The sequence below is a fragment of the Curtobacterium sp. MCPF17_002 genome, from assembly GCF_003234115.2.
Classification (GTDB): domain Bacteria; phylum Actinomycetota; class Actinomycetes; order Actinomycetales; family Microbacteriaceae; genus Curtobacterium.
Genome location: NZ_CP126251.1, coordinates 392658 through 504985, shown reverse-complemented (window position 1 = coordinate 504985; position 112328 = coordinate 392658). Strand labels below are relative to the sequence as shown.

Annotated in this window: 113 protein-coding genes (2 of these 113 cut by a window edge); 51 read left to right on the top strand and 62 right to left on the bottom strand. The window is 69.7% G+C overall.

The window, feature by feature from the left end; genetic code table 11:
- Positions 1–35: the 3' portion of an ASCH domain-containing protein gene (locus tag DEJ28_RS02480; protein WP_111116533.1), read on the top strand. Its footprint begins 418 nt before the window's first position; only the last 35 of its 453 coding nucleotides appear in the window; its start codon lies beyond the left edge, outside the window; the stop codon is at positions 33–35.
- A gap of 529 nt (positions 36–564) precedes the next feature.
- Here the strand turns inward: DEJ28_RS02480 and DEJ28_RS02475 are convergent.
- Positions 565–1149: a MarR family winged helix-turn-helix transcriptional regulator gene (locus tag DEJ28_RS02475; RefSeq protein WP_146248884.1), complete on the bottom strand. Its 585-nt coding sequence runs from the start codon at positions 1147–1149 to the stop codon at positions 565–567.
- A 408-nt stretch (positions 1150–1557) separates the two neighbouring features.
- Positions 1558–2082, bottom strand: coding sequence for a MarR family winged helix-turn-helix transcriptional regulator (locus tag DEJ28_RS02470; RefSeq protein ID WP_111116530.1), 525 nt, complete (start codon positions 2080–2082; stop codon positions 1558–1560).
- Between the two features lie 149 nt (positions 2083–2231).
- On the opposite strand from DEJ28_RS02470, the gene DEJ28_RS02465 reads away from it, so the two are divergent.
- Both DEJ28_RS02465 and DEJ28_RS02460 read left to right on the top strand, forming a co-directional pair.
- Entirely contained in the window at positions 2232–2543 is a 312-nt protein-coding gene (locus tag DEJ28_RS02465) for a hypothetical protein (RefSeq protein ID WP_111116529.1), read from the top strand.
- Between the two features lie 262 nt (positions 2544–2805).
- A complete protein-coding gene (locus DEJ28_RS02460; protein ID WP_258368157.1) occupies positions 2806–3195 on the top strand; it encodes a helix-turn-helix domain-containing protein in 390 nt (129 codons plus the stop codon).
- A gap of 15 nt (positions 3196–3210) precedes the next feature.
- Here DEJ28_RS02460 and DEJ28_RS02455 read toward each other — a convergent pair whose 3' ends face one another.
- The 4 genes from DEJ28_RS02455 to DEJ28_RS02440 all read right to left on the bottom strand — a co-directional run bounded on the left by DEJ28_RS02455 (position 3211) and on the right by DEJ28_RS02440 (position 6927).
- Complete coding sequence (locus tag DEJ28_RS02455) at positions 3211–3912, bottom strand: GAF and ANTAR domain-containing protein (protein WP_111116527.1); 702 nt, start codon at positions 3910–3912, stop codon at positions 3211–3213.
- A gap of 438 nt (positions 3913–4350) precedes the next feature.
- Positions 4351–4677, bottom strand: coding sequence for a hypothetical protein (locus tag DEJ28_RS02450; protein ID WP_111116525.1), 327 nt, complete (start codon positions 4675–4677; stop codon positions 4351–4353).
- A 236-nt stretch (positions 4678–4913) separates the two neighbouring features.
- Positions 4914–5936, bottom strand: coding sequence for an AraC family transcriptional regulator (locus DEJ28_RS02445; RefSeq protein ID WP_146248883.1), 1023 nt, complete (start codon positions 5934–5936; stop codon positions 4914–4916).
- 82 nt (positions 5937–6018) lie between these two features.
- Complete coding sequence (locus DEJ28_RS02440) at positions 6019–6927, bottom strand: NAD(P)-dependent oxidoreductase (protein WP_146248882.1); 909 nt, start codon at positions 6925–6927, stop codon at positions 6019–6021.
- 913 nt (positions 6928–7840) lie between these two features.
- On the opposite strand from DEJ28_RS02440, the gene DEJ28_RS02435 reads away from it, so the two are divergent.
- Positions 7841–8575 (top strand): GAF and ANTAR domain-containing protein, encoded by a 735-nt coding sequence (locus DEJ28_RS02435; protein WP_111116522.1) that lies wholly within the window; start codon positions 7841–7843, stop codon positions 8573–8575.
- A gap of 865 nt (positions 8576–9440) precedes the next feature.
- Positions 9441–10415 carry a helix-turn-helix transcriptional regulator gene (locus tag DEJ28_RS02430; protein ID WP_220034645.1) on the top strand — a complete coding sequence of 325 codons (975 nt, stop codon included), beginning with the start codon at positions 9441–9443 and terminating at the stop codon, positions 10413–10415.
- Positions 10416–10527: 112 nt separating this feature from the next.
- On the opposite strand, the gene DEJ28_RS02425 is transcribed toward DEJ28_RS02430, so the two are convergent.
- Positions 10528–10875 (bottom strand): hypothetical protein, encoded by a 348-nt coding sequence (locus tag DEJ28_RS02425; RefSeq protein ID WP_111116521.1) that lies wholly within the window; start codon positions 10873–10875, stop codon positions 10528–10530.
- Positions 10876–11070: 195 nt separating this feature from the next.
- Between DEJ28_RS02425 and DEJ28_RS02420 the strand changes: the two genes are divergently transcribed.
- Positions 11071–11226, top strand: coding sequence for a hypothetical protein (locus tag DEJ28_RS02420; RefSeq protein WP_181433780.1), 156 nt, complete (start codon positions 11071–11073; stop codon positions 11224–11226).
- 129 nt (positions 11227–11355) lie between these two features.
- Here DEJ28_RS02420 and DEJ28_RS02415 read toward each other — a convergent pair whose 3' ends face one another.
- The 3 genes from DEJ28_RS02415 to DEJ28_RS02405 form a co-directional block, all read right to left on the bottom strand.
- A complete protein-coding gene (locus DEJ28_RS02415; protein WP_111116520.1) occupies positions 11356–12126 on the bottom strand; it encodes a GAF and ANTAR domain-containing protein in 771 nt (256 codons plus the stop codon).
- A gap of 2 nt (positions 12127–12128) precedes the next feature.
- Complete coding sequence (locus DEJ28_RS02410) at positions 12129–12860, bottom strand: GAF and ANTAR domain-containing protein (protein ID WP_258368156.1); 732 nt, start codon at positions 12858–12860, stop codon at positions 12129–12131.
- 406 nt (positions 12861–13266) lie between these two features.
- Entirely contained in the window at positions 13267–14121 is an 855-nt protein-coding gene (locus DEJ28_RS02405; RefSeq protein WP_111116519.1) for an SDR family NAD(P)-dependent oxidoreductase, read from the bottom strand.
- Positions 14122–14259: 138 nt separating this feature from the next.
- On the opposite strand from DEJ28_RS02405, the gene DEJ28_RS02400 reads away from it, so the two are divergent.
- On the top strand, positions 14260–15228 hold the full coding sequence (locus DEJ28_RS02400) for a helix-turn-helix transcriptional regulator (RefSeq protein ID WP_284180766.1): 969 nt from the start codon (positions 14260–14262) through the stop codon (positions 15226–15228).
- 190 nt (positions 15229–15418) lie between these two features.
- On the opposite strand, the gene DEJ28_RS02395 is transcribed toward DEJ28_RS02400, so the two are convergent.
- Both DEJ28_RS02395 and DEJ28_RS02390 read right to left on the bottom strand, forming a co-directional pair.
- Positions 15419–15646 (bottom strand): CDGSH iron-sulfur domain-containing protein, encoded by a 228-nt coding sequence (locus tag DEJ28_RS02395; RefSeq protein WP_258367886.1) that lies wholly within the window; start codon positions 15644–15646, stop codon positions 15419–15421.
- Positions 15647–15793: 147 nt separating this feature from the next.
- Complete coding sequence (locus DEJ28_RS02390) at positions 15794–16486, bottom strand: GAF and ANTAR domain-containing protein (RefSeq protein WP_111114370.1); 693 nt, start codon at positions 16484–16486, stop codon at positions 15794–15796.
- 211 nt (positions 16487–16697) lie between these two features.
- Between DEJ28_RS02390 and DEJ28_RS02385 the strand changes: the two genes are divergently transcribed.
- On the top strand, positions 16698–17027 hold the full coding sequence (locus DEJ28_RS02385; protein WP_111114369.1) for a hypothetical protein: 330 nt from the start codon (positions 16698–16700) through the stop codon (positions 17025–17027).
- Positions 17028–17078: 51 nt separating this feature from the next.
- Positions 17079–17396 carry a DUF7882 family protein gene (locus DEJ28_RS02380; RefSeq protein ID WP_111114368.1) on the top strand — a complete coding sequence of 106 codons (318 nt, stop codon included), beginning with the start codon at positions 17079–17081 and terminating at the stop codon, positions 17394–17396.
- A 546-nt stretch (positions 17397–17942) separates the two neighbouring features.
- On the opposite strand, the gene DEJ28_RS02375 is transcribed toward DEJ28_RS02380, so the two are convergent.
- The 10 genes from DEJ28_RS02375 to DEJ28_RS02330 form a co-directional block, all read right to left on the bottom strand.
- Complete coding sequence (locus DEJ28_RS02375; protein ID WP_111114367.1) at positions 17943–21275, bottom strand: DUF11 domain-containing protein; 3333 nt, start codon at positions 21273–21275, stop codon at positions 17943–17945.
- Between the two features lie 694 nt (positions 21276–21969).
- Positions 21970–23001 (bottom strand): hypothetical protein, encoded by a 1032-nt coding sequence (locus DEJ28_RS02370; RefSeq protein WP_111114366.1) that lies wholly within the window; start codon positions 22999–23001, stop codon positions 21970–21972.
- Positions 23001–23252, bottom strand: a complete 252-nt coding sequence (locus DEJ28_RS02365; RefSeq protein ID WP_146248793.1) for a hypothetical protein — start codon at positions 23250–23252, stop codon at positions 23001–23003. The genes DEJ28_RS02370 and DEJ28_RS02365 overlap by 1 nt, the downstream gene beginning before the upstream one ends.
- A complete protein-coding gene (locus DEJ28_RS02360; RefSeq protein ID WP_111114364.1) occupies positions 23249–24112 on the bottom strand; it encodes an antitoxin VbhA family protein in 864 nt (287 codons plus the stop codon). Before DEJ28_RS02360 ends, DEJ28_RS02365 begins: the two co-directional genes overlap by 4 nt.
- Before the next feature lie 47 nt (positions 24113–24159).
- Positions 24160–24468: a hypothetical protein gene (locus DEJ28_RS02355; protein ID WP_111114363.1), complete on the bottom strand. Its 309-nt coding sequence runs from the start codon at positions 24466–24468 to the stop codon at positions 24160–24162.
- Complete coding sequence (locus tag DEJ28_RS02350) at positions 24465–24794, bottom strand: hypothetical protein (protein WP_146248792.1); 330 nt, start codon at positions 24792–24794, stop codon at positions 24465–24467. The genes DEJ28_RS02355 and DEJ28_RS02350 overlap by 4 nt, the downstream gene beginning before the upstream one ends.
- Positions 24794–25456 carry a hypothetical protein gene (locus tag DEJ28_RS02345; protein ID WP_146248791.1) on the bottom strand — a complete coding sequence of 221 codons (663 nt, stop codon included), beginning with the start codon at positions 25454–25456 and terminating at the stop codon, positions 24794–24796. Before DEJ28_RS02345 ends, DEJ28_RS02350 begins: the two co-directional genes overlap by 1 nt.
- A gap of 10 nt (positions 25457–25466) precedes the next feature.
- Positions 25467–25787, bottom strand: coding sequence for a hypothetical protein (locus tag DEJ28_RS02340; RefSeq protein ID WP_146248790.1), 321 nt, complete (start codon positions 25785–25787; stop codon positions 25467–25469).
- The gene (locus DEJ28_RS02335) at positions 25780–26364 is read right to left on the bottom strand and encodes a hypothetical protein (RefSeq protein ID WP_146248789.1); all 585 of its coding nucleotides are present in this window, start codon (positions 26362–26364) and stop codon (positions 25780–25782) included. The genes DEJ28_RS02340 and DEJ28_RS02335 overlap by 8 nt, the downstream gene beginning before the upstream one ends.
- Positions 26365–26567: 203 nt before the next feature.
- Positions 26568–27146 carry a helicase associated domain-containing protein gene (locus DEJ28_RS02330; protein WP_146248788.1) on the bottom strand — a complete coding sequence of 193 codons (579 nt, stop codon included), beginning with the start codon at positions 27144–27146 and terminating at the stop codon, positions 26568–26570.
- Positions 27147–28020: 874 nt separating this feature from the next.
- Between DEJ28_RS02330 and DEJ28_RS02325 the strand changes: the two genes are divergently transcribed.
- The 8 genes from DEJ28_RS02325 to DEJ28_RS02290 all read left to right on the top strand — a co-directional run bounded on the left by DEJ28_RS02325 (position 28021) and on the right by DEJ28_RS02290 (position 38332).
- Complete coding sequence (locus DEJ28_RS02325; RefSeq protein ID WP_111114357.1) at positions 28021–28863, top strand: TnsA-like heteromeric transposase endonuclease subunit; 843 nt, start codon at positions 28021–28023, stop codon at positions 28861–28863.
- Positions 28860–30773 carry a TnsB C-terminal domain-containing protein gene (locus tag DEJ28_RS02320; RefSeq protein WP_111114356.1) on the top strand — a complete coding sequence of 638 codons (1914 nt, stop codon included), beginning with the start codon at positions 28860–28862 and terminating at the stop codon, positions 30771–30773. Before DEJ28_RS02325 ends, DEJ28_RS02320 begins: the two co-directional genes overlap by 4 nt.
- A gap of 12 nt (positions 30774–30785) precedes the next feature.
- On the top strand, positions 30786–31859 hold the full coding sequence (locus DEJ28_RS02315; protein ID WP_111114355.1) for a TniB family NTP-binding protein: 1074 nt from the start codon (positions 30786–30788) through the stop codon (positions 31857–31859).
- Positions 31856–33685, top strand: coding sequence for a zinc-ribbon domain-containing protein (locus tag DEJ28_RS02310; RefSeq protein ID WP_111114354.1), 1830 nt, complete (start codon positions 31856–31858; stop codon positions 33683–33685). The genes DEJ28_RS02315 and DEJ28_RS02310 overlap by 4 nt, the downstream gene beginning before the upstream one ends.
- 399 nt (positions 33686–34084) lie before the next feature.
- On the top strand, positions 34085–35497 hold the full coding sequence (locus tag DEJ28_RS02305; RefSeq protein WP_111114353.1) for a sugar porter family MFS transporter: 1413 nt from the start codon (positions 34085–34087) through the stop codon (positions 35495–35497).
- Positions 35494–36312, top strand: a complete 819-nt coding sequence (locus DEJ28_RS02300; protein ID WP_284180765.1) for a DeoR/GlpR family DNA-binding transcription regulator — start codon at positions 35494–35496, stop codon at positions 36310–36312. Before DEJ28_RS02305 ends, DEJ28_RS02300 begins: the two co-directional genes overlap by 4 nt.
- Before the next feature lie 53 nt (positions 36313–36365).
- Complete coding sequence (locus tag DEJ28_RS02295) at positions 36366–37415, top strand: SIS domain-containing protein (RefSeq protein ID WP_111114351.1); 1050 nt, start codon at positions 36366–36368, stop codon at positions 37413–37415.
- Positions 37412–38332, top strand: a complete 921-nt coding sequence (locus tag DEJ28_RS02290) for an ROK family protein (RefSeq protein WP_111114350.1) — start codon at positions 37412–37414, stop codon at positions 38330–38332. Before DEJ28_RS02295 ends, DEJ28_RS02290 begins: the two co-directional genes overlap by 4 nt.
- A 56-nt stretch (positions 38333–38388) precedes the next feature.
- Here the strand turns inward: DEJ28_RS02290 and DEJ28_RS02285 are convergent, their stop codons facing one another.
- From DEJ28_RS02285 to DEJ28_RS02250, 8 genes are all read right to left on the bottom strand, one after another.
- Complete coding sequence (locus DEJ28_RS02285) at positions 38389–39552, bottom strand: MFS transporter (protein WP_111114349.1); 1164 nt, start codon at positions 39550–39552, stop codon at positions 38389–38391.
- Positions 39553–39571: 19 nt separating this feature from the next.
- Entirely contained in the window at positions 39572–40408 is an 837-nt protein-coding gene (locus DEJ28_RS02280) for a carbohydrate ABC transporter permease (RefSeq protein ID WP_258367878.1), read from the bottom strand.
- 38 nt (positions 40409–40446) lie between these two features.
- On the bottom strand, positions 40447–41403 hold the full coding sequence (locus tag DEJ28_RS02275; RefSeq protein WP_111114348.1) for a carbohydrate ABC transporter permease: 957 nt from the start codon (positions 41401–41403) through the stop codon (positions 40447–40449).
- The gene (locus DEJ28_RS02270; protein WP_111114347.1) at positions 41400–42725 is read right to left on the bottom strand and encodes an ABC transporter substrate-binding protein; all 1326 of its coding nucleotides are present in this window, start codon (positions 42723–42725) and stop codon (positions 41400–41402) included. Before DEJ28_RS02270 ends, DEJ28_RS02275 begins: the two co-directional genes overlap by 4 nt.
- A 204-nt stretch (positions 42726–42929) precedes the next feature.
- Positions 42930–44012, bottom strand: a complete 1083-nt coding sequence (locus DEJ28_RS02265; RefSeq protein WP_111114346.1) for a LacI family DNA-binding transcriptional regulator — start codon at positions 44010–44012, stop codon at positions 42930–42932.
- A 22-nt stretch (positions 44013–44034) separates the two neighbouring features.
- Positions 44035–44940: a PfkB family carbohydrate kinase gene (locus tag DEJ28_RS02260; RefSeq protein WP_111114345.1), complete on the bottom strand. Its 906-nt coding sequence runs from the start codon at positions 44938–44940 to the stop codon at positions 44035–44037.
- Positions 44941–45014: 74 nt separating this feature from the next.
- Positions 45015–46016 carry an SIS domain-containing protein gene (locus tag DEJ28_RS02255; protein WP_111114393.1) on the bottom strand — a complete coding sequence of 334 codons (1002 nt, stop codon included), beginning with the start codon at positions 46014–46016 and terminating at the stop codon, positions 45015–45017.
- A gap of 86 nt (positions 46017–46102) precedes the next feature.
- A complete protein-coding gene (locus DEJ28_RS02250; RefSeq protein WP_111114344.1) occupies positions 46103–46504 on the bottom strand; it encodes a cupin domain-containing protein in 402 nt (133 codons plus the stop codon).
- A gap of 131 nt (positions 46505–46635) precedes the next feature.
- Between DEJ28_RS02250 and bla the strand changes: the two genes are divergently transcribed.
- Both bla and DEJ28_RS02240 read left to right on the top strand, forming a co-directional pair.
- Positions 46636–47577 (top strand): class A beta-lactamase, encoded by a 942-nt coding sequence (gene bla, locus DEJ28_RS02245; RefSeq protein ID WP_111114392.1) that lies wholly within the window; start codon positions 46636–46638, stop codon positions 47575–47577.
- A 14-nt stretch (positions 47578–47591) separates the two neighbouring features.
- The gene (locus tag DEJ28_RS02240; protein WP_111114343.1) at positions 47592–48731 is read left to right on the top strand and encodes an FAD-dependent oxidoreductase; all 1140 of its coding nucleotides are present in this window, start codon (positions 47592–47594) and stop codon (positions 48729–48731) included.
- Here the strand turns inward: DEJ28_RS02240 and DEJ28_RS02235 are convergent.
- Genes DEJ28_RS02235 through DEJ28_RS02220 form a run of 4 tightly spaced genes read right to left on the bottom strand, consistent with a single transcriptional unit; the run spans position 48718 to position 53910 of the window.
- Positions 48718–50670 (bottom strand): glycogen debranching N-terminal domain-containing protein, encoded by a 1953-nt coding sequence (locus tag DEJ28_RS02235; protein WP_111114342.1) that lies wholly within the window; start codon positions 50668–50670, stop codon positions 48718–48720. The genes DEJ28_RS02240 and DEJ28_RS02235 overlap by 14 nt on opposite strands.
- Entirely contained in the window at positions 50667–52061 is a 1395-nt protein-coding gene (locus DEJ28_RS02230; protein WP_181433597.1) for an MGH1-like glycoside hydrolase domain-containing protein, read from the bottom strand. Before DEJ28_RS02230 ends, DEJ28_RS02235 begins: the two co-directional genes overlap by 4 nt.
- Complete coding sequence (locus DEJ28_RS02225; RefSeq protein ID WP_111114341.1) at positions 52058–52855, bottom strand: sugar phosphate isomerase/epimerase family protein; 798 nt, start codon at positions 52853–52855, stop codon at positions 52058–52060. Before DEJ28_RS02225 ends, DEJ28_RS02230 begins: the two co-directional genes overlap by 4 nt.
- Positions 52852–53910: a zinc-dependent alcohol dehydrogenase gene (locus tag DEJ28_RS02220; RefSeq protein WP_111114340.1), complete on the bottom strand. Its 1059-nt coding sequence runs from the start codon at positions 53908–53910 to the stop codon at positions 52852–52854. The genes DEJ28_RS02225 and DEJ28_RS02220 overlap by 4 nt, the downstream gene beginning before the upstream one ends.
- 122 nt (positions 53911–54032) lie before the next feature.
- Here DEJ28_RS02220 and DEJ28_RS02215 point away from each other — a divergent pair, with 122 nt between their 5' ends.
- The 11 genes from DEJ28_RS02215 to DEJ28_RS02165 all read left to right on the top strand — a co-directional run bounded on the left by DEJ28_RS02215 (position 54033) and on the right by DEJ28_RS02165 (position 64391).
- Positions 54033–55439, top strand: a complete 1407-nt coding sequence (locus tag DEJ28_RS02215) for an ABC transporter substrate-binding protein (RefSeq protein ID WP_111114339.1) — start codon at positions 54033–54035, stop codon at positions 55437–55439.
- Positions 55436–56422 (top strand): carbohydrate ABC transporter permease, encoded by a 987-nt coding sequence (locus DEJ28_RS02210; protein ID WP_111114338.1) that lies wholly within the window; start codon positions 55436–55438, stop codon positions 56420–56422. Before DEJ28_RS02215 ends, DEJ28_RS02210 begins: the two co-directional genes overlap by 4 nt.
- Positions 56422–57288 carry a carbohydrate ABC transporter permease gene (locus tag DEJ28_RS02205; protein ID WP_111114337.1) on the top strand — a complete coding sequence of 289 codons (867 nt, stop codon included), beginning with the start codon at positions 56422–56424 and terminating at the stop codon, positions 57286–57288. Before DEJ28_RS02210 ends, DEJ28_RS02205 begins: the two co-directional genes overlap by 1 nt.
- Positions 57285–58427, top strand: coding sequence for an ROK family transcriptional regulator (locus DEJ28_RS02200; RefSeq protein ID WP_111114336.1), 1143 nt, complete (start codon positions 57285–57287; stop codon positions 58425–58427). Before DEJ28_RS02205 ends, DEJ28_RS02200 begins: the two co-directional genes overlap by 4 nt.
- Positions 58424–59383, top strand: a complete 960-nt coding sequence (locus tag DEJ28_RS02195; protein ID WP_146248787.1) for a Gfo/Idh/MocA family protein — start codon at positions 58424–58426, stop codon at positions 59381–59383. Before DEJ28_RS02200 ends, DEJ28_RS02195 begins: the two co-directional genes overlap by 4 nt.
- A complete protein-coding gene (locus tag DEJ28_RS02190; protein ID WP_111114334.1) occupies positions 59371–60405 on the top strand; it encodes a glycerate kinase in 1035 nt (344 codons plus the stop codon). Before DEJ28_RS02195 ends, DEJ28_RS02190 begins: the two co-directional genes overlap by 13 nt.
- Positions 60406–60510: 105 nt before the next feature.
- Positions 60511–60921, top strand: coding sequence for a hypothetical protein (locus tag DEJ28_RS02185; RefSeq protein WP_111114333.1), 411 nt, complete (start codon positions 60511–60513; stop codon positions 60919–60921).
- Between the two features lie 93 nt (positions 60922–61014).
- Positions 61015–61689, top strand: coding sequence for a DUF6766 family protein (locus DEJ28_RS02180; protein ID WP_181433602.1), 675 nt, complete (start codon positions 61015–61017; stop codon positions 61687–61689).
- A 62-nt stretch (positions 61690–61751) separates the two neighbouring features.
- The gene (locus DEJ28_RS02175) at positions 61752–62066 is read left to right on the top strand and encodes a hypothetical protein (protein ID WP_111114331.1); all 315 of its coding nucleotides are present in this window, start codon (positions 61752–61754) and stop codon (positions 62064–62066) included.
- Between the two features lie 140 nt (positions 62067–62206).
- Entirely contained in the window at positions 62207–63253 is a 1047-nt protein-coding gene (locus DEJ28_RS02170) for an NAD(P)-dependent alcohol dehydrogenase (RefSeq protein WP_111114330.1), read from the top strand.
- A 178-nt stretch (positions 63254–63431) separates the two neighbouring features.
- Positions 63432–64391: a helix-turn-helix transcriptional regulator gene (locus tag DEJ28_RS02165; protein ID WP_111114329.1), complete on the top strand. Its 960-nt coding sequence runs from the start codon at positions 63432–63434 to the stop codon at positions 64389–64391.
- Here the strand turns inward: DEJ28_RS02165 and DEJ28_RS02160 are convergent.
- The 4 genes from DEJ28_RS02160 to DEJ28_RS02145 form a co-directional block, all read right to left on the bottom strand.
- Positions 64388–65806 carry a hypothetical protein gene (locus DEJ28_RS02160; RefSeq protein ID WP_146248786.1) on the bottom strand — a complete coding sequence of 473 codons (1419 nt, stop codon included), beginning with the start codon at positions 65804–65806 and terminating at the stop codon, positions 64388–64390. The genes DEJ28_RS02165 and DEJ28_RS02160 overlap by 4 nt on opposite strands.
- The gene (locus DEJ28_RS02155) at positions 65796–66593 is read right to left on the bottom strand and encodes a TIGR03943 family putative permease subunit (RefSeq protein WP_111114327.1); all 798 of its coding nucleotides are present in this window, start codon (positions 66591–66593) and stop codon (positions 65796–65798) included. The genes DEJ28_RS02160 and DEJ28_RS02155 overlap by 11 nt, the downstream gene beginning before the upstream one ends.
- Positions 66580–67599, bottom strand: coding sequence for a permease (locus DEJ28_RS02150; protein WP_111114326.1), 1020 nt, complete (start codon positions 67597–67599; stop codon positions 66580–66582). The genes DEJ28_RS02155 and DEJ28_RS02150 overlap by 14 nt, the downstream gene beginning before the upstream one ends.
- Before the next feature lie 196 nt (positions 67600–67795).
- On the bottom strand, positions 67796–68371 hold the full coding sequence (locus DEJ28_RS02145) for a TetR/AcrR family transcriptional regulator (protein ID WP_258367874.1): 576 nt from the start codon (positions 68369–68371) through the stop codon (positions 67796–67798).
- Positions 68372–68464: 93 nt separating this feature from the next.
- Here DEJ28_RS02145 and DEJ28_RS02140 point away from each other — a divergent pair, with 93 nt between their 5' ends.
- Together DEJ28_RS02140 and DEJ28_RS02135 are read left to right on the top strand one after the other, a co-directional pair.
- Positions 68465–68779: a DMT family transporter gene (locus DEJ28_RS02140; RefSeq protein WP_111114390.1), complete on the top strand. Its 315-nt coding sequence runs from the start codon at positions 68465–68467 to the stop codon at positions 68777–68779.
- Between the two features lies 1 nt (position 68780).
- Positions 68781–69140 (top strand): DMT family transporter, encoded by a 360-nt coding sequence (locus DEJ28_RS02135; RefSeq protein ID WP_111114325.1) that lies wholly within the window; start codon positions 68781–68783, stop codon positions 69138–69140.
- Between the two features lie 159 nt (positions 69141–69299).
- Here the strand turns inward: DEJ28_RS02135 and DEJ28_RS02130 are convergent, their stop codons facing one another.
- The 4 genes from DEJ28_RS02130 to DEJ28_RS02115 form a co-directional block, all read right to left on the bottom strand.
- A complete protein-coding gene (locus tag DEJ28_RS02130) occupies positions 69300–70439 on the bottom strand; it encodes a CE1758 family FMN-dependent luciferase-like monooxygenase (protein ID WP_111114324.1) in 1140 nt (379 codons plus the stop codon).
- 128 nt (positions 70440–70567) lie between these two features.
- Positions 70568–71494, bottom strand: a complete 927-nt coding sequence (locus DEJ28_RS02125; RefSeq protein WP_111114323.1) for a DUF4436 family protein — start codon at positions 71492–71494, stop codon at positions 70568–70570.
- Positions 71491–74277, bottom strand: coding sequence for a hypothetical protein (locus DEJ28_RS02120; protein ID WP_111114322.1), 2787 nt, complete (start codon positions 74275–74277; stop codon positions 71491–71493). Before DEJ28_RS02120 ends, DEJ28_RS02125 begins: the two co-directional genes overlap by 4 nt.
- Before the next feature lie 155 nt (positions 74278–74432).
- Positions 74433–75230 carry a phosphatase PAP2 family protein gene (locus DEJ28_RS02115; protein ID WP_181433596.1) on the bottom strand — a complete coding sequence of 266 codons (798 nt, stop codon included), beginning with the start codon at positions 75228–75230 and terminating at the stop codon, positions 74433–74435.
- A 340-nt stretch (positions 75231–75570) separates the two neighbouring features.
- Here DEJ28_RS02115 and DEJ28_RS02110 point away from each other — a divergent pair, with 340 nt between their 5' ends.
- Positions 75571–76023 carry a DUF4383 domain-containing protein gene (locus DEJ28_RS02110; protein ID WP_181433595.1) on the top strand — a complete coding sequence of 151 codons (453 nt, stop codon included), beginning with the start codon at positions 75571–75573 and terminating at the stop codon, positions 76021–76023.
- Positions 76024–76281: 258 nt separating this feature from the next.
- On the opposite strand, the gene DEJ28_RS02105 is transcribed toward DEJ28_RS02110, so the two are convergent.
- From DEJ28_RS02105 to DEJ28_RS02050, 12 genes are all read right to left on the bottom strand, one after another.
- Positions 76282–77601, bottom strand: coding sequence for an ATP-dependent DNA helicase (locus DEJ28_RS02105; protein WP_111114320.1), 1320 nt, complete (start codon positions 77599–77601; stop codon positions 76282–76284).
- A complete protein-coding gene (locus DEJ28_RS02100; protein ID WP_111114319.1) occupies positions 77598–79682 on the bottom strand; it encodes a bifunctional copper resistance protein CopD/cytochrome c oxidase assembly protein in 2085 nt (694 codons plus the stop codon). Before DEJ28_RS02100 ends, DEJ28_RS02105 begins: the two co-directional genes overlap by 4 nt.
- Positions 79683–79929: 247 nt before the next feature.
- A complete protein-coding gene (locus tag DEJ28_RS02095) occupies positions 79930–80217 on the bottom strand; it encodes an HU family DNA-binding protein (protein WP_111114318.1) in 288 nt (95 codons plus the stop codon).
- 277 nt (positions 80218–80494) lie between these two features.
- Positions 80495–80800 carry a 30S ribosomal protein S14 gene (rpsN, locus tag DEJ28_RS02090; protein ID WP_111114317.1) on the bottom strand — a complete coding sequence of 102 codons (306 nt, stop codon included), beginning with the start codon at positions 80798–80800 and terminating at the stop codon, positions 80495–80497.
- A 2-nt stretch (positions 80801–80802) separates the two neighbouring features.
- Positions 80803–80973 carry a 50S ribosomal protein L33 gene (gene rpmG / locus DEJ28_RS02085; protein ID WP_022908193.1) on the bottom strand — a complete coding sequence of 57 codons (171 nt, stop codon included), beginning with the start codon at positions 80971–80973 and terminating at the stop codon, positions 80803–80805.
- Complete coding sequence (gene rpmB / locus DEJ28_RS02080; protein ID WP_071299871.1) at positions 80973–81209, bottom strand: 50S ribosomal protein L28; 237 nt, start codon at positions 81207–81209, stop codon at positions 80973–80975. The genes rpmG and rpmB overlap by 1 nt, the downstream gene beginning before the upstream one ends.
- 371 nt (positions 81210–81580) lie before the next feature.
- Entirely contained in the window at positions 81581–83056 is a 1476-nt protein-coding gene (locus DEJ28_RS02075; RefSeq protein WP_111114316.1) for a lipase maturation factor family protein, read from the bottom strand.
- A 96-nt stretch (positions 83057–83152) separates the two neighbouring features.
- A complete protein-coding gene (locus DEJ28_RS02070) occupies positions 83153–83848 on the bottom strand; it encodes an alpha/beta fold hydrolase (RefSeq protein ID WP_111114315.1) in 696 nt (231 codons plus the stop codon).
- Between the two features lie 10 nt (positions 83849–83858).
- Entirely contained in the window at positions 83859–84284 is a 426-nt protein-coding gene (locus DEJ28_RS02065) for a Fur family transcriptional regulator (protein WP_111114314.1), read from the bottom strand.
- Complete coding sequence (locus DEJ28_RS02060) at positions 84281–85228, bottom strand: metal ABC transporter permease (RefSeq protein ID WP_111114313.1); 948 nt, start codon at positions 85226–85228, stop codon at positions 84281–84283. Before DEJ28_RS02060 ends, DEJ28_RS02065 begins: the two co-directional genes overlap by 4 nt.
- Positions 85228–86106: a metal ABC transporter ATP-binding protein gene (locus DEJ28_RS02055; RefSeq protein ID WP_111114389.1), complete on the bottom strand. Its 879-nt coding sequence runs from the start codon at positions 86104–86106 to the stop codon at positions 85228–85230. Before DEJ28_RS02055 ends, DEJ28_RS02060 begins: the two co-directional genes overlap by 1 nt.
- 17 nt (positions 86107–86123) lie before the next feature.
- The gene (locus tag DEJ28_RS02050; protein ID WP_111114312.1) at positions 86124–87035 is read right to left on the bottom strand and encodes a metal ABC transporter solute-binding protein, Zn/Mn family; all 912 of its coding nucleotides are present in this window, start codon (positions 87033–87035) and stop codon (positions 86124–86126) included.
- 117 nt (positions 87036–87152) lie between these two features.
- Here DEJ28_RS02050 and DEJ28_RS02045 point away from each other — a divergent pair, with 117 nt between their 5' ends.
- Positions 87153–87698: an RNA polymerase sigma factor gene (locus tag DEJ28_RS02045; RefSeq protein ID WP_181433594.1), complete on the top strand. Its 546-nt coding sequence runs from the start codon at positions 87153–87155 to the stop codon at positions 87696–87698.
- Positions 87691–88767 carry a CU044_5270 family protein gene (locus DEJ28_RS02040; protein ID WP_111114310.1) on the top strand — a complete coding sequence of 359 codons (1077 nt, stop codon included), beginning with the start codon at positions 87691–87693 and terminating at the stop codon, positions 88765–88767. The genes DEJ28_RS02045 and DEJ28_RS02040 overlap by 8 nt, the downstream gene beginning before the upstream one ends.
- 209 nt (positions 88768–88976) lie before the next feature.
- Here the strand turns inward: DEJ28_RS02040 and DEJ28_RS02035 are convergent, their stop codons facing one another.
- Positions 88977–90245, bottom strand: coding sequence for a PTS transporter subunit EIIC (locus DEJ28_RS02035; protein WP_111114309.1), 1269 nt, complete (start codon positions 90243–90245; stop codon positions 88977–88979).
- A 180-nt stretch (positions 90246–90425) separates the two neighbouring features.
- Between DEJ28_RS02035 and DEJ28_RS02030 the strand changes: the two genes are divergently transcribed.
- Both DEJ28_RS02030 and DEJ28_RS02025 read left to right on the top strand, forming a co-directional pair.
- Positions 90426–90662, top strand: coding sequence for a PTS sugar transporter subunit IIB (locus tag DEJ28_RS02030; RefSeq protein WP_071253138.1), 237 nt, complete (start codon positions 90426–90428; stop codon positions 90660–90662).
- Positions 90659–91111: a PTS sugar transporter subunit IIA gene (locus DEJ28_RS02025; RefSeq protein ID WP_111114308.1), complete on the top strand. Its 453-nt coding sequence runs from the start codon at positions 90659–90661 to the stop codon at positions 91109–91111. The genes DEJ28_RS02030 and DEJ28_RS02025 overlap by 4 nt, the downstream gene beginning before the upstream one ends.
- A 66-nt stretch (positions 91112–91177) precedes the next feature.
- Here the strand turns inward: DEJ28_RS02025 and DEJ28_RS02020 are convergent, their stop codons facing one another.
- Positions 91178–91912 (bottom strand): GntR family transcriptional regulator, encoded by a 735-nt coding sequence (locus DEJ28_RS02020; protein ID WP_111114307.1) that lies wholly within the window; start codon positions 91910–91912, stop codon positions 91178–91180.
- Positions 91913–92018: 106 nt separating this feature from the next.
- Here DEJ28_RS02020 and DEJ28_RS02015 point away from each other — a divergent pair, with 106 nt between their 5' ends.
- From DEJ28_RS02015 to DEJ28_RS01980, 8 genes are all read left to right on the top strand, one after another.
- Positions 92019–92657 carry a response regulator transcription factor gene (locus tag DEJ28_RS02015; protein ID WP_111114306.1) on the top strand — a complete coding sequence of 213 codons (639 nt, stop codon included), beginning with the start codon at positions 92019–92021 and terminating at the stop codon, positions 92655–92657.
- Complete coding sequence (locus tag DEJ28_RS02010; protein ID WP_111114305.1) at positions 92650–93852, top strand: sensor histidine kinase; 1203 nt, start codon at positions 92650–92652, stop codon at positions 93850–93852. Before DEJ28_RS02015 ends, DEJ28_RS02010 begins: the two co-directional genes overlap by 8 nt.
- Positions 93853–93995: 143 nt before the next feature.
- Positions 93996–96005: a bifunctional lysylphosphatidylglycerol flippase/synthetase MprF gene (locus tag DEJ28_RS02005; protein WP_146248785.1), complete on the top strand. Its 2010-nt coding sequence runs from the start codon at positions 93996–93998 to the stop codon at positions 96003–96005.
- Positions 96002–97291, top strand: coding sequence for an alpha/beta hydrolase (locus DEJ28_RS02000; RefSeq protein ID WP_111114302.1), 1290 nt, complete (start codon positions 96002–96004; stop codon positions 97289–97291). Before DEJ28_RS02005 ends, DEJ28_RS02000 begins: the two co-directional genes overlap by 4 nt.
- The gene (locus DEJ28_RS01995; protein ID WP_181433593.1) at positions 97288–97458 is read left to right on the top strand and encodes a hypothetical protein; all 171 of its coding nucleotides are present in this window, start codon (positions 97288–97290) and stop codon (positions 97456–97458) included. The genes DEJ28_RS02000 and DEJ28_RS01995 overlap by 4 nt, the downstream gene beginning before the upstream one ends.
- Positions 97459–97542: 84 nt before the next feature.
- Positions 97543–97938: a lactococcin 972 family bacteriocin gene (locus DEJ28_RS01990; protein ID WP_181433592.1), complete on the top strand. Its 396-nt coding sequence runs from the start codon at positions 97543–97545 to the stop codon at positions 97936–97938.
- Positions 97939–98011: 73 nt separating this feature from the next.
- Entirely contained in the window at positions 98012–100024 is a 2013-nt protein-coding gene (locus DEJ28_RS01985; protein ID WP_111114300.1) for a bacteriocin-associated integral membrane family protein, read from the top strand.
- Positions 100024–100662: an ABC transporter ATP-binding protein gene (locus tag DEJ28_RS01980; protein ID WP_111114299.1), complete on the top strand. Its 639-nt coding sequence runs from the start codon at positions 100024–100026 to the stop codon at positions 100660–100662. Before DEJ28_RS01985 ends, DEJ28_RS01980 begins: the two co-directional genes overlap by 1 nt.
- Before the next feature lie 12 nt (positions 100663–100674).
- Here DEJ28_RS01980 and DEJ28_RS01975 read toward each other — a convergent pair whose 3' ends face one another.
- Complete coding sequence (locus tag DEJ28_RS01975; protein ID WP_111114298.1) at positions 100675–101247, bottom strand: GNAT family N-acetyltransferase; 573 nt, start codon at positions 101245–101247, stop codon at positions 100675–100677.
- Between the two features lie 125 nt (positions 101248–101372).
- Here DEJ28_RS01975 and DEJ28_RS01970 point away from each other — a divergent pair, with 125 nt between their 5' ends.
- A complete protein-coding gene (locus DEJ28_RS01970) occupies positions 101373–102437 on the top strand; it encodes a type IV toxin-antitoxin system AbiEi family antitoxin (RefSeq protein ID WP_181433591.1) in 1065 nt (354 codons plus the stop codon).
- Positions 102434–103264 (top strand): hypothetical protein, encoded by an 831-nt coding sequence (locus DEJ28_RS01965; RefSeq protein ID WP_111114297.1) that lies wholly within the window; start codon positions 102434–102436, stop codon positions 103262–103264. The genes DEJ28_RS01970 and DEJ28_RS01965 overlap by 4 nt, the downstream gene beginning before the upstream one ends.
- Here DEJ28_RS01965 and DEJ28_RS01960 read toward each other — a convergent pair.
- From DEJ28_RS01960 to DEJ28_RS01945, 4 genes are all read right to left on the bottom strand, one after another.
- Positions 103261–104871: a dihydrolipoamide acetyltransferase family protein gene (locus DEJ28_RS01960; RefSeq protein ID WP_111114296.1), complete on the bottom strand. Its 1611-nt coding sequence runs from the start codon at positions 104869–104871 to the stop codon at positions 103261–103263. The two genes, DEJ28_RS01965 and DEJ28_RS01960, sit on opposite strands and share 4 nt — an antisense overlap.
- A gap of 35 nt (positions 104872–104906) precedes the next feature.
- Positions 104907–105866 (bottom strand): alpha-ketoacid dehydrogenase subunit beta, encoded by a 960-nt coding sequence (locus DEJ28_RS01955; RefSeq protein WP_111114387.1) that lies wholly within the window; start codon positions 105864–105866, stop codon positions 104907–104909.
- 86 nt (positions 105867–105952) lie between these two features.
- Positions 105953–107089 carry a thiamine pyrophosphate-dependent enzyme gene (locus tag DEJ28_RS01950; RefSeq protein WP_111114295.1) on the bottom strand — a complete coding sequence of 379 codons (1137 nt, stop codon included), beginning with the start codon at positions 107087–107089 and terminating at the stop codon, positions 105953–105955.
- A 23-nt stretch (positions 107090–107112) separates the two neighbouring features.
- A complete protein-coding gene (locus DEJ28_RS01945; RefSeq protein WP_111114294.1) occupies positions 107113–108192 on the bottom strand; it encodes a histidinol-phosphate transaminase in 1080 nt (359 codons plus the stop codon).
- A 71-nt stretch (positions 108193–108263) separates the two neighbouring features.
- Between DEJ28_RS01945 and DEJ28_RS01940 the strand changes: the two genes are divergently transcribed.
- The 3 genes from DEJ28_RS01940 (at position 108264) to purB (ending at position 110709) form a co-directional block, all read left to right on the top strand.
- Positions 108264–108662 (top strand): phage holin family protein, encoded by a 399-nt coding sequence (locus DEJ28_RS01940; RefSeq protein ID WP_111114293.1) that lies wholly within the window; start codon positions 108264–108266, stop codon positions 108660–108662.
- 152 nt (positions 108663–108814) lie between these two features.
- Positions 108815–109327, top strand: coding sequence for a low molecular weight protein-tyrosine-phosphatase (locus DEJ28_RS01935; RefSeq protein WP_111114386.1), 513 nt, complete (start codon positions 108815–108817; stop codon positions 109325–109327).
- Positions 109324–110709 (top strand): adenylosuccinate lyase, encoded by a 1386-nt coding sequence (gene purB / locus DEJ28_RS01930; RefSeq protein ID WP_111114292.1) that lies wholly within the window; start codon positions 109324–109326, stop codon positions 110707–110709. Before DEJ28_RS01935 ends, purB begins: the two co-directional genes overlap by 4 nt.
- Before the next feature lie 165 nt (positions 110710–110874).
- Here purB and DEJ28_RS01925 read toward each other — a convergent pair whose 3' ends face one another.
- Entirely contained in the window at positions 110875–111789 is a 915-nt protein-coding gene (locus DEJ28_RS01925) for a LysR family transcriptional regulator (protein ID WP_111114291.1), read from the bottom strand.
- Between the two features lie 72 nt (positions 111790–111861).
- On the opposite strand from DEJ28_RS01925, the gene DEJ28_RS01920 reads away from it, so the two are divergent.
- Positions 111862–112328, top strand: partial view of an EamA family transporter gene (locus tag DEJ28_RS01920; RefSeq protein ID WP_111114290.1) — the 5' end (the start) only. 490 nt of this gene lie beyond the right edge of the window; the window shows 467 of its 957 coding nt (coding positions 1–467); it begins with the start codon at positions 111862–111864; its stop codon lies beyond the right edge, outside the window.

Below are 112328 nucleotides of genomic sequence, written 5' to 3'. Positions count from 1 at the left end.
TTCGCGCAAGCACCGTTGCCCTTGTGTCTGCTTGATTGTGCCCGGTGCCGTGGATCGAGACCACGGCACCGACGCGCTCACGGCAGCGTGGTGTGGACGGTCAGTGCGTCCAAGATCAAGTGCTCGTAGACCTCGCCACCCCTCGCGGACCCCGACATTGACCTGAAGTCCCGGCAGTGTTCAACCGCCTGCCTGTAGCCGCAATGATGCGCTGGGGCCCGTTACCAGCGACGTACCGATCAGGGAGCGTCGGCTGTGTGTGGGTGTCGCCGCCGTGACCCGAACCGGCAGCGGCACCCACACTTGGCAACCAACCACTGCCCCCTGCCATATGTGCTGACATTGAGTTACGGTGAGCGTGCTTCACCAGCTCAGGGGGTGGGGTGCTTAGGCGGGCGGTTCGCATCCGGGTTGTGTTCTGCCCGCCTGAGCGTTTCCCCGCCCGAGGTCGAGCAGCTCGACGGCCATCCGCCGTGCAGTTTCAGCAACGCGACGAGCGAAGGCGTGTTCGTTGCGTCGCGGACTCGCCGTCTCATTGACGGTCAACCGTGATGGGCGGCCTGTTTAGGCGAGGATGCGCAGGTTCGGGGGTTGCTCGTCGTCGGTGGCGTCCTCGTCTTCGACGACGTATTCGTCCTCAAACGCCCCTGCCGGGTCCGTTGCGGTCAGGGCGTTGGTGACTTGTTCCAGGGTCCGGGTGAGGACGTCGTTGTCTTCTTTGGGAAGGTGGTCGATGACTTCGACCACGGCCCGGTGGTAGCGGGCGTAGGCGTCGTCGATCTTCCGCGCCGCCTGCACCGTCGGTTCGAGCACTTGTGCGCGTCGATCGGTGGGGTGCGGTGCGCGGACGAAGTCACCCTTCTTGACGAGTCCGTCGACGATCTTCGTCACGGACGCGTTGGAGACGTTGAGCATCACTGCGAGGTCCTTCGGGCCCATGAGGCGGCCGTCGCGGTGGGCTTGGAGCATGTACCGGACCGCGTGGAACTCGTTCTTCGTGAGCCCTGACTCCTTCCGGGCCTGCTCGAGTTGCTGCTCTTCCGCGTGCTGCAGCCGCAGGAGCGCCTCGACCGCGTTCTTCGCCGCCCTCGAGCGGGGTTCCCGCGCGTAGAGGTGCATGTGTTCACGGCGGACAACAGTCAACGGCACGGCAAGTCCCTCATCAGATCCAGAGTTAGTGGCTTGATCCTAGAGCGCAGGCCCCACGAAGAAGTCAGCGTAGGAGGGACCGGTGCCCTCACTGAGGAGCGTCGGGTCCTCCGCTCGACGTGCAGCGTAGGTTTCGATGATCGTGGGATCGGTCAGACCAAACCGGCGGTGCATCCCCCCGACGCGCATCGTCTGCGGCATCCCCTGATACGTGCTGTGCATCTTCCTCGCCACCCTCTGCTTGCTCGGTTCCCGGTCATCTGCGCCCGGACAGCAACATCCTTCACACTCTGAACAGTTTCCGCAACTGAAGGTCTACGAGTATGTACTTTTCGCGCAACGAAAGATGCTGGCGCATGGACACCCCGAACCGCGGGCCCGACGAGATTGCGCCGGTCGGCCATGCAGTCAGCTGTCGGGGGTGGGGGCCGCGGAGTCGAGTTCGGTGCGGAGTGCTTGGCTGAGGCGGTTGGCGAACCGGTCGATGGTGGCGGCTTCTTCGTCGGTGAGCTCGTCGATGACGGCGATGAGGGGGGCGTGGATGTGCCCGTAGGCACGCGCGAGGTCTCGTTCGGCGGTGGGGGCGGGGATGATGATGATGCCGCGGCGGTCTTTCGGGTTCGGGCGGCGTTCCACGCGGCCGGCTCGGGCGAGCCGGTCGATGAGCTTGGTGATTCCTGCGGTCGAGAGGCGGAGGGCTCGGGCGAGCTGTGTGGCGTTCAGCATCCGGCCGTCTCGGTCGGCTTGCACGAGGTGCTGCAGCGCGAGCGCGTCGATGGGCAGCATCCGCAATGCGCGTAGCGCCTGCTCGTCGGCGTCGTGCACGGTGTCGCTGAGGGCTTGCAGGCTGGCGATCGCGGCAGCCCCAGCGGCGCTGCCCGGCCGCCCGGCGTACAGGTGCGAAGGTGTGCCGGGTCCGTGTTCGTTGTCCACTGCGCCACCACCTTTTGTCCTTGTTGCGTGTATGCATCGTCCACCCTGGTCCCTGGGAATCGAAACTGAGCGAGTAATCAGCGGAGCGAGACAACCGTGGTGGTCATGACGCCACCGGGATGCGGTGGCAGAGAGCAGAAGGAGTGACTATGTCGAACACGGCAGGAAATCCCGCACGGCACGACTCGGTCGTCCGCGCTACCTGGAACGAGACCAAGTCCGCGCTGAAGACCACCGAGTTCTACGCCTGGCTGGTCGTCTCGATCGCGATCCTCATCGCGTCCGCGGTCGTCGACAACGCGGACGAGGGCCACACCGGCTTCGGCGCGGACCAGGCCTGGCTGTACGTCGCAATCGTGACGGCGGCCTACATCGTCAGCCGCGGCATCGCCAAGTCCGGTGTCCGCAAGCCCGACTGGAACGACGATGACCGTCGCGACGTCAACGGCCGCTCGAACTAACCCTCAAGCGCTGACACCTCCGCCCACCCCTGAACGGGCGGATCACCGACGAGCTGTTGCTCGTGATCTCCTGGAGTGGTGACGGGAAACCGGTGGGCCGTTCCGATTTCATCCGGAACGGCCCACACCCATGCCCGCCCGTTCCCGTTCGGACAGCGGTACTGATGTTGGCTTTGGTTCGTAGCCGCCACCCCGCTCACTGTCCAACCCTCGTGTAAGGGGTTCCAGGAGGTTCAGTGCGGAGAGGGTACATCGCGTTATCGTGAGGGCGGCAGGCCAGCTCTGCGGTAAGAAGCCAAAGCGCTCCATTCCGCTGGAGAATGACCTGGTTGCGCTGCATCGTGCCGGCATGCACGCGACGAGCGAGATTGCCGAGGTCCTTGGTGTCGCCCGCTCGACGGTCTACCGAGCGATCCAGGGTGGCAGATCAAACTACCTCCTGATGACGCGGAGCGAAGCGAGAACACCGACACCGAGCGCCGCTGCTTACACGGGTGTGAGCAGACCGGGCGGTGGCGCCGGCGTCTCCCAAGACGTCGGCACCACCACCGCGGCCTTACCGCGAGCGGACGGCGAGCCGGAGACCCAGGAGCAAGCTCTAACCGAATCTCGGGGTGATGGTAGCCCGGCGCCTCCGCGTTGGGGAAGGTAAGGACGAGGGTGGTACTTAGAGCGTGTGGCCTTCGGTGATGACCTGGTGCGCCGTCCGGGCGAGGGAGAGCCCCGCACGTTGTGCTCCCGCGTGCCGGATGCGGAACGCGTGGTCGATGGGCACGCTTCGACGGTAGGAGAGCGCCCCCTTTGCTTGTTCGATCCGGTCACGCTGCTCGAGGGCGAGCTCGATGAGCTCATCGAGTGTCCGGCCCTGGAGGACGATTCGCTGCGCGACGGCAGCCACCGCGGTGTCCGCGATGACGTGCAGCAAGCTGGCATCCGTGTCGGTGAAGGCCGCGCCTTGGGGAGAGAAAGCGCAGATCGTTCCGATGGTGCGGCCCCGGAGGTTGAGAGGGACGGCGTACACGCCCCCGAAGCCGCGCTCCTGCGCGATCCGGAACACGTCCGGCCAGTCATCCGCTCGCGATGCGAAGTCGGGGACGTCGACGAGACCGCCGGAACGGTACGCCTCAAGGCACGGCCCCTGCACGATGCCCAGCTCAGCTTCCTCGACGTCACTGGTGCGCTCGCTCGATGACGCGATGACGTGCAGCACCTCGCCCGTGTCTGCGAGAACCGCCCCTGCGCCGGCTGCTGAAGCGAGGTCGGTGGCGGCGGTCACCGCGCGGAACAGCGCACCGCAGACATCCGCTGCGGGGTCTCCCAATACGACCAGCCGTTCAAGCAGGGCACGAAGCGCGCCACCGGTATGCATGCGCAGGACGCTACACGCGCACCGATGCGCCCTTGCGCACTACGACAGCAGAAGGCCTCTCCTATGCCGTCGGTGACCGTGGGAATTGGCTCTGCCAGCGTGCCCACCCGCCGAGTTGCGCCTGCGCGCTCTCGAGACTTGTGTGGCTGCCGGTCAGGACGCCGTCAGCGAGCCGGACGGCGTATTCCGGGGAGTACCGAGACGTGCGTTCGACGCTGCCGACGAGCAGGATCCCGTCGTGCGCTTCCCAGCTGTCGGTTCCAAGGACGCTCCACAGCAAGTTCACGCCGCTCGTCGACGAAAGGCGCTGCGCGGGCGGTGGAGTGTTACTCGGTTGCATGACGGATTCCAATCGGCATCGGACGATGAAATCGTTCCGGCGGCCAGGGGCTCGGTCACCTGTCGCAGACGATAGCCCCTCGTGTTGTGTTCGCGGATCTACCGCTTGGGATCGCTGGCGCTGACGTTTCGGTCCTCGTGGACGGGGCGTGCCGGTCCTGCAGCGGCAGCGAGTTCCCGAAGATGTTGCACGAAGCCCTCGTGGTCGTCTTCGAGCTCATCCTCCGGAGCCGGACTGATCGTGATCTGGCTTGCCGGTCCAACCAGCAGCGTCTCGACGGCGGGTTGACCGGTCTCATCGAAGGTGGGGACGTCGATGGTGTCGGTCCTGTTGTTCGAACCAAGGACAGCGGCGTACTCGATCACCGCATCCGCAACGTCGTCTGCGACCATTGTCGGCTGCCCGTTGTAGTGGATGTACTTCATGGGTACTAATCAACGACTGAGCCGGTGAGACTCCGTCCAGTTGCGCGCCCGAGCTCTTCCGTGGCGTGAGCTGTACTGGCCACTCCGGCAGCAAGTTGGTGGCACTGGCCCTGCAGATGCTGCGGCGAATCGACTGCCCGCGGCCTTTGCACGGGTGCTCCCCACGCTTGCACGGACGAGGCTCACGGAACGGCGTCAGGGATACCAACCGGTGCAAGCAGCCGCTGCCCTGCCGGTCAGTTCCGCAGGGTGGTGTGTGGGTATTCGCCGAAAGCGGTTTTGTACGCGGCGGAGAACCGGCCGACGTGCGCGAATCCCCACCGTCGGGCGACCGATCCCACAGCGTCTGCCGTGGGGTTCAGCTGTTGCAGTTCTCGTCGGACCCGGTCGAGGCGCACCGTCTGCAGGTATCGCATCGGCGTTTGACCGAGGTTCCTCTGGAACGTTTCCTGGACCCCTCGAACGCTCAGCCCGGCAGCTCGAGCGATCACGGAGACGCCCATTGGCTCGGCCGCGTGCTCGTGGATGTACTCGACCGCTGCACGAAGCCGGTCCCGGCCGGGCAGGAGCACCGCGGGAGGCAGCGTGCTCACCGTCGGCGGGTACATCCTCAGGAACGCCGCCGCGGAGGCTCGGGTGAGGTTGTGCCAGAGCAGCGTGTCAACGCCGCCAGCTTGCAGCTCGTGCGAGAGCAGTGCCAAGCCGTTCCGCCAACGCGTCACAGCGCCTGCGTCCAGCGTCCGGAGGTGATCAAGGCCGAGGTCCGGGACGTCGCCGGTGTGGAACAGCTCGTCCGCTACCTCGTGCACGAGCCGCCTTGACATGTGCACGATGCGTTGGTCGTAGTCCTCGTACTCGAACACGAACTCCCGCGCCGTTGGGAACAGCATCGGCACATCCCCGGCCATCGGTACACGGTCTTGGGCAACGTCCGGGATGCCGCGGCCGGCGGTGAGCCACTGCACGATGTACTCGTCGGAGGGTGGGATGGACCCGCGAATGAACCCGTCGATCCGGGACCGGCGGAGCGTTAGATCGCCATCGCCGAGAGCAGTGTGCCGGTAGGAGAAACGGCGTTCGGTGGTCCGAGCAGCCCAGTGGCGGCCTGCGTACAGGCCAGCGAGATTGACCACAGCGGCTTCCGGGCTGCTTCCGGCGGCTTCAATACGAACCCCGGGGGCGTGGTCCTCGACCCCCTGCAGGTTGGTCGTCCGGGCCGTGTCGATCGTCATCCCGCCTCCGCACTCGCTCGAGTCCACCAGCGTGAGCGTAGGCCGAGAACGCCATCTTCACTAGACAATCTAGCGATGTGAGCCGGATCCTGCCGTGCTCATGATGGCCTCAGTTGCGAAGCTGTCGTCCGGCTTGTTCTTCGAGGAGCTTCACGGCGAGGAGTTCGCCGAGCTCAGGGCCATACCGTTCAAGCGCTGCTCGGTGGAGACGCGCTGACGCGTCGAGCATCGGGGTCGCAACGTTTGCTGTCCGGCTCATGCTGTGGATGGTGCCGAGTTCCTCCACGATTCGGTCGATGCCGAAGGTGGTGAGGTAGTCGCCGTCGAGGAGTCGACCGAGGTGGTCGTCCAGGAATCGGCTGCCGCCGGCGCTGTCCCGCAGCAGTTTGTGCAGGCCAGCGGCACCCAGACCGAGGGCTTGTCCGATGAGCATCGCCTCGGAGGCGGCGAGGGCGTTGGCGAACCAGAGCCCGTTGGCGAGGAGCTTGACAATCTGGCCGTCCTCAGCTCTCGTGCCCGCCCGGTGAACACCGTCCGGACCGGAAAGTGTTTCGAGGATCGGAGCCGCGCGCTCGACAGCGTCGTCGTGCCCGCTGACGTAGAAGACCAGGTTCCCGGCCGCAGCCTCGGCGACGGAGCCGCCCATGGGGGCTGATACCACGGCGACGTTGCGCCGCTCCGCCTCGTCCGCGAGCTGGGCGGTAAGGTTCGGGTCGCCGGAGGTGAGATCGAGCCACAGCGATCCGGGGCGAAGCGCTGGAAGGGTTTCGAGCATGCAAGTGCGGACTTCGCCCGGCCCGGGCAGGACTGTCACGAGGACATCCGAAGCATCGGCCAGGGCGGTCAATGAGGGGTGCCACTGACTGCCGGTAACAGCGTCGCGTCGGGCGGGAATGACGTCGAAGGCGCCGAGGCGAAAGTGGCGGCTGAGCAACCCAGCGATAGGGGTCCCCATCCGGCCGATTCCTGCCACCCCGAGAACGGGAGGGCCGTCATCGCCAGTGCCTGTTTTCACCATTTCGGCACTCTCGCACACCGGCCGTCGAGTTCCCCGGCGCAGCAGCGCGGTACGACCGGTCCCTCGGCACCTAATCCGAGTCGGGATCTCACGCTCGACACTCGGATAGAGCGGACTGCATCGTATCCGGATGGTCAAGCGCGGGCACACGCATCCTCACGAGTGACGCCGCGGCCGGAGATGCCCTCTCGTACTGTGCTGCACTCGCGACCAGTCGACTTGCCGACGTCATCACAGTTCCGACGTTCGACCGGTTCGGCTGCTCCGACGTCATCTCGATCCTGCTCGGCCCGGCAGTGCCACTACTGGCAGCCTCCGCTTCGGAAGACCAGCTCGAACCCGACGACGACGAGTTCGTCCGCGAAATCACGATGGGCACCGACGCCGTCCTCAGCGGTGCCTTCACCTAGCCGCCATCGGCGTCGTGCTGTTGGCGGGACACCCGCCTGTCGATCCATCCCGGTAGCCAATCATCTACTGGACCACCCGGGCTCGTCCGGCGCCCGGCGGTGAGCAGCACTACTACGTGCCGTCGCGTCTTCCGTAACCAAGTTGGCGCGGGAACGAGCCGGAAGAGGGGTGTGCTCAACTCCGGCCCGCCGGAATCGCAGCGGTTATCTGCGTCCCTGCTCGCATCGCCGCTTCCACCCGAGGGAACCAGCAGCGCGCGCTCCGTGTGACGCTCCGCCCTCATAGATGCGCGCCAGCACAGCATCGCGCTCCTCGACCATCCGAGCACCGACGTGACCAAGCCTTGGGTTGTAGGACACAGTCCGGCAGGCAGGCCACCGAGGGGACGTGGCGCGTCGAGAAGGTGGCTTGCCTCACCAGGCGGTTCGGTCGGTACAGCGCTCCCGGCGCGATCCGGTCACAGCTGAGGAACGCAGCATCCACTCGTCCGTAAGGTCACATCATGACGAGGGCATCGGAGCATGACGGACAGGACCGATTTGAGCACCTCACCGGAGCGCTTCGCAGTGTCCTGTCCCCGGATCTGGAGGTCCTCGACGCGATGGACCGCCTCATCGCCGCGTGCGTCGAACTCACCTCAGCAACGGAAGCGGGGGTCGTTCTCGCCGACCAGACCGGGACGCTGCATGTGATCGCGTCCACCAGTGAACGCAGCAGTGATGCTGAAGAGGCGCAGCTCGGCACGAACGAGGGGTCCTGCCTGGACTGCTACCGGACGGGCAAGACCATCGACGTCCCCGACGTTTCGACACACGAGACGGCGTGGCCGACATTTGTGGACACGATGCGCGAGCGCGGCCTGCGGGGCACGTTCGCGGAACCGATTCGTTTGCGGGAGGCGACCATCGGCTCGCTCTGCATCTTCGCCGACCACACGAATGGACACGACGATCGCGACGTGGTCCTCATCCAACTGCTCGCCGACGCCGCGTCGGCCGCGTTGGTTCGACAGCGTGAGCGTGGACGGCTTCACAGTCTCGACGAGCAGATCGCGGATGCGCTCGAGGCGCGAGTACTCGTCGAGCAGGCGAAAGGCGCGCTCGCGTACCGGCGTGGTGTCCGTATCGACGAAGCATTCCAGCTCCTCCGCCGCGGTGCCGGCGGGGCCGGCCGTGGGATGCGTGAACTGGCCGATGACGTTATCCACCGCGGCGCCGACCTCAGCGGCGTCGCCTGAGGAGCTCGGACGCAGGGTGGCGCTTCGGGCTGCGACACGTCCTGTTGCCGGGCCCGTTGTTTGACCGGCCAGCCGGCACCACCGGTGATGAATGCGCTAGCCAAACACCTAACAGGGCGTGGTACGGGACCGGAGAGGAGCCAGCGATGGACTCTCGGCGCTGGGCAATCGCGTTCCGGCCCGAGCGTAGGGGATCCGACCTCAGCGACCTCGCCTGAAACGACCTACCGCCGGTTCGCTGTCTCCCCCGCATGCGGAGGAACACTCGAGCTCAGCGGCTCGGCAGGATCGTCAAGGAACTCGACAACCCACTCATATTCATCAGGCGCGATCCGGTTGTTCGGACCGCCCGGTACGGCAGCGATCATGGCCAGCAAGATACGACGCCAGAACCGGACCGCTCAACCGCCGCGCGCCCACAGGACAAGCATGAAGCAGTCGCATAAATACATGCCCAAGCAGTCTCCGGGACTGCTCCGCATGAAGAGGGGACAGGCGGACATCCTCACCGTGCAGGTACGGGCGTCAAGACTGCCGTGCTGACGTGGATCTTCGCCAACGTCGACGCCCGTAGCGGATCGTTTACCGGTACATCCCGGTGGTTGCATCCTGATCGTTTCGATCGGCGGTCGTCCAGGTTAGTACGTCGTCGAGGATCACAACACTGATACCGAGGACGAGGACGAGGGCGAGGAGACTCCGCACCTCCGCGTCCTTCGCTGACGCTCGCCTCACCGAACGACACGGTCAAGACCAGCCCTTCACGTTGGATGCCGGCAAGCTGATCTGGGCCGATCCGCGCGCCGAAGGTAGTGGGGGATAGAGAGCTTGGTGCTGGTCAAATCGTGTTGGGCATGCTGGTGGCATGCAGGACCCTGAGGATCAGCAGAACGCGGGAGCGCTGTTTTCTGCGTTCGGTCACGACACCGGTGACGCGGTCCGGACGCTCGGGCCGCTGTATGCGGGATCGGATTGGTACTGCCGTCCGCTCGACGACCGATTCACGTATAAGTACGTCGCGGTAGGCGATGAGCAGCTCAGCGTGCGCCGCTTCCAAATGCACGGGTACCTCAGCGGCACCGCCGCGACTGGATCCGACATCGTCGTGCAGTGGCTGCAACGAGGCACGGGCCGTATCGGCGACGGTCGGGACGAGGTCCCGTTGCAGCCCGGCGCCGCACCGACACTGTGCCCGGTCGGCCGTCGCTTCCGCATCGAGTACGAAGACCCAGACCAGCGCCTCGTGCACATACACGAGGACCTTCTCCTCGACGTCGCGGCGGAGCAGTCCGGTTCGGAACCGTCGCTGACATTCGACGTTCAGGCCCCGCCGGAGCTTTCCGCGATCGGGCGGTGGCATAGCTCCCTCAGTCGGGCGCTCGAAGCGTTCCGCATCGGCGGATCCAGTTCACAGAGCTGGCACGATGCGCAGCGAGACGCTGCCCGGGCCTTCCTGGGCATGTATCCGTTGCGTGGGGGCACGCTGAATGGCGAGACCGACCTGGCGCGCAACAGCCGCGTCAGGCTAGCAACTGCCTTTCTCCACGACCACGCTCACGAGCCCCTTTCGGTCGGGGATATCGCGGACGCGGCGGGTCTCAGTGTGCGTGGTCTTCAGGAAACGTTCCAGCGGGAGCTCGGCGAGTCACCGATGACGTACCTGCGTGACACGCGCCTTGACCGTGTGCACCATGAACTGCAGGCAGCCGAACCGGGAACGGTTTCCGTTGCGGACGTGGCCCGGCGGTGGGGCTTCGGGCACGTAGGCCGATTCTCCGGCGCCTACACCGAGCGGTTCGGCGAATACCCGCGCCACACCCTTCGCACCCCGCCAACGTGACGGCCGGGTCTAGCAGCGGTACTCGTCACCGTACCCGGGCTCGATAGCAGGCTGAGGTCAGCACCCGCAGTCGCCCCCGGAAAAGGGGAGCAGGAGCGGACCGAGAGGACTGTTAGCGCTCGGTGGTCGCCGGGGCTTCGGAGTCAGCTCCGAGGACGTCGTCACCCTCCGCGTGCACGGGCTGTGCTGAGCCGGCCGATCGGGCGCCTCGCCGCAGCTGCTCAACAAACTCTGGCGATTCCGGCTCGAGCTCATCCTCCGGTGCGGGTTCCAGCACGATCTGGCTGGCGGGCCCGATCAGGAGCGTTGCGCGAATGAGCTGCCCGTGCGCGTCGGCTGTTGGCACATGCACCGTATCGGTGCGGCCGTTCGCGCCCAGAACAGCCGCGTACTCCGCCACGGCGTCGGCGATCTCGTCGCCGGTCAGGATCGTGGTCCCGTTGTAGTGGATGTACTTCATGCACCCACCAAACCCCACCCATCAGACGCTGGTACAGACGCTCCGATTCGTACGAACCAGCCGCATCGGCCTCACAGCCACCGCCGCCGCAGGGCGCTGCCACCGTTTCTCCGCTGGACGCAGTCTTCGGACAACCCTCCCGGCCGTCGTTACCGTCGAACGCGGGGCGAGGAAGACCGGGAGACAGGAGAGCTGATGAGCACCTACGAACGCGACGAGAGCGTCGCACCAGCACGCATCCCCACCATCGCACGCGCTCGGAAGCAGTGGCGCCGCAGCGGCGTCGCCGGCTTCACTCGCACCGAGCTCGATTTCTTTCGCGACGAAACACCAGAGGCCGTGCAACGCTAAACGACCGCGCCGATATGAGGGGTATGGGCGCAGTACGTCTTCTGCGACAGACTCCCGAACGCCGAGACCCTGTCAAGGGGTTCGCCCGAAAGTAGTGCCAAGGGATCGCCTCTCGAGATCGAACGTGCGTCACCGTTTGAAGTTGCCGCCGTCCGCCGCAGTCCGCGCTGACACTGAGGTGTCAGCTGCGGGGATGGTGATCATGCGGTCGACGACCGCGCGCGCTGTGTCCGCGAGACGAGACTGATGCGATCGTGCGTGGGAACGCAGCAGTGTGAACGCGGTGTCCAGGTTCACTTGGTGTGTGTGGGAGAGGAAGCCTTTGGCCTGCTCGATCACGACGCGGCTCTCCAGTGCCTGCTGCAGTTGGCTCCGTACCAGGTCAGCATGTTCGGTAGTGCGCTGCTGCAGGATGCTGATCGTCGCAACGTCGGTCAGGGCGCGCGCAGCGATCGCGTCCTCGGCGTTGAGTGCACCGGTGCTCTCGCGGAACAGGTTCATCGACCCGAGAATGGTTTCCCGCAGGCGGAGTGGAACCGAGTGCACCGCCGCGTAGCCGAGCTCCGCGGAGGCCGCCGCGAACCGCGGCCACCGGCGACGCATTTCGGCAGGGGTTTCCACTGAGACAGCCCTCGCGGTGGTGAACGCTTCGATACAGGGTCCTTCGCCGGCTTCGAGCTGCATAAGTCCGATGAAGTTGCTGCGCTCGTTCGTCGACGCAATGACTTCGAGCTCCTGCTGCTGGTTTGCGAGCATGATGCCAGCCGCGGATGCGTCGAAGAGGTCGGCTGCGTTGTCGACCAGGGACTGCAGCAGGTCGACGACGTCGTAGTCGGTGACAAGGGTGTCGGTGAGAGTGACGAACGTTTCAACGAGCTGCTGTTCTCGGGATCGTGCCATGGCTACTTCGTCTCCTCATACCCGCCGGGGTCGTTGTCGTCGGTGAAATCGACTCTCCGGGCGATCACGTCGGCGGAGAGATCCCGGACCGTCCGGCCGGCGGCGTAAGCGTACGCACGGAGAAGGAGGAGAGCATCACTAACTGTGGCTCCAGTTTGCGCCGCCAGCATGCCCGAGGCCTGATGCACCTCACGGCGGGAGTAGAGCCCTCCGCCTCGTTCGTACTCGGGACTGCCGACCTCGGCACGCAGTAGCGCACGGTGCAGCACTAACCGGGCTGCAACGTGCACCATCGCGGCGGCACCCCGGACCGCGGCGGCGGGCAGCGGACCAGCACGCTGGTCGTACAGGTCCACCACGCCAACCGCCAGCAGTCCGACACGCATCGGGAACGCGAACACCGCACCCAGCTGCGCCTCCTGCATCCCCATCAGCGCCACCGGCCAACGATCCGACGTCGCCGCCTGCACATCCGGTTCAAAGACCGGCACACCGGTGCGCAATGCTTCCCAACACGGCCCCTCACCAAGGTCCAGCTGAATCTCATCGAGCCGCGCAGCAACGGGATCGCTCGCACACACGGTTTCCGATCCCCACGCCTCTCCGAGCGTGGAGATCGCGGCTCCCGTCACCGTGAGCGCGGCCAGGAACGGAGCGCACAGGCTCCCGTGAGCACCAGCGTCCCGGAGCGCGGCGACTCCAGCACTGAACCCGGCCCCGCTCAAGGAGTCCACCCACGGCGCCCCGAAACGCGCCAGGACCTTCGACTGCGCGTGCGCATGGCGGACCTCCCTCTCGGAGCGCAGTGCGAAGGTCCGGGCAAGCCACTCGCCACGCACGCTACACGCCCGAAGGGACTCGGCCCAAGCGGCGCACCACTGAGCCTCCACAAGCAGACCCCGGCGCCGTGGGGCAGATTCTAATGAGCGATCGTGGCCGTATTCGCGTCCGGAAGGGATCCTCAAGCGAGACTGACGTCCGCTCGAGGCAGCCCGGAGTTCCGTTCTTGCCCGCGTCTCGCTGAGTGGAGTGCAGGCCTCTGGTGGCTGGCCCTCTGATGCCTCAGCCGCTCGCGAAGAGCGAGCGCGACAAGGGGACCGGGGTGACCACGCTCGGTCCCCTTGTCGCGAACTGCGCGATCTATCGGACGTAGTCGGTCGAGAAGGCGAGCTCTCGACCAGCGTCGATGTCCGCCGTGAGCGCGGCCACCTTCGAGGATGCGAACCCGGACGAGTCGGAGCCGAGCTGCTGACGTAGCGGCCCGTTGCCTCGCTGGGCGATGGTCACAAGGGCGGCTGCCGCCTTCGCGGGATCGCCGAGCTGCGTGCCGGGCATCGCTTGATGGGCCTGGACCATCTCCCTGATGGCGGGATACGCGTCGCTCGTGTTTCCCGGCAGAGCGAGTGAGTTGCTGGTGAGGAAGTCGGTGTTGAAGTATCCGGGTTCGACGATGGTGACCTGGATCCCGTGCTCGGTGATTTCCGCCGCGAGCGACTCGGTGAGCCCCTCGACCGCGTACTTCGCGGCACAGTACAGACCCCATCCGGGGAACAACACCAGACCGAGGATGGAGGAGATGTTGATGATGTGTCCGGATCGAGCTGCTCGCATCCCCGGCAGGACCGCGCGGATGACATTCCAGGTGCCGCGGACCTGCACGTCGAACATCTGTCGCACGTCCTCGTCAGTGGTTTCTTCGATCGCGCCGAGGTAGCCGTAGCCGGCGTTGTTGACGACGACGTCGATCTGCCCGAACCTCGTGATGGCCGTCTCGACGGCGCGGGTGACGTCGTCCTGGTCCGTGAGCTGTACCTCCAGCGGGAGCAGACCCGTGGTGTCGACTCCCTCCAGCGCAGCGAGTAGCCGCTCCGTCGAACGGGTTGTTGCCGCAACCTGATTGCCGCCGGCAAGGAGTTCCTTGACAAGGTCGAGGCCAAGACCGCGAGACGTGCCGGTGACGAACCAGGTGGCGGATCGGTTGGTGGGGTAGGTCATGATCGGATCCCTTCCAATTGAGGTGGTATTCCCACCCTCGGTCGGCAGCTGCTGCCGCGGGGACGCATCTCTGGCCCCCTGTTACCTAGGACGCGAAGACCCATGCGGTCGAGGCCGTCCCTGAGCGAAACTGAGGCGATGAGCGAACGGAACCAGGAGCTTGCGGACTTCCTCCGCCGCGCACGCAGCCAGGTCGATCACACTCGTACCGGGCTCCCTGTCGATGAACGGGTCCGCCGGGTCCCGGGCCTCCGCCGCGAGGAAGTCGCGCAGCTCGCACGAGTGTCGTCGGACTACTACACCCGTCTGGAACAGGGGCGCCCGATCACACCGTCGGCCGGGATCATCGACGCCATCGCTCGAGCACTCGACCTCGACGATGCCGGCCTCACCCACCTCCGACACTTGATCGGCGGCACCGACACCATCGCGCAGCAACGCCGCACTCCTAGGGTGCAACGACCCCGCCATGGGCTCTTGCAACTCATGGAAGCCCTCGACTCGGTTCCCGCGATGCTCCTCGGACGCCGGACCGACGTGCTCGCCACGAACCAGCTCGCCCGGGCGCTCCTCACCGACTTCGACGCGATGCCGGCGAAGGGTCGCAACTACGCCCGCTGGATGTCCCTCGCACCCGAGGCCCGGGACCTCTTCACGGACTGGGAGATGCAGGCACGCGTCGTCGTAGAGAACCTGCGACTTGAGGCCGGCCGGAACTCGCACGACCCTGCAACGCAAGCCCTCGTCGGCGAGCTGACGATCGCGAGCAGTGAGTTCGCCGCCTGGTGGCAGGAACACCGAGTGTTCCAACGCACCCACGGCGATAAGCGATTCCACCACCCGATCGTCGGAGACCTCACCCTCCAGTACGAAACCGTCACCCTGCCCGGCGACCCCGACCAAACACTCTTCCTCTACACAGCCGAGGCCGGCACCAAGCACCGCGACGCCCTCAACCTCCTCAACAGCTGGGCGGCAATCGTGCACGTTCACGATTCACCGGGCCCGAGCGCGAAACCCAGCGGCAGGATTGACGACGTCACGAATGAAACGGGACGAGAGACGAGACCTGCTGCCGGCCCTATCGCGAACGACAAATACAGTTAAGCGAGAGTAACCGCAGAGGGCATTGCCGAGGTCGTCGCTTCGAGTTGTCCCTCCCCCGACACCTCGCGCTGAACGACGTTTTGCTTCGCTTATCGGAACCGTGGAGCGATTGCGATCCCTTCCGACGATTTGTCCGCCGTTCTGGTCGGTCGAGATGATCGCGAATACGCGGATGGAGGTCGTGCGGGTGTTAGTCGATGTTTGATCGGGGTTCCGGTTCGGTGACGAAGTCGATCATTTTGTGTGTGCCGTCGCAGAATGGTTTGCGCATGGACTTGCCGCATCGGCAGAGCGCGATGGTTCGACGGCCGGGCGGAAGCGGATCCCCGTCCGGGTGGTCAGCTCGACCGGGCCGCGCACCAGGAACGGACCGTTCGGATACGCGACGATGCGGCAGCGCGTTGGCCGCAGCGGACACTGCTACATGTCCTGTTTCGGCCACAACAAGCCATCGTCCGAGTTGACGGCAGCTTGTGCCTCGTTGGCGCAGTCCGCGGCGCTCATCCGCTCACGGCCAGCAGCGTGCGCTTCTGCCTTGATGACGTGGACGGCAGTGGACGCTTCGCTATCGGGTTTCGGTGAGTTCGCCCCGGCTGTTCAGCTGGGCGTGTCCGGCGAGCAGGTGTTCGGCGAGTTCTACAACGGGCTGGCGGCGGACGAACGCGTGCCCCTGAAGCAGGAGGAACGCGTCGCTGGGTGCGACGCTCACCTGCGCCAGGATGATCCCGGCCGCTTGGTGCAGCGTCCGCCGCAAGCGCGGCAGCTCGCCCTGTTCGTTGTGTTCCAACGTGCGTTGCAGCAGCCGGCGTCCAACAGCTTGCGCGAGGGATGCAATGTCGGCTCGCTGGTCCTCATTAACGGCCATCCGACCGGCCGCGTACACGTCGACGACACCGAGTGCGAACGGGCCGAACGTGGCCGGGGCGGCGAAGAGTGCTCCGACTCCGCGCTCTCGCATTGCGTCCTCGAAGACAGGCCACCGGTGTGAAGGACGGTCGTGGAAGTCCCCTTCGAGAATGGTGTCGCGGTGGGTGAGTGCGTCCCAGCAGGGGCCTTCGCTCAGATCGAACTGCACCATGTCAATCTCGGCCGCCACCTGGTCGGTGAGCGATACGGACTCGTTTCCGGTGAAGCTACCGAGCGTTGCAACCGAGGCTCCATCCCCGGGGACGAGGGTGAGAAACGGGGCGCTGAGTTCGGTGTAGGGGGTAGCGGTGCTGGCGACGTGTGCCAGGGCGCTTCCGAGTGCGTGGGACATGCGCTTCCTTTCGGCTCAACTGCTCCCGCTTGAAGTACTGGAAGCCTCGGTCTCCGAACCCGGACTCATCGTCTGCTGACGGTACGGCCGGCTCGCTATTTGGACAAGGGGGTATCGGAAGTCCGCCGAGTATGCATCCCGTTCTCGTCACCCGCCGGGTCCGTTTGTTCCTGTACCGTCGTGCTCCTGCAGGGTCCCTGGGAGGGCACGTATGAAGCGCATCATCTACGCAGGTGGGATCCTCGTCACGGGTACTTCTCTCGCTGACGCTGTCCTCCGATACGCAGAGGTCCTCGCACCGCATTCCCTCGCAGACACGGTGGAGATATCCGTCATCGGTGACGCTGGGGCAGTCGAAACCGTGAGCCTCGTTGTCGGACCCGCCAGCCAGTTGGTCGCGCAGGAACACGTCTGGGAGGGAGCAGAACTCGAGGACGCTCAGGCGCTGGCAGTGCTGCAGGACAGGATTCTCGCGCTGTCGAACCCACATCCGGAGCCCATTGCAGCCCAGGACGTACCCCAGGTGCCCGACGATCTCTGATCCCGAGATCCCTGATCAATACGGCGACCGACATTGAAGGAGCAGCCACCCGTGGGACGCATCATCTACGACAGCCAAACCCTGCAGATGGACATCGACGATCGAACGTTGCTGCACCTGCAGTTGGCGATCGTCGCCAAGCTCCGTCGCGGTGAATCGTTCACCTTTACGTGGAAAAACTCCCAAGCGCAGGGCGATGGCCGGGTGAGCCTCTGGCTCGATCGGAGCATCCCTTTGCAGTTCGTCTATGACGGCGGTCACGCCGCTGAAGTGAACAAGGCCTGGTTGAAGGCACTTAGCGACACGTCAAACAGCGGGATGGGGCTGTACCTCATCCCCGAAGGGGACGTACCGAACCCGCAGCCCTGAGCCAGGCAGCGCCCGGTCAATGCGGTTACGCCGGATGGGTCCTGACCGAGGACCGCGAGCAAGACCGCCACGGGGAACGTCAGGACGTTGTGAATCCGACTGGCGTGCGACGTATGCAACATCGGATGGCGCGTTTTGGAGGGTCGGCGGGCTCACGCCGATCTACGCTCGCCTGCCGCGACGCCGGCGCGGAGGGTGTGCTTGGGGGTATTCGCCGTACCGGTTCCAGTACGTGTTCGAGAACCTTCCCATGTGGCGGAATCCCCATCGGGCGGCGATCGCGGCGACGGTGGTCTTGACCTGGTGCGGGCCTGGCGGTGGTAAGCGGAGTTCAAGCGCTGGGAGTCGTAGATCAGCTGCCTCATGAGGGGACCCCTCCGAGCAGCTACTCTCGGACCCGAAACAACCACCCGTTGCAACGACCCCTTGAAACCGCCGATCCTCGACCGGACGCATCTCCGTAGCCCGCGATCCCGGGAGCATGAGCGAGGGCCGGTCCCGATGTTCTGGGGCCGGCCCTCGCCGTGTCAGTTACTGCTCACCAGGTCAGGCATTGTCGTCCTGGCTGTGGAGCTGCTTCCGGCGACGGAGCACCAGGACAGTCCCACCGAGCGCCATCAGGAGCAGCGCGAGCGCTGCGCCGGGGGCGACGAGGTCCGTACCGGTGAAGGCGAGCTCTCCGCCGTTGCCGCCCGATGTGTTCCCGCCAGCGACGGGCACCGGAGTGTCAGTCGGAGTCGGAACGGGGGTTGGGGTGGCGGTCGGGTCGCCCGGCGTGACCGGGGTGACCTCCTCGACAGTGACGGTCGACGGCGTCGAGGTCAGCGGACCGCCGCCGGGCGTCGTGCCGGTCACAGTCGCGGTGTTCGACAGGTTCCCACCGTCAGCGAGGTCTGCTGCGACGACAGTGTAGGTCGCGGTGCAAGTGACCGTGTCGCCGGGGGCGAGGCTGACCGCGTCCGACGGGCAGGTGATCGCTGACAGGTCGCCGTGGCCGGAGAAGTTGCTGTCGGTGATCACCGGGTCGGTGACGGACACGTTGCCGGCGTTCGCCACGAGGAACGAGTACGTGACGACCTGGCCTGCCTGGGTGACCTGCTCGACGTCGGCGGTCTTGGTGACCGTCAGTGCCGGCACCGGGTCCGTCACGATGGTGACCTCGTTGGAGGGCACCGGGTCGATCGGGTCCCCGCCCGGCGTCGTACCGGTCGCGGACGCGGTGTTCGTCAGCTCGCCGGCGTCGACGTCTGCCTGCGTCACCGTGTACGTGGCGGTGCACGTCACGTCATCGCCCGGTGCCACAGCACCAGTCGGGCAGGTGACGGCGGAGAGTTCACCGGAGCCGGAGAAGTCCGTGTCGGTGACCGTCGGGTCGGTGATGGACACGTTGCCGGTGTTGGTCACCAGGAACGAGTACGTCACCGTCTGACCGACCTCGATGCCGTCGGCGTCGGAGCTCTTCACCACGGTCAGTGCCGGCGACTGGGTGATGTCCACGGTCGAGGTCGACGGGGTCGAGTCCACAGGGTCACCACCGGGCGTGGTACCGGTCGCGGTCGCCGTGTTCGCCAGGTCGTCGCCGGCATCGATGTCAGCCTGCGTCACCGTGTAGGTGGCGGTGCAGGTGATGATCTGTCCGGGGACGAGGGTCGTGGTCGGGCAGTCTACGGCGGAGATGTCACCGGAGCCGTTGAACGCGCCCTCGACGGGTGCGACATCGGTCAGGGTGACGTTGCCGGTGTTGGTCACCCGGAACGAGTAGGTCACCTCCTGACCGGCGGACACGACCACCGCGGTGCTGGCTGTCTTGAGGATGGAGATCCCGGGTGCGGCCGGGGTCGGGACGGTCACCGTCGACGGGGTCGAGGTGATCGGGGTGCCACCGGTCGGGGTGCCGCCAGCGGTCGCGGAGTTGGTCACCGACCCCGCGTCGACGTCGCCCTGGGTGAGCGTGTACGTCGCCTCGCAGACTTCCTGCGCGCCGACGGCGAGCGTCGTGGCCGGGCAAGCAACGTCGGAGAGCTCGCCGGTGCCGGAGAAGTCGCCCTCGTTCACCGTCACACCGGTCATCGGCACGTTGCCGGTGTTGGTAACCGTGAAGCTGTAGGTGACTTCCTGGCCGGCGGTGAAGGTGCCCGTCCCGGACGGGGTGGCGGACTTCACGATCGAGATGCCCGGTGCGGGCGTCGTGGTCGGCGTCGTCGTGGTCGACGGCGTCGACGTGATCGGGTTGCCGTCCGGAGTGGTGCCGGTCACGGTCGCGGTGTTGTCGACCGAACCGTTCGCGACGTCCGCAGCGGTGATCGTGTAGACCGCGGCGGCTGCGCAGGTCTCCGTCGCCCCAGCAGCGAGGGTGGTCTGCGGGCAGACCACATCGCCGACCTTGGCGTCGTTCACCGTCACGCCTGCGAGGGGAACAGTGCCGGTGTTGGTGACGTCGAACGTGTACTGGATGGTGTCGCCGGTGTCGACGAGACCGTTGCCGTTCACGTCGACCGGCTCGCCGGCGTTCTTCACCAACGCGACGCCCGGGATACCCGCGGTCGTGGTGGAGGTGTTGTTGCCGGGAACCGGGTCCTGCTCGTTCGAGGTGACCGTCGCCGTGTTCTCCACGTCAGCGGCGACGTCGCCCGGGACGGACGCGGTCACCGTGTAGGTCGCCGTGGCGCCGTTGGCGAGAGCGCCACCGACACAGCTGATGTCGTTGCCCGTCACGGTGCACGCAGCATCCGGCGATGCGACGTTGGTCAGCGGGACGGGAACGGTGTCGTTGACGACGTAGCCGCTGGAGTCACCGGGCCCATTGTTCGTCACGGTCAGGGTGTAGGTCGCGGTCCCGCCAGCGGTCAACGCGGCGGGGCCGGTCTTCACGATCGCCAGGTCCGTCGGAAGGCCGGTGGATGCGGCGCCGTCGTTGGCGCTGCTCGCCGGACCGTCGCTCGTCGCGATCAGCGTGAAGGTCGGCGCTGCCGCGCCGGGGTTCGCGATGGCGATCTGGTACACGGTGCCGCTGTCGTTGGCGGAGAACCCGAGGTTGCCGTTACCGAACGTCCACGCCGCACCGAACGCGGACTCGGCCGTGATCCCAGCCGGAGCCGGGAACTTCACGATCGTGCCCGTTGCCGGGTCGGTGCGAACGATGAGCGGCCCACTGGTCGCACCGTCGCTGATGCCCCACAGATACCCGTCCGCGCTGGTCCAGTCCGACACCCTGGGTGCCTGGTTCAGCGTGATCGTGCGCACATTGTCGCCGGTGGTCACGTCCGTCACGTTCGCCACGAGCGATCCGGAGCTCGTGGTGTAGAGGTACCCATCGTCGCCGAACGCGCCGACGTTCTGGGCGCCGGTGGAGACGAGACCGGTGCCAATGCGGGTCAACACGCCATCCTGGCCGACTCGGATGAGCGAACCGAGGGGGAACTCCGCCGTACCCGGGCCCGCACCGACGCCATAGAGGTAGTCGTCCGCCTGGTTGTACGAGATCCCGTTGTACGTGGTGGGAGCGGGAGCACCCTCGGCGGCGAACTGCACGACGCCGGAAGCGTTCGTCGTCGCCTGGTACAGCTGTGTCGGCTGCTGCTGCGCAACGAACACGAGCGGGCTACTCGCCGGGAACGGATCCCCGGCGGCGGCCTGCGCTGCGGGTGTGATCAACAGCGTCGCCGCGGCCAACGTGGACGCGGTGAGCGCGAGCGCACCGACTGAAGCGGCAACGCGGAGGCGCCGCGATCGCAGCGCCGGCAGCACGCCAACCCCGCTCTCTTGCTCGGAACGCTTCCGCGTTCCAGGCCAACGGAAAGTCATCTGATCCCCTAGCTCTTCATTGGGCACAACAAACCCTGTGTCGCAGGACGACACATGATGGTTAGTGGTCATCATGGCCGACTACTCAGGTTCCGTCCAGCCTTTGCCCCCAACAGGGGGGCAAACGCCATTCACCCGTGACTGCCCTGTGCCCGGTGGCGCATCCGGGCAGAGAAATAGCCGTGGAACCTCGAGCTAGGGGGCGAGAGGTACCACGGCTTGAGCCGAGTATGGCGGAGCGTCATCAACTCGCGCCACCCGACACACAGCACCGTGATTTCCACGACACCGGGCGATGCTGCTCACACCCAAGCGGCTCGCGTCCCGTAAGCCGGTCGGCGGCCGGGCGCTCGGACGTTTCCCCGTGCCAGCCCTCACCGACCTGCCCGCCGTGAGCAGCTCGGTCGCACATAGGTGGTCCGGAACGAATCTCAGTGCGGGTGCGCCATACGGCCGCCCGCCACCGTCAGTGCCACTTCGTACGATCCGTTTCGTGGGTCGTCGTCGTTCGGATCGTTGGGTGCCGCCGCAGCCGTTCTCGCTTGAGGAAGCGGCACGAGGCGAGGACGTGCGAGAACTCGATCAGCCGCTACCCGTGTACGCCTGGTTCCAGCTGCCGGACCGGCTCATCCGCCGCGACGACGCGGTCGCGAGAAGCATGACTCGTGACGCGGTCTGGGTGGAAGCGGGCCGTGGCGAGACGAAGCTGACGGCGTGGGTGTGGAGGAGTTCGGTGAGGCATAGAGCTCCGGAATAAGCGCGAGTGTCGTCAGCTCGGCAGGTTCCACCGGAGGTCGTACCCGGTGTCGGCGAGGAACCAGAGCCGGCTACGGACTTCGTTCAGCGCTTTGTTGTCGTTGTCGGTGCGGGTGTCGGCGCGGAGGAGTGTGTTGGCGGTGATGATGTCGTCGGTCCGGTCCACGTATCCGGCGGCGGTCGCGGTGGCGAAGATGGTTGGGTCGGCCGGGAGGATGAGTTCCGTTCCGGCAAGGTCCGCGTCTTCGGGCTCGAATCCGAGGCTTGCCATGTCGATTTCGTTCGCTGCGAAGGCGACGAGACGGTAGGGCGTGGTCTTGCCGACCGTGATTGCCGGGTAACCGGGGCGACTTGAGATCCCTCGCCCGGAGATCAAACAGCCGGCGCCGATGAGCCGCTCCGCCTGCTCCGGAAGCGGTAAGTCCGACCGCCACCGTGTCCGGATGCCGCCCGGGCCCGGGTAGCAGGCGATGCTCCAGTCGACGAGCCCGCCGATTTCACGGGATTCCCATCCGATGCTGGTTCGGTGTACGCGTTTCCCGAGCCGTGCGAGGGCGTCGTCCACCTGCCTAGGTGTGAATCCGGCGCTGACGAGGCCCTCGAAGGTGCTGCCGTAGACGGCGAGCATCCGTGCGACGGCGAACGTGACGTAGATCGGCGCGGCGTCCTTCCACCGGTCGTGGACGCCAAGGACCTGTTTCCCGTTGACCCAGACGCGTCGGCGGTCGACGTCGACGAGCAGTACCGTCTCGGTCTGTTCCGCGAGTGCGATCTGCATCTGCATCACCGTGCGAGGGGCGAGCAGGAGCAGCTCTGCCGGTGTGTCTGGTTCGCGGCGCGGGTTCCGGGTTGATGTTGGGAGGCGGGCTCGGCGTCCGTCGGCGAGGCGGATCGTGTCGTGGGACTCAACGACTGCGCGGAGGCCGGCGAGTTTGAGGACGGCGAGGGCGTCGGTGAGGTCCGCGGTCTCGCCGAGCCCGTACGGGAGGGTGATTTGCGGGCGTCCGGCGTATGCGTCGGCGACCCATTGCAGTGCGGGCCCCATCAGCGGCGCTCGTCGGGGGTGTCGGGTCGGATGAGGGCGATGATCCAACCTGCTTCGGTGAGAAAAGGCTCCCACCCGTCGCGGGTGTCGCCGTGTGCTGGTTCGCAGCGGTAGCCGCCGTCGCTGTCGGTGCTAGTGACGAGGACCTGCCGGAGCTCGGATTCTGGTGGGTCCCGGAAGTACATGTGCCCGTGGGTGCCGGCCATGTCGAACGCGACGGTGAGCAAGAACAGCTCCGGTCGGGTGCTCACCACCGCCACCGCCGTCCCCGGAACAAGGCGATGACGGTGGCGAGGGGCCGCCCTTGCTGCAACCAGGCCAGCGGTGTCAGCGGCACATCGTCGACGCTCAGGAACTGCCGGGCGGTGGTCATGAACTCGGTCATCGCTGCCGCGTCGAGGAGTGGCTGCGGGGCTGCCGCGAGGAGGACGTCCAGGCCGGGCAGAAGACTGGATGCGTCGCCGAACTCGGGCAGGGCGGGCCGGACGAATTGCCAGTTGGGGATGCGTTCTTCGCCGTCGAGGTCGAAGCTGGTCAGCCGGTTCGACTCGAACAGCTCACCGACCTCGTCGATGCTGATCTGCAGCGCTGCCGCGGCTTCCGCCTCGGTGAGGGTTGTGTCAAGCAGGTGCCGGCGGATACGTGCCCGCGTGGCCTGCCACCATTCCTCGGGCACGTCTGCAGCGTCAGCGGGAGCGGCGCCGGGCGTGCCGGCGATTTGTCGGCCTTTGTCGGTGTAGGCCTGGAGTTGGTCGAGGCTGATCTCACCGCGCGCGTACATCCATAGTTGGCCTTGCCAGGGCATGTCGTCCGGGAAACCTTCCAAGTAGCCGGAGTGGATGACTTCCCGGACCGCTTTCTCCCGCTTCGCGACCACGGACGCTGGGATGAGCAGGGTCTGGACGATGCGGTTCGCCTCCCTGGTTGCGGGGACGGTCAGGTCGGTGAGGCGCCGCCGGTTCCGGTCAACGAGTTCGTAACCAGGTTCCTTCTCGCTGTGTTCGATCATGATCCGCGCCATCGACGCTTCCGGGTTCTCGGTGTCCTCGAGGAGGACATGCCCCCAGAGGATCCGGTCGTTTGAGAGGTGCAGGGAAACCAGACGCATCATGAGCAGTACCTCCAGAGGGCCGTGTGCGGGTGGGACCGGGGTGCGGGTCAGCGCGCCGGTGGGGTGGGACGGGTTCGGCCGATGCGTTCCGGCTGATGGGTGAGAACGAACCGCATCAGGCGGTCCGTTTCCGCCATCGCTACCTCCGACACGTCGCTCCCGGACGGGTCGGTGGTGGTGAGGCGGAACCAGGGCGCCTCGCCTGCGTGGTCGATCAGGACCGTCGCCCACGGCCCGTCGGGATCGTTCGCGTCGGTGAAGATCGCGGCGCCGAAGAACCGGACGTCGTCGAACGCCAACGTCAGAGACACCAGCTGCAGCCTCAGGTGTCGCTTCGCGGTCGCCCCGTCGGTCATCGGACGTGCATCCAGCGGAGGTCGTGGGCGGTGTCCGCTTGGAAGTGCAGCAGCGACCGCATCGCGTTGACCGCATCGGTGTGGGCGTTCGTGTAGCTGTCGTCGTAGATCACGGCGGCGGTGATGAACTCGTCCGTGCAGCAGTCCTGCTCGGCCGCGGACAAGATGGTGGTGTCTTGGGGGACGATGATCTTCACCGTGGTCTCGTCGACGGCGGCGGGCTCGTACCCGAGCGCTGTCATGTCAGGGTGCTCGGCGAAGAACGCGGTCAGCCTATGAGGACGAACCTGCGACGAGAACTGGTGCGCCGCCCACGAGTCGGACATCACCCCACCGAGGGCGATGAGTTGATCAGCTTGTTCATCGATGCTGGCTGCACGTTTCCACCGCGTGCGACGCCGCCGGGTCCGGGGTACGCGGCGATGGCCCAGTTGATGAGCGCACTCCGGTCCAGCGCTTCCCAGCCGAGGGGCGTGTGCACTACGTGCTCCCCGAGTGCCGGCATGGCGGCGCGGATCTCCTCGACGGGGATGCCGGTGCGTTTCGCGATCGCGGTGCTGCTGCCGCCGTGGATGGTGACGGTGCGGGCGATCGCGAAGACGGTTCGCCACCCTGGCGTCGCATCCCGCTGCATGGATGAGCCGTGGATCTGTCGGCCGTCGGCCCAGACGCGTTGCCGTTTCCCGTTCACCACCACCAGGTCCGGGTACCGCCGCACCAACGACAGAACCCCTCCCTCGGATCCGCCTGGCAGAAGGACCACGTCCGCGCTCCGGTCGTCGGGTGCATCGTCGTCGATGTTGCTCGTGGGGTTCGGGGTTGCCAGGAACGCGGTCCGACCGTCCTCGAACCGAAGCCGGTCAAACGCCTCCACCCGAGCAGGCATCCCCGCTGCGGCCAATGCAGTGAGGGTGTCGGTGATGTCGATGGTCCACCCCAACCCGAACGGCAACGAGAGGATCGTCTGCTGATGGCGGATGTCCTGCACCCACTGCCGGTCAGACATCGGCTCGCCCTGATTCATTGTCGGTGCGGCCGACTGCTCGAAGCTCGGTCAGGACGCGCATCACTTCGGACGCTGCCCGCGCCAACGGGTCCTCGACGTCGCAAAGCACTGTGCCCCTGAGGGAGGAGACCACCCACACGTCGGAGTCGCCCTCGACGCGAACTTCGACGTGGCGCTGCAGGACAGCCTGCCCGATCGAGTTCGTGAAGCTCATCCCCACCAAGGTCGGCGACACGAACGCGTCGAACTGCGCCGACAACGACAGCAGCCGCAAAGGCACCGGCTCCAGCCGTGGCGCTGGACGGTCAGGCATCGCAAGTCAGCCGCGGGTCGTCGTCCGCCAGCCGTTCCAGGCCGAGCCCGGACGCATCGAGGATCGCGTCCTCGGATTCTTCGGTGGCGACGAAGGAGCCGATCTGCGCATTGGCGGCGACAAGAACCCCGATGCGGCTCCGTGCATCTAGCACCACCGTGGCAACTTCTTCGTCGCTGCAGTCCGAGGTCAGTTCCGGCCTCGAGGGGTGCAGGGCGGGGAACTCGAGCTGCTGTGCCGGCGGGTGCCACTTCACGCCGACGCGCAGCACGCGGCCGTCGGTGTCGTTGCGGTAGAACATGGACCCGAACGGGTGGCCCATGTCGAGGGTGAGGTCCGCTCCGTAGAGCGTCCAGCCCGTCGCGGCGTATGAGGGATCCCAGCGCTGCACGGTGAGGGCACCGATGCCCATCTGAAGGCCCGGGATGAGGGCTTGACCTTCCTGGACAGCGGCGTAGAGCGCTTCGAGGTTTGGTGGACACTCGTTGCGCAGGTCTGCCAGGGGAATCCTCGTCATGCCCTCGATAGCGGCACGCTGTCGGGCTTGACGCTCGCCCTCTGCTTTGCCTGTGTTCATCGCACCTCCGCGTTTGGTCTTTCTCTGAGCACGTCCAGATCGGTCGAGTCCGACTCATCGTTCGTTCGAAGACGGTCGCTGAACGCTACGAACTGCTCGGCTCCGGCGGAACCCGTCGGGCAAACCTCGGTCCAAGAGCAGGAAACTTCCTTCTCTGCCGCTGGCTCAAACGCGAGGTCCGCGGCCCATGGCCCGTGGCCGGGTCAGAGGATGCGGTACTTCGCCTCACGAAGTCGACGCGCTCGCGGCGGGGTGAGTGAGCCGTTGCGGTGAGCGACGCGCTGCTGCGTTGCCCATCGGGCCAGCGCTCGTTCCGCCGGGTCGGGGGCGTTACGGCGAGGTGCGCGTCCCGTCTGGCCCCAAAACGACTGGTGCAGCATCAGTTGCTCTGCCCATCGTTCTTCTTGCGGCTCCCATCGGAAGCCAGGAAGCGATTCCAGACGGTGCGCCTGGTAGCGGCAGTGGGCGGCGCGGACTTCCGGTCGGCGCTGGTAGGTGAGCCGATCGACCAGTGCTTGCTCCTGCGTCGTCGTGCGAGGTCGGCCGGAGTCTGCTCGGGGTAGCCGGCCGACGTCGCTGATGAAGTCGTCCAAGTCGTGGACGAAGTTGACCCAGTTCGCGGTTGCGATGGACGGGCGTTCGGGCTGGCCGATGTCTGCGAGGTAGAACTCGACGCCTCGGCGTTCGTCGACGGTTAGGAGCTTGCTCGGCTGATTGGTGATGTCTGCGTACTGCGCGTGCAGTTCGGCGACATAGTCCGGCGTCCGGTTCGGCGCGTCCATTGGTCCCTTTCCGGGACCGGCGGTCGGTCCCGGAAGGGCTATGCGCGGACGGGCGCAGGATCGCGTCGACGCGATTCGTCGGTGCTGCTGACTTCAGTCCAGAAACAGGAACCAGAACGCATCGTCGACGCTTACGTTCGCTGCATGGCCGAGGTCCGGACGCGCTTCCTGTTCGAGGACAGGAGACGTTCCCTCGCCCGGACACGGGGCGCGAGAACGGCACATGGACGTACGGAAGGGAGGAACCGTCCTCGCTGTCGAACTGCGGCTACGTCAGCGAGGGCGCGTCATCGGACGAGTGCCGCCAGCGTCTCGCGCAGGCGACTGCCTCGTGGTCCTCACCCGGTCGATCACCGCCTGCGCCGTGCGCTCAGGAAGTGCCTCCAGCAGCGCGTAGATGTCCGCATCGGCTAGCGCACTCGATGCTGGTGCAGCTGGGTTCTCGATGACGTCGCCGAGGACCAAGTCCGCCAGGGCGATGTCCTCCAATCGGAGGATCGCCTCCCCCCGGAGGACCCGGAGGAGCCGTGGGTAATTCGTCCCTGCTTGGGCTGCGTACTGCTTCGGGCTGAGCCCGCGGGCTTTCATCCGTTTGCGGATTCGCAGCGCCTGCTGGTGCTGCAGCTGCGCTGCACGGAGGAAAACCTCTTCCCGCCGGTCAGCGGCTGACCTCCAACGCACCGCGGGCACGCGCCCGAAGCCCGCGGCGTCCTCCGCGAAGTCCCGGGGACTGAAGCGCGGCCCGGCCATCTGCACCCTTTCCCATCGCTCGATCCTGCTGAAAAAGCATCAAAAGGAGACTATTCATGCCAGAAGCAGTACTCAAGTCCTCGTTTCGCACAGCTCGGATCGGCCCCGGCGCACAGAGGCAGACATGACGATCACAGCCCCGCCAAACCCAGCCCTGGCCGCCGGCACGCGCTCACTACGGCGACCGCGAGTCCGCAGACCGCGGAACATCGCTCCCCAGCGCACGCTGACCACGGCGGAAGCCGCCGCGCTCGCGCTCCCGGCAGCAGTCACCTGGATGCCGAACGTGGAGGGCGCTCACCCGGCGACCGCGGCCGCTTCCGCGAAGTTGCTCGACCGGGAACTCTATGACGTGGCTCTCTTCCGACAGCCCCACCGTTATCCGCGGCAGAAGAACATCCAGGGCCTCTACTTCTTCACCGGCACCAGGACGCACATCTGGCACGAGTCGCAGCTCGAAGCGCAGGTGCTGCGGTGGCTGGACATGCGCGAGGACATCGTCGCGCTGAGCACACAACCCATGCGCATCGACTTCGCCGACGGCACCTCCCACACGCCCGACATCCTCACGCTGCACAGCGACCACCGCCAAGTACTTCGTGACGTGAAGCCGAAGAAGTACATCCCGAAGTTCCAGGAGCAGTTCGCGAAGACCCGTGCGTTCTGCGAGCACGTCGGCTTCAAGTACGAGGTGCACCACGAACTACCCCGACAAGTGGAAATCAACCTCTCCTGGATAGCCGGCTTCAAACACCACGGGTACCGCCCCCAACCAGACGACATCACCCGGATGCTGACCGCCCTCGACAACCCGATTCCGCTTCGCGCCGCAGCCCGCCTGCTCGCACCCACCGACCTGCCTCAGGGCCGGGCTGGCCTGTTCCACCTCATCTGGAGCGGACTGCTCAGCCTCGACCTCACCGCCCCCATCTCCGACCGCACCCGCATTGAACGGCTCCTCCCATGACCAACATCAACACCGACGACCCCATCAAGTTCCACGACGGCAGCAACCACCAGTTCATCACCAGCTCCGGCAGCGTCATCCGCCTCCGCAACACCGCCACGGGCCAGGTCCAAGACATGCATATCGCAGAGCTCAGCCAGCAGGCAGCTGGCCTGCCACGTACATTCACCGAGCACATTCGCCGCTTCGAGACGCTGCCGCAGAAGCACAAGACGGCTGCGATGACGATGGCTGACCACCTCGAGGAAATCGAGACCGGCGTGAACCCCGCTCGAGCCGGCCGTCGCGAGGAGTACGACGTCGACAGGACAACACAGAACGAGCGCGTCGCGGCCAAGGTGCAAGAGCTGCAGAAGAACGGGCAGAAGGCCTCCCGCGCCACCCTGATGCGCAAGCTCGCCGCGTACCGGGAGCACGGGACTTCCGCGCTCGCCGACGGTCGAGCACACCGTTCGGACCCTCCGATGAAGAACATTCATCCAGACGTCTTCGAGGCGCTGTGCACCGTCATCGCGGACCAGAGGAATCGCTCGACCGGCACCAAGAGCCGCATCATCGACGAAACCGCTAAGCACTTGGTGAAGTGGCGTGGAGCAGACGCGCCATCCATGCCGTCGAACGCGACGATGTACCGCTACATCGACCGGCTGACCATCGGGAAGCACACGACCGGGTCCGCCTCGACGCGCCGGTCGCTGGCGAACCGGCCGGAGCGGGTGTTCAACACTCGTACGGAGTTGTTGCCTGGCAACGAAGTTCAGGTCGACTCCACCACGCTCGACATCCTCGTGAAGTCCCCCGGGGGCGCCCCCGTCCGGCCTATCCTCACGGTGCTGTTTGACCGTGCCACCAGGCTGGTCCTCGCCTTCACGCTCCGGCTCACTGCGGCCAAGGCCGTTGACCACGTTGCGCTTCTCGCACAGGCGCTGACACCGCCGCAAAACCGCCCGGACAACAGCGAATTCCGCTCGATGGTGCAGCGGATGAACGCGGACGTGCCTCTGCTGACAGCGGATGAGCGGCGCGACTGGGAACGGTCGAGGCCGTTCGTGCACCCCCGCTGCATCGTGATGGATAACGGCAAGGACTTCATCTCGGAAGCCTTCCGCGCCGCCGCCGAGATGCACAGCATCGATATCCGCTACAGCGCTCCGCACACCCCGACGAGCAAGCCCCTCGTGGAGCGCAACTTCGGCAGCATCGACAGCCTGCTCATCCAGTACCTCAACGGCTACGTCGGACGGTCCCCGGAGTTTCGCGGGTACCAGGTCGAAAAGGAAGAGCTGATGGACATTTACGCCCTCCACGAGCTGCTTGACGACTGGTTCCTGAAGTTCTGGAACCACCGCCCCCACGCTGGCCTTCGCGACCTGCTCGACCCGAGCATCGTGCTCACACCGTTCCAGATGTTCACCGCCGCATCGAGGGTGACCAGCAACCTCGAGACGACCCTCACTCGCGACGACTACATCGCGATGCTGCCGACCAAGCACCGCCGGGTCACCGACACCGGCGTCGTTGTCAACCACCGCCAGTTCGACTCAGACGAGCTCGGCACGCTGCGCAACACCCTGTCGGACAACAGCCGCCGAAAGGGGAAGTACGAGGTGAAGCTCGACCCGTACAACCCGTTCAAGGCCTGGCTCCCGAAGCCAGGCGGCGGCTGGATTGAGTGCGCACTCCGCAACGGCGCCGCGAACCTTTACCCCCACCTCGAAGACCGCGACTTCGACCTAAACGACACCGATGAAGACGCAGACGAGGACCGTCGGAACGTCGCTGCGGTGACCGCAGCGCTCAGCGGAGCACCCCTGCACACCGCCATCGACACGGCCCCCGACGACTCCTCCCCCCGCAACTCCCTCGACGATGGCGACGACGATGACGTCGCCGTGTACGCCCTCGACTGAAACGAAAATCCGATGATTCACTTCCACGGCGACGACCGCCCAGCAGCCCTCCACCGCCTCGAAAGCCTCGACAGCTTCCTCGCAGCCACCACCACTCCGCCACCTGCCCTCGACGACCGTTCCTACGCAGCCCTCACCGAGCAGGAACGTGCCGCACACGACCGGGCACGCATCATGCACCTTTCCGGGGGCATCGTTCTCGCCACACCGCACTACACCAAGGCGCGGACCCAGCTCGAGAAGGCGTTCGCAGCGAACGCGGGACGGAACTCCGGCCACGCCGGACTCGTCATCTCCGGCGACTCCACCCTCGGCAAGACCACGCTGTGCAAGAGCCTCATGCGGCACATCTACCGCTCCTACGGAACCCAGTTCCCCGACTTCCGCGCACACAACCGCATCCCGGTCGTCTACGTCGAGGTCCCCGCTGGCTCCACCGGCAAGTCCCTCATGCGCGCCTTCGCCGACTTCTTCGGCCTCACCGTCAGCAGCGGCGAAACGATGCTGAGCATCCGTAACCGTGTCGTCGACCTCCTCAACACTGCCGGCACACAGCTCGTCGTCATCGACGAACTCCACAACCTCTCCCGCCACACCCAGGGCAACGGGGAATCCCACGACCTGCTGAAGAACCTCCACAACGACCTCGCCGCGACGTTCCTCTACGCCGGCATCAACGTGAAGAAGATGCTCGCCACCGAACGTGGAGCACAAATCGGCGGACGGTTCTCACTGCTGGAGCTGCACCCCTACAACCTCAGCAACCAAAAGGACGCCAAGACCTGGAAGGCGCTCATCAACACCTTCGAGAAGCAGCTCCCCCTCCGCCACCACGAGCATGGCTCCCTCGCCGAACTCTCCGAGTACCTCCACGACCGCACCAACGGCTCCATCGGCAGCCTCGGGCGCCTCCTCACCGGTGCCGCCACCGACGCCATCACCGACTCGAGCATCCCCCTCGAGCGCATTAACCGAGCCCTGCTCGACGCGCAGCAACTCGACGCCGCGGCCGAGACCGCCTACGCCAAGCGCACGGCCCGCAACGCCCGCAGCAAGAAGACCCTCCTGGCAGGCATCGCAGCATGAATGACCTCCTCACCCGCCGCTACCCGATGACGGTGAAGCCCCTTCACCGGGAGACCGAGTCCAGCTACACGAGGCGGCTGCTCGCCGCCAACTCGGAGCTCGAGACCCACCAGAAGCAGTTGCTGCGCGCCGCGCAAGCCGACCCGATGAACATGGGCTGGCGGGACGTGCTCGAGCTGAAGACCGGACGTCGCTTCCACTTCGGCGAGCCGTTCTTCGCGGCCCGAATCAGTGCCGAGGAGCACCGCTGCGAGCTGTGCGCGGACAGCGGCGCCGTACGGCTCATGTGCACCCTGTGCGCGAAGGGCGAAACCGTCCTGCAAGCCGGGGGCTTCAGCAATCCCGTCTGCATCCGCCACCGTCGCTGGGTCGGGTTCGACCTCTCCACCCGTCAGAGCACCGTCGACACCACCACGATTCGCGCCGCGCTGCGGTTCGACAAGCTCCACAAGCAGTGCCGACTGACCCCGCACCTCTACAAAGTCCTCCAGGGCGCAACCGCTCGAGTCGGCAACGGGCCTACCGCGGACCTCAGCGCCATCGTCACTATCGCCGCCGCGGTGACCACAGTCCGATTCCTCGAGCAGCTCCTTCGTCCTGGCTCGGACTACGCCACCGCCTACGACGTCCTCACCAACGCTGTGTCCGTCCCCGCCGGTCCTAACGCCACCACGGTCATCGCCGCGCTCTGGGGCTACTTCCGACCCACCTTCTGGGCACTCCGTCACGCGGTCATCACCAAAACTGCCTACGAGCCCGCCTGGGTCCACGACCACGCCATCCCGCAGCACATCGCCGGCGCATACGTCGCCGAACACCACGTCGTTTCCTTCACCTCGTTCAACGCCGAAGACAAGCGCACCGCCATCCTTCGAATCGACCGCGAGGGCCTCGTCATCTGCGACAACGGGCACCAGCACGCCCGCAAGGGGCGATGCCCCGTCTGCACCAACAGCGTCGTCGCCGCCGGCTACAACGACCTCGCCACCACCCATCCTCACATCGCTAGGGAACTCGACCCCGTCCTCAACGGCACCACCACGGCCCAGAACATCCAAGCCGCAGCCCGGAGCAGCCTCGCCTGGCGCTGCCCCCGCAACCGCCACGTCTACTGGGCCACAGCATCGAACCGAACCCAGGGCGGAACCAACTGCGGCATCTGCAGCAACCGCACCATCGTCCCCGGCATCAACGACCTCACCACCACCCACCCCCGACTCGCTGCCGAACTCGACCCCGTCTACGAAGCAGGTCACCCCGCGACCAAGATGTGCGCCGGCAGCGGCGATAGACCGGACTGGCTCTGCCCCGACTGCGGACACCGCTACAAGATGTCCCTCTACAACCGCAGCCAGGGTGCCGGCTGCGAGCCCTGCCGACGCGCCCGCCTCCGACGTACCCGAACGAGCCTCGCCGACACGCATCCCGACATCGCCGCCCAGTGGCACCCCACCCGGAACAACGGCAAGCAGCCCGAGGACTACTCACAGGGTTCAAACGACGAGGTCTACTGGCTGTGCCCCACCAGCGCGGCCCACTGGTACCCGCAACGCATCGACCGGAAGGTCCAGGGTTACGGATGCTCACTCTGCTCGAGCCGACGACTCGTCCTCCGCGTCAACGACCTCGCGACCACCGACCCGCTCCTCGTCACCGAGTGGCACGACTACCTCAACGGCTCCACGCGACCCGAGCTCATGTTCGCCGGAACCGACCGGTACTGGTGGAAGTGCTCGTACGGACACGTCAAGCAACAGAGCGTCCCCAACCGGCGAAAGTCACGCGGCTGCACGGACTGCGAACCCGAGGACAGGATTCTGAACTAGAACTAGAACTAGAACTGAACAACACGAACACGACGGCGAAGCCCACCAGCTTCGCCGTCGTTTTCGTCTTGGAGGCGTTCAGCTCAGAAGGTCTCACGTGCAGTGAGAAGAATCCGCGACGCTTCAAACTGGCGTTCGCAATCGCCGCATGGTCTCATCGCTGCGAAGGAGTCTCACCTAACTTGAGAAGCGACAGCCCGGTCGGGCGGCCCTTCGTCGTTCGCGGTGGTGGATCCTAGGCCGTCGTCCGTTTCGATCGTGTGTCGAGAGCGTGCACGAATACGCGCACGCTCACCCCCTTGTTTGCACGTTTCCGCGCAACAACACTGGTGGAGCACCGCCGCTCCTCCGGGAGCGTCCATCTCTCCCACGCACGTGAACGGGCAAGGACGACCTCACATGACATCGACGACTCGAGTGCCTCCCACTCGCGACCGCATGACGGGATACGTGTACATCGCGATCGCCGTGAGCACCCTCGGCGGACTCCTCTTCGGGTACGACATCGGCGTCTCCGGCGGTGCCGGTGGCTTCGTCGCCGGCGACTTCCACCTCGGCAGCTTCCTCGAGGGAGCGGTCGTCAGCGGCTCCACCCTCGGCGGTGCGATCGGGGCGCTCGCCGGCGGACCGCTCGCCGACCGCTACGGACGCCGTTGGACGCTCCTGATCTCCGGCGTCCTGTTCAGCCTGGGCGCACTGGTCTCCGCCGTCGCTCCCGACCTGGCACTGCTCATGGTCGGGCGCGTGGTCGTCGGCCTGGGTGTCGGTGCGGCGTCGGTCCTGGTGCCCGTGTACATCGCAGAGCTCGCCCCGTCGCGGGTCCGCGGTGCCCTCGTGGCGGGGTTCCAGCTCCTGACCACCCTCGGGATCCTGGCCGGCTACGGCATCAACGCCGCACTCGCGTCCACCGAGGCATGGCGCTGGTCGCTCGGCCTCGCGGCGGTGCCCGGGCTCCTGCTCGCGTTCGGCGTCCTGCTCATCCCCGAGTCGCCGCGGTGGCTCGTCGTGCAGGGGCGCCGTGACGCCGCGCTGCACGTCCTGCGACGCATCCGTGGACGGGACGACGTGTCCCACGAGATCGACGAGATCGAGGCGGTCAACCGCGAGGACGAGTCGGCGCACCGTGGCCGGTGGCGCGACCTGTTCCGCGGCTGGGTCCGACCGATGGTCATCGTCGGCATCCTGGTGGCCTTCTTCGCCAACGGCTGCGGCATCAACCTCATCGTCTACTTCGCCCCGCAGATCCTGCAGTCCATCGGGATGGGTCCGTCCGCGTCGCTGCTCGCGACCGTCGGGCTCGGTGTGGTCAACGTCGTCTTCACCGGCGTCGGCATGGCGCTCGTCGACCGCGTCGGACGTCGTCCGATGCTGTTGATCGGTGCCGTCGGCATGACGGTGTCGCTCGGCGCGCTCGCCGTGCTGCTGGCCTTCCCCGTCAACGGCAGCACCGCGGCACTGTCGCTCGTCTGCCTGGCCGTCTACATCGTCGTGTACGCCGTGAGCCCCGGACTCGTCGCCTACGTCGTGATCTCGGAGATCTTCCCGCTGCACGTCCGTGCGAAGGCGACGGCTGCCGCGACCTTCGTGATCTTCGCCACGAACCTGGTCATCGGCGTGTTCTCGTTGCCCCTCCTCGACTCGATCGGCGCACCCGCGACGCTGTCGATCTTCGCGGTCGTGTGCCTGGTGTTCGTGGGGTTCTGCCTCCGCATGCCCGAGACGAAGGGCCGGACGCTCGAGGAGCTCGAGGAGCACTTCCGCACCGGTTCGGCCCGCGTCCCCGCCGGTGACGAGCGCCGCGTCGACGCATGACTACGATCGAAGCACCTGCACACCACTCCTGGGGGTCGCCGATGCCGCAGACGCCGGCCGAGCGCCGTCAGGCGATCCTCGACCAGGTGCGCGACAGCGGGTACGTCCGGGCCGTCGACCTCACCGCCGCGCTGCACGTGGACTCGTCCACGATCCGGCGTGACATGGAGCGCCTCGAACGGGCTGGTCTCATCCGCCGGATGCACGGCGGCGCGCTCCCGGCCGACCCGGCCGACACGATCGACACCCCGTACGAGGTGCGACGCTCCCAGCACCTCGCCGAGAAGACGGCCATCGGAGCAGTCGCGGCGGACCTCGTCCAGGACGGCCAGTCGGTGCTGATCGACAACGGATCCACCGCCTACCAGGTCGCCGCCGCGCTCGGCGGCCACCGGGACCTGACCGTCGTGACGAACGACCTCATGGTCGCGATGTGCCTCCGCAACCAGGGGGTCCACCAGGTGCACGTCACCGGCGGGCTCCTGCTCGACACGGTGTTCACGCTGGTCGGCCCGGTCGCGACCAACGCGGTCGAGGGCCTGCACGTGGACTGGGCGTTCCTCGGTGCCGAAGGGGTCGACCCCGAGGCCGGCATCACGAACATCAACGTCGTCGAGCTCCCGCTGAAACGGGCGATGATGGCCGCCGCCCGGAACGTCGCGGTCGTCGCGGACAGCTCGAAGCTCGGCCGCAGCTCGCTCGCGACCGTGTGTGCGCTCGACGAGGTGGACGTCGTCATCACGGACGACGGCGTGCCCGACGGGGACCGCGCCGCGTACGGCGACGTCCTCCGCTGCGTCCCCGTGTCCCGCTGACGCCGAGCTCCCCCACCCGAACCACCCGTCCCAGAACCAACGAGGGAACCACCATGTCCAACGGCACCGCCGAGACCTCTTCCTACATCGACGACATCACGGAGCAGCCCGCAGCACTCCGGCGACAGGCGGACGCGGCGCTCCCCGCCGCGCTGGCCGACGTCGACCTCCACGCCCACGACCGGATCGTCCTGACCGGCATGGGATCGTCCGACTACGCCGCCGTCCCGATCGAGCGGGCACTGGCCGCGAAGGGCCTCCCGGTCGTCCGCATCGACGCCGGACAGCTCCTCGACGTCCCCGAGCGCGTCACCAACCGGACACTGGTGTGGGCGACGTCCCAGTCCGGCCGGAGCGGTGAGGTCGCTGCGCTCGCCGACCGCCTCACCGGCTCCTGCAAGCCGGCGCTGACCATCGCCACCACCGACGACACCTCGAGCCCGCTGGCCGGCATGGCCGACATCGTCCTCGAGCTGCACAGCGGGCCGGAGGCGACGGTCAGCACGAAGAGCTACCTCAACACGCTCGCCGCGCAGCACCGCGCCCTCGCGCTGATGACCGGCGGTTCGGTCGAGGCCGTCGACGAGGACGTCCGTCGGACCGCGGACGAGGTCGCGGCGTTGCTCGCCGAGTGGCCGGTCCCCGACGCGTTCGCCGAGCAGGCCTGGAACGCGCCGCGGGCTCGCTTCGCCTACATCGGCATCGGCGACGACGCCGCGACGGCCCTCACCGGAGCCCTCATCACCAAGGAGTCCAGCAAGGTGCCGGTCGAGGGCTTCGTCGGCGGGGCGTTCCGACACGGCCCGTACGAGCTCGCCGGTCCGGGGCTGACCGCCGTGCTGTTCGGTCCGGGCGCAGCGGAGGACCCCTTCCTGCCCGGACTCGCGCAGGACCTCGTCCGCTCCGGCGCCACCGTCCTGACCGTCGGCCCCCGCGCCTACGACGGCACCGAGCTGCTCGCGACGCCGGACCGTGCCAGCACCCTCGCCCGGCTCGCCGTCGGGTCCGTCCGCACGCAGCTCCTCACCCTCGCCTTCGCGAAGGCGACCGGTGAGGTCGCCGGTCGCTTCCGGTTCGGCCAGAAGGTGACGGCGGCGCTGTGAACGACGCGGCCGTCCGCGTCGGGGTCGACCTCGGCGGGACCGGCTCCCGTGCGATCGCCGTCGTCGGCGACGAGGTCGTCGCGGCCGTCGACGTCCCCACCGCCGAGCTCGGCGCCGGACCCGAGGCCGAGCGCGTCGAGCGTCTCGCCCGACTCATCGAGGACGTGGTCCCGGCCGGCGCCGGGCTCGCCGCCGTCGGGATCGGCGCGAGCGGTCCGGTCGACGTCGAGGCCGGCGTCATCCACAACGGCGCGACCCTGCCGTGGTTCACGGGCTTCCCCGTCGTCGACCAGCTCCGGGGACGGCTGCAGGTGCCGGTCGGCATCGACAACGACGCCGTCGCGGCGGCCTTCGGGGAACACGGCTCCGGCGCGGGCGCACGGTCCGACCGGCTGCTGATGGTCACCCTCGGGACGGGCGTCGGGGTCGCGATGCTCGTCGACGGCCGTCCGGTCCGCGGCGCCGACGGCGCGCACCCCGAAGGTGGGCACATCCCGATCTCGAGCGACCCCGAGCGCTGCTACTGCGGCCTCACCGGGTGCTTCGAGCCGGCCGCTTCCCGGAGCGGACTGCAACAGCGGTTGAGCGAGGCGATGGGCGGTGCTGCGCCCGGCCGGGGACTCATCGCGGACGCCATGGAACGCGCGCCGGAGGACGAACGGGTCAGCGCAGTGTTCCGCGACTACGCCGTCGCCGTCGGTCGTGGGCTCGCGGCCCTGCACACCCTGTGGCAGCCCCGCGTCACCGTGATCGGCGGCAGCGCCGCGATCTGCCTGCCGCTCATCCACGACGACGTCCTCCGCGCCCTCGACCGGTCCGAGGACTACCGCGTCGACGTCGACGTCCGAGCGGCGACGCTGGGTGACAACGCCGGTGCGATCGGAGCGGCGGTCGCGATCGCGAACGCGGCCAGCTGACGGACTGGAGGCGCGGGGCGGGCCCGCACCGCGCCTCCAGTCCGCTCGTGGGGTCGTCAGTGCGCTCGTCGGTTCCGTCGCGACAGGAGCACCAGCGGTACGACGGTGGCAGCGGCGGCCGTCGTGCTCGCCAGGAGGAAGGCGCCGGTGGCGCCGGTGCCCTCCGCGGCGAAGCCCGCGAGTGCGGTTCCGCTCGCAGCGCCCATGAGGCTGCCGGTCGTCACCCAGCCGAAGGCCTCCCCTGACTCGTCCGGGCGAGCGCTCTCGGAGACCAGGACCGACAGGTACGCGGTGGCCGGTGCGAAGCCGAGGCCCGAGAGGAACATCGACGCCAGGAAGAGGGGGACGCCGGAGACCAGCGCTGCGATCGCGGTGAACGCGAACACCGATGCGATCGCGACCGTGAGCGCCGTGGTGCTCCTGATGCGGGCTCCGAAGAGCAGACCTCCCGCCAGGGAGCCGATCGACGACGCAGCGATCGCGATGCCGGTCCGTCCCGGATCACTGCCGAAGTGGTCCAGGACCGCGACCTCGAGCGCAGCGTACGAGGCGACGAGGAGGGCACTCGTGACGGTGGCTGCGATGACGGGTCGGCTCAACAGGCTCCGTCCGAAGCGGCGGGACGGCGCCGCACGGGGACCAGGTCTCGACGCCCCTCCCCTCGACGCGGTGAGGAACCAGACACCGCCCGCCACGAGCATCCCGGCCGCCGTGAACAACGCCACGGATGCGCTCGCGGCCCCGGCGAGCACCGTCGCGAGGAGCGGCCCGAGCGTCCAGATCACCTCTTGCGCCGAGGCGTCGATCGAGAAGAGCGCCGCGAGCATCGTCGACGGCACGAGCGACGGGTAGAAGGCGCGGACCGCCTGCGCCACCGGCGGCACCGTGAGTCCACCGAGTCCGCAGAGCACCACCGTCGCCGGGCCGTCGACGCCGATCGCGATGACGGTGATGACGATCGCGCACAGCACGGTCGCGATGCCGATGACCGGCAGTGCACCGAACCGGCCGAGGAGTCGACCGGCGAGCGGTCCGGCGACCCCTTCGCCGACGCTCCAGACCGCGACGGCCGCTCCGGCGAGCGCGTAGCTCCCGGTGACCGTCCGCACGTGCATCAACAGGCCGAGCGAGAGCATGCCGAGGGGGAACCGCGCGAGGATCTGCGACGCCGTGACCCGTGCGACGCCCGGATGACGGGCGAGTCGGACGAGGGACGTCACGAGACGGTGCTGGCAGCGGTCACTTGCCGACCCCGTCGCCGATGCCGCGGACGAAGTACCGCTGGCAGGCGAAGAAGAGCACCACCATGGGGACCGCGCCGATGACCATGCCGGCGAACACCGTCGGGTAGTGCGTCCCGATCCTCGACATGAGGTCGGCGAGACCGACCGGCAGCGTCTCGATCCCCGACCCGGACGTGAACACCGTGGCGAAGAGGTACTCGTTCCAGTTCAGCAGGATGTTCAGGACGGTCGTGGTGATCATGATCGGCGTGCACATCGGCAGGGTGATGCGCCAGAACGTCCCCCATCGGGACGTGCCGTCGATCGCGGCCGCCTCGTCCACCTCGTGGGGCAGGTCGAGCATGTAGCCGCGGATGAGGAACACGGTGAACGGGATCCGGAACGCGGTGTAGAGGATGAGCAGTCCGAGGAACGTGTTGTAGAGGCCCATGCGTTGGAACATGGTCACGAGCGGGATGATCGCGACCGACGGAGCGAGCATCAGTCCGGCGATCATCAGGCCGGTGAACGCACCGCTGCGCGGTAGTCGGGTCTTGGTCAGCCCGAAGGCCGCCCAGGCGCTGAGGAGTTCGGTGGCCGCGGTCGCGAGGATCGTCAGCAGCACGCTGACGGTGAGGTAGTTCTTCACCCCCTGCTGCCACGCGTCGACGTAGGCGCTCCATCCCCACTGCGTCGGGAGGGCGAACGGACTGCCGAAGACCTGTTCGTTGGTCTTGAAGCCGTTGAGCACCATCCACACGAGCGGGTAGACCACGAGGACCACCAGCGCGATGAGCACCACCCACAGGATCGCGGCCCGGAGACGCGACCAGACCCGGACCGTCGTGTTCACCGTTCGCGCCGTCGTGTTCACTGTTCCGCCCGTCGTGTTCACCACTCGACCCGTCGCTTCCCGGAGACCCAGAGCTGACCGATGGCGAGTGCGAGGGTGATGACGAACACCACGGTCGCGATCGCCGATGCGTAGCCGAAGTCGTTGTCGTAGAACCCGGCGTGGTACAGCCAGGTCCCGAGCACCTGGCTCGAGTTGTCCGGGCCGCCCTGGGTCATCACGGTCACCTCGTTGAACACCTGGAACGCGCCCGACACGGTGACGATCATCATCACGCCGGTCATCTCGCGGACGAGTGGGACGGAGATGGTGAAGAAGCGTCGGACCGGGCCGACGCCGTCGATCTGTGCTGCCTCGTTGATCTCCGACGGGATCCGTTGGAGGGCCACCGAGAACAGCAGCGCCCCGTACCCGAAGCCCTGCCACTGGCTCATCGCGATGATGCCGAAGATGGCGGTCTTCTGGTCGCCCAACCATGCCGTCGTGAGCGAGTGCAGTCCGACGGCGTCGAGCGCAGCGTTGAAGAGTCCGCCGTCGCCCGGCTGCAGGATGAAGTAGAACAACAGCCCGGCAACGGTGAGGGAGATCGCCGAGGGTACGAAGTAGATCGCTCGGAGCCACTTCCGCCAGCGCTCGCTGCGGAGGCTCTCGACCATCGCCGCGAGGACGAGCGCGCCGAACACCTGGACCACGACCGAGATGACGGCGTACCAGACGTTGTTCCCGAAGGCATGCCAGAAGGTGGGGTCGGATCCGAGCTTCGCGTAGTTCTGGAGACCGATGAACTTCGAGTCCCCGGTGAAGATGTCCCAGTCCAGGAAGCTGAACCGGATGTTCTCGACGAGCGGGTAGTAGACGAAGACCGCGAGGACCATCAGCGCGGGCGCGATCCACGCCAGCCCGCCCCACCGTACTCGCGCTGTCGGCCGACGTCGGCGGAGCTCGACCGTCCGGATCCCTCCGACGGCGGACTCCGATTCCAGTGTCTGTGTCATTGACGTGCCTTCTTCGAAGCGGAGCGCAGTTGCGCGATGACCTGTCGGGGGGTGCTGGACGCGTCGGCCAGTGATGCTCCGGCGGCGGTCCAGACATCGGCGACGGCGGGGTCCGAACCGGTGTCGAGCCAGACGTCGATCCTTGATGCCGCCTTGAGCCGTTCGACGCCCTCGATGACGGCGGGGCTCGCGGACGTCGAGTTCACCGCGCCGATCACGGCGCTCGGCTGCCCGTACGGCGGCGCTGAGAGGGTCTCCGCGTTCTCGTCGTTCGTCACGAACCGCAGGAAGTCGAGCGCGAGGGCCGACTTCGTCGATCGGCGGTTGATCATGAAGCCTTCCGGGGCGCCTTCGATCGCGTCCTCGTCGCCTCGTGCGGTCGCACTGCTCGGCAGCGCGAAGATGCCGAACCCGTCCTTCGCCAACTGCGAGCCCTCGGTGTTCACCGAGTCGAACTCGACCAGTTCCTGGTAGTACATCGCAGCCTTGCCCGAGGTCTGCTGCTGCTCGGCCGTCGTGTAGTCGACGCCGTTCGACCCACTGCCGAGTTCGGTGCAGGACGTCACGATCTCCCGGTACTCCTGCATCGCCTGCACGTACCCCGGGTCGGTGAAGGTCGCGGTCGCGGGGTCCTGGTCCTTCGCGAGGACCTCGGCGGGGACGTCGTGCGCGATGAGCTGGCCGAGGTAGTGGACTCCAGGCCAGCCGCCCTTGTTCCCGAAGGCGATCGGGATGTAGCCGGCACGCTTGATCGTCGAGCAGGAGCTGACGAGCTCCTCGAGCGTGCTCGGGACGCTGAGTCCGAGCTGACGGAAGATCCGCTTGTCGTAGCCCATGTACTTCGCGTCGAGGTAGAACGGGACACCGTACCGGGAGCCGTCGTACGCGAACGCGTCGACGGCACTCGCGAGGAAGCTCTTCCCCCAGGTCGTGTCCGGGCCGATGACACTGTCGAGGGGCATGGCGACGCCGCCGTCCGCGAAGTTCTGGCCCCAGTTCCCCGCGTAGGTGAAGTAGATGTCGGGCAGCGCCTGCGACGCGATCAGGACCTTCTCCTTGTTCTTGATCGCGTCGTCGTCGGTCTCCTGGGTGAGCTGCACGTGGACGGACGGGTGTTCACGTTCGTACTCGGCGATGACCTTCGGGAAGTACTTCCCCAACGGGTCGCCGGCCGTGGCGGTCAGGATCGTGAGCGTTCCGCTGAAGACGGGCTTCGCAGTCAGGTCGGACGCTGGTGCCGCGTGCGTGTTCGTGGCGCAGCCGCTGACGAACAGCGTGGTGATGACGCCGATGACGACGACGAGCTGGGATCGCGTTCGCAAGGCGGGCTCCTCCAATCGAGCAATGCCAGCGAGGATTCGCGTCAGGTACTCGCGAGGATCCGGCACTGGACCACGGTCTCCGCCGAAGCGGTACCGCGACCGTACCCGATATTGGTACCGGTATCAACATGTTTCTCACGCGTGACGGGCACGTGTGCAGCACGTTGCTTCGAGCACCGCGCAACGGTGCTCAGGGACGGGGCGTCAGCGCTCGGCGACGCTTCCCCGCCAGATGAGCGTCGACTCGACCTCGATGCGGCGGGCCCCTCGGTCCTGGCCCTCGATGCGCTCGATGACCGCGGCGGCGGCCGAAGCACCCAGTGCCTGCATGGGCTGCGCCACGACGGTCATCGGCGGGTCCATCACCTCAGCCCAGGAGGAGTCGTCGAAACCGATGACGGAGACGTCGTCCGGGCAGCGGAGCCCCCGCTTGCGGAGCGCCCGCAGGGACCCGGTGACGGCGTCGGCCTCGGTGGCGAAGATCGCGGTCGGCGGGTCCGCCAGATCGAGCATCCCCCCGACTGCCCGGGTCGCCTGCGCCTCGGTCTGGAGGCTGTGGCTGACCAAGGCCGTGTCGAACGGCAGATCGTGCCTGCGCAGTGCGTCGGTGTAGCCCAGGAGGCGCTCCCCGTCGCTCCAGAGCGCGTCGGCGACGATCTTCGGGACGTCGTCGACGTCGGTCGCCGGTTGGCTGGTGACCGGCCCCCACACGAAGCCGATCCGTCGGTGCCCGCTCTCGATGAGGCGCGACACGGAGTGCTCGGTGACGACCCTGTTGTCGGTCACGACCGCGTCGGTGTCGATCGTGTCGAGGTCTCGATCCACCAGGACGATGGGGCAGCCGCGTCGCAACGCGGACTCGAGGTGCGGGACGGGCTGGCTGCGGCCGGCCGCCGACGCGATCACGATCCCGTCGACCTGTTTGCCGAGGAGCGTCTCGACGGCACGGCGTTCCTCCGCCAGGTCCTCGTCGGTGCCGATCACGAGCACGTCGTAGCCGCGCGCACGAGCCGTCACGGCGACGCCGGAGAGGATCCCGGCGAAGAACGGGTTGCCGACGTCCGCGACGACGACACCGATGGTGTTCGTCCGTCCCGTCGTCATGCTCTTCGCGAGCTGGTTCTGGGCGTACCCGAGGCGCTCGGCTGCGGCGAGCACCTTCTCGCGGGTCTTGGCGCTGACGGACCCGTACCCGCCGAGGGTCCGGGCGACGGTCGCGCGTCCGACACCCGCCATCTCCGCGACCTCGGTCAACGTCGGAGCAGCAGGGGCTTCCCCTCGGGCCATGTCGTGGTCTTCCTCGGCGGGATCAGGACTCTGCTGGTGTCACCGCGGTCGCGGGCACAGCCGGATCGTCGTAGGGCTCGCCCATACCGAACGCTCCCTCAACGTAGCACTGCCGAGCGGCGCTCTCGGCGCCCGCACGGAGCGCCGCTCGGGAGTCCGGTTCGTCGAGGTCGACTCCGCGCTTCCAGCCCGAATCGAGCATGGCGAGGACGAACCCGGTGAGGAACGCGTCCCCGCACCCCGTCGTGTCGACGACGTCCTGTGCGGGAACGGGCAGGGCCGGCTGCGCCAGGACCGTGCCGCCGGTGAAGAGGATCGCCCCGTCCGCACCACGGGTCACGAGGACGAGCCCGGCCCCTGCGCGTCGAGCACGGTCGGCGAGCTCCTCGATCTCCGGTGTGGACGCCGACCCCGCGGAGAACAGCACCAGGTCGGCGTACGGGGCGGTCGCGGCGAGGTAGTCGTCCGTGCGGAACTCCGGTTCGCTCGAGTAGTCGAACGAGACGAGACCCGGGATCGCGCGCAGCTTCGGGAGCTCTGACTCGGAGGCGGAGTACACGCTCGAGTGGACGAGGTCCGCACCGGCGAACGCGCGGAGGTCCTCGAGGTCGAGCCGGTAGGGAGCGGCCGTGGTGACGCCGCCGCCGTTCCAGTCGAGGAACACCCGGTCGCCGTTCCTGGTGACGAGGTCGGTCACGCCGGTGGGTCCGTCCCGCCGGATCACACGGCGCAAGTCGACGCCGTGACGACCGAGTGCGCCCAGGATGAGATCGCCGGCCGCGTCGTTCCCGACCACGCCGACGTACACGGCCTCGGCGCCGGCAGCCGCCGCGTAGACCGCGAGGTTGACGCAGTTGCCGCCCGGGTACGCGATGCGCCGGTCGACGAAGCGGTCGACGATGTTGTCACCGAAGGCGACGATCTTCACTGGCGTGCTCCTCTCGACCGGGTGGCGGCAGCGCAGAGCCGCCACCCGGGTCGTCCTGCTCGGTCCGGAACGGCTCAGTACTCGACGACGCGGTAGTAGCGGCGGAGGTCGAGCGAGTGGTCCCGAGCACGCTCGAGGTGCTTGCTGAACCGGTCGCTCACCACGTCGAGGACGAGCGGTGCGAAGAACGCTCGTGACTCCTGGCCGATGCCCCCGAGCGCGTAGTCCTTGGAGTCGAGGACGGTGACGTCGTCGCTGTACTGCTCGGCGAACCGGATCACACGGTCGGTGAGCGGCCGCGTCGAGTCCTCGCCGGCGAACACGAGCACGGCGGTGTCCCGCTCGATCAGTTCGAGGGAGCCGTGGAAGAACTCGGCGGAGTGCACCCGCGTGGTCCGGAGCCACTGCATCTCCTCGAGCACGCACATCGAGTAGAGGTAGGTGAGCCCCCAGAGGTTGCCGCCCCCGACCAGGAAGTAGTAGTCGGTGTCGCGGTGCTCGTCCGCGAAGGCCTCCGCGGTGGACTCCGCCTGCTCAGCGGCAGCGACCAGGGCATCGGGCAGCTTCTGCAGGTCGGCGACGAACTGGTCGTACCCGTCGAACTCGCCCCGCTCACTGAGGAACTTCAGCGTGAAGACGAGGAGCTGGACGTCGTACGGCCACCCCTTCGGCGCAGCGATCAACGGCACGTCGAGGGCGGCCGCGAAGGGGCTGTCGGCGACACCGGTGAAGCCGACCGTCAGGACTCCCCGGGACTTGGCGTACTCGATCGCCTCGATGACGTCCTCGGTGGTGCCCGAGACCGAGGCGAAGAGTGCGACGGAGCCCTCGCCGAAGTTCGGATCGTCGAGCAGCATCAGCTCCTTGCCGATCGCGGCGGTCGTCGGGAACGTGGACCGCGATCGCATGAGCACTTCGTAGGGCAGCATCGCCGCGTAGGTGCCGCCGGCCCCCACCAGGTAGAGGTTCTTCGGCGATCGACCGAGCACGTCCAGCACCGCGGCCTCGATCTCCGGGCGGAGATCGATCGCGTCCTGTGTACCCGTCCGAAGCTTCTGCTCCGAGAATCCCAGCATGACCACGCCTTTCGTTGATTGGTACGGATTGGTACCGGTACCAACCTCGCAGGCGCGAAGCCGTAAGTCAAGACGCAGTGGCGTCGTCAGGCGTCGTCGGTTCCTGACGACGACCACACGTACTCAATGTCGAGCACCGAGTCCGCCGCGTACACGTACACGAGTTCCAACGGGGTGTCGCCGGTGTTCCGGATGCCGTGCTCGTGGTTCGACGGGATGTACACCGCCGCGCCACCGCGGACCTCCTGTTCCTGACCGTCGAGCGTGACGACGCCCAGCCCCGTCAGGACCTGGTAGACCTCGGGAGCCTCGTGCCGGTGCGGCGCCAGCCATCCGCCCGGATCGATCAGGGCCACGCCGGAGCACAGGTCGGCGGTCGGGGTAGTGCCGTCGCCGATGGCGGTGCGGAACGCGATGCGCCCGCGGGCATCTGCCCAGACTTCCTCCTGCGCGTCGTGCAGCTGTCGGATGGTCGGTGCAACGGACATGGGTGCTCCTCACGGTTTCGCCCCAGCGTGCGCCCGCCGCGGTGGTGCCCCTCGGAGGTCGAACCGGTCCCGGCACCGTGCGGGCGCACAGTGGCAGGACGGGTCCAGGAAGACCGGGAAGGGTGCTGGTCATGCACCGCTCGCTCTCCGTCGTCGCCGTCGCCGTCGCCCTCGCACTCACCGCGGCCGCCTGCAGCAGCGGTGGCCCCACTTCACGGACGGCATCAGCGTCGGCATCGGGCTCGCCCGCACGGACACCATCGCCCACGCCCACCCTCGACACGTCCGGCGTCGAACCCGCGCTGGCGGCGCTCGAGTCGGAGTACGGCGCCACGATCGGGGTCGTCGCGACCGACACCGTCACCGGTGCATCGGTGTCGCACAACCGGGACCGGCGCTTCGGCTACGCGTCGAGCATCAAGGCGTTCGCGGCGGCCGAGTTCCTCCGCTCGGTGCACGGTGCGGACCGTGACGAGCGGGTCCGTTGGACGGCGGCGGACGTCGCGGCGGCCGGGCACTCCCCCGTGACCGAGCAGCACGTCGCCGACGGACTGTCGTACGACGAGCTCGCCGAGGCGGCCGTCCGGCAGAGCGACAACACGGCGCTGAACCTCGTCCTCACCCGGATCGGCGGCCCGAGCGGCCTCGACGCCGCGCTGGCCGACCTCGGCGACGACGTCACACGGGTCCTCCACGACGAGCCGGAGCTCAACACGATCGAGCCGGGCAGCACCGAGGACACCACGACCCCGGCGGCCTTCGCGGCCGACCTGGCGACGGTGCTCGACGGCGACACCCTGAGCGGGGCCGACACCGACCAGCTCGTCGCCTGGATGAGCGGCAACGCCACGGGTGACACCCTCATCCGGGCAGGGGCTCCCGAGGGGTGGACGGTCGCCGACAAGTCCGGCGGCGCCGGTGGCATCCGGAACGACGTCGCGCTCGTCACCCCACCGGGCGGCCACCCGATCGCCGTCGCCGTGCTGACGACGAAGAACGACCCGGGCGCCGTGTACGACGACACCCTCGTCGCGAAGACCGCCGCGGTGGTGCTCGACGCGTTCCAGCGCTGAACTACGATCTGGACATGCCCGGTCCCCACCGCGAGAACGACAGCACGACCGCTCCCGACACCGCCCGGCACGTCGTCATCGGCGGCGGGGTGATCGGTGCGGCCACCGCGTACGCCCTCACACTCCGCGGCGAGCGCGTCCTGCTCGTCGAGCAGCACGGGCGTGGGCACGACCAGGGGTCCTCGCACGGTGCGACGCGGATCTTCCGGCAGGGCTACGCCGACGCCGAGTACGTCGCGCTGACGACCCGTGCGCTCGCACTGTGGGAAGCGCTCGAAGCCGCGAGCGATCGGCAGCTCATCGACCGCACGGGCGCCGTCGACCACGGGCGCGCCGAGGTCGTCGACGCCATCGCGGCCGCGCTCGCCGACGCCGGCATCCCGCACGAGGCCCTGACACCGGACGCAGCGGCCGCACGCTGGCCCGGCATCGCCTTCGAGGGACACGTCCTCACCCACGCCACCGCGGGACGCATCCGCTCCGCCGAGGCCATCGAGGTCTTCCTCACCCTCGCCGAACGCACCGGGCTCGCCGAGCTGCGGTTCGACACCCGGGTGACCGGCCTCGAGGACCTCGGCGACGCCGTCGACGTCACCCTGTCGGACGGCACCTCGGAACGCACCACGAGCCTGGTGGCCGCGGTGGGCTCGTGGGCCCCCACGCTGGTCGGCGACCTGCTCGCGGGACGCGGGGCGCGCCTCCCGGCCATCCGCGTCACCCAGGAGCAGCCCGCGCACTTCCCCAGCCACCTGCCGGACGAGGCGTGGCCGAGCTTCGTGCACTGGGCCGACGGCGACGACGTGTACGGCCTGCTCACCCCGGGTGAGGGCGTCAAGGTCGGGTTCCACGGCACCGGGCCCGTCGTCGACCCGGACCACCGCGACCGCACGCCGGTGCCCGCCGAGGCCGCACGACTGCAGGCGTACGTCGAGCGGTTCGTGCCGGGGGTCGAGGCGTCGCGGCCGACGTTCATCAGCTGCCTCTACGACAACTCCCCGGACGAGGACTTCGTCATCGACCGACGCGGGCCGGTCGCCGTCGCGACCGGGTCATCCGGGCACGGGTTCAAGTTCGCGCCGCTGCTCGGGGAGATGCTCGCGGACCTCGCGACGGGCGGGACGGCCCACCCGCGGTTCGCGCTCAGTCCCGCGTGATCCGGAGGGCCGCGAAGACCGCCGCGACGGCCCAGGCCTGCGGTCGCGCAGCCTGACGGTAGGACACGGGAACCGGGAACGCCGAGCGTTCGATCCCCCCGAACAGCTCCGGCAGGGTGCCACCGCACGCCTGGGCGGCGGCGAGCAGTCCGTCGGCGACGCGACGCGCTTCCGACTGCAGCCCGTAGGCGGCCATGCCGACGGCGGCGATCGCGGTGTCGTGGGGCCAGACGGAGCCGTTGTGGTACGACAGCGGCGCGTACCGGGCGCTGCCGGTCGCCAGGGTCCGCAGTCCCCATCCGGAGAAGACGTCGTCCCGCAGCAGGCGATCGGCCACCGCCCGCGCTTCGGGCGCCGACAGGATGCCGGACCAGAGCAGGTGCCCGGTGTTCGACGAGACCACCTCGACCTGGGCACCGTCCCCGTCGAGTGCGAGGACGGGGACACCGAGCCGTTCGCTCCAGAACGTGCTCCGGAACCGGTCCCTGAGGGCGGCGGCGTCGGCTTCCAGCGAGGACGCGAAGCGGGGGTCGCCCCAGACCTCGCGTGCGGTGCGCGCGGTGGACACGAGGGCACGCCACGCGTACCCCTGGACCTCGCACAGCGCGATGGCGCCGGAGTCCACGACCCGCCCGTCGGCGTGCGCGACGGCGTCCTCGGAGTCCTTCCACCCCTGGTGGACCAACCCGGCCGGGTCCGGCGTGTACCGCAGGAACCCGTGCTCGTCGAGGCCACCGGGTCCGCGCATCCAGGCGACCGCGGCGCGTGCGGCGGGCTCGAGTTCACGGGCCACGTCGTCCGGCGCCTGCCCGAGCCCGACGAGGAACAGCGGTGTGACGTCGACCGACCCGTGGTAGTGCCGGTAGGGCACCTCGCCGAGGACGGCCAGCTCGTCGATGCGCAGCTCGTGCGGCAGCTTCCCCGGTTCGGCCACACGGGCGACGTCGACGGCGGTCGCCTGCTCCGCGGCGAGCGCCCGCAGCACGGGGACGAGCAGGTCCGGCGCGTCGTCACCCGCGAGCAGCGCGGTCAGCAACGAGTCGCGTCCGAACAGGGTCAGGAACCAGGGGACGCCCGCGCCGACGACGTGGTCACCGCTGTCGGCCTGGAGGCCCGGGGCCGGCATCCGGAGCGCCTGCAGGTCGTCGCGTGCGCGCGTCCGGAGATCGTGGGGCTCCTCGACGTCGGGTCGCGTCGGCCACGCGGGGTCGGCAGCGGCGAGGGCGCCACCGGCGCGGTCCGCACCGGCGGTGGCGGCGCCGGCCACGTCGGCGTGGTCGGCACCGGCGCGGTCCGCACCGGCCGTGGCGGCGGTGGTGACGCGTGTGCGGAAGGCGATCCGCGCCTCCTGGCCGGCCCGGACCGTGACCCGACGGACGAGGCGGGCGCTGGTGTCGCGTTCGTCCACCGAGACCTCGTCGAGGGGGCCGTCGCTCTCGATGCGGAACGCGATCGCGTACTCGCGGCGGCGGTGCTCGACGCGCACGCCGTCACCCTCGACGGTGATCGTGCGGACGGCGTCGGAACGGTCGAACGTGCGCTTGTCCGAGCGCAACGCGAAGGGGTCGGCGGCGTCGACGGCGACGTCGAGCGCGACATCGACCTCGCGGTCGGCGCGGGAGGTGCTGCGGAGCGTGAGCCACTCGTGGAGCCCGTCGGCGTCCACTCGCTGGGTCAGGATGACCACCACGTCGCTGGACTCGTTGCGGGAGACACGGGGCAGGAGCACGACCGAACGGACGCTGCGGGTCCCGGTCGCGGCGGCGACGTCGAGTGCTCGGCCGTCGACGCGGAGGACCCGCTCCGACAGGGCTCGGCAGTCGCGGAGGAACAGGCCGCGGGCGAGGTCGTCCGGTCGCTGTCGGACCCCGCCGTCCTCGTCGGCGCGCAGCATCGAGCCACCGCCGACCAGCACCGTCGCGTCGGTCGCGGCGCTCATGCCCGTGCGCCCGCAGCCGGTGCGCCGGCGTGCAGGACGTCGGTGCGCAACACGTCGGCGTGCAGGACGTCGAGCACCAGTGCTGCGGTCCACGAGAACCGGCGGGTGCCGTGCGGTGCACCGTCCATGGGTCCGACGTACTCGGGGTGGTCCCCCGGCGCTGCCAGGTCGACGATCGCGCGTCGGAGGTCCGCCGCGATGTCGGGGCGCCCCTGGACGCAGGCGCCCTCGGCGACGAGCCACGAGGTGTTGAACCACGCCGGGCCACGCCAGTACAGCCGCGGGTCGTACGCGTCCGCGGTGACTGCGGTGCTCGGGACGAGGCGGGCGCCGGAGCCGAGGAATCCCGGTCCGATGAGGGTGTCCACCAGGCGGCCGGTGTGCCGGATGCCCGGCAACACGAGGGGGACGAGGCCGTTGACGGTGGCGACGGGCACGAGGTCGCCGGTCCGGGCGTCGGCGGCGGTGTGGATGCCGAGCTCCTCGTGCCAGAGCTGGTCGAGCGCGGCCGTGAGGTCCGCCGCACGGCTGCGGTGGGGGGCCGGATCGGCGCCGATGCACGCAGCGATGTCGGCGAGCGCGAGCTCGGACCGCGCGAGGAGGGCGTTCGAGAGCGGGTCCTCGACGAGGAACGGGTAGGCCTCGTCGCGGTCGTCGCAGTCGTGGTCGCGGTACCGCTCGGCGAGCCAGTAGTAGCGGCCGTAGTCACGGTCCGACGGGCGCTCCCCGTCGCTCGCGTGGGCGAGGTCCGGACGATCGAACGGGTCCCGCGGGGTGTCCGGCACGGTCGCGAGCACGGCGTCCCACAGGGGCGAGTTGTCGGTACCCGGCTCCCAGGGGTGCACGATGCTGACGAGGCCACGGCCGCCGCGGTCCCGGCGTTCGGTGAGGTACGCGTGCCAGGCGACGAGCCGGGGGTAGGCGCGCTCGAGGAACCGCGCGCGTGCGGAACCCTCGGGGTCGGACTCGTGCACGGCGAGCACCGCCCAGGCGTGCACGGCCGGCTGCACGAACCCCGCCGTGGTCGCGACCGGGGACGAGCCGGGGAGCTCCGGCGAGCGCCAGAACGACGGCCCCGGGGAGTACTCGGCGCCCTTCGCGGGGTCGAAGACGATCTGCGGGATGCGCCCGTCGCTCCACTGCGCGCCGAGCAGGGTCTCGAGTTCGAGGCGGGCGCGTCGGGGGGACACGTGGCGGAGGCCGAACGCGATGAAGGCAGAGTCCCAGCTCCACTGGTGCGGGTACAGGCCGGCGGCGGGAACGGTGTGGTCGCCGCGCCAGTTCTCGAGGAGGACCCCGGCGGCGGCGGCGCCTGCCGTCTGCGCGACGGCGCGTGCCGTCGGCAAGGCGGCCGGGCCTGCCGTGGCGGCGGCGTCTGCCGTCTCCGTCACAGGTACCTCCGCAGCAGCGGCGGCACGGTCGGCAGCACGTCGGCGGCGAGACCGGACAGCCGTGACTCGATCGCGATGCTGCCGGTGTACCCGATGGCCTGCACGGTCGCCCCGAACAGGGCCCAGTCGACGTGCCCGGCGCCGGGCTCGAGGCGGTTCGAGTCGCTCGCCTGCACGTGCCCGACGAGGTCGGCGACGTCGAGCAGCGCCTGCGCCGGATCCGCCTCCTCGATGTTCATGTGGTAGGTGTCGGCGACGATCCGGACGCCGTCGGAGCCGACCTCGCGGATGAGCGAGGCCGCGTCGGCGAGCCGGTTCACCATGTGGTCCTCGTAGCGGTTGAGCGGCTCGAGGAAGAGCGTGACGCCCTCGCTGACCGCGTGCTCGCCGAGCTGTCCGAGCGCGTCGACCAGCACCGCCCGGTCGTCCTCCGGCGAGCGCGGCGGCTCGAACGGGGGCAGGCGGCGGGAGAACATCCCGTAGGAGGCGGGGGTCATCACGCCGACCCCGCCGATCTCCGCCATCACGCTGAGCTGCGACCGCATCTGCGCGACCGCGTCGGCACGGAGGTCTGCGTCGAACGCCCCGATGAAGTGCGACATCTCGACGCAGGTGGTCGGCATGTACACGCCGGCAGCGGCGGCTCGCCTGAGCGCGGGGAGTCGCGCGGCGAACCCGAGGTCACCGGCGCTGCGGAGCTCGAGGCCGTCGAAGCCCCAGCTCCGGGCGACGTCGGCCTGTTCCTCGAGGGAGGCCCCGGGGACGTGCTGTTCCTGGACGGTCAGGCGGTTCACGGCAGCTCCAGGACGACCTGCAGCGCGGCCGAGGGGTCGGTGTCGAGCATCTCGTACGCGGTGGCGGCGTCGGCGAGCGGGTACCGGTGGGTGACCAGCGGACGCGGGTCGAGCCGGCCGTCCGCCATCGCGTCGACGACGGCACGCTGCAGGCGCGGGACGTCCCAGCGGGCACGGAGCCGCGCGGGCGCGGCGCCGATCTGCGAGGCGATGACCTGCACGCGGTTGTGGTGGAACTCCTCGCCCAGCCGGACCGGCTGCGCGGTGCCCTGGTAGAAGCCGGACGCGACCACCGTGCCGTCGACCCCGACGGTGCGGATGGCGTCGTGGAGTGCGTGGTAGTTGCCGCTCAGCTCGATCGCGACGTCGGCTCCGGCACCGCCGGTGAGGCCGCGCACCTGCACGGCGAGGTTCGCACCGGGTTCGAGCGCGTGCGCGGCTCCCATCGCGAGTGCCTGCTCGCGGCGGGACTCGATGCCGTCCACGGCGATGACGGTCGCGCCGTTGAGCACGGCGAGCCGGGTGGCGAGCAGGCCGATGACGCCCTGCCCGAAGACGACGACGGTCGACCCGACACCGAGGTCGGCCGCGAGCACGCCGTTGAGGGCGATCGCACCGACTCGGACGAACGAGCCGGAGAGCGGGTCGAGGCCATCGGGCAGCGTGTGGCCGAGGAGCTTGTCGACGGGCAGGATTCCTTCGGCGCGGTGTCCCCAGATACCCCACACGACGTCGCCGACCTCCGGCGCTCCGTCCGGCAGGGTGCCGTCGGGGAACGGCGCGACCTCGACGACTTCGCCGACTTCGGAGTAGCCCCAGCCGTCGAGCGGGTACGCGGGCGGCCGCTGCTCGTCGGCGGCGCGGAAGAGCCGGATGTCCGGGTCCCACTCGCTCGTCAGGTACGGATTGGTCCCGCGGTAGGCGGTCATCTCGGTACCGGCGGAGATCCCGGTGACGAGCGTGCGGACGCGCACCTCGCCGGGCTGGAGTTCGGCGCTCGGTAGGTCGACGATCTCGACTCGTCGCGGCGCTGCGAAGCGGAGTACTGCGGTCACTGGTCCCGTCCTCGGTGTCGTGGTCTGCGAGACATTAGCACTTCGTCTGAGCAACTTCTGCTTAGACAATGCGCAGAAGTTGGGATACAGTCCGACCCGCCCCCACATCGGAAGGAGCCGCGATGACGACGTCGCGTCCCGGACGGATCACGGCTGCTGCTGCCCTGCTGCTGACCGCGACCGTCGCACTCACCGCCTGCTCGGCGTCGCCCAGGAACGGCGACGGCGGCGACCCGAAGACCATCACCGTCTGGTCCGAGGAGAACCAGCCCGACCGCGTCGCCGAGACGAAGCGGATCATCGCCGGGTTCACCGACGAGACCGGCATCCGGGTGAAGCTCGTGCCGGTCGACGAGAACCAGGTCCCCCAGCTCACCGCGTCCGCTGCGATCTCGGGCGACCTGCCCGACGTCATGGGCGCGATCCCGCTCTCCCTCGTCCGGCAGTTCGACACGCAGGACCTGCTCGACACCACCGCAGCCTCGAACATCGTGCGGTCCCTCGGCGCGGACACGTTCGTCGACTCGGCCCTCGCCCTCGACCAGGACGGCGACCGACAGCTCGCGGTGCCGGACTCCTCGTACGCGCAGATCCTCGTGTACCGGAAGGACCTGTTCGAGCAGGCCGGCCTCGCGCCGCCGACGACCTACGCGGCGATCGAGAAGGCCGCCGACGTGCTGACGGCAAAGGGCCGCTACGGCATCACGCTCGCGACGGACCCGGCCGACGTCTTCACGCAGCAGACCTTCGAGTCGCTCGCACTCGGGAACGACTGCCAGCTCGTCGCGTCGTCCGGAGCGGTGAAGCTGCAGAGCCCGGCCTGCCAGGCGACGTGGGACCTCTACGGGCACCTCACCGCGAAGGACTCCCCGCAGGGCACCCAGACCGTCGACACCACCCGCGCCGCGTACTTCGCGGGGCAGGCCGCGATGGTCGACTGGTCGACGTACATCCTCGACGAGCTGGGCGGCCTCCGGAACGACGCGCTCCCGACCTGCCCGCAGTGCCGCGACGACCGGAAGTGGCTCGCCGAGCACAGCGGCGTCGTCACGGCGATCAGCGGCCCGGACGGGTCCGACCCGGCGACCTACGGCGAGGCCACCAGCTGGGCGGTCATGCACGGGGCGAACCGCTCCGCGAGCGAGCGGTTCGTGCAGTACATGATGTCCACCGGGTACGAGCAGTGGCTCGGCATGGCGCCCGAGGGCAAGATCCCGCTCCGCACGGGCACCGCCACCGAGCCCGGCCGCTACCAGCAGGCCTGGCTGCGGATGAAGGCCGGTGTCGACCGCAAGGAACGACTCGACCACATCTACGACGCGTCCACGATGCGGGCGCTCGAGTCCGTCCCGCAGTCGATCCGCCGCTGGGCGATCCCCCAGGGCCAGGGCGCACTGCTCGGCCCGTTCAACGCCCAACTGCCGGTCGGCAAGTCCGTCGCCGACCTGGGATCCGGCTCCACCACCCCACGCGACGCGGCGAAGACGGCGCAGGACGCCGTCACGGAGATCGAGGCGAAGACACGATGACCACGACGACCCCCAAGCGACCCCCGACACCACGGGCAGGCGGGACACCCCGGCCGGGCAGGACGCCGCGGGCGGACAAGCTGCCCAAGCGCGTCACCATCGCGTCCCGCGACAACCGCGCCGGACTCTGGATGGTGATGCCGACCACGATCATCGTGGTGGCGATCGTCATCGTCCCGGTCATCTGGAACCTCGTGATGGCGTTCCAGAAGGCGAGCTTCATCGACATCGCCGACAACGGACTGCTCAACCCACTGACGCTGCAGAACTTCGCCGACGTGTTCACCGACCGCTCGTTCTGGGCGTCCCTCTGGACCACCGTCGTGTTCTCCGTGCTGAGCACCGCGGGCTCGATCGCGCTCGGGCTCGTCGCCGCGCTGGCGTTCCGCTCCGCGTTCCCCGGCCGCGGACTCGCCCGCTCGCTGATGCTCCTGCCCTACGTCGCTCCCGTCGTCGCGGTGACCTTCGTGTGGCAGATCATGCTCAACCCGCAGTTCGGCATCCTCAACTGGGTCGGTGTCAACGTGTTCGGCTGGGAGCACCCGATCGACTTCCTCGGTCGTGCCCCCTACGCACTCGCGACCGTGATCGTCTTCGAGATCTGGCGCTACTTCCCGTTCGCGTTCATGTTCGTCACGGCACGCCTGACCGCACTGCCCGGCGACATCGAGGAGGCCGCCCTCGTCGACGGCGTCACCGCGCTGCAGAACTTCCGGCTCGTGGTGCTGCCCCAGCTCATGCCCGTGCTGTCCCTGCTCGCGGTGCTGCGACTCATCATGACGTTCAACAAGTTCGACGACATCTACCTGCTCACCGGTGGTGCGGCCGGTACCGAGGTCTCCGCCGTCCGCGTCTACGACCAGCTCATGGGCAGCTTCGACATCGGCGGTGCCGCGGCGAACGCCTTCGTGCTGTCCGCGATCCTCGCCGTCTCCCTGTTCGTCTACATGAAGTTCTTCGCGGGTCGCGAGGAGGAGGACTGATGCGCGCCTTCGCCATCCAGACGCGGCTGTTCCGCGTGCTCCGCTGGGTCGTCATCGGCGTGCTCGTACTCGCCTGCGTCTTCCCCTTCTACTACATGCTCGAACTCAGCTTCGTGCCGATCGAGCAGCTGCTGCTCGACCCGGCCCGGCTCTGGGTGCCGCTGCAGGACCTGACCCTGCAGACCTACCAGAACGTCCTCGCACCGGAGAGCCAGGGCGGTCAGGGGTTCGGCCACTTCATGCTCAACTCGGCCATCGTGGCGATCGTCACCGCGGTCCTGACACTCGGTGTCTCGATCGCCGGCGCCTACGCCGTCGCACGGTTGGACTTCTTCGGCCGCCGTCAGGTGTCCGCGCTGTTCCTCACCGTGTACCTGTTCCCGGTGATCATCATCGCGATCCCGCTGTTCGTCGGGTTCTCGGCGATGGGCATCCGCGAGTCGCTGTTCGGGCTCGTCATCGTGTACATCGCGCAGACGATCCCGGTGTCGATCCACATGCTCCGCCAGTACCTCCGGTCGATCCCGGACTCCATCGAGGAGGCGGCAGCGATCGACGGGGCCAGCCGCGGCCGGATCCTGTGGCAGATCGTGGTGCCGCTCGCGATGCCGTCGATCATGTCCACCGGCCTCTACGTCTTCATGATCGCGTGGAACGAGTTCCTGTTCGCCCTGCTCTTCCTCACCGCCAACCGCGACCTGTGGACGGTGTCCCTCGGCCTGTCCCAGCTGTCGAACGGCATCGAGGTGTCGAAGACCGTCCTGATGGCCGGATCGGTGCTGCTCACCGTGCCGATCGTGGTCCTGTACGGTATCGCCGAGCGGTCCCTGACAGAGGGGCTGACGAGCGGCGCGGACAAGGGATGAGCGTGGGATCAGGGCCCGGTGACGTCCTCGCACTCGTCCGACGCGGCGTCGCGAACACCCGGCGAGACCTGCAGGAGATCACGGGGCTGTCCCGGATGACCGTGGCGCAGCGGGTCGACACCCTGCTCGACGCGGGTCTCGTCCGCGAGACCGGTACCGGCACGGCGACCGGCGGCCGCCGTCCGTCGACCCTGCAGTTCGACGTGACCCGCAGCGTCTTCGCGGTCGCCACCGTCGACACGGCGCACTCCCGCACCGCGATCACCGACCGTGCTGGTCGCATCCTGTCGAGCGAGATCGTCGAGGTGCACATCGAGGACGGGCCGCTCGTGGTCCTCGCCAGCATCCGCGACTCGCTGCGGCGGCTGCTCGACCAGCAGGACGGCACGCTCGAGGGGGTGGGCGTCTCCGTCCCCGGGCCCATCGACCCGGAGACCCGGCGGCCGTCCGAACCGCCGATCATGCCCGGATGGGATGCGTTCCCGATCGCCGACCACCTGCAGGAGACCTTCCCGGTGCCGGTCTCGGTGGCGAACGACGCCGACGCGATGGCGTTCGGCGAGCAGGCCACGAACCACCCCGACTCCCCCTCGCTCTGCCTGGTGAAGGTCTCGACCGGCATCGGCGCCGGACTCGTCATCCGCGGCCAGGTGTACCGCGGGTCGGACGGCGGCGCCGGTGACCTCGGTCACATCCGGCTCGCGGGCGAGGACGCGCTCTGCCAGTGCGGCTCCCGCGGCTGCCTCGCCGCGGTCGCCTCCGGTGGCGCGGTCGCCCGGGAACTCCGTGCCCGCGGTCGCGACGCGGTCTCCGGCCGCGACGTCCGCGCACTCCTGGCCGCAGGCGACGTCGAGGCGCTCGCGCTCGTCCACGAGGCCGGTCGCCGCATCGGCGAGGTGATGGCCACGGTCGTCACGATGGTCAACCCACGTGCACTGGTCGTCAGCGGCGACCTCGCGTCCGCGCAACTGCTCGGCGGGCTGCGCGAGACCCTCTACCCGCGCACGCTGGCGCGTGCCACGCGGCACCTCGACGTGACGCTGTCGTCACTCGGTGAGGACGCCGGCGTCGTCGGCAACGCGCGCCTCGTCGCCGAGATGCTGTACTCCGCCGACGCGGTCAACGGCCGGCTCGCGTGAGCGGGTCTGCTGCCCCGGTCCGGCCTGGAGGCGCGGTGCGGGTCGGTCTCGCCGGCGCCGGTCAGTGGGCAGCGGGCATGCACGCCCCACTCCACTCCGCGGGCGCCGAGACCGAGCTGGTCGGCGTCTGGTCGCACACGTACGCGCGTGCCGCGGAGCTCGCGGCCCGGCACGGCGTCCCCGCCTTCGAGCGCTACGAGGACCTCGTGGCCGCGAGCGAGGCCATCGACTTCGCCGTCCCACCGACCGTCCAGGCAGACCTCGCCGTGACCGCAGCACGCGCCGGACGTGCGCTCATGCTCGAGAAGCCGCTGGGCGCCTCCAGGCAGGAGGCCGAACGTCTCCACGACGCGGCGGTCGAGGCGGGCGTCCCCACGCTGGTGGCCCTCACCCGGCGGTACTCCGACGGGCTGCGCGACTTTCTGTCGTCCGTCGCCGGCCGCTCCGGAACGACCGTCGTCGGCGGCCACTACGCGCACGGCGGGCTGCTCCCCGGCGGGTTCGTCGGCGAACGCGAGCGGAGCGGCTGGCGAGCCGACGGCGGGGTCCTGCTCGACCTCGGACCGCACCTGCTCGACGCCGTCGACGCCGCCGCCGGACCGATCGTGGCACTCCGCGCGTCCGACGTCGCGGGCGAGGCGGTGCTCCTCGAGACGGAGCACGCGGACGGCGCCCGGGGGCAGCTCGTCGTCTCCGGACGGTTCGCCGGCGACGGCTCGGTGTTCGAGATCGACCTGTTCGGCCACGACCCCCGCGTGCACTTCTCCGGTTCGCAGATGGACCCCGACGCGGTCTGGGCTCGCATCCGCGCCGAGTTCGCCGCCGCCGTCCGGCAGGGCACGCCCGCCACGGTCGACGTCACGCGAGGCCTGCACGTGCAACGCTTGCTGGACGCAGCCGCTCGATCGCTCGCCTCGGACGGGGCGTACCAGGAGGTCCCACCGTGCACGTCGTGATCGCACCCGACTCGTTCAAGGGGACCGCGACCGCGGCTTCCGTCGCGGCGGCGATCGGCACCGGCTGGTCGTCCGAGCGCCCCGACGACGAGGTGGTGCTCGTGCCGATGGCCGACGGCGGCGAGGGGACCCTCGACGCCTTCGAGACGGCCTTCCCCGACGCCGTCCGGATCCCGATCACGGTCACGGGCCCCGCCGGGACGCCCGTCGACACCTCGTGGCTGCAGCTGCCCGACGGCCGTGCTGTGGTGGAGCTCGCGGCGACGAGCGGACTGCCGCTCCTCTCCGAACCGCTGCCGGACACCGCGACGTCCCGCGGGTTCGGCGAGGCGATCGCGGCCGCGCTCGACGCCGGCGCCGCCGGCCTGGTGCTCGGGATCGGCGGCAGCGCCTCGACCGACGGCGGACGCCCGGTGCTCGAGGCGCTCGGCTTCGGGACCCCGTCCGGACTGCGTCCGCTCCCACCGCACGGCGTCACCGTGCTGACGGACGTCACGTCGCCGCTCCTCGGACCCACCGGTGCCGCCGCCGTGTTCGGCCCGCAGAAGGGCATCACGCCGGACCGGGTCGCCGCCTTCGACGCGGCGCTCGCGGCATGGGCGGCACGGTTCCCGCACGTCGACCCGACGACCCCCGGTGCCGGTGCCGCCGGCGGTGTCGGCTTCGGCCTGCTCGCCTGGGGCGCGTCGCTCGCCCGCGGCGCCGACGGCGTCGCCGAGGTGCTCGGGTTGCCGGCGCTGCTGCGGGGTGCCGACGTGGTGATCACCGGCGAGGGCCGCTACGACGGGCAGAGCGCCGTCGGCAAGGTGCCCTCCGTGGTGCGGGCGTTGACGACCGCGAACGCCCCGGGTGCACGGTCGATGCTCGTCGCCGGCGCGATCGACGCCCCGCTCGACGGCCTCGACGCTGCCGCCTCGCTCACGGTGCTGGCGACGCAGACCACCGGCGAGCCGGCCGACGCCCTGGCCGAGCCGCTGCGCTTCGCGGCGATCGCGGGGCAGCGGCTCGCGCGCATGTCCTGATCAGGACCCGGTCTGGTCCCAACCGTGCCTCGACGCAGTGCCGGGACCCGGCGACACCGAGGAGTCCGAGAAGGAGCGGTGGCACCCCCGCGTAGGCAGGGCGTCATGCAGTACCGACGACGAATCACCTGGGTGGCGACCGCCGTCGCCCTGCTGGCGCTGACCGGGTGCAGTGCGGGCGGGTCCACCCGCAGCAGTGCGGAGACCACCGCGGCCCGGTTCTCGCAGGCGATCGCCGACAGCGACGGTGCGGGCGCCTGTGCGCTCCTGGTGCGGGACGCACGTCAGGCCGTCGAGGACGCCACCCGCACGAACTGTGAGCGCGGCGTGCTCCGGCTCGACCTCCCGCGGCCGGCGAACCCCGCCTCCGCCCGCGTCTACGGACGAGCCGCGATCGTCGACGACGGCCACGCCACCCTCTTCCTCGCCCGCTCCGGCGACACCTGGCTCATCCGGGCAGCCGGCTGCACGCCGGAGAAGGACGCCCCGTACGACTGCACGCTGGACGGGAGCTGACGCGATGCGCAAGGTGTTCATCGGGTACGTGGTGGTCATCGTCGTGGGGCTCGCGTACTTCCTCACGATCGGGTTCCTGGGGCGGTGAGCGGCGTGCGGCACTTCCTCCGGCACAACTCCCTCAGCCTGTTCTTCGGCGCCATCTTCCTGCTGGCACTCGTCGGGCAGTCGTTCGCCGGCTGGTCCTCGTTCAACGACACCCAGGTGTCCGAGGGGCTCGCCACCATCGGCTACGGCGAGTACGTGACGAGCTCGAGCTTCGCGGCCGACGTGGCCGAGAACTGGCAGTCCGAGTACCTGCAGTTCCTGCTCTACATCTGGGCCACGGTGTGGTTCGTGCAGCGCGGCTCCCCCGAGTCGAAGGAGATCACGCAGGCCGGCCCGGAGTCCGACCAGGACCAGCAGGTCGGTCGGTTCGCGGGTCCCGACTCCCCGTCGTGGGCCCGGGCGCGGGGGCCCCGGCAGACGGTGTTCTCGCACTCCCTCCTCATCGTGATGGGGGCGGTCTTCCTGCTCTCCTGGCTGGCGCAGTCGGTCGCGGGCGTCGTGGCGTTCAACGAGGAGCAGCTCGCGTCGCTCGAAGCGCCGCTCACCTGGGGGCAGTACCTGCTCGCGTCGGACTTCTGGAACCGGACCCTGCAGAACTGGCAGTCCGAGTTCCTGGCCGTGGGCAGCATGGCGGTCCTGTCCGTGTACCTGCGGGAGCGCGGCTCGCCCGAGTCGAAGCCGGTCGGTGCACGGCACGACGACACCGGCGCCGAGGGCTGACCGGTCCCTGAACGTCGGGTCCGGTCGCGGCGATTCACTGGAGTCTGGAGGGAGACAGACACATGAAGCACATCCACTACGACAGCTCGACGATCCTGACCAGCGACGACGTGGCGGACGCCGTCATCGAGTACGCCGCGGCCCTGGCCGGCGGCGACCGTGCGGACACCGTCGCCGTGCCTGCCGTCGCCGAGGACGGCACGATGACGACGACGAAGATCCTGATCGGACCGTCGAGCGAGATCGTCGTCGAGGACGCGGAAGAGGACGACCTCGAACTCGAGCGCGAGGAGTTCGTCAGCCGGCTGCGCGCCGCGGCGAAGACCTTCGGGCACAGCGAGCCGATCCACGCGGACACCCGGTCCGACCTGACCTGACCTCGTCGTGAGCAGGGCCACTGGGACACGGCCGACAGGGGTGTCCCAGTGGAACCTCCCACCGGGTGGCGCGCTCCACGAGACTTGACGTGGGCCCGATCCGACCGGATCCGGCTCACGTCAACCCCACGAGGAGACCATTGCGCACCGTCAACGCGTACGCGGCACCGTCTGCCACCGAGCCGCTCGTCAAGACCACCATCACCCGTCGTGACCTCGGCCCGAACGACGTCGAGATCGACATCGCCTACGCCGGCATCTGCCACTCGGACATCCACACCGTCCGCGGCGAGTGGGGCGAGATCCAGTACCCCCAGGTCGTCGGCCACGAGATCGTCGGCCACGTCTCCGCCGTCGGCGACGCCGTGACGAAGCACCAGGTCGGCGACCGTGTCGGCGTCGGCTGCATGGTGAACTCCTGCGGCGAGTGCGAGAACTGCGTCAAGGGCGAGGAGCAGTACTGCCTGCGGGGCAACATCCAGACCTACGCGGGCATCGACCCCGCCGACGGCAGCATCACCCAGGGCGGCTACTCCGAGGCCGTCGTGGTGAACGAGGACTTCGTCCTCCGCGTGCCCGAGTCGCTCGACATCGAGCGGGTCGCCCCGCTGCTCTGCGCCGGCATCACGCTCTACTCGCCGCTGCACCACTGGAACGCCGGCCCCGGCAAGCAGGTCGCGATCGTCGGCCTCGGCGGTCTCGGCCACATGGGCGTCAAGATCGCGTCGGCGCTCGGCGCCGAGGTCACCGTCCTGTCGCAGACCACGTCCAAGCAGGAGGACTCGCTCCGCTTCGGTGCGAAGGCCCACTACGCGACGAAGGACCCGGAGACGTTCGAGAAGCTCGCGAACTCCTTCGACCTCATCATCAACACCGTGTCGGCGAAGATCCCGATGGGCGCCTACCTCGGCCTGCTCAAGGTCGACGGCACCATCGTCAACGTCGGCGCCCCGTCGGAGCCGCTCGAGGTCCCCGCGTTCGCCCTCATCGGCTCGCGCCGCAGCTGGGCCGGTTCCGCCATCGGCGGCATCCGCGAGACCCAGGAGATGCTCGACTTCTGCGCGGAGCACGGCATCCTGCCGGAGACCGAGCTCATCAGCGCGGACGCCATCAACGAGGCGTACGAGCGCGTCCTGTCCTCGGACGTGCGGTACCGCTTCGTGATCGACGCGGCGACCCTGGCGTAACGGCCCGCGTCCTCGACGCGACCACCAGAGGACTGGAGGCGCGGTGCCAGCTGGCACCGCGCCTCCAGTCCGTCTCCCCGACCGTCTTCCCGCCCCCGCTTGTCCGCACAGCGCGACCGAGTCATCCGAGTCGCGCACCGATAGGACAGATTCCGACCTAACGCGAGATTCTTGACCGATGAGCGACACGGCGAACGAGGCACCCCGCCCCCTCGTGTCCGTGTCCGGCACGGACACCGACGCAGCCGTCGCCGACCTCGCCGGCATGTACGCGGGCCGGGCCTGGCACTCCGGCCGCACCGACGAGGAGTACTGGTACCGCTACGTCGCACTCGGCGACGAGCGGATGAGCGTCCGGCGGTCGCAGATGCACGGCTCGCTCCGCGGGGACGTCGCCGTCGAGGGCGAAGTCGTCGTCCAGTGGATCGACGCCGGGAGCGCCGCGTTCGACGTCGGCCGTGACGAGGTCCGGATGCAGGCGGGCGTCCCGACCCTCTTCCCGATCGAGCAGCGGTTCGACATGGAGTACCGCGACTGGGACCAGCGGCTCGTGCACGTGGACCGCGACCTCGTACTCGACGTGGCGTCGGAGCAGTACCTGGTGGACGGCACCCTCGCGTTCGACCGGTTCACGCCGCCGACGCCCGAGTCGATCGCTCGTTGGCGGCAGGCCGTCGCGTCCTCGGTGCGGACGCTCCGGACGGACGGTATCCAGTCGTTGGCCTGGAACGAGGCGCAGCGCGACGTGACACGGGCCCTCCTCGACATGTACCGCTTCCGCGCGGAGCCGGCCCCCTCGGGCTGGGGCGAGCACCGTCTCGCCCGGGTCCGTGCCGCCGTCGAGTACATCCACGCGCACGCGCACGAACCGCTGACGGTGTCGGACATCGCGCGTGCGGCCGACCTCAGCGTGCGCGGGCTGCAGGAGGCGTTCCAGCGGGCACTCGACCGGACGCCGATGCAGTACCTCCGCGAGGTGCGGCTCCGTCGCTCCCACGACGACCTGCAGCGCTCCGCCCCCGGCCAGACCTCGGTCGCCGAGGTCGCGGCCCGGTGGGGCTTCACCCACATGGGCCGGTTCTCCGGTGAGTACCTGCACCGGTTCGGCGAGTACCCGAAGCAGACGCTCCGCCGTTAGCCGATCTCGTCGCCGGACGGCAGCGCGTCGCACCAGTCCACCGAACCGGCGTCGATGCTCGCCTCGAGCGCGCCCGACGACGCGTCGACGATGCTCACGAGCTCGTCGGTCGCCGACTTCGTCGCGACCGCGACGAACTGGCTGTTCGGGGACGGACAGACCGCGGTCACGCTCGCGTCGTCGGGGACGGTGACGGGCAGCCGGGAGGCGCGGCTCCCGTCCACGCGCACGATCCGTGCCGAGATGGTCCCGTCCGACCGCACGTCGCCGACGACCCGCAGGTAGCTGTCGTCCGTCAGCTGCGCGATCCGCCCGAGGTACGGGGCGTCGGTGCTGTCGGCGGGCGCCTGCAGCGGTGTGCGCTCGCCGTCCGTGAGGTCGAGGCGGACGATTCCCGCCCCGGTCTCGACGACGGCCGTGGTGCCGGTGCCGACGAAGCCGTGCAGGTACGTGGCGCTGCCGAGCCGGACGGCGTCGGTCCTGCCGCTCATGTCGACGAGCACGAGGTCGTCGCTGCCGGTCCGGACCAGGGCGCTCTCCGTGCGCGGCACGTACGCCCACTGCCCGACGGTCATCGGGACGGCTCCGGTCACGGGCTTCCCCTCGGCGTCGATCGCGGTCGGCAGGTGCGTGCCGGTCATGTCGACGACGTAGAGCCCGACGTTCCGGGACTGCCCGCCCGAGGTGTCGGCGTACTCGAAGCCGAACGAGGCACCGTCGTCCGCCGCGTGCAGGGCCGTGACACGGCCCTCGGCGCTCGGCAGGGTGAGGTGCTCGACGGGGGCGTCGTCGTCCTGCACACCGCCGGAGAGCGGCACGATGTCGACGGACGAGTCGGCGTCGGTGCCGCTCACCACGACGAGCGAACGACCGAGCCGCGCGTACTCGGAGATGCCGGTCGATTCGTGGACGGTCGTCGCGCCCCCGGCGTCGAGCGAGCGGCGGACGATGCGGTCCTTGCCGCCGTCGGTTCCGGGGACGAGCGCGAGGACGTCCGTGCTGCCGGTGCGGATCGTCGTGGTGAGGTCGGAGGTCGCGCGCTGACCGGGCGCGCGGACGTCCGCGACCGTCACCGTGTAGTCCCGGTCGTACGCCAGGGGGCCGGCGAACTCGACCGCGATCGTGTTCCCGCTCGAGGTGACGGTGTGCGCGGCCGCCGGACGGACCCGGACGTCGGCGGCGGACACCTTCTGCAGCGCCTGGTTCGCCGTGAGGATCACCCGCTGCGCCGGACGCGAGACCAGGCCGGAGGCGTCGTACGACACGTCGCGGAGCCGCGGGCCCTGCTGGGAACCGACCACGGCGGCGAGCGCTCCGACGACCACGAGGACCGTGACCGTCGCGACGAGGCGTCGGCGGAAGCGGTTCCGGGGACGGCGGCGCAACCCGGTGTGCGGACCCGGTTCAGTACTCATACGGGTCGTCCGGCTGCTGGATCGACGTGACGGTCGCGGCGCGGATGACGATGCGGGCGTCGGCGGACTGGTCCGGGTTCGCCGCGAGCTTGCCGGTCACCCTGACCCACTGGTCCTCGTCGGGGACGGTCGCGTCGGCGTCGGAGCCGCCGGTGACGACCCCGAGTCCGACGGGCTGGGCGTCCACGGCGCAGCAGCTGATCACGAAGCGGGTCAGGGTGAACGATCCGCCCGAGCCGGGCACCACGAACCCGGAGAGCCGCACGTCCTTCCCCACCAGGGACGTCGTGTCCGTGGTCTGACGGATGAGCGCGGCCCAGTCCTTCACGCCGTACCCCGACGTGTCGACGGAACCCGACCCGAGCAGGGACACCGCGGCGTCGGACCCGGTGGCGTTCGACAGCGTCGCCGAGTCCACGCTCCGCTGCTGCGCGGTGCGGGCGGAGAGCGTCGACGGCGGCAGGACGAGCATGGCGGTGGTGATCCCGATCGTGACGAGGGCGGCCACCCCGCCGAGCGCGATGCGGGTGAGGCGAGCCGCGCCTCCAGTGCGTCGCGTGTCGTCGTGATCGTGATCGTGATCGTGTCCGTGTCCCCGGGCCACGACCACCAACCCGGCCACCGAAGCGGGCACCGCGACGGCCGCGAGGACGATCGTGAAGACCGAGTACCGGGGGTTGATGTACAGGTCGAGGTGCCCGGCGAGGGCGAGCCACAGGGTGCAGAGCGCCACCGCGAGCACCGACCCGAGACCGAGGTACGACGGCGCCTTCTCAGACCAGGACATTCATCACCAACCCGACGGTTCCGGCGAACAGGACGCAGACGACGGCGAGCAGCACCAGGAACCGGGTGCGGAACGTCGTCCGGAGCAGGGCGATCATCTTCACGTCGATGATCGGCCCGATGATGAGGAACGCCGTGATCGACCCTGGCAGGAACGTCGATGCGAAGGACAGCGCGAAGAAGGCGTCCACGTTCGAGCACAGCGACACCGTCATCGCGAGGAGCATCATCGCGGCGACGGACAGCACGGGGTTCGCGCCGATCGACACGAGCGTCGATCGCGGCACGGCGACCTGGATCGCAGCGGCGAGGCCGGCACCGACGAACAGTGCCGGCATCATCGTCGCGGTCTCGCCGCCGAACTGTGCGGCGCTGTCCCGCCAGCGGTTGCGGCTGCGCGGTGCCCCGACGGCCGCGCGACAGCGGGCCTCGAACGCGGGGAGCAGCAGGTCGGCCGGGCGTCGGTGCGCGGCGACGATCCAGCCGACGAGGTTCGCGACGACGAACCCGCCGACGATGCGCACGGGCAGGATCCAGCCCGACCAGCCGAACGCCTGCGCGGTGCTGATGATGACGAGGGGGTTCAAGATCGGGGCTGCGACGAGGAACGTGACCGCCTCGGCGGGGGTGAAGCCACGCATCATGAGGCCACGGGCGAGCGGCACGTTCCCGCACTCGCACACCGGGAAGAGCATGCCGATCAGGGAGATCACCGCACGGCGCGGGATCGGCCGCTGCGGGAGGACCTTCTCGAGCACACCGACCGGCACCCACACCTCGACGACGATCGACAACACGATGCCGAGCACCACGAACGGCAGGGACTCGACGACGACGCTGATCGCCAGCGTGAGGAAGTCCTGCACGACGTTCGGCAACCCCGCGGAGCCGACGGCCGGGGAGAGCAGGCGCACCCCGAGCAGCACGACCACGGCGGCCAGCACCAGCCCGGGGCCGGTGCGGGAGCGGGAGCGCTGCTGTTGCGGCGGCGGCGTGGTCGTCGTCACCGGGCAAGGATAGGCGACGGACGGCATGGCATGGCGTGGCGCGGCCTGGGCTGGGCTGGCGTTCCGTGCGAGGTTCCGTACTCCGTGCGACCCCGCGCCGGCCGCACGGAGTACGCAACCTCGCACCGGACCCGGCCGACCTCGCACCGTGCGAGGGAGCGGACGCGGCCGACCTCGCACGGTGCGAGGGGGCGAGTCAGCCGCCGAGGCCGTCCAGGTGCCGGTCGAGCACGTCGATCGCCCAGTCGCCGGACTCCCCCGGTGCGAGCCGGACGACGTGCATCGCGAGGCCGTCGACGAGCGCGTGCAGCCGGCACGCCTCGTACTCCCGGTCGGCAGCCGGCACGTCGAGCAGGCCGAGGATCTCCTCGCACCACTCCCGCATCTCGCGGACGACCCGGTCGAGCGCCGGCCGGAGCTCGGCGTCGGTGAGCGCGGCGTTGCCGAGCGCCAGGTAGACCTCGAGTTCGATCACCCGCTCGTCGTCGAGGGGCAGCAGCTCGAGCACGATCCGGTGTGCACGCTCGCGCGCCATGAGGTCGGCCGGCACGGCGTCGATCCGCTCCCGCGTGCGGTCGAACACGAGCGTGATGGTGTGCTCGCGCATGCTCGCCTGGGTCGGGAACACGTACCGCACGGTGCTCGGCGGGAGCCCGGCCTCGGCGGCGACGTTCCGGACGCTCAGCGCCCCGAGGCCGTCCTCGGCGAGCACCCGGCAGGCCGCTTCGGACACGCTGCGACGGCGTTCCTCGATGTCGATGCTCCTGGCCACGTCCTCATACTCGCACAGTCGTACGAGTTCGTGCTACCGTCGGGACCGATGTCGCACAGTCGTGCGAACACCACCAACGGAAAGGACATCGTCATGGCGTGGGGCATCCTCGTCCTGTCCGGCGTGCTCGAAGCCGTCTGGGCCACCGCACTGGGCGCGTCGAACGGCTTCAAGAAGGTCGTTCCGACGATCGTGTTCATCGCCGGCATGGCACTGAGCATGGTCGGACTGGCGTTCGCGATGAAGGAGATCCCGGTCGGCACGGCCTACGCCGTGTGGGTCGGCATCGGGGCGTCGCTCACCGTCGTCGTCGCGGTCCTCCGGAAACAGGAGACCGCGTCGTTCGCCCGGATCGCCCTCGTGTTCGGCCTCGTCGCGTGCGTCGTCGGCCTGAAGGTGGTGAGCTGACGTGGCGTGGATGGTCCTGTTCGTCAGCGCCGCACTCGAGACGGTGTGGGCGACCGCCCTCGGCGAGAGTGACGGTTTCACCGTGCTCCGCCCGACGATCGTGTTCGCGGTCACCATCGTCGTGAGCCTCGTCGCCTTCGGGTACGTCCTGCGGCACATCCCGATCAGCACGGCGTACGCGGTGTGGACCGGCACCGGGGCAGCACTCACGGTGCTCTGGGGCATGGCGACCGGCGCCGAGCCCGTGACGCTCCTGCGCCTGCTGTTCATCGCCGGCATCGTCGGCTGCGTGGTCGGCCTGAAGCTGGTCCCCACACGCCCGGTCCCCGCCGCCGAGCCCGACCCCCAGATCCGCGCGTAGGAGGCAGATCCGCGCATGGGGAGCAGGAACTTCCTGCATCCAACGCGCGATTCGGCCTCCTACTGCGGGTGCGATGGGCAGGAACGCACGCCGAGACGGACGGGAGGCGCGGTGCCAGCTGGCACCGCGCCTCCAGTCCGTCAGGTGGTCACGTGAGGGTCAGACGGACGCGCCCGTCCACGCGTCCTCCGCAGCGACGTGGTCGCTGCCCGCCGTGCCGGCGGCGATCGCCGCGGCGACACGCGACGCGTGCGACGGCGGGTCGGACGGCACGTCCGCCGGGCGGCCGTCGTCGTTGATCTTCCGGAGCTCCGGCACGATGTCCGAGGCGAGGATGTCGATCTGCTCGAGCACCGTCTTGAGCGGCAGCCCCGCGTGGTCCACGAGGAACAGCTGGCGCTGGTAGTGCCCGACGTGGTCCTTCATCGCGGCGTACCGGTCGATGACCTGCTGCGGGGAGCCCACGGTGAGCGGGGTCTGCTCGGTGAAGTCCTCCATCGAGGGGCCGTGGCCGTAGACCGGGGCGTTGTCGAAGTAGGGACGGAACTCCGCGACCGCGTCCTGCGAGTTCTTCCGGGCGAAGAACTGCCCACCGAGGCCCACGATCGCCTGGTTCGCGGCCCCGTGCCCGTAGTGCTCGAAGCGCTGACGGTAGAGGTCGACCATCTGCGAGGTGTGGTGGATGGGCCAGAAGATGTTGTTGTGGAAGAACCCGTCGCCGTAGTAGGCGGCCTGCTCGGCGATCTCCGGCGTGCGGATCGAGCCGTGCCACACGAAGGGCGGCACACCGTCGAGCGGACGCGGGGTCGAGGTGAAGCCCTGCAGCGGCGTGCGGAACTTGCCCTGCCAGTCGACGACGTCGTTCTCCCAGAGCTGGCGGACGAGCGCGTAGTGCTCGATCGCGAGGTTGACGCCCTGCCGGATGTCCTGCCCGAACCACGGGTAGACCGGGCCGGTGTTGCCGCGGCCCATCATGAGGTCCATGCGGCCGTCGGAGATGACCTGGAGCATCGCGTACTCCTCGGCGATGCGCACCGGGTCGTTCGTGGTGATGAGGGTCGTCGAGGTCGAGAGCGTGATGTGCTTCGTCTTCGCGGCGAGGTAGGCGAGCATCGTCGTCGGCGAGGACGCGACGAACGGCGGGTTGTGGTGCTCACCCGTGGCGAAGACGTCGAGGCCGGCCTGGTCGGCGTGCTCGGCGATCGTCAGGATGTCCCGGACGCGCTGGGTGTCGTCCGGCGTGGTGCCGGTCGTGGGGTCCGTCGTGACGTCGCTGACGGTGAAGATACCGAACTGCATGGTGCCCGCCTCCTGGCTTGCTGGTTGTTCGAGCATTTCGATGCGTTTGCATCGACTTGCTGGGTACAACGTAGCGCAGGCGTGGGCATTCCCGCCAGTGCAACCCGCACGCGCGGCGCGACGGGGCCCTACTCCTCGTCGTCCTCCAGCGTCCGTCGGCGCAGCACGTGCGACTCCCGCCAGAGCATGTACGCCCCGGTCCAGACGAACATGATCGCCACGAGTGCCAGACACGGGAACAGGAACACGAAGTCGAGCGTCGTCCCGATCGGCGGCGCTCCCGGCATCGCCGATCGCAGGGCCGGGAACGACAGCAGGGTCGCACTCAGCCAGATCACGTTCGCGAACTCGAGCTTCCGCCGCAGGATCGCGCTGCCGATCGTCACCACGGCCATCAGCGTCGTGAAGAGGATCGCGAGGATGTAGAACGACACGATCACGACGCTCAGGGTGTCCCGGTGCCCGTCGATCTGCATCGGCACCAGGGTCCGGCCGTCCTGCTGCTCCCCCGCGCTCCGTTCCGCCTGCATCACCCACGGCCTGGCCGAGTTCGTCATGTCGACCTCGAACGGCACCGCGGCTCCGGAGTCGTCGTTCTGCACGCTCAGCTGGAAGTTCGTGAACGGCTGGTCGAACGGGTACGACGTGTCACCGCGGTCGAGCGTCAGCGTCAGTGAGGTGGCGTCGACCACCGACTGCCCCGGGAACGTCACGACACTGGTCGTCACCCCGCCGCTCGAGACCTCGATCCGGAGCGGCTTCGAGATCTCGCCGGCCTTCTCGCCCTCGTACGAACCGTGCGGGATCGGCAGCACGTTCGCCTGCATCACCCGGTTCGACAGGTCGACGTCCTGCACGCTCATCCGGAGGGTCATGAAGTTGCCCGACTGACTGTTCGAGCCGCTCACGGGCACGGCCGTCGTGGTCTGCAGCGCCCCCGACACGCCGATCACGACGTAGTACACCGCCAGGAGCACCACCGCCGCGATCAGGATGATCGGCGCCGGGTTCCGGCGGGTGCGCCGCTCGGCGGGCGCGTCGGTCGTCTGCGTCATCGGTTGCTCCCGGAGGGTGGGTCGGTGGTCGGACTGGAGGCGCGGCTCGGCTCCGGCGGACCGGATCCGGTCGGTGACGTGGTCGCCCCCGCGGCGGGGCCGCCCCCGCCACGGCGGCCGACGACGGTCGCGGCGAACGCGAAGAGCAGCATCGCGAGGAGCGGCACCATCGCGCCGGGGAACTCGGTCACGTTGAAGGTCGTGATCTGGTCGGCGAGCTGCGAGGCCTCGGTCTCGCCCTTCGCGACCGCGGTGGTCACGGTCATCGCGTTCCCCTGCGACGCCCGGTCCGACGTGAGCGTGATCTGCTGCACCGCGGTGTCGGGAGCGTTCACCGGGTCGGCGTACACGCGCACGTCGACGTCGGCCTGCTGCCCCGGGTCGAGCGGGATCACGCACGAGAACGTGGTCGTCGCGACGGTGCAGTCGAGGGGCTGGTCGTCCACCTCGACGTCGACGTTCCGGTAGACCATGCCGGTCGACATCCGGGCCTGGAAGGTGATGGCGACGGTCGCGCCGGAGGCGTTCGGGCCGAGCGTGCCGCGCATGTCGGCAGCCGTGCCCGGCATGATCCGCTGCGTGCCGAACCGGAAGGCCATGGTGAGGGGACCGTCGTTCGTGCCGCCGCTCCCGCTGCCGCTCCCGCTCCCATTGCCGCCGCTGCCGCTGCCGCTGGCGCCGTTGTTGTCGTCCGCTCCGACGGACCCGGGTGCCGGGGTCGCGGGCGAGGCACCCTCCCCACCGCCGGCCGCCGTCCCGCCACCGGTGCCGCCGCCGCTGCTGCCGCCGCTCCCGGGGCCGGTCTCGGGGCCGGTCTCGGGGGCACCACCGGTGCCGGCGGAACCGCCTGCGGGAGCACCGCCGGTCCCGGGGAGGGGAGCCGCGCCTCCAGGAGGGGTCGTGGCCGGCGCCCGCACCGTGAAGGCGACACCGCCCTCCGGGCCCGTGATGCCACCGAACGTGTCCGTCACGCGCAGCACCACGCTGCCGACGGCGAAGTCCGACGTGGGGACGCAGGACCAGTACCCGCCACCGTCGCCGGTGGCGGCGCAGACCACGCGTTCCCCCTGGTACACGGTGACGGACGCCCGGTTCGGCACGTTGTTCCCGGACACGGTCGGACGGCGCTCGGTCGTCGAGGAGCCGGCCGTCGGACTCGTCACACCGGGTCGTCCGGGCGCCGCGACGACCAGACTCGTCCGCACCTCGTGCGCTCCGGTGACGTCAGCGGGCGACGAGACCGTGGCCGTCAGCGGCCACGCGGTGCCCGCCGCGGTCCCGCTCGGCACGATGCCGGCGATCGTCACCGTCCGCGTCGTACCGGCTGCGACGGTGCCGAGCGACACCGCATCGCCGCTGAGGAGCTGCTCACAGGAGGGCTGCTCCGTGAGCCCGGACACCGAGCACGAGCGGACCGGGAACCCGGCGGGGTCGTCGATCCGGATGGTGGAACGACCGGAGGTGTCCGGCCCGGTCCCCGTCACCGTGAAGGTCTTCGACACCGGCGCGGTCGGGAGTGCCGAGTCCGGGCCGGCCGCGGTCACGGTCAGCGCCGACCGGACCGCGGGGAAGGTCAGGACGGCCGTGGCGGAGCCCTTCACACGGGCGTAGGTGTCGTTCGACGAGCTGGCGAGGGTCGACGTCAGGGTGAGGGTCCGGGGGTCCGCGTCGAGCGGCAGGGTGACGGTCGCCTCCGCTGACTGGGTACAGGTCGCTCCCGGAGCGATCGGGCCGGACGACCCGACGAGGTGGTTCGAAGTGAGGACGTCTGCCGGCACCGCGCAGGCGGGCGACGACGCAGTGTCCAGCCGGACCGCGTCGAGGGTGCCGCCCGCTGCCTCGACCCGTGCGCGGAGATCCGAACGGACGGTGGGGAGCAGGGTCATGCCGTCCGCCGGGGAGGCGTTCCGGATCGTCGTCGACAGGGGCAGGTCGTAGGTCACCCGGGTGGCGCCGTCCGCGTCCGGCACGACGTCGGTCGCCGTGGCCGTGGTGTCCGCGGTCGTGACGGTCCCGCTCTGGCACCCGAGCGGAGGCGTGACGAGGAACCCTCCGTCGGCCGGACGCCCGGACCCGTCCCCGGCCACGCGGAAGGTCAGCGACGACACCGGTTGGTCGAACCAGACGTCGGCCGCCTTCTCCGGGACGCTGTCCACCCCGCCGCTCACGGTCGCGCCGCTGATCAGCACCGCATCGCCGGTGGTCACAGCCGTCGCCGCACCGGCGACGGTGCTCTTCGCGAGGCTCCTCGCCGGCACCGGCGCTCCCGACGGACCCGCGCCGCCGACCTGGACCGTCGAGGGCGCGTCGATGCCGCCGACGGTGAACTGGACGCGCTGCGGGTACGGCAGCGCGATCGTCAGCGTGCCGCGAGCGCCGCTGTCCACCGAGCTGAACCCGATGCCGTTCGCGCCCGAGTAGTACGTCGTGGAGCCGTAGCCCTCCTGACCGAACGACCCGTAGCCGAAGCTGCCGGTCGGGTTCGCGGTGTCGCTGAACATCCCTGGCTGCACCGGGTACGCGGAGACGGCGGAGTCGAGCGTCATGGTCGCACCGTCGGTCACCGCTCCCGATCCGCCGGCCTTGCTGAACACGGGCGACGACGTCCGCACGTAGCCGTCGGGCGCGATGCACCCGAGGTGGTCCGCGAACGGCACGGTGATGGTGTCGGCCTCGGCGGCGGTGGGCACGAGTGCCGCCGCACCGATCAGGAGCAGGCCGAGCGCAGCGGCGACGGCTCCACGTGCCCGGCGGCCCGTCGCCGAGGTGTGCTGCGCCCGCATGCGTGCCCCGTCCGCGGCGGGTCCCTCCTCCGCCGACGTCGGCCACGCTAGTCGCACTCGCGGCCCGGGGTCCGGACGGTTACGGGGCGGTGATCCTCGCGGTGCGCTCAGCGCTCAGCGCTCAGCGCTCAGCGCTCAGCGCACGGCGGGGATGCTCAGCGCTCGGCGGGGATCGACTCGGCGGCCGTGCGGCCGCCGTGGTGCAGGTCGTCCGCGAACCACACCAGCGTCACCACCGCGAGCACGCTGGCGTTCGACGCCATCCGCCCGGCGACGAGGATCGCAGCGTGGTCGTGGACTCCCCCCGCAATCCCGTACACGAGCGCAGCGACGCCGACCAGGAACGTCACACCGGTGGCGACGAGCAGGACGCCGGTGACCAGCCGTCGTGGCCATCGGGGGCCGTCTCGGTCCCCTCGCTCCCCGCGGTCGACGAGCGGTCCGAACGCGCGGACCACCCCGAGCCAGAACACGGCGATGGCGCACGCGCCGATGATGTCGCTCACCCGGTGCCACCCGTAGACCACCGTCTGGTTCGCCACGAACACCGCGTACGCGGCACCCAGGAGCGTCACCACCGGACGGAACCGACGCGGCGACACGATCAGGACCGCGAACAGGGCAGCGAGTGCCACCGTGGCGTGCCCGGACGGGAACGAGTTCGGCGTCGTCGACTGAGCGATCTCCGGGCGCTCGGCGATACGCTTGACGAGCGTCGAGGTGGCCGCCGACGCGAGCACCACGACGACCGCTCCGAGTCCCACCGCGAGCCGGCGACGGGCGAACGCGACGGCGGCGATCACGACCACGAGCAACAGGATCACCGGCACCGAGATGACGTTGAGTGCAGTGTCCGACCCGAAGAGGTCGGACTCCCGGACCCCGCCGAGCGCGGCGTCCTCGACCCGCTGCCCGATCGGCGTCAGCACCGCGGCCGTGTAGACGAGAGGCACGATGACGAACCCCAGAGCAGCCAACAGGCCCCACCGCAACCGCCGCGAGACACTCGGTCCACGCGACTCGGCTGGGTTGCGTTCGGGCGTACGGGTCACCGGGCTGGTCCTCCTCGGGGTGCTGGTCGTCGGCCTCGTCACGCGGCTGGTGACGCGCGTGCGATTCGGACGGTCGGGGTCCGACACGATACCGTTGGACCGCCGGTCGGAGGCTGGGAACCGCGGGTCAGCGACCTTCGGGTCCAGCGACACCTCGACCGGCTCCGCGCGGGTGAACGCACCGGCGCACATCGCCGGCCCGACGTACCCCGCGTCGGCAGCGTACGAGGAGGAAACCGCAGTGGCAGTCAAGGAACCGAGCATCACCGCTTCCCCGAACCGTGGTCTCGCACTGACCGTGGGCACGGTCCTCTTGGTGTGGGGCATCCTCGGGTTCTTCTTCGCCGCCGACGGTGACCCGGGCTTCTTCAGCCGCCAGGGCGGGATGCTCTGGAACGCCTTCGGGGTGAACCCGCCGCTCGCCCTCATCTGGGTGATGCTCGCCGCGGTGCTGCTCATCATGGGCCTCGGCACCACGATCGGCTCCCGGAACGGCAACGTCCTCGTCGGGGCCGTGCTCGTCGTCCTCGCGGTGTACGGCTTCGTGTTCGGCAACACCTCGGCCAACATCTTCGCGCTGAACACCACGGACAACGTGTTCCACGCGATCGTCGGCGTCATCCTGCTGCTCACCGCGTTCGGTGCCGACAAGCAGAACATCCGCGCGCTCCGCGCCGAGGCCGCCCGGGTCTGACCCGCACGCCTCGTCGACGCCCCGTCTGCCCTCGTGGTCGGCGGGGCGTCGTCGTCCGGCGGGCGCTGTCGTCCGTGAGATCGCACTTCGGCGCGCGTCCCCGGCACGGCATCGCGGTGAGATCGCACTTCGGCGCGCCTCCCCGGCACGCCATCGCGGTGAGATCGCACTTCGGCGCGCCTCCTGCCGAATGGTCCCCGCCGAAGTGCGATCTCGGCGGACGTCAGGCGTCGTCGGAGCCTCAGGCGTCGGCGGACGTCAGGCGTCGTCGGAGTCCGGGGCGGGTGCGGGCGCCGCCTCGAGCTCCGTCGCCACGACCCGGGGTGCCTCGGACATGAAGCGCCGAACGTCGAGGTCCACGATGATGTCCTGAGGCCGCAGCGGCCGCGTCAGGAACAGGCCCTCGAGCGAGGTCAGACGTGACAGCGCGACGTACGTCTGGCCGGCGCTGAACACCCGGTTGCCGAGGTCGACCACCGCGCGGTCGTAGGTGCTGCCCTGCGACTTGTGGATCGTGACCGCCCAGGCCAGACGCAGCGGGAACTGCTGGAACTCCCCCACAGTGTCCTTCTTGAGTTCCCTCTTGTCCGGGTCGTAGGAGTACTTGAACTTCTCCCACACCGACGGCTGGACCTCGAAGGACTCCCCGTCGACGTCCACCCACACGGTGTCGCGGATGGTCTGCACGATCCCGAGGGTGCCGTTCACCCAGCGCTGGTCGGGGTCGTTGCGGAGGAACATCACGTGGGCGCCGGGCTTCAGCTCGAGGGCCTCGTCGGCGGGGAAGTTCCGCCCGCCGAAGTCGCCGTTCACGTCCGCCCGCGAGGTCTTCACCTTGCCGGGCAGCCGCTCGAGCGCCGCCTTGTTGATCCGGGCCACGGTGTCGTTGCGAGTCGCGAGGGTGATCGCGTCGTCCGGGGCCGGTCGCGCGCCCGCGGCGTTGAGCTGCCCGGCGACGTCGGCGGTCACCCGACCGTGCCGGACCGCCGTGAGCATGGCTGCGAAGGCGTCGTCGCGCTGCCGGTGCACGGTGGCCAGCTCGATGATGTTGAGCTCCGCCTCGAGCCAGACCTTCGCGTCGAAGAACCACATCGAGCGGTAGTGGTCGGTGAAGTAGGCGCGCTCGTCGCCGTCCCCGGGCACCGGCGGCAGCTGGTACGGATCGCCGAACATGACGACCTGCACGCCACCGAACGCCTCGAACGCTCGCCCGCGGGCCTTGCGCAGCGAACGGTCCATCGCGTCGAGCAGGTCGGCGTTCACCATCGAGACCTCGTCGATCACGAGGGTGTCGATCGTGTTGAGGAGCTTGCGGGTGTCCGGCCCTTGACGGAGTTCGGCGTCCGCGATGAGGCCGATCGGCAACCGGAACAGCGAGTGGATCGTCTGCCCGCCGACGTTGAGCGCAGCGACCCCCGTCGGCGCGCAGATCACGACCTGCTTCTCGGTGTTCCACGACAGGTGGTTGAGGAGCGTCGACTTCCCCGTCCCGGCACGTCCGGTGATGAACACGTGGTCGCGGGTGTGCTCGATGTACTCGAAGACCGCCCGCTGCTCGGCACTGAGTTCGATGCTCATCGCGCGTCCGTTCCCGGGGTGCCCTGCACCGCGTCGTCGCTGCCGTCGTCGAAGTCGGTGTCGTCGCCCGCGTCGGCGTCGGCGTCGTCCCGCACTCGGATCGCACCCCGCTGCGAACGTCGCGCCCCGGTGTGCGGGGGTGCGATGTCCGTGCGGGGGCGCAACTCGTCAACCGCCACGGCACCGGCACCGGCACCGGCACGCTCACGCCGCACCCGGAGCAGCACCACGACGACGACCGTCACGAGCACCACGACGCCGGCGACCACGAGCAGCAGGCCGCCACGCCCCTGGTCGACGAGCGGGTCCGGCCCCCAGGTCCGCCCCATCGCCCCGAACCACGACGCCTGCAGCAACCCGAGCGGCCCGCGCATCGCGATGCCGAGCGACACGAGCCCGGCGGCGACGACCACGGCTCCCGCGACCCGGACCACCGCTGCCGGCATCGACGCGCGCCGCGCTCCGGCAGCGACCGGCGTGAGCAGGGTCGGCACGGCCAGGAGCCCGACGAGCAGGAACACGGCGTCGATCACCGTGCGCCCGGTCGAGTCGCTCACGGACCACCGCACCGCATCGGTCGCGAAGAAGGCCCACCAGATGCCGGCGAGGAACACGAACGCCGGGAAGGGCTGCGCGAGGTACCGCACGGCCTGGTTGTCGAGCAGGACGCCCGTCCACTCGCGGACCCCGGTGCTGTCGTCGTCACGCGGGTGCACGGCGGCGCGGATGAGCTGCACGGGCGCCGAGGCCCACACCAGTGCCGGCACGACGAGGCCGAGGACCAGGTGCGCCCCGACGTTCGCCGAGACGAGGAAGCGGTCGTAGGTGTGCAGCGACCCGGACGTCGCGACGACGAGGGAGACCAGGGCGATGGCCGCAGCGACCGTGCGCCCGACGGGCCACCGGACACCGCTGCGGCGCACCCGGACGACCCCGGCGGCGTAGGTCGCTGCCAGCAGCACCGCGGCCATCAGCCAGAACAGGTCCAAGTTCCACGCGGTGAGCCATCCCCAGGCGCCCGGGGCGTGCGGCAGGGTGTCGTCCGTCAGGAGCTCGGCGGGCGAGGGATCCGTCGTCTTGCTCAGCGCGATCTGGTCGTCCGGGGTGGCGGTGCGACCGAGCGCCGCCGCGAAGCCGCTCGCGACGCCCATCACGGCGAGCTCCGCCACGATGAGGAACCAGAACGGGCGCCGACGCGCGGGGGTGACGGTGAGGGACCGGATTGCCCGCTGCCGCTGCACGACGCCGAGGACCCCGATCGCCACGATCGCACCGATCTTGACGAGCACCAGGACGCCGTACGGGGTGAACAGGTTGGCGAGTGCGCCGACGCGGATCTGTGCCGACGCGACACCGGACACGGCCACGAGCACGAAGCAGCCGAGCGCGATGCTCGAGTACCGCCCGACGACCGCGGCCAGGCGTCCGCCGTCCAGCACGGGCCGCAGGAGCACGAGCATCAGGAGTCCGCCGACCCAGAGTGCGGCGCCGACCAGGTGCAGGCCGAGCGCGGTGACCGCTGCGTCGTGGCTCGCCGTGCCCGCCGCGTGACCCTGCTGGGCGAGCGGGATGAGGCCGATCATCGAGACGCCGGCGGTCAGGGCGACCATGCCCCGTGACCGCACAGCGAAGCACAGCACCGTGACGACCGCGGCGACGAGGACGGTCACGAGCCAGGCGAGGCCGAGTTCGGTCCCGGTGAGGAACACGCCCATCGACTGGCCGAACTGCTCGTCGAGGCTGACCCGGGACCCGGCGACGCTGAGGAACGTGAAGAACGTGGTGACCGCGGACGCCACGGTCCAGATGCCGGCGGCTGCGGCGGCGATGTCGATCGCACGGTTCCACTCGGGCGCGCTCCGCGACAACCCGACGGTCACGAGCGCGAGACCACCGATCGTCGCGGCGGCGGAGAGGTCGACCACCAGGCGCGCGATGGGGAGGCCGAAGCGAACGAGCGCACCGGGGTCGGCGATGAGCGCGGCGTTCGCCCCACCCCCGATGACGAGCGCGACGAGGAGTGACACGAACCCGACGAGCAGCAGCACGGCGGGGCCGGCGATGCGCGCGATCCGATTCACCCGTCAAGCCTAGGCGCTGCCCCACCCGGCCACGGAATCCACCGGAGCGACCTGTGGGCGGTGGTGGCGCCTCCAGGCTGTGGAGGACTGACCCGGCGGCGACGCGAGCCGACAGCCACCAGCCCCGAGCACGACGCGAGCCGACGACCACCAGCCCCGAGCACCACGCGAGCCGGCGGCCCGGCCCCACCCCCGGGAACGACGAAAGGGACGACCGAAGCCGTCCCTCTCGTGCGCGGAAGCAGTCTTACTTGACGGAAGCCTTGAGCTTCGAGCCGGCGCTGACCTTGACCGAGTCGCTCGCGGCGATCTCGATGGCCTCGCCCGTCTGCGGGTTGCGGCCCGTGCGGGCGGCGCGGTGGGTCTTCTCGAAGGCGATCCAACCGGGGATCGTGACCTTGGTGCCGTCGGCAACCGAGCCAGAGACGACGGAGAAGAGCGCGTCGACGACGCCGTTGACGGTGGCCTGGCTCTGGCCGGACTCAGCGGCGACGGCAGCGACGAGCTCGGTGCGGTTCAGGGACTTATCAGCCATGGATGTCCTCCTCGGACTTCTTGCAGTATCGGTCGGACGACGTGTCGTCCGGCGCCCGGAGCGGGTGCCCCGTGCCTCGGTGCCGATGGGCGCGAACCCTGGCGGAACCGGAGTCGAACGTACCAGCCACGTGGGACGAAACCTGCCGACTCGCCCGGATTTCCGGGGTTGTCGGGGCACCAACGGGGCAGATGTGACGAATGAGACTCCGATGTACCCCGGGAACGGCGAACGCCCCGCCACCACTGGGGTGACGGGGCGTTCGGGGATTCGGTGCTTACCAGGAGCTCTTCGTGATGCCCGGCAGCTCGCCACGGTGGGCCATGTCGCGGAAGCGGACACGGCTGATGCCGAACTCACCGAGGTGGCCACGGGGGCGACCGTCGATGGCGTCGCGGTTGCGGTAGCGGACCGGCGACGCGTCGCGCGGCAGCTTCTGCAGACCGACACGGGCGGCCTCACGCGACTCGTCGGAGCCGTTCGGGTCCACGAGGGCCTTCTTCAGCTCGAGACGACGCTCGGCGTAGCGCGCGATGATGACGGCACGCTGGTTGTTCTTCGCGATCTTGCTCTTCTTCGCCATGCTTAGCGCTCCTCACGGAAGTCGACGTGCTTGCGGATCACCGGGTCGTACTTCTTGAGCACGAGACGGTCCGGGTTGTTGCGACGGTTCTTCTTGGTCACGTAGGTGAACCCGGTGCCCGCCGTGGAGCGGAGCTTGATGATCGGACGAACGTCCTGACCCTTCTTGGCCATCAGATCTTCTCCCCACGAGCGAGGAGATCCTTGACGACGGACTCGATGCCGCGTGCGTCGATCACCTTGATGCCCTTTGCGCTCAGCGTGAGCGAGACGTTACGACGAAGCGAGGGCACGTAGTACGTCTTCTTCTGCACGTTCGGGTCGAAGCGACGCTTCGTCCGGCGGTGCGAGTGCGAGATGTTGTGTCCGAAGCCGGGGGTGGCTCCGGTCACCTGGCACACTGCTGCCATGGTTTCCTCCTGAGGTACCGTGCGACCGGACGGCCGCACCCAAGTTCACTTGCCTGGTACGCACGCGCACGACCACGAAGTGGTGATGCGAGGGGGTTGTGCGCACCGCCCAGGCCCGCGGACCCTGTCGAAGGGACCGAGGACACCGCGCGACCGCGGCGTACGCGACGGTCGGAGGGCTTGGAACAACGGGTCCACCGCGCTGACGCGGAGAACCAAGGGGCAACGTTACGCGAGGACCGGGCGTGTCGCAAGCCGGGAGGCTCGGTGCGGCCGGGCGCGCCGCTCCCGTCGTCCCCGTGGTCGCGCCCACCGCCCGCGATGGTGAGCAGGAACGGTCACCTGCAGCAGGCTGACCCGACCGTTCCTGCTCACGAAGCGGACGGGCGAGCGGGCGGGCGCCCCGGGAGCGCGACCGGCGGCAGGACCAGGTACCGCTCCTCCCGGATCCAGTACAGCCCCGACTCCCGCCGCTCGGCCCGCGTCGCGAACCGGTAGCGGAACATCCGCGCACGGACCCACCGCGGCCGCTCCCCGCCGAACGGGTCGTGGGCGAGGAGCCGCAGCGTCGGCCGGTCGGCCTCGAGCAGCCGGAGCACGAAGACGCGGAACCACCGGTCGTCGACCCCGAGCGCGAGGAACCACATCAGCCAGTCGAGCCGCAGGTGGTACGGCGCGAACTGGGCTGGCCGCCGTCGCGGATCGCCGGGCTTGCCGCGGAACTCGTAGGGCTGCCAGTCCTCCTCGTACGGCACCTCGGCGAGCGTCCCCTCCACGATGACCTCGTCGCGCTCCTGGGTGACGCTGCCGAACGCTCCGTACGCGTTCGCGAGGTGCCACCGGTTGAACGAGGCGTTCATGAGCTGCCGCCGGGACACCAGGTTCTTCGCGGCGGGCCAGGACAGCCACGCGAGGAGCACCCCGACCGCCACGGTGACCGCCACGAAGGGCACCGGCGTCGCGGTCGGGCCAGACGACACCAGCGGTTCGAGCCCGGGCAGGACGGCGGCGACGGACCGGTCGTCGACCGCGGCGAAGGCGAGGACGAGCGTGATCCAGTTGAGCCACGCGAAGTTCCCCGACACCACGAGCCAGAGCTGCGTGAGCAGGACGAGGGCGGCGGCGATCGACGCCACCGGCTGCGGCGCGAACAGGAAGAAGGGCACGACGAGCTGCACGAAGTGGCTGCCGAGCGTCTCGAACCGGTGCACGGGCCGCGGCAGCAGGTGGGCCGTGCGGGAGACGGGGTTCGGCATCGGCTGCGTCTCGTGGTGGTAGTAGAGCGCGGTCAGGTCCCGCCACGACCGGTCGCCGCGCATCTTGATCATCCCGGCGCCGAACTCGAGCCGGAACACCAGCCACCGCAGTGCGACGAGCACGACGATCGGCGGTGCCACGTCGTCCGCGCCGAGGAACGCCACCGTGAAGAGCGCCTCGACGAGCAGCGACTCCCACCCGAACGCCCAGAAGGTCTGCCCGACGTCGGAGATCGACAGGTACGCGAGCCAGAGCACGAGGAAGCACAGCACCGGCACCCACCACGGCGCACGCTGCGGCAGCCCGACGACGAGCGCGAAGGACACCACCGCGCCCCCGCCGGCGAGCAGCCGGAGCCGACGGTCCGTGTAGCGCCACCACCGCCACACCACGGGGAGTCGCCGGGCGTACGGCCGCTCCATGAACCGCGGCACCGGCAGCAGTCCGTGCTCCCCGACGAGGGCGGGGAACTGCGCGAGCGCGGAGAGGAAGGCCAGACAGGCGATGGCCGCGACGCCGCGCTGCAGGACGAACCGGGCGACGTCGTACTCGGACGCGCCGGCCCACTGGGTCCAGGCTGCGAGGTCCACGAGCGGGACGCTACGCGGGGCGCACTCCGGAAGCGTCCGGGCGCGAGTCGCGCACGCCGCGACGACCGGACCCGCTCCGGGGCTTCGGGCGCCCCGCTACGGGGCTTCGGTCGGCTTCGGCGCCAGCGCCTGCACCATGAGCTCGCCGAGCTGCTCCGGCGCCGTGAACATCGGCCAGTGCCCCGTCTCGAGCCCGACGATCGAGAGTTCCTCGGTCGCCACGAGCTCGGCGGCCCAGGTCTGGTGGTCGGCCACCATCGTCGCGAGGTCCGTCGCCGGGATCTCGCAGGTGATCACCGTCGCCGGGATCGTGTGCCGTGCAGCGTCGGAGTAGTGGAACCGGTCGGACGGGACGGCAGCGGGCTCCGGGATCGCCCGGTGCTCGAACGCCTCGCGCAGCTCCGGGGTCATCCCGCGCAGCGTGGCGGCTTCCCAGACGTCCCACGGGGGCAGCGGCACGACGCCGTCGACGACGGGCAGCTCGTCGTTCACACAGCCGCCCTCCGGCCCCGGGAAGGTGTCGACGTAGAGCAGGTGCGCGACGAGCGACGGGCGCTGGTCGGCGGCCATGTAGGCGATCGGGCCGGCGCCGGAGTGCCCTGCGAGCACGATCGGTTCCTCGGGCGACGCGACGTCCTCGAGCTTGCTCACGAGTGCGGCGACCTGCTCGTCGAGGGTGTCCCCGTCGCGGGTGACCGCCTCGACCGAGTGGCCTGCGGCACGGAGCGCCGGGGCGACGTCGTCCCATGCGCTGGCATCGAGCCAGAATCCGGGCACCAGGATCACGTGCATGGCGGGGACGCTACTCGCCGCCACCGACACCCGTGCGCACGGCGGTGCAGGCCGCGCACTCGCCGAAGATGTCCACGACGTGACTGGCGTTCGAGAACCCGTTCGCCGCAGCGACGTCCTGCGCCCACCGCTCGACCGGGTCCGCCTCGATCTCGACGGTGCGGCCGCAGTTCCGGCAGATGAGGTGGTGGTGGTGCTTGTCGGTCGTGCACGCCCGGTACAGCGATTCGCCGTCCTGCTGCAACGAGTCGGCGTCGCCCTCGGTGGCCAGGTCGGAGAGCGCCCGGTAGACGGTCGCGAGTCCGATCGTGGAGCCGTCGTCCCGCAGGTGCTGGTGGAGCGCCTGCGCGCTGACGAACCCCTCGGTGGTGGACAGCGCGGTGCGCACCGCTTCGCGCTGCCAGGTGTTCCGCTTCGGCTTCGGTACGGCGTTCACGCGGTCACTCCTTCGGTGCGGCTCGCGTCCGACGACGCATCCGGCGATCCGGCCTGGAGGCGCGGTGCGCCCCCGTCACGCCGGTCGCGGTCCGTCACCCGGTCGCGTCCGCGGTGGTCCTTCCGTCCGCCGACGATCCGGCAGACGACCCAGATCACGAACGAGATCGTCGTGACGTAGGGACTGATGGGGAGCCCGCCGCCGAGCGCGAGCAGGATCCCGCCGACGACCGACACGACGGCGAACACCGTCGACAGGATCGGCACGACCACCGGGTGCGAGCTGAGCCGGAGCGCCGCGGCCGCCGGGGTGACGAGCAGCGAGAGCACCAACAGCGCGCCGACGATCTGCACGGACACGGCGGTCGCGAGCCCGAGCGCGAGCATGAACACGAGCGCCAGGGTCCGCACCGGCACGCCGGCCGCAGCGGCGACGTCGGGGTCGACGGACGAGAACATCAGCGGGCGCCAGATCACCAGGAGCATCACGACGACGATCGCGGCGACGACGATGAGGAACGTCAGCTGCGGGTTGTCGACCGAGACGATCTGGCCGGTGAGGAGCCCGAACTTGTTCGCCGCCCGGCCCTTGTAGAGCGCGAGGCAGAGGATGCCGAGCCCGAGCCCGAACGGCATGAGCACGGCGATGATCGAGTTCCGGTCGCGGGCCTTGGATCCGAGCAGCCCGATGAGGAGCGCCGCGACCACCGACCCCACGAGCGACCCGGTGACGACGTTGACGCCGAGCAGCAGCGATGCCGACGCACCCGCGAAGGAGAGCTCGGAGATGCCGTGCACCGCGAAGGGCATGTTCCGGGCGACCACGAACGGGCCGATCAGGCCGCCGACGATGCCGAGCACCGCACCCGCCCAGATCGAGTTCTGCACGAGCACGACGAGCTCGCCGTAGTCCTGGAAGGAGAAGATCGTCGACCAGACGTCCATCAGATCCGCCCCTCGTCGGGTGCCGGCGCGTGCGGGTCCGGGTCGCAGTGGTGGTCGTGGTCGCCCATCCCGCCCGGGGAGTCCGCGGCGCCGACGATGACGATCCGGCCCATCGTGCGCACGACGTCCACGGGCGTGCCGTACAGGTCGCTGAGGACGTCGGCGCGCAGGACCTCGTCGGGCGAGCCGATCCGGAAGCGACCGCCGGCGATGTAGAGGACCCGGTCGACGACGTCGAGGATGGGGTTCACGTCGTGCGTGACGAACAGCACCGCGGCGCCCTGCTGCCGGCGCTGGCGGTCGATGAGCTCGGTGACGCCGCGCTGGTGCCGCAGGTCGAGCGAGATGAGCGGCTCGTCGCAGAGGAGCAGGGCAGGGTCGGCGGCGATGGCCTGCCCGACGCGGGTGCGCTGCTGCTCGCCGCCGGACAGTTCGGCGACCGGAGCGTCGGCGAACGGGGTCGCACCGACCTCGTCGAGGATCCGGTCGACGCGGGCGCGCTCGGCGCGGCTGGCCGGCATGATGCCCCACCGTGACCCGGTGACGCCCTGGGCGATCATGTCCCGCGCGCGGAGCGGTGTCCCCGCGTCCATCAACCGCTGCTGCGGGATGTAGCCGATCTTCCGGTGGCCGCGGCGGACGGGCTGGCCGAGGAACGACATCGTGCCGCTCGTCAGCCGCTGCTGCCCGAGGACGGTGCGGAGGAGCGAGGTCTTGCCCGCTCCGTTCGGTCCGAGCACCGCGACGAACTCGCCGGGCGCCAGGTCGAGGTCGAGGTGCGACCAGAGCCGGCGCGCCCCGTAGGAGAGCTCCGCGTCACGGAGTTCGAGCACGGCGGAACCGCCGTTGCCCGGGGCAACGGCGGTCCGCTCGGAGATCCGGGGGGAGACGGTGGTCACTTCTGGAGCGCCGCCTGCACCGCGTCGATGTTCGCCTGCTGCCACGAGACGTAATCCTCCCCCTTCGGGAGCGTCTCCGTGACACCGACCACCGGGACGTCGGCGTCGTCGGCCGCCTTCTTGACCTGTTCGGTCTCCGGGCTGGACGTCTGGTCGTTGTACGCGAGGAGCTGCACGGTCTTGTTCGTGAACAGCTTGAGGGTGTCGTTGAGCGCGGCCGGCGGGACGTCGTCGCCCTCCTCGATCGCCTCGGAGAAGGCCTCGGGGGTGACGTTGTCGAGGCCGATCGCGTCGAAGAGGTACCCCGGCACCGGCTCCGTGTAGGAGACCTTCTCGCCGGCGTACGTCTTCTGCAGGTCGGCGGTCTCGGACTCGAGCCGCTCGAGCTTCGTCGTCAGGGCGTCCGCGTTGTCCTGGAACGTCGCCTTCTCGCCCTCGTCGAGCGCGCTGAGCCGCTTCGACACGTCGGCGACGAGCTTCACCATCGTGGGGTAGCTGTAGAACACGTGCTCGTTGAACTCCGCGTCGCCACCCTTGTCGAGCCCGGACAGCTTGACGACGTTGATCGTGTCGGCCTTGGTGGTCGACGCGTCGGCGAGCGTGGTCATGAAGTCGTCGTACCCGCCACCGTTCTCGATGAGCAGGTCGGCCTTCGAGACGGCGAGCTGCGTCTTCGCGCTCGACTCGAACGAGTGCGGGTCCTGCGAGGGGTCGTTCAGGATGCTCGTGACGGACACGTGGTCGCCGCCGATCGACTGCACGATCGAGCCGTAGACGTTCGTCGAGGCGACGACGGCGATCGTGCCGTCGCCGGAGGCGTCTCCGGAGGCGGACGAGGTCGCGCAGCCGGTCAGTGCGAGGGCAGCGGCGCCGGCGACGAGCGGCAGGGCGAGGAGGCGGTTCTGCATGTCCTCGAGCGTAGGGCTTGTTGATAACGGTTGTCAAAACCAGTCTCAACAACAGCGACGGCTCCGCTTCCGACTAGCGTGATGGAACTCCGACGGCAGGATCGGGCAGTACCCATCGTGACCACCACACACCCACCCCCCGACGCGTCGGCCGAACTCGGTCGACTGTTCGACCTGCACGGTCGTCGGATCCTGCTCTACCTCGCACGCCGGACCGACCTGCAGACCGCGGAGGACGTCCTCGGCGAGACCTTCGTCGTCGCCCTCACCCGCTGGGACGCCCGCGATCACGACCGGGGCGATCCGCTGCCGTGGCTGTTCGGCATCGCGACGAACCTGCTCCGCCGGCACTGGCGGTCGGAACGACGGGGACGACGAGCGATGGCCCGGGCAGCGGTGCCCGAACAGCTCGACGACGACCCGGGCGAGCGTCTGGACCACGAACGTGCGGTCGAGGCCGTGGTCCGCGAACTCGACCGGATGCGTCCGGCCGTCCGCGACACCGTGCTCCTGCACGCCTGGGCCGAACTGACCTACGAGCAGATCGCAGCGGCGACCGGTGTCCCGATCGGCACCGTCCGCTCCCGCCTCAACCGGGCCCGCGCCGCACTCCGCGTCGAGCCCGCCACGACGAACCCCCTGAACGGAGAAGCCCGTGCCTGACGAACTCACCGTGCTCCGCGCCGTGCGGTCCGAGGTCGACGACCTGCCCCCGGCCGTCGTCGACGCAGCACTCCACCGCGCCCGGCAGCGGATCGCGCAGCCCGGCACCCGCCAGCCCGGCACCCGCCAGCCCGGCACCGAGCCAGGCCGTGTCCGGAACACCCGACCCGCCCGGAGCGCCCGCCGGTACCGCCCGGTGCTCATCGCGGCCGCCGTTCTCGTCACGGCCGGCGCCCTGGTCGGGACGGGTGTCGGCGTGACGCACCTGCCCGGTCCGGAGTCTGCCGCGGCGGCGACGCTGCACGACGCTGCCCGAGCAGCCACCAGCGCGCCGGACACCACCCAGGCGTTCACCCGGGTGACCGTCCGCGAGCTCGCCCTCGGGTACGCCACCTCGGACGGCGAACACTACGACGAGGGCTACCTCTTCCCGACGACGACCATCACCTGGGTGCCACGAGACGTCTCCGGCACCTGGACCCGGCAATCGTGGTCCGAGCACGCCACCACGATCTACGGGGGACGGGCCGCCCGTGCGGCCGCACAGCAGGACTACGCCGCGTCGGCCCACCGCGACGACCCGGTCCGGGAGCGGGCAGCGGGCGGCGCCTTCGGGAACGGGGAACTCGGCGGCACCCCGGCCGGCACGCTGACCCCGGCGGACATCGCCGACCTGCCCCGCGACCCCGACGCGCTCGTCCGGCGCATCGAGGCGGCCCCGCGGGCGAAGGGCGCGACGGACGCCGAGCAGGTGTTCGACACCCTCGCGGACTTCCTGCGCACCGGCCTGGTGCCGAACGAGCTCCGCGCGACGGTCTACGACGCGCTCGCAGGGTTGCCCGGGATCGTCGTCACCGACGACCAGGCGTCGCTCGACGGGCGGCACGGCACCGCGATCGGCCTGGACGACCGCGGTGGTTCCGACCGCCGCGAGGTCATCGTCGACCGCACCTCGGGCGACTACCTCGGCGAGCGGACGCTGCAGACCGATCGTGTCGGGGCCGTCCCCGCCGGCACGGTGATCGACTCCGCGTCCGTCGACGTCGCCCCCGCACCCTCCGCCCCGTAGCCCTTCCGCCCGTAGGAAGCGGTCCCGCGCGGAGGAAGCCGTTCCGCGCGTGGGAAGCGGAATCGCTCGTAGGAGGCCGGAAATTCCTGCCTCCTACGAGCGATTCGACATCCGATTGCAGGTGCGATGGGCAGGAACGCACCCACAGAACGGACGGGAGGCGCGGTGCCAGCTGGCACCGCGCCTCCCGTCCGTCAGATGGACCCGGTCTACGGCTTGGTGGCCGCGTCGATCGTGTTCTCAGCGATCGTGTCCTCTTCGCGCCCAGGGGTGCGGAGGTTCCACTTCTTGATCACGAAACTGAACAGGAAGTAGTAGACGACCGCGTACCCGAGACCGATCGGGATGAGCCAGATCGCCCCGTCCGCCTTGCCGAAGTTGAGCACGTAGTCGATCGCACCGGCCGAGAACGAGAACCCGTCGTGGATCCCGAGCGCGTTCACGAGAGCGAGCGAGGTGCCCGTGAGCACCGCGTGGATGATGTAGAGCGGGAACGCCACGAACATGAACGAGTACTCGAGCGGCTCGGTGATGCCCGTCACGAACGAGGTGAGGGCGGCCGAGATCATGATGCCGCCGACGAGCTTGCGGTTCTGCGGCTTGGCGTTGCGCCAGATCGCGAGGGCACCGGCCGGCAGCGCGAACATCATGATCGGGAAGAACCCGGTCTGGAAGATGCCGGCGGTCGGGTCGCCCGCGAGGAAGCGCGCGATGTCACCGTGGTAGACGACGCCATCCGCCCCGGTGAAGCTCCCGAGCTGGAACCACGGGAAGAAGTTGAGCAGCTGGTGCAGCCCGATCGGGATCAGCATGCGGTTGACGAAGCCGAAGATGCCGCCACCGAGCACGGCGTTGTCGGCCACGGCCTGACCGGCAGCGGTCAGGGCGATGTCGAAGTAGCGGTACACGAAGGACATCAGGACGGCGATGATCAAGCCAGCGACGGCCGTCAGGATCGGGACGAGACGACGACCCGAGAAGAAGCCGAGGAAGTCGGGCATCTTCGTGCGGTGGAACTTCTCCCACAGCACGGCGGAGACGAGGCCCATCACGATGCCGCCGAGGACACCGAAGTTGATCGTGGCCTGGTTGCCACTCGCGTCCTTCACCCCCGCGAGGACGATCGGGGACATCGCCGCGAAGACCTGGTACATGACCATGTAGCCGACGACCGCGGCGAGCGCCGTGGTGCCGTCGGACTTCTTCGCCCACCCGATCGCGATGCCGACCGCGAAGAGCAGCGGCAGCCACGTGAAGACACCGTTGCCGGCGGCGGCGATGATCGTCGCGCCCTTCTCGAAGCCCGGGATGGCCCCGAGCATGTCGGCCTGACCGAGGCGGAGCAGGATGCCCGCGGCGGGCATGACCGCGATCGGCAGGAGCAGGCTGCGGCCGAGTCGCTGGGCGTTGGCGAAGAGCCGGGACTGCTTCTTCGGCTTCTTCTTCTCCGGCACATCCGTGGCAGTGGTGGTGCTCATCGGAGTTCCTCTCGTCATTGGGTGGAGCTTGTCGGGGTGAGTTGAGTCGTGCAGCCAGCGCAGGTAACCTCGGCGGTGTTCGCCAGGTCCGGTCCTGTCCGGTCATGACCAGTTCCGTAGTCTGATCCGAGACAAGGCACATGTCAACCTGGTACACGAACCCTTAACGAGGAGGAAACGATGGCCGACATCAAGGCAGCCGACATCATCGCCGCGCTCGGCGGTGCCGACAACATCGAAGAGGTCGAGGGCTGCATCACGCGCCTCCGCGTCGAGGTCGAGGACGGCGACCTCGTCGACAAGGCCGCACTGCAGGCCGCGGGCGCCCAGGCGGTCGTCGGTGGTGGTACCGGCTGGCAGGTCATCGTCGGCACGGTGGCCGACAACCTCGCGCAGGACATCCAGGACGAACTGTGACGAGCGTCCGGACCCCGTTCGCGGGCCCGGTCGTCTCGCTCGCCGACGTGCCCGACCCGGTGTTCGCCGGGCAGCTCGTCGGTGCCGGCGTCGCGGTGGACCCGACCGGCGTCGAGGGTGCGGTCACCGCCGTGGCCCCGGTCGACGGGTCGATCGTGAAGCTGCACCCGCACGCGTTCGCGCTCCAGGGCGCCACGGGGACCGACGTCCTCGTGCACGTCGGCATCGACACCGTGAAGCTCTCCGGTGAGGGCTTCGAGCTCCTCGCGGCCGAGGGCGACACCGTCAGCGCCGGGGACCCGATCGTCCGGTTCACCCCGTCGGTGATCTCGGCCGCCGGCTACTCCCCGATCTGCCCCGTCGTGGTGCTCGGCTCCGCGCCGGACTCGATCGCGCAGGACACGGTCGGCACGACCGTCCGCGAGGGCGACACCCTCTTCGAAGCGTAAGCGAACTCGGCCCCGCTCGTCGTGACCCGACGGGCGGGGCCGAGCCGCGCCTCCAGGCAGGGTGTGTCAGGCGACCGCCTGCGAGGCGGTGACCTCCATCTGCACCCGGTAGCGGTCCGACCGGTACCACGAGCGGGTGTGCTCCACGGGGCGCTCCCCCGCGTACGACACCCGGTCGAACTCGAGCACCGGCGCACCCGTCTTCGTGCCGAGGAGCGTCGCCACGTCGTCCGCCGCCGGGTTCGCCGCCACCGTCTGCTGCGCACGGTCGATCGGCGTGCCGTACTCGGTCGCGATGATCGAGTAGACGGATCCGGACAGGTCGTGGTCGAGGAGCCCCGGGAACGCGTCGGCGACGAGCCATGCGTCGTCGATCGACACCGGTGCCCCGTCTGCCATCCGCAGGCGCTTGACGTGGAACGCCGTGACGTCCGGGTCGAGCCGCAGCGCCGCGGCGGTGTCCGTCGGCGGGACCTTCTCCTCGCGGACGAGCACGACCGTCGTCGGCACGTGGCCCATCGCCCGCATCTCCTCGGTGAACGACGCGAGGTGCAGCGTGGACTGCACGGGACGGTGCGCCACGAAGGTGCCCTTGCCGCGGACACGCTCGAGGTAGCCCTCGTTGACGAGCTGCCCCAGGGCTTCGCGGACGGTGATCCGGGAGACGCCGTACTCGGCGATGAGCTGGCGTTCGGACGGGATCGCCGCGCCGGGTGCGAGCCGCGAGGTCGCGAGCTCGAGGAGGATGCGCCGCAACTGCTGGTGCTTCGGTTCGGCACCCTCGGTGATGCGGCTCGTCATGGGTCCCTCGTGCTCCGTCGCTGGTCGTGGGGGTGGTCATGCGCGGACATGACCAGTTGCCATCACAGTAGCGAGTCCCCCTCCGAACGCCAACGTGCATGACAAGATGACCGCCGTGACAACCGTGGTGATCGTCGACGACGAGACGCTCGTCCGCTACGGTTTCGAGCTCATCCTCGGCGCCGCGCCGGACATCGACGTCGTCGCCACCGCCGAGGACGTCGACGCCGTGCGGGTGATCCGCGAGCACGCGCCCGACGTCGTGTTGCTCGACGTGCGGATGCCGCGGGTCAACGGGCTCGAGGTCCTCCGCGAACTGCAGACCCTCCCGGATCCGCCCGCGGTCGCGATGCTCACGACCTTCGACACCGACGAGTACGTCGGGCAGGCGATGGAGCTCGGTGCGGCCGGGTTCCTGCTCAAGGACACCGATCCCGAGGGGCTCGCCGGGTACGTGCGGGTCCTCGCGCGGGGAGGCGTGGTCCTGGCGCCGGGCGTCGACCGGACCCGGCTCTTCGCCGCGCGGTCGTCGGCCGCGACACCGCCGCCACCGTTGTCGGACCGCGAGCACGCGGTCCTGCGGCTCGTCGCCGACGGGGCGAGCAACCCCGACATCGGCCAGCGGCTCGGTGTCAGCACGGGCACCGTGAAGGAGGACGTCCGCGCCCTCCTCGCCGCGTTCGCCGTCCCGACGCGGGTCCAGCTCGCGCTCCGCGCGGCCGAGGCGGGGCTCCTGGATGGCTGAGCACCGGACGGCCGCGCGCGTCGGTCGCGTGCTCACGGCGACCGACGGGAGGCTCGACCGCCTCGTCGACGTCGGCCTCCGCTGGGTGCGCACCCACCGCGCACCCTGGTGGCTGGTCGACGCGCTCTTCGTCGCGGCCGCCGTCGCCGACGCCGTGCTCGACATCTCGGGAGCGACGACCGTCGAGACGTGGTTGTCCCTGCTCGCGGCCGCCGCGCTGCTCCTCCGCCGCCGCTTCCCGGTGCTCGCGTTCGCCCTCACCATGCCCGGGCTGTTCGTCGGCTCGGCCGTGGTGGCCGCCAGCATCGCGCTGTTCACCCTCGGGGAGCGCACCAGCCGCCGGTGGCTGATGCTCCTCGCCGCACTGGTGCAGTTCGTGGGGTTCGGCGGGTTCGTCGGGCCGCCGCAGACCCTCGACGAGATCGTCGTGTCGGTGGTCTACGCCCTCATCTTCGCGCTCGGGCCGCTCGCCGTCGGGCTCCTCGTGCAGACCCGCGCCCGCCTCACCGACCAGCTGGTGGAGTCACGTCGGGCCCGCGAGGACGAACGACGCCAGGCAGCAGCGGTCGCGCTGTCCCGCGAGCGGGCGCTCCTCGCGCGGGAGATGCACGACGTGGTCTCGCACCAGGTCACCCTCATCGCCGTGCAGGCCGGGGCGATGCAGATGGCCGGACGCGACGAGGCGGAGCGCGGGTTCGCCCGGACGATCCGACAGCTGTGCGTCGTGACCCTGCAGGAGCTCCGCGAGATGGTCCAGGTGCTCCGCGCCTCGGGCGGCACCGACCGCGAGATCGCCCCGCAGCCGGTGCTCGCCGACCTGCCGCGGCTCGTCGCCGAGAGCGGACTGGAGACCAGCTGCACCGTGGACCTGCCGGAGACCCTCGCGCAGCCGCTCCAGCGCGCCGTGTACCGGTTCGTGCAGGAGGGCCTGACGAATGTCCGCAAGCACGCTCCCGACGCCACCGTCCGGGTGAGCGGGCGGATCCACGGCGACCACGTCCTCGTCGACGTCGTGAACGGCCCCGCGCGCTCGGACCGCCTGGAGCTGCCGGGGTCCGGGCTCGGACTGATCGGCCTCGGGGAGCGGGCGTCGCTCCTCGGCGGGAGCATGAAGTCCGGGCAGCAGCCCGACGACGGGTTCGCGCTGCACCTGCGGCTGCCCGTCGAGCACGTGCCCGCGCCACGGCCGGTCTGACCGCTCTCCCTGCGGCGAGCGGGCCGCTCTCCCTGCGGCGAGCGGGCCGGTCATCCTGTGGGCCAGCGGCGATGGCCGATCGGCCATCGAGGTTCACGCCGGGGGTCGATGACGGCGGGCGCTCGATCGAGTGCAATCAGAACGTGGCACCCTCAGCGCTCGTCGGACGACTCCGTCGCTTCCCGGTCTCCGTCGCCGTGACCGTGGCGGCGGTCCTGCTCGTCGTGACCGCCCGGATGGCCCACGCCGAGCCGGACTTCCCGCACCACCCACCCGTCGCGGCCCTGGCGCTCGGCACCGTCGTGCTGACGACCGTCCTCGCCGAACGCTCGCTCGGGTCCGTCCGGACGCTCGTGATCGGCGCCGCCGTACCGACCCTCGCCGTGCTGGGGACGCTCCTCACCGTGACGATCGGCTCGGCGCTCGGGGAGGCCCACGCCGAGTTCGCCGTCGGCCAACCCCTCTTCGCCCCCTCGATCGTCGCCGCGGCGCTGCTCGGTGCCGCCTCGGCCGCGATGCCGGCGCAGCACCGGTGGCGCACGCGCGCCGCCCTCTGGACCGTCGTGCTGACGCTGGTGCTCTTCGCCGGCCACGGGTCGGACCTGGCCCGCGCGCTGGCGACCCTGCTCGGGACCGCAGCCGGCGCGTCCGTCGTGCGCCGCGCCTCCCGTCCGGACCCGCGCACCACGCGCGACACGGTGAGCGCACGCACCTGGGTCGTGGCGACGCTCATCGCGCTCGGAGCGGGCACGCTCGTGACCCTCGTCGTGCCGGACCCGGACGGGGTCCTCTCGCTGTTCGCCGACGCCGTGAGCGACCGTGCCGTCGTCGTGATCGGTCTGCTCCTGCTCACGTCGGCGTGGCTCGTGCAGCGCGGGCGGCGCGCCGGCATCGTCCTGGCCGTCGGCGTGCTCGTCACGCTGACCGCCGTCCTCGCCGACGTGTTCCTCATCGAACCGATGACCGACGACGCCGTGCAGTGGCAAGGGCTCGGGCTCGACGCGATCGAGTGGCAGGTCACGCTGCTCGGTGCGTGGCTCGTGCCGGCCGTGGTGCTGCTCGTCGTCATCGCCCTGCGCGGCACCCTCGTGCGCGCCCGCTTCCGCGCCGCCGGCACGTGTCGCGACGACCTCGTCGAGATGCTCCGCGACGGCGACGCCGGGACGCTCGGGCACATGGGCACCTGGCGCGGCAACGCGACCTGGACGCACCCCGCCGGACTCGGCGCCGTTGCCTACCGGGTCCGCGGCGAAGTGGCCCTCACGGTGTCGGACCCGGCATGCGCGGCTGCCGACCGGGCCGAGGTGGTGGCCGGGTTCACGGCGTTCTGCGACCGCAACGGCTGGGTGCCCGCGTTCACGAGCGTGCACGAGCCGGTGCGCGAGATCCTCGCCGCCGAGGGCTGGACCGCCGTGCCCGTCGGCGTGGAGTCGGTGCTCGACGTGACCTCGTTCGACCTGCGCGGGAAGAAGCGGCAGGACCTCCGGACCGCGTCGAACCGTGCCGACCGCGAAGGCCTCCGTGACGAGTGGACGACGTTCGGCGCGCTCGACGACGACCGCCGCGCCGAGGTCGAGGCGATCTGCACGCGGTGGGCGGCGGACCGGCGCCTGCCGGAGATGGGGTTCACCCTCGGCGGGTTCCGCGAGCTCGACGACCCGGACGTCCGGCTCCTGCTCGCCGTCTGCGCGGACGGGCACGTGACCGCGGTCACGAGTTGGCTGCCGGTGTACGAGCACGGGACGCTGACCGGGTACACGCTCGACGTGATGCGCCGCGGCGAGGACGGGATGCCCGGCGTGATGGAGTTCCTCATCGCCCGCACCGCGCTCCGTGCCCGCGACGCCGGGCTCACCACGATCAGCCTGTCCGGCACGCCGCTCGCCGCGCACGCCGGAGCGGGGTCCCTGGTCACCCGGGGCTCGCTCCTCGTCGCCCGGCTGCTCGAGCCCGTGTACGGCTTCCGGTCGCTGCAGCGCTTCAAGGAGAAGTTCGGCGCCCGGCACGAGCCGCTCTGGCTCGTGGTGCCGACGCCGCTGCACGTCCCCCGGGTCGCCCGGGCGCTGGCGCGTGCGTACGTCCCGGGCCTTCGGCCGAGGCACCTCTGGGCGCTGCGGCAGGCGCATCGTGGTGCGGCGGTGGCGCGCTCGTGAGCCCGACCGAGTGGCTGCTCGCGACGCAGTTGCAGGCACCGTCGAAGCTCGTGCCGATCGACGTCGCGTTCGCGGTGCTCACGGTTGTGGTGCTGCTCCCGGTCGTCCGGTCGTGGCGCGATCGCCGTGCGTGGCGGTCCGTCGGCCTCCGAGCCGCGATCGCCGGCGCAGCAGCCGTCGTCGTGCTCGTCGTCTGCTGGATCGCGAGCGACGTCCTGAACCTGTTCGGGGTCACCCTCAGCCCGGTCACCCGGATGTGGATCGCGATCGCGGCAGCGGGTCTCGCCCTGGCGGTCACCGGCATGGTGCAGGGCGGACGCTGGCGCCGGGCGCTCGCCGTGGTGCTCGTGCCGGCAGCACTCCTCGTCCCCGCACTCGGGGTGAACGTCGAGTTCGCCAAGTACCCGACGCTCGGCACCGTCGTGCAGAGCAGCCCGTACCCGGCGCTCGACCTGGCGGTTTCGTCGGCCGGCTCCGACGCCTCGATGCCGGCCGTCGGCGAGGTCCGGACCGTCGACATCCCGGGGACGCGCTCCGGCTTCCCGGCCCGGCCCGCGGTCGTGTACCTGCCGCCCGCCGCCCTCGTGCGGGACCCCGCTCCGCTGCCCGTCGTCCTCGCCTTCTCCGGCCAGCCCGGGGCACCGAGCGACATGTTCACCGCCGGCGAGATGGGCACCGTGCTCGACGCCTACGCCGCTGCGCACCGCGGCCGCGCGCCGATCGTGATCTCGGTCGACCAGCTCTCCGCGCCCGGACGGAACACGATGTGCGTCGACTCCCGGCTCGGTGCCGCTGCTACCTACGTCACCGAGGACGTGCCGGCGTGGCTGTCGGCGCACCTGCCCGTCACCACCGACCGCCGGGCGTGGGGGCTCGTCGGGTTCTCGCAGGGGGCCACATGTGCCATGCAGTTCCTGACCGCACACTCGTCGTCGTTCGGCAGCGCCCTCGCGATCTCGAGCGAGCTGCAGCCGATCGACCAGAACGCCCGGCACAGTGCGGACCAGGCGTTCGGCGGCTCGGTCGCGGCGTGGAAACGGGCGGCGCCGATCGCGCAGATGCGGGCGAACGGGCTCCACGGGGACGAACTGTGGCTCACCGCGGGGTCGGCGGACAAGGAGTTCAGCGAGAACGCGCGCACCCTCGGGGCCGCCGCGAAGCGAGCCGGGGCGGCGACCACGATCGCGTTCGCCCCGGGGAGCGGGCACGACTGGAACACCGTGCAGTGGTCGATGCGCGAGGAACTGCCGCACGAGGCAGACGCTCTGTTCGGGGCGCTGCGGTGAGGCACCTCGTCGTCGGTGTGGTCGCCCTCGTCGCCGTCGCGGCGTTGACGCTCTGCCCGCACGCCGGAGCGCCGGTCGCTGGCGTCGTGCTCGCCCTTGCCACGATCTGCGCCGCCGTGGCCGGCTCCGATCCTCGCAACTTCGACGACGGACTCGACGATGCGTGATATACACATTTTGAGTCTTTGACTTCACCGTTCACTTCGCGCCAGGATGGGTGCGCCTCACGAAGGGGCAGTGGAAGGGGAATGATGCAGAACACGAAGACGAAGGTCCTCGTCGGCCTCGGGCTGTCGATCGGCCTGATCGCAGGGACCGCCACGGCCGCGTCGGCCGCGCCGTACGAGGTCATGGGATCCACATCCGAAGCCGGCGGCGTCGCCATCGCCGACGGAGGAGTCGGGTCGACCGGCGAGACCACTGGGATCGTCACGCGGAAGGACGACGGCGGGGGCGGGGCCTTCTGGCAGTGGGGCGTCGGCAAGGACGACACGTGGTCGAACTACTTCCGAAAGAAGCGGTGCCACGGCGCCACGGCGGTCGGCAAGAAGACGAAGCGTGTGACCGGTGTCGCCGGCGGCAAGTACGCGAAGGCGCTGACACCGAGGGCGCGCAGCGGCAACCAGGCGTACTACCACAACTGCTGATCATGGGCGGGCGCTCCCGATGGGGGCGCCCGCTTCTGCGATGACGAACACGGGGACTATGACCATCAGATCAGTGACGCTGGCCTACGCAGTACCGCCGATCCTCGCCGTCGTCCTGAGCTTCATCGGCATCGTGCAGGTCAGCGAAACGGGGATCATCGGCGCCAGCGCGATCGTGACCGCCGTGCCCGGCTCCGCGCCGACGTCGAACGCCGGGGTGGCGGCGGCCCTGGAGCACGTCGCGCGAGCGAACGGCGCAACGATCGTGCGGGTGGTGGCGGACCGCGCCGCGCCCACCACACGACGGGCGGCACTCGTGACGAACGCGCCGGAGACCGAAGGTGCTCGATGGCTGGACGACGGCTACCCGGACTTCGCGAGGTCCATGACCACGACCGTCCGTCCGATGGCAGCGCTCGACGCCTTCGACCCAGCCGGTTCGTACGACGTCCTCGGTGACGAGCGGGCGCGGCAGGCCACGGTCGATGCACTCGCGTCCGCTGGCTACGACGTGACGTCCGAGGGCCTGTCGCTCGCCGAGCGGCTCGGCGTGTCCGACGGCCTCGACGGTTCGTGGACGCTCGTCGGTGCGCTCGGTCTCGGGAGCATCGTGCTCTGCTTGGTCGGAACGATCGGTTCACCTCGGAGGACGGCGGTCCGCCGCCTCCACGGCCACAACGTCCTCTCGATCGTCGCCGCCGAACTCTCCGCAGCTCGGACGACCCTGCTGGTCGCAGCGGCGGGCATCCCGGTCCTCGCCGTCGGCCTGTGGTTCTACAACCGGCTCGCGTTCGCCGGGTGGCTGGGCATCGCGGCCGTGCTCTGCTGTGCACTCCTGCTGGTCCCCGTCATCGTCGCGCATGCGACAGGCACGGTCCTCGCCTGCCGTCGGCCGATCGCGGACTCCCTCCGAGGAGCACGCCCGTCCGGAGCACTGCTCGTCCTCACACAACTGGCGCGAGTACCGGCGCTGCTCCTCCTCGTCGGTGCCGTGTTCGACCTCACCGGAGCCGTCGCCGTCGCTCGGTCCGGTTCCGCGGAACGCGATCTCCGAGCAGCAGGAGCGACGGTGCAGCTCTGGGTGACACCAGACCCTCGGCCCGGCGTCGACACGCAGGCCTACTGGGACAGGATCGGGCGCTTCACCGCGGCAGCGCTCGACGACCGGCGGGCACTCCTGTCCGCCGGGGTCGAGGTGTCGAGCGGCCACGGCATCGACACCACCCCCGCGCTGTTCGTGGATCCGGAGTACCTGGATCTCCGAGACGTGCGTGCAGCAGACGGCTCCCGCATCCGAGCCGACGAGGACCGGATCTCGGTGTGGCTTCCGGCGGGTTCGGACATCGCTCGCGACGACTTCGTGCGCGCGCTCGCTGACTGGGACCTCCGCAACGCACCGGACCATCTCCGGCACGACTTCGGGGGCGAGCGCCTGGCTCCGCAGGACGTGTACACGTACCCGGGAGACTCGACGGCGCGGTCATGGCTGGGCGATGCGCCTCTGATCGTCGTGCCGAATCCGTCATCGGTCTTCTCGGTTGATCAACTCGGCTCATGGTTGTCGACCGGGGACGTGGTGTTCACGTCGGAAGAAGCGGCAGAGCGATCGATCGCCGGATCGGACGTCGGGCACGAGTTCAGTGCGGTCGTCGCGGTCGGGCAGGTCGCCGCCGAGGCGGTCCGACGGGCCACCGCTGCCGCCAACATCGCGGCTGCCTCCGTCGGGAGCAGCCTCGTCGTCACACTCGTGCTCGCGACGCTGAGCACACTCGCCCATCGGCGACGGTACGGGCGTGCGCAGTTCGCGAGGGCGGCAGCGGGAACGCCCTTCATCCGAGCGAACGGATCGTTGCTCGCCGTCGAGGGCTTGCTGCTGGCAGCCGCAGCCGTGATGACCTACAACACGTGGTGGGACCAGCGTCCCGACGGGAGCGGCGCCCGCTCCGTGCTCGACCCGATCGCCGACGCATCCGGAGTCGCCGGTGGCTCGGCGGTACTGAGCCTCGTGGTCGTGGCCTGCGTGAACGTCGTGGTCATCGCTCGGTCCGGGAGGAACGTCGTCAGAACGCGAGGGAACGGATCGTGATGATCGAGGTGCGCAGCGCTCACAAGCGTCGAGGGCGACGGGTGCTCTGGCACGACCTGACGTTCGACGTCGATCGAGGCGAGACCGTCGCACTGATCGGGCCGAGTGGCGCCGGGAAGTCGACGCTCCTCGATTGCATCGGCCACCTCGACACCTTCGACGCAGGCACCATCCGGATCGACGGCGTGCTGGCCGGTGGGACAGGTCGGAGAGCGCGCCTCGTGCGTCGGCATCACCTTGGTTACCTCTTCCAGGACTTCGGCCTGGTCCCGGACATGACCGTGGAGGCCAACATCGACATCGCTCGTGTGGCGGGCCGGACACACCTCGGGGATCCGGTGCGCACAGCGGCCGCGGTGGATCGGGTCGGGCTCGCCGGTCGAGCAACAGATCGCGCGCACGAGCTCAGCGGCGGCGAACAGCAGCGAGTTGCCCTCGCGCGCCTGCTGGTCAAGCGCCCGGACGTCATCCTCGCCGACGAACCAACCAGTGCGCTCGACGCGGTGAACGCGACGATGGTCCTCGACCTGCTCGACGAGCTCGCGGCGACCGGCGCGGCAGTGGTCATCGCGACGCACGCGGTGGACGTGGAAGCACGAGCGACGAGGACGATCTCGCTGTTCGGCTCCGACGGATGACGGGCCCGAGACTCAGGCGTTGGCGACGAGCCAGCCCCGCTGCGTCCGTGACAGCGCCCGGTCGGCCCACACCTGACGTTCCACGCCGTCGGGCAGCGTCGACGAGGTCGAGCCCTGCCACACCAGCGACAGCCCCGCACGCCCGAGCACCGCGGCCGACGCCGGGTTGTTCGTGAGCACACGGCCGGTGATCGGGACGGGAGCGAGGTCGTTCGCAGCCGTCACGGCAGCGCGGGCGATCTCCGTCGCGTAGCCGTGGCCCCACGCCGACGGCGCCAGGCGGTACCCGAGGTTCCAGACGCCCGCGGCGGTCATGTCCACGCCACCGACGCCGAGGAACGCGTGGTCGGCCGCCGACCGCACCGCCCACGACCCGAGGCCGTGACGAGCACGACCACCGATCTTGCGCTGCACGAGGTCGACGGTCGATGCCCGGACCACGTGCCGACCGGCGGGCAGGTGGGTCCACGTGCGCGCGTCGGAGAACACCCCGTGCACGTCGTCGATGTCCGCCGGGGTGAGCGGAGTGAGCAGGAGGCGATCCGTTCGGATCTCCTGTGAGGGCATCAGGAGCTGGTGGACCATGCGTCGATCATCCCGCCGCCCACCGACATCCGGGTGAACGGCGCGCGACGAGTGCGGTTCCGGTGCGGTCCCCCGCACCGGCGATCCATTTCACTCCGATTCGGTTTTCACTGTACAGTGAAAAGGTGCCGATCACTGAAAGAGCCGTCGTGGGAGCGCTTCGACGCGCGCTACCCGCCGGCTCCATCGAGATCGTCACCACCGACGATGCCACGACGGCTCCAGTCGCCGTCCTGCCGGACGGCTCCCGTGTTGCCCTCGTGCTGCGATGGGCAGGGGAAGGGTTCCCGCGCGACGTCGTCCGGGCGCTCGAGAACGAACCACTGTCGGCACCGGTCGACGGAACGGTGGCGGAACAGCACCAGGTCTTCTGCGCCAGTTCGGTCTCCGAGGGCTCTCGGAAGGTGCTCGAGGCGATCGGCGCATCGTGGGTCGCCCTCGACGGCTCGGCTTCCCTGCACATCGGCACCGTCTGGGTCGAGCGTGCGCCGGCCGCCGACGGCCAGCGCACAGAAGAAGTCGGGTTCCGCTGGTCGGCGGCCCGCGCGGAGATCGCAGAGGCGTTCGTCGCGGTGGTTGCGACCAGGTCCCGGACAGCTGACGACCTCGTCCGGGTCCCCGAGGTCGAGACCCTGGCGACGCTGTCCGGGCGGTCCCTCGGTTCCGTCTCGAACGCCCTCAGCGGTTTCGACCGCAACCAGTGGACCGGCCCCGGGCCGGAAGCGCGGAGTCGGGTGCTGCTCGACGGTCCCGGGCTGCTCGACTCCTGGTCCGACTGGGATCGCCGCCAGCCGCGTCGATGGGAGTCGTTCCACACGCTCAGCCGCGACCCGGCCTCCATCGAGCGGGACCTCCTGACGACCTTCGGAGCTGACGTGATCTTCACGGGTGCCTCCGCGGCGGAACTCGTGCAACCGTTCCTCACCGGTGCGCGCGCCGTGACGGCGTACGTCGACGCCGACCTGGAGGAGATCCGCGTTCGCAGCGAAGAGGCACGGATGCTGCCGGCGGATTCGGGCCAGGTGCGGTTGAGGATCGCCCCGGTGCCGGTCGAGCGGACGACACAGGTGATCAGGGGAACCCGGATCGCATCCGCCGCTCGTGTGTACGCGGACCTCCTCGCCGGCTCCGAGCGAGAGCGCGAGGCTGCTGCGGTCCTTCGCAGCTCGACCCTCGGGCCCTTCGCATGAGCGACGCGACGCCGCGGGACCACGCCGCACGCGCGCTGGCGGAGGACGCGCTCGCGGCGCTCCTGTCCGCTGCCGGCTCTCGCTCATCGCAACTCTTGCTCATCGGGGGACTCGTTCCCGAGTACCTCGTGGAGACGGATGAGCCACACCAGGGCACGAACGACGTCGATCTCCTCCTGGACCTCGGCTTCGAGTACGACCGCGACGAGGACGACTACGGCTGGTTGGAGAGAGCACTGCTCAGTGCTGGTTTCGTACCTGCCTCGCCGAACGTCGGCTGGCGGTGGATCACGGACGTCCGTGGACATCCCGTGCTCGTGGAGTTCCTCACGGACGTCGCGGACAACCTCGATCGCGAGATCGCCTTGCGCGGTGCGACCGTGCTCGGCGTCAAGAACCTCCGGGGTCCGGGCCCTGCGCTCCGCGACGCGCACGAAGCACGGGTCCTGGGCCAGTCCGTCCGGATGACCGACATCGGCGGGTACCTCGCGGCGAAGGGCGCTGCCGCGTACTGGCGCCGTGCGGAGAAGGACCTCTACGACTTCGCGTGGGTGCTCGTGAACGCCGCGAGGACCGACCCCGACCGAGCGGCCAGCGCCGTGCTCGCCGTGCTCGACCCGACCACCGATCGCGACCGCTTCAGTGCCGTCCTCGGCGCGTGCGCCCTGTTCGACTCGGCTGACAGCCGCGGGGCCCGAGTGTTCGCGGCCACGGCGGTCGCCGCGGGCAGCCCGCTCGACCCCCTGGCGCTGGCGCTCGACGCCGTCCTCGCTGTACGGCTCTTCGCCGCCGAACTCGCGACGGCGGCTCCGTCCCAGCGCGACTAGTCGAGCAGGAGCGCGGGCTCCTCGAGCACCGACGCGACGTCGTGCACGAAGCGCGACGCCACGTCACCGTCGACGACGCGGTGGTCGAACGACGCACCGATCGTCGTCACCATGCGCGAGCGGACCTCGCCGTCGACGACCCACGGCTTCGGCTTGATCGTGCCCATGGCGACGATCGCGACCTCGCCCGGGTTGAGGATCGGCGTGCCGGTGTCCATGCCGAACACCCCGATGTTCGTGATCGAGACGGTGCCGTTCGCCATCTGCTTCGGCGTGGTCTTGCCGTCACGAGCGGTCAGGGTGAGCTCCTCGAGCGCCTGCGCCAGCTCGAGCAGGGTCATGTCCTGCGCGTCCTTGATGTTCGGCACGATGAGCCCACGCGGGGTCGCCGCGGCGATGCCGAGGTTCACGAAGTGGTGGACGATGATCTCGCGGTCGGTCCAGGTCGAGTTCACCGAGCGGTTCCGGCGGACGGCCCAGATGACGGCCTTCGCGACGATGAGCAGCGGCGAGACCTTCACGCCGGCGAACGTCGGCGACGACTTCAGCCGCTTCACGAACTCCATCGTCCGGGTCGCGTCGACGTCGACGAACAACGACACGTGCGGTGCTGTGAACGCCGAGGTGGTCATCGCTGTCGCGATCGCCTTGCGGACGCCCTTGACCGGGATCGTCTCGCTGCGCACACCGCCCCACTCGGGCGTCTCGATGTTGCGGAACACGCTGGCCTGCTTGGCGTGGCGGATGACGTCGTCGCGGGTGACCTCACCCGCGAGACCGGTCGCCACGATCTCGGTCAGCTCGACACCGAGGTCCTTCGCGAGCTTGCGGATCGGGGGCTTCGCCAGGACGTTGGTCGCGACGCTCTGCTTCCGCGCGGGCGCGGAAGCCTGGGCGGTGATGGCCTCGGCGGTGCTGTCCTCACCCGGGTCGACGGACGCTTCGGCCGCTGCTGCGGCATCCACACTGGAGGCGCGGCTCGCCTCGGCCGCCAGCGCTGCGGCCCGGCGGGCGCCCGGCTTCCGGCGGGACGGCGACGAGGTCGCGGAGCCGTACCCGACGAGGACGGCCCCGGAGGACTCGTCGGTCCCGACGACGGAGGCATCGACCGCGACCGGCTGGGGTGCAGCCGCGGGAGCCGCCGCCGCGGCGACGGGGCCAGCTGCAGGCGCAGCCGGCGGCACGGCGGCCGCCGGAGCCGGTGCAGCGACGGGAGCGGGAGCTGCAGGGGCCTGCGCGACCGGGGTCGCGGGTGCGGCCGGCGCGGGCGGGGTGGACGCGACGACCGGCGAGGTCGGGACGCTGTCGGCGACGGGAGCCGCGCCTCCAGGCTGGCCACCGGCGACTGCACCGGACGTGACCGACGCGTCGGACTCCACGCGGATGATCGGCTTGCCGACCTCGACGGTGTCGCCCTCGGAGACGAGCAGCCCGGTGACCTTGCCCGCGAAGGGCGACGGCAGCTCGACGAGGGACTTCGCCGTCTCGATCTCGACGAGCACCTGGTCGACGGCGATCTCGTCCCCGATCGCGACGCGCCACTGCACGATCTCGGCCTCGGTCAGGCCTTCGCCCACGTCGGGCAGGGGGAATTCGGCGGCGGCCACTACGGCTCCTTCGGCGGTTCTGGTCAGGCTCGGGGTCAGTAGGCGAGGGCGCGGTCGACGGCCTCGAGGACGCGGTCGGCGTCCGGCAGGTGCAGGTGTTCCAGCTTCGACACCGGGAACGGCACGTCGAACCCGGAGACCCGGAGCGGCGGTGCCTGCATCGTGTAGAACGCCTTCTCGGCGACCGTGGCGGCGATCTCGCTGCCGACGCTCACGAAGCCGGATGCTTCCTGCGCGATGACGAGCCGGCCGGTCTTCCGGACGGACGCCAGCAGCGGCTCCCAGTCGATCGGGGAGATCGAGCGGAGGTCGATGACCTCGCAGCTGGTGCCCTCGGCCTCGGCGATGTCCGCGGCCTGCATGAGCGTCGCCACCATCGCACCGTGGCCGACGAGGGTGACCTCGGTGCCGGTCCGGGCGACGCGGGTGGTGTGCATCGGGACGTGGCCGTCGACGAGGTCGACCTGGCCCTTCGGCCAGTAGCGGGACTTCGGCTCGAGGAAGACCACCGGGTCCTTCGACGCGATGGCTTCCTGGATCATCCAGTAGGCGTCGTTCGGCGTGCTCGGGCTCACCACGCGGAGGCCCGGCGTGTGCGCGAAGTAGGCCTCGGGCGACTCCTGGTGGTGCTCCACGGCACCGATGTGGCCGCCGTAGGGGATGCGGATGACGACGGGCAGCGACATGTGCGCCGGCAGCCGGTTCGCCATCTTCGCGAGCTGCGAGGTGATCTGGTCGAAGCCCGGCCAGACGAAGCCGTCGAACTGGATCTCGACGACCGGACGGTAGCCGCGCAGGGCGAGACCGATCGCGGTGCCGATGATGCCGGCCTCGGCGAGCGGGGTGTCCCGGACGCGCTCGGGGCCGAACCGGTCCTGCAGGCCCTCGGTGATGCGGAAGACGCCGCCCAGCTGGCCGATGTCCTCGCCCATCAGCAGGACCTTGTCGTCCGACTGCATCGCGGCGGCGAGCCCGGCGTTGAGGGCCTTGGCCATCGTCAGGGTCGGGGTGGGGTCGCTCGGGACCTCGCCGGCACCCGGGTGGGAGCGCAGCGTGTAGTCGAAGAGCTGCTCGGTGGTGCTCATGCGTGGGCGCCCCCTTCGTAGCCGGCCTCGTAGCGTTCCAGCCAGGCCTTCTGCTCGGCGATCAGCGGGTGCGGTTCGCGGTAGACGTTGTCGAACATGACGTCGACGGACGGCGGCGTCAGCGCGTTCGTGCGGCGGCGGACGTCGGCGGCGAGGTCCTCGCCCTCTTCGTCGAACGCGGCGAACTGCTCGTCCGTGACGCCCTTCGAGCGCAGGTAGGCGGCGGACCGGGTGATCGGGTCACGCTCCACCCACGCGGAGAGCTCGTCGTCGCCGCGGTACCGGCTCGGGTCGTCCGAGCTGGTGTGCGCGCCGATGCGGTAGGTGTCCGCCTCGATGAACGCCGGACCCTGCCCGCTGCGGGCGTGGTCGGTCGCGACGACCGACGCCGTGTACGACGCGAGGATGTCGTTGCCGTCGATGAGGACGCTCGGGATGCCGAAGCCGCGCGGGCGGTCCACCAGCGGCGTCGGCGACTGCACCGACACCGGGACCGAGATCGCCCAGTGGTTGTTCTGCAGGAAGAACACGACGGGCGCCTTCGTCGAGGCCGAGAACACGTACGCCTCGTTCACGTCGCCCTGGCTGGTCGCGCCGTCGCCGAAGTACACGATCGAGCAGGCGTCGCGGTCCGGGTCACCCGTGCCGACGTCGCCGTCGAGCTGCTGGCCGAGCGCGTAGCCCGTGGCGTGCAGCGTCTGCGAGCCGATCACGAGGGTCGAGATGTGGGTGTTGCCACGCTCGTCCGGGTCCCAGCCGCCGTGCGTCTGGCCGCGGTACATCGCGATGATCTCCATCGGCTCGACGCCGCGGTGCATCGTGACGGCGTGCTCGCGGTACGACGGGAACACGTGGTCCTGGGCACGGAGCGCGAACACGGAACCGACCTGGGCCGCTTCCTGTCCGTGACTGGGCACCCAGAGGCCGAGCTGGCCGGTGCGCTGGAGGTTGTGACCGGCGTGGTCGAACCGACGGGTGAGGACCATGCGACGGTGCATCGCCAGCAGGGTCTCGTCCGGGATCGCACGCGCTGCGGCGGCGAACTCGGCGTTCTCGTCGGTCTCCACGAACCGGCCCTCGGTGTCGAGGAGCCGGATGGCGGTCGTCGCGGGAGCCGCGGCGCGGAATGACATGCGGGCCAGCGTAGCGGCAGCGACTACTCCGCAGCCTGGAGGTCCCCCACAAGTGCACGTGCCGTTTCGAGGAGCGTTTCCACAGCCTCGTGCTCACCGATGGAGATGCGGATGCCCTCGGGCGCGAAGGCCCGGACGATGATCCCGGCACGCTCGAACGCCTCGGCCGCGACCGCCGTCCCCTCGCCCGTGGGCAGCCACACGAAGTTGCCCTGCGCGTCCGGCACGTCCCAGCCCTGCTCGCGCAGCGACGCCACGATGCGGTCACGGAGTGCGGCGAGCTCGGCGACGCGCTCGAGCAGTTCGGACTCCCGCTCGAGGCTGGCGAGCGCCGCGGCCTGGCCCTGCGCCGTCACCGACAGCGGGATCGCGCAGGCACGTACGGCGTCGAGCACGTACGCCGGACCGAAGGCGTAGCCGACGCGCAGCCCGGCGAGCCCGTAGGCCTTCGAGAAGGTGCGGAGGACGACGAGGTTCGGGTACCGCTCGAGGAGCGCTGCACCGCGGACGGCCGCGGGGTCCGTCACGAACTCCGCGTAGGCCTCGTCGAGGACGACCAGCACCGAGCTCGGCACCGACGCCATGAACGCCTCGAACTCCGGGCCGGTCACGATCGGACCGGTCGGGTTGTTCGGCGTGCAGACGATGACCATCCGGGTGCGGTCGGTGACGGCGGCGGCCATCGCGTCGAGGTCGTGGCCGCCGTCGGCACGGTTCGGCACCTGCACGCTCGTGGCGCCGGCGACCGTGACGACGCCGGGGTAGGCCTCGAAGGAGCGCCAGGCGTACACGATCTCGTCACCGGGGCCCGACGTGGCCTTCGCGAGCTCGTGCAGGATCGCGACGCTGCCCGGGGCGACGTGGACCTCGTCGACGGTCAGGCCGAAGCGGTTCGCGAGCACGGCGCGGACGGCCAGTGCGGTGGCGTCGGGGTAGCGGTTGAACGCGGTCTGCGCCTGCACGGCCTCGACCACGCCGGGGAGCGGCGGGAACGGGTTCTCGTTGCTCGACAGCTTGAAGGCGTCCGCGGCGGCCTGGCGTCCCTGCTTGTAGGGCGGCAGGACCGCGATCTCGGGCCGGATGTGCACGCGCTCGTCACTCACCCCTCCAGGCTACTGGGCGGGCAGGACCGCGATGCTGCGCGTGTGCGCGCACCGGAGGGCATCATGGGGTCATGCGATTCCTCGTCCGCCTCGTCGTCAACGCCGTTGCGCTCTGGCTCACCACGCTCATCGTGAGCGGCGTCTCCGTCACCCCGTTCGGCGACGGCGGCACCACCGCCACCGTGCTGACCTTCCTGCTCGTGGCGTTCGTGTTCGGGCTCGTGAACGCGGTCATCGGCACGCTCATCCGGATCGTGGCGTTCCCGATCTACATCCTCACGCTCGGGCTCATCTCGTTCGTCGTGAACGCGATCCTGCTGCTCATCGTCGCCGGGATCTCCGACGCGTTCGGGTTCGGCCTGAACGTGGAGTCGTTCGGCTGGGGCATCGTCGGTGCGTTCGTGCTCGCCGTGTTCGCCTGGCTGATCGGGCTGTTCGTCCGCCCGGTGCTCAACCGACCCCGCGCGTGACGCTGGCCGACGACGCGGCCGGCACCGCGCCTCCAGGCAGCACGACGGACGACGCGACGGACGCGACCGACGCGACCGACGCGACCGACCCGACCGACCCGACCGACACGACGACCGTCGCGGACGCTCCCGCGCTGCGCGATGATGTCCCCATGACCACGGACGCCGGCGCCCCGTTCCGCGTCTCGTTCGTCTGCAGCGGCAACATCTGCCGCTCCCCCATGGCCGGCATCGTCTTCGCCCAGCTCGCGGCGGACGCAGGCTTGGCCGACCGGTTCCAGGTCCAGTCCGCCGGCACCGGCGACTGGCACGTCGGGGAGCCCGCCGACGAGCGCACGATCGCGGCACTCGCAGCACGCGGATACGATGGCAGCAGGCATCGCGCCCGTCAGTTCGACCCGGACCGGTTCCCGGACCTCGACCTGGTGGTCGCACTCGACCGCTCCCACGAACGCATCCTGCGCTCGTGGGCCCCGACCATGGACGACGCCGCGAAGGTGACGCTCCTGTTGCGGTACGACGACGCCTGGCCCCAGCAGACCGACGTACCGGATCCGTACTACGCGGACCGGCACGAGTTCGACCGAGTGCTCTCGACCGTCGAACGGGCCTGCCGGGCGCTCTTCCGCCAACTCGAGCCGGCAGTCCGTCAGGGAGCCCCATGACCCCCCTTCCCCCGCAGCCGATCAGCCCGCTCGACGGTCGCTACTACCCGATCGTGCACACGGTGGGCGAGCACCTGTCCGAAGCCGGCCTCAACCGCGCGCGCATCGTGGTCGAGGTCGAGTGGCTCGTCTTCCTGACCGACCACGCGATGTTCACCACGTCGCCGCTCAGCGTCGACGACAAGACCGCACTGCGCGGCGTCGCCCTGACCTTCGGGCAGGCGCAGATCGCCGAACTCGCCGAGATCGAGGCGACGACCCGTCACGACGTGAAGGCGGTCGAGTACTTCGTCCGTCGCCGCCTGTCGGAGCTCGGTCTCGACGCCATCGCCGAGCTCACGCACTTCGCGTGCACGAGCGAGGACATCAACAACCTCTCCTACGCACTCACCGTGCGGGACACCGTCGACCAGGTCTGGTTGCCGGCGTTCCGCGGGGTGCTGGCGAAGCTCCGCGAGATGAGCGTCGAGCTGCGGGAGGTGCCGATGCTCTCCCACACGCACGGGCAGCCGGCCACCCCGACCACGCTCGGCAAGGAGCTCGCGGTCGTCGTCTACCGCCTCGAGCGCGTCCTGGCGCAGATCGAGGGCGGTGAGTACCTCGGCAAGTTCTCCGGCGCGACCGGCACGTTCTCGGCGCACCTCGCCGCCGACCCCGAGGCCGACTGGCCGACGCTCTCCCGCGAGTTCGTCGAGGGCCTCGGGCTCACCTGGAACCCGCTGACGACGCAGATCGAGTCGCACGACTGGCAGGCGGAGCTCTACGACCGCGTCCGGCACGCGAACCGGATCCTGCACAACTTCGCGACCGACGTGTGGACCTACATCTCGATGGGGTACTTCACGCAGATCCCGGTCGCGGGTGCCACGGGGTCGTCGACGATGCCGCACAAGATCAACCCGATCCGGTTCGAGAACGCCGAGGCGAACCTCGAGATCTCCTCGGCGCTGTTCTCGACGCTGTCCGAGACCCTCGTGACGTCCCGGTTGCAGCGTGACCTCACGGACTCCACCACGCAGCGGAACATCGGCGTCGCGTTCGGGCACTCGCTGCTCGCGCTCGACAACCTCCGTCGCGGCCTGAACGAGATCGCGGTGAACGAGACCCGGCTGGCCGAGGACCTCGACCACAACTGGGAGGTGCTCGGCGAGGCGATCCAGACGGTGATCCGTGCCGAGGTGACCTCCGGGCAGTCGAACATCGAGGACCCGTACGCGATGCTCAAGGAGCTCACCCGCGGCAAGCGCATCGGGCAGGCGGACCTCGTCGCGTTCGTGAACGGTCTGGACATCTCGTCCGGGGCGAAGGCGCGGCTGACGAACCTGACCCCGGCGACGTACACGGGCCTGGCCGACGAGCTGGTCGACCACCTCGACGTCTGACGGCACCACGCGCGCGGCGCGCGCGTGCACCTCGCGTGCACTTCGTGAGCAGAAGTGGTCGGGTTCCGGATCGGGACCCGACCATTCCTGCTCACGATGGGGATCTGCCGCATCCCACGGGCGGACTGGAGGCGCGGGGCGGCCCCGCCGTCAGCGGCACCACTCTCAGGCGGTGACGTCTCGTGCTTCGGCGACCAGCGCCTCCAGGACGGTGCGGACCCCTGGGCGGACCGCACGGTCGGGACGGACGAGCGCCTCGATGCGGCGACCGGCCCGGACCTCGGCGAGTTCGGCCAGGTGGAATCGCCCCGGTGCACGCGTCCCCGAGGTGTAGCGCGGGACGAGCGCGACCCCGTGCCCGGCGGCGACCAGGTTCTCGATGACGGGCAGGTGGATCGTCCGGAAGCCCACGCTCGGCGGGGTGTCCGTGGCTGCGGCCATCGCAGTGAGCACCCGGTCGATCGGGTAGCCCGACGGCACGCCGATCCAGTCCTCGCCGACGACGTCGTCGATGCCCACGCGTGCGCGTGCGGCCAGGCGGTGCCCGAGCGGGAGCGCCACGTCGAGCGGTTCGCGCAGGAGCGGCACCGTCTCGAGCGCTTCGCGTCCCGCCGGCGGAGCCCCGTCCGGCCGGTGTCCGATCACCACGTCGTGGTCGGCGGCGAGGGGTCCGAACTCGTCCTCGTTGACGTCCACGTCGACGAGGACGAGCTCGATGCCCGGGTGCTCACGCATCCGGGTGAGGAGCCCCGGCAGCAGGAGCTCCGCGGCGGACGGGAAGACCGCGAGGTCGACGCGTCCGGTCGCACCGCCGAGGTGCTCGCGCCACGCGGCGTCGACCGTGGCGATCGCCGTCGCGACGCCGGCGGCGAGGCCCGCGAGGACCCGGCCGTGCTCGGTCAGCCGCACGCCACGACCGACTCGCTCGACGAGGGTGACCCCGACCTGGCGCTGCAGGGTCCGGAGCTGCTGCGAGACGGCGCTCGGGGTGCGGTGCGTGGCCTCGGCGACCGCGGTGACGCTGCCGCGCTCGGCGAGTTCCCGGAGGACGGCGAGCAGCTGGACGTCGAAGTCGACCATGCAGGGAGGCTACAACGTCGGTTCGGAACTCTTCGCTGGTGCTGCACGGTCCGAGTGGGTCACGATCGTCCCGTGCTCCCCCGTGATCGTCTCCTCGCCGTGGTCGTCGCCGTCGTCTGGGGGCTCAACTTCCCCGCCACGGCGATCGCGCTCGAGCACTTCCCGCCGTTCCTCCTCGCCGCGGTCCGGTTCACCCTGCTGGCGATCCCGACCGTGCTGTTCGTGCCGCGCCCGCGGATCCCGTTCGGACGGCTCCTGCTCGTCGGCCTCGGGCTCGGCGTGCTGCAGTTCGCGTTCCTCTACCTCGGCATGGCGGCGGGGTTGCCGTCGGGCCTGGCCTCGCTCGTGCTGCAGGCCTCGGCACCGTTCACGGTCGTGCTCGCCGGGGTGTTCCTGCGCGAGCGGCTCACCCGGCGACAGGTCATCGGGGTGACGATCGCGGTGTGCGCCCTCGCGGCGATCGCGGTGCACCGGGCACAGGCAGCAGCACTGCTCCCCGTCGTGCTGGCCCTGTGTGGCGCCCTCGGCTGGGCGATCGG

What these genes read in the sequence shown, in the direction of transcription:
- DEJ28_RS02120 (WP_111114322.1), bottom strand. Translation starts at nt 74,277, where the DNA reads ATGCGGGCGCAGCACACCTCGGCGACGGGCCGCCGGGCACGTGGAGCC.
- rpsN (WP_111114317.1), bottom strand. Translation starts at nt 80,800, where the DNA reads ATGGCGAAGAAGAGCAAGATCGCGAAGAACAACCAGCGTGCCGTCATC.
- DEJ28_RS02350 (WP_146248792.1), bottom strand. Translation starts at nt 24,794, where the DNA reads ATGTCCGACTCGTGGGCGGCGCACCAGTTCTCGTCGCAGGTTCGTCCT.
- DEJ28_RS01935 (WP_111114386.1), top strand. Translation starts at nt 108,815, where the DNA reads ATGACCACGGACGCCGGCGCCCCGTTCCGCGTCTCGTTCGTCTGCAGC.
- DEJ28_RS02020 (WP_111114307.1), bottom strand. Translation starts at nt 91,912, where the DNA reads ATGACGAGCCGCATCACCGAGGGTGCCGAACCGAAGCACCAGCAGTTG.
- DEJ28_RS02155 (WP_111114327.1), bottom strand. Translation starts at nt 66,593, where the DNA reads ATGTCCTGGTCTGAGAAGGCGCCGTCGTACCTCGGTCTCGGGTCGGTG.
- DEJ28_RS02340 (WP_146248790.1), bottom strand. Translation starts at nt 25,787, where the DNA reads ATGCCTGACCGTCCAGCGCCACGGCTGGAGCCGGTGCCTTTGCGGCTG.
- DEJ28_RS01950 (WP_111114295.1), bottom strand. Translation starts at nt 107,089, where the DNA reads ATGTCATTCCGCGCCGCGGCTCCCGCGACGACCGCCATCCGGCTCCTC.
- DEJ28_RS02275 (WP_111114348.1), bottom strand. Translation starts at nt 41,403, where the DNA reads ATGACACAGACACTGGAATCGGAGTCCGCCGTCGGAGGGATCCGGACG.
- DEJ28_RS02325 (WP_111114357.1), top strand. Translation starts at nt 28,021, where the DNA reads ATGACGATCACAGCCCCGCCAAACCCAGCCCTGGCCGCCGGCACGCGC.
- DEJ28_RS02465 (WP_111116529.1), top strand. Translation starts at nt 2,232, where the DNA reads ATGTCGAACACGGCAGGAAATCCCGCACGGCACGACTCGGTCGTCCGC.
- DEJ28_RS02215 (WP_111114339.1), top strand. Translation starts at nt 54,033, where the DNA reads ATGACGACGTCGCGTCCCGGACGGATCACGGCTGCTGCTGCCCTGCTG.
- DEJ28_RS01940 (WP_111114293.1), top strand. Translation starts at nt 108,264, where the DNA reads ATGCGATTCCTCGTCCGCCTCGTCGTCAACGCCGTTGCGCTCTGGCTC.
- DEJ28_RS02035 (WP_111114309.1), bottom strand. Translation starts at nt 90,245, where the DNA reads ATGAGCACCACCACTGCCACGGATGTGCCGGAGAAGAAGAAGCCGAAG.
- DEJ28_RS02265 (WP_111114346.1), bottom strand. Translation starts at nt 44,012, where the DNA reads ATGGCCCGAGGGGAAGCCCCTGCTGCTCCGACGTTGACCGAGGTCGCG.
- DEJ28_RS02255 (WP_111114393.1), bottom strand. Translation starts at nt 46,016, where the DNA reads ATGCTGGGATTCTCGGAGCAGAAGCTTCGGACGGGTACACAGGACGCG.
- DEJ28_RS02450 (WP_111116525.1), bottom strand. Translation starts at nt 4,677, where the DNA reads ATGAAGTACATCCACTACAACGGGCAGCCGACAATGGTCGCAGACGAC.
- DEJ28_RS02030 (WP_071253138.1), top strand. Translation starts at nt 90,426, where the DNA reads ATGGCCGACATCAAGGCAGCCGACATCATCGCCGCGCTCGGCGGTGCC.
- DEJ28_RS02140 (WP_111114390.1), top strand. Translation starts at nt 68,465, where the DNA reads ATGGCGTGGGGCATCCTCGTCCTGTCCGGCGTGCTCGAAGCCGTCTGG.
- DEJ28_RS02200 (WP_111114336.1), top strand. Translation starts at nt 57,285, where the DNA reads ATGAGCGTGGGATCAGGGCCCGGTGACGTCCTCGCACTCGTCCGACGC.
- DEJ28_RS02400 (WP_284180766.1), top strand. Translation starts at nt 14,260, where the DNA reads ATGAGCGAACGGAACCAGGAGCTTGCGGACTTCCTCCGCCGCGCACGC.
- DEJ28_RS02370 (WP_111114366.1), bottom strand. Translation starts at nt 23,001, where the DNA reads ATGGGGCCCGCACTGCAATGGGTCGCCGACGCATACGCCGGACGCCCG.
- DEJ28_RS02185 (WP_111114333.1), top strand. Translation starts at nt 60,511, where the DNA reads ATGCAGTACCGACGACGAATCACCTGGGTGGCGACCGCCGTCGCCCTG.
- DEJ28_RS02360 (WP_111114364.1), bottom strand. Translation starts at nt 24,112, where the DNA reads ATGATGCGTCTGGTTTCCCTGCACCTCTCAAACGACCGGATCCTCTGG.
- DEJ28_RS02435 (WP_111116522.1), top strand. Translation starts at nt 7,841, where the DNA reads ATGACGAGGGCATCGGAGCATGACGGACAGGACCGATTTGAGCACCTC.
- DEJ28_RS02070 (WP_111114315.1), bottom strand. Translation starts at nt 83,848, where the DNA reads ATGCACGTGATCCTGGTGCCCGGATTCTGGCTCGATGCCAGCGCATGG.
- DEJ28_RS01955 (WP_111114387.1), bottom strand. Translation starts at nt 105,866, where the DNA reads ATGGCCAAGGCCCTCAACGCCGGGCTCGCCGCCGCGATGCAGTCGGAC.
- DEJ28_RS02415 (WP_111116520.1), bottom strand. Translation starts at nt 12,126, where the DNA reads ATGGCACGATCCCGAGAACAGCAGCTCGTTGAAACGTTCGTCACTCTC.
- DEJ28_RS01965 (WP_111114297.1), top strand. Translation starts at nt 102,434, where the DNA reads ATGAGCGACGCGACGCCGCGGGACCACGCCGCACGCGCGCTGGCGGAG.
- DEJ28_RS02060 (WP_111114313.1), bottom strand. Translation starts at nt 85,228, where the DNA reads ATGGACGTCTGGTCGACGATCTTCTCCTTCCAGGACTACGGCGAGCTC.
- DEJ28_RS02455 (WP_111116527.1), bottom strand. Translation starts at nt 3,912, where the DNA reads ATGCATACCGGTGGCGCGCTTCGTGCCCTGCTTGAACGGCTGGTCGTA.
- DEJ28_RS02335 (WP_146248789.1), bottom strand. Translation starts at nt 26,364, where the DNA reads ATGAACACAGGCAAAGCAGAGGGCGAGCGTCAAGCCCGACAGCGTGCC.
- DEJ28_RS01980 (WP_111114299.1), top strand. Translation starts at nt 100,024, where the DNA reads ATGATCGAGGTGCGCAGCGCTCACAAGCGTCGAGGGCGACGGGTGCTC.
- DEJ28_RS02210 (WP_111114338.1), top strand. Translation starts at nt 55,436, where the DNA reads ATGACCACGACGACCCCCAAGCGACCCCCGACACCACGGGCAGGCGGG.
- DEJ28_RS02375 (WP_111114367.1), bottom strand. Translation starts at nt 21,275, where the DNA reads ATGATGACCACTAACCATCATGTGTCGTCCTGCGACACAGGGTTTGTT.
- purB (WP_111114292.1), top strand. Translation starts at nt 109,324, where the DNA reads ATGACCCCCCTTCCCCCGCAGCCGATCAGCCCGCTCGACGGTCGCTAC.
- DEJ28_RS02205 (WP_111114337.1), top strand. Translation starts at nt 56,422, where the DNA reads ATGCGCGCCTTCGCCATCCAGACGCGGCTGTTCCGCGTGCTCCGCTGG.
- DEJ28_RS02015 (WP_111114306.1), top strand. Translation starts at nt 92,019, where the DNA reads ATGACCGCCGTGACAACCGTGGTGATCGTCGACGACGAGACGCTCGTC.
- DEJ28_RS02315 (WP_111114355.1), top strand. Translation starts at nt 30,786, where the DNA reads ATGATTCACTTCCACGGCGACGACCGCCCAGCAGCCCTCCACCGCCTC.
- rpmG (WP_022908193.1), bottom strand. Translation starts at nt 80,973, where the DNA reads ATGGCCAAGAAGGGTCAGGACGTTCGTCCGATCATCAAGCTCCGCTCC.
- DEJ28_RS02125 (WP_111114323.1), bottom strand. Translation starts at nt 71,494, where the DNA reads ATGACGCAGACGACCGACGCGCCCGCCGAGCGGCGCACCCGCCGGAAC.
- DEJ28_RS02425 (WP_111116521.1), bottom strand. Translation starts at nt 10,875, where the DNA reads ATGAAGTACATCCACTACAACGGGACCACGATCCTGACCGGCGACGAG.
- DEJ28_RS02355 (WP_111114363.1), bottom strand. Translation starts at nt 24,468, where the DNA reads ATGACCGACGGGGCGACCGCGAAGCGACACCTGAGGCTGCAGCTGGTG.
- DEJ28_RS02235 (WP_111114342.1), bottom strand. Translation starts at nt 50,670, where the DNA reads ATGAGCGCCGCGACCGACGCGACGGTGCTGGTCGGCGGTGGCTCGATG.
- DEJ28_RS02105 (WP_111114320.1), bottom strand. Translation starts at nt 77,601, where the DNA reads ATGAGCATCGAACTCAGTGCCGAGCAGCGGGCGGTCTTCGAGTACATC.
- DEJ28_RS02295 (WP_111114351.1), top strand. Translation starts at nt 36,366, where the DNA reads ATGTCCAACGGCACCGCCGAGACCTCTTCCTACATCGACGACATCACG.
- DEJ28_RS01975 (WP_111114298.1), bottom strand. Translation starts at nt 101,247, where the DNA reads ATGGTCCACCAGCTCCTGATGCCCTCACAGGAGATCCGAACGGATCGC.
- DEJ28_RS02390 (WP_111114370.1), bottom strand. Translation starts at nt 16,486, where the DNA reads ATGTCCCACGCACTCGGAAGCGCCCTGGCACACGTCGCCAGCACCGCT.
- DEJ28_RS02310 (WP_111114354.1), top strand. Translation starts at nt 31,856, where the DNA reads ATGAATGACCTCCTCACCCGCCGCTACCCGATGACGGTGAAGCCCCTT.
- DEJ28_RS02430 (WP_220034645.1), top strand. Translation starts at nt 9,441, where the DNA reads ATGCAGGACCCTGAGGATCAGCAGAACGCGGGAGCGCTGTTTTCTGCG.
- DEJ28_RS02095 (WP_111114318.1), bottom strand. Translation starts at nt 80,217, where the DNA reads ATGGCTGATAAGTCCCTGAACCGCACCGAGCTCGTCGCTGCCGTCGCC.
- bla (WP_111114392.1), top strand. Translation starts at nt 46,636, where the DNA reads ATGCACCGCTCGCTCTCCGTCGTCGCCGTCGCCGTCGCCCTCGCACTC.
- DEJ28_RS02330 (WP_146248788.1), bottom strand. Translation starts at nt 27,146, where the DNA reads ATGGACGCGCCGAACCGGACGCCGGACTATGTCGCCGAACTGCACGCG.
- DEJ28_RS02440 (WP_146248882.1), bottom strand. Translation starts at nt 6,927, where the DNA reads ATGGTGAAAACAGGCACTGGCGATGACGGCCCTCCCGTTCTCGGGGTG.
- DEJ28_RS02165 (WP_111114329.1), top strand. Translation starts at nt 63,432, where the DNA reads ATGAGCGACACGGCGAACGAGGCACCCCGCCCCCTCGTGTCCGTGTCC.
- rpmB (WP_071299871.1), bottom strand. Translation starts at nt 81,209, where the DNA reads ATGGCAGCAGTGTGCCAGGTGACCGGAGCCACCCCCGGCTTCGGACAC.
- DEJ28_RS02320 (WP_111114356.1), top strand. Translation starts at nt 28,860, where the DNA reads ATGACCAACATCAACACCGACGACCCCATCAAGTTCCACGACGGCAGC.
- DEJ28_RS02010 (WP_111114305.1), top strand. Translation starts at nt 92,650, where the DNA reads ATGGCTGAGCACCGGACGGCCGCGCGCGTCGGTCGCGTGCTCACGGCG.
- DEJ28_RS02240 (WP_111114343.1), top strand. Translation starts at nt 47,592, where the DNA reads ATGCCCGGTCCCCACCGCGAGAACGACAGCACGACCGCTCCCGACACC.
- DEJ28_RS02250 (WP_111114344.1), bottom strand. Translation starts at nt 46,504, where the DNA reads ATGTCCGTTGCACCGACCATCCGACAGCTGCACGACGCGCAGGAGGAA.
- DEJ28_RS02300 (WP_284180765.1), top strand. Translation starts at nt 35,494, where the DNA reads ATGACTACGATCGAAGCACCTGCACACCACTCCTGGGGGTCGCCGATG.
- DEJ28_RS02160 (WP_146248786.1), bottom strand. Translation starts at nt 65,806, where the DNA reads ATGAGTACTGAACCGGGTCCGCACACCGGGTTGCGCCGCCGTCCCCGG.
- DEJ28_RS01990 (WP_181433592.1), top strand. Translation starts at nt 97,543, where the DNA reads ATGCAGAACACGAAGACGAAGGTCCTCGTCGGCCTCGGGCTGTCGATC.
- DEJ28_RS01925 (WP_111114291.1), bottom strand. Translation starts at nt 111,789, where the DNA reads ATGGTCGACTTCGACGTCCAGCTGCTCGCCGTCCTCCGGGAACTCGCC.
- DEJ28_RS02405 (WP_111116519.1), bottom strand. Translation starts at nt 14,121, where the DNA reads ATGACCTACCCCACCAACCGATCCGCCACCTGGTTCGTCACCGGCACG.
- DEJ28_RS02130 (WP_111114324.1), bottom strand. Translation starts at nt 70,439, where the DNA reads ATGCAGTTCGGTATCTTCACCGTCAGCGACGTCACGACGGACCCCACG.
- DEJ28_RS02420 (WP_181433780.1), top strand. Translation starts at nt 11,071, where the DNA reads ATGAGCACCTACGAACGCGACGAGAGCGTCGCACCAGCACGCATCCCC.
- DEJ28_RS02305 (WP_111114353.1), top strand. Translation starts at nt 34,085, where the DNA reads ATGACATCGACGACTCGAGTGCCTCCCACTCGCGACCGCATGACGGGA.
- DEJ28_RS02050 (WP_111114312.1), bottom strand. Translation starts at nt 87,035, where the DNA reads ATGCAGAACCGCCTCCTCGCCCTGCCGCTCGTCGCCGGCGCCGCTGCC.
- DEJ28_RS02175 (WP_111114331.1), top strand. Translation starts at nt 61,752, where the DNA reads ATGAAGCACATCCACTACGACAGCTCGACGATCCTGACCAGCGACGAC.
- DEJ28_RS02385 (WP_111114369.1), top strand. Translation starts at nt 16,698, where the DNA reads ATGAAGCGCATCATCTACGCAGGTGGGATCCTCGTCACGGGTACTTCT.